Annotated in this window: 104 protein-coding genes and 2 tRNA genes (2 of these 106 cut by a window edge); 53 read left to right on the plus strand and 53 right to left on the minus strand. The window is 36.6% G+C overall.

The window, feature by feature from the left end; genetic code table 11:
- From ACN0U3_RS03375 to ACN0U3_RS03395, 5 genes are all read left to right on the plus strand, one after another.
- On the plus strand, nt 1-385 hold the final stretch of the coding sequence (locus ACN0U3_RS03375) for an ABC transporter permease (protein ID WP_417265145.1). It extends 1,316 nt beyond the left edge of the window; 385 of the gene's 1,701 nt are visible here — the last part of the coding sequence; the start codon falls outside the window, past its left edge; its stop codon occupies nt 383-385.
- Nucleotides 386-436: 51 nt separating this feature from the next.
- Complete coding sequence (ribD, locus tag ACN0U3_RS03380; RefSeq protein ID WP_417265146.1) at nt 437-1,489, plus strand: bifunctional diaminohydroxyphosphoribosylaminopyrimidine deaminase/5-amino-6-(5-phosphoribosylamino)uracil reductase RibD; 1,053 nt, start codon at nt 437-439, stop codon at nt 1,487-1,489.
- A complete protein-coding gene (locus tag ACN0U3_RS03385) occupies nt 1,486-2,352 on the plus strand; it encodes an EamA/RhaT family transporter (RefSeq protein WP_417265147.1) in 867 nt (288 codons plus the stop codon). Before ribD ends, ACN0U3_RS03385 begins: the two co-directional genes overlap by 4 nt.
- A gap of 96 nt (nt 2,353-2,448) precedes the next feature.
- The gene (locus tag ACN0U3_RS03390) at nt 2,449-2,718 is read left to right on the plus strand and encodes an ATP-dependent Clp protease adaptor ClpS (RefSeq protein ID WP_417265148.1); all 270 of its coding nucleotides are present in this window, start codon (nt 2,449-2,451) and stop codon (nt 2,716-2,718) included.
- A 157-nt stretch (nt 2,719-2,875) separates the two neighbouring features.
- Nucleotides 2,876-2,949, plus strand: a tRNA-Arg gene (locus ACN0U3_RS03395).
- 121 nt (nt 2,950-3,070) lie between these two features.
- Here ACN0U3_RS03395 and ACN0U3_RS03400 read toward each other — a convergent pair.
- The 3 genes from ACN0U3_RS03400 to ACN0U3_RS03410 form a co-directional block, all read right to left on the minus strand.
- Complete coding sequence (locus ACN0U3_RS03400; RefSeq protein ID WP_417265149.1) at nt 3,071-3,250, minus strand: hypothetical protein; 180 nt, start codon at nt 3,248-3,250, stop codon at nt 3,071-3,073.
- A 98-nt stretch (nt 3,251-3,348) separates the two neighbouring features.
- Nucleotides 3,349-3,693, minus strand: coding sequence for a hypothetical protein (locus tag ACN0U3_RS03405; protein ID WP_417265150.1), 345 nt, complete (start codon nt 3,691-3,693; stop codon nt 3,349-3,351).
- 306 nt (nt 3,694-3,999) lie between these two features.
- On the minus strand, nt 4,000-4,575 hold the full coding sequence (locus ACN0U3_RS03410; RefSeq protein ID WP_417265151.1) for an anthranilate synthase component II: 576 nt from the start codon (nt 4,573-4,575) through the stop codon (nt 4,000-4,002).
- A gap of 187 nt (nt 4,576-4,762) precedes the next feature.
- Between ACN0U3_RS03410 and dnaE the strand changes: the two genes are divergently transcribed.
- From dnaE to ACN0U3_RS03425, 3 genes are read left to right on the plus strand one after another with little or no spacing between them, the layout of a single operon-like run.
- Nucleotides 4,763-9,127: a DNA polymerase III subunit alpha gene (dnaE, locus tag ACN0U3_RS03415; RefSeq protein WP_417265152.1), complete on the plus strand. Its 4,365-nt coding sequence runs from the start codon at nt 4,763-4,765 to the stop codon at nt 9,125-9,127.
- A 30-nt stretch (nt 9,128-9,157) separates the two neighbouring features.
- A complete protein-coding gene (locus ACN0U3_RS03420; RefSeq protein ID WP_417265153.1) occupies nt 9,158-10,858 on the plus strand; it encodes a M23 family metallopeptidase in 1,701 nt (566 codons plus the stop codon).
- A gap of 16 nt (nt 10,859-10,874) precedes the next feature.
- Nucleotides 10,875-11,066 (plus strand): hypothetical protein, encoded by a 192-nt coding sequence (locus ACN0U3_RS03425; protein WP_417265154.1) that lies wholly within the window; start codon nt 10,875-10,877, stop codon nt 11,064-11,066.
- A 195-nt stretch (nt 11,067-11,261) separates the two neighbouring features.
- On the opposite strand, the gene ACN0U3_RS03430 is transcribed toward ACN0U3_RS03425, so the two are convergent.
- The 3 genes from ACN0U3_RS03430 to ACN0U3_RS03440 form a co-directional block, all read right to left on the minus strand.
- On the minus strand, nt 11,262-14,222 hold the full coding sequence (locus ACN0U3_RS03430; RefSeq protein WP_417265155.1) for a glycosyl hydrolase family 18 protein: 2,961 nt from the start codon (nt 14,220-14,222) through the stop codon (nt 11,262-11,264).
- A 160-nt stretch (nt 14,223-14,382) separates the two neighbouring features.
- Nucleotides 14,383-14,943 (minus strand): hypothetical protein, encoded by a 561-nt coding sequence (locus ACN0U3_RS03435; RefSeq protein ID WP_299203640.1) that lies wholly within the window; start codon nt 14,941-14,943, stop codon nt 14,383-14,385.
- 153 nt (nt 14,944-15,096) lie between these two features.
- Nucleotides 15,097-16,731, minus strand: coding sequence for an SGNH/GDSL hydrolase family protein (locus ACN0U3_RS03440; protein ID WP_417265156.1), 1,635 nt, complete (start codon nt 16,729-16,731; stop codon nt 15,097-15,099).
- Nucleotides 16,732-16,877: 146 nt separating this feature from the next.
- Between ACN0U3_RS03440 and ACN0U3_RS03445 the strand changes: the two genes are divergently transcribed.
- Both ACN0U3_RS03445 and purE read left to right on the plus strand, forming a co-directional pair.
- Nucleotides 16,878-17,123: a 4a-hydroxytetrahydrobiopterin dehydratase gene (locus ACN0U3_RS03445; protein WP_417265157.1), complete on the plus strand. Its 246-nt coding sequence runs from the start codon at nt 16,878-16,880 to the stop codon at nt 17,121-17,123.
- Between the two features lie 40 nt (nt 17,124-17,163).
- Nucleotides 17,164-17,643, plus strand: a complete 480-nt coding sequence (purE, locus tag ACN0U3_RS03450) for a 5-(carboxyamino)imidazole ribonucleotide mutase (protein ID WP_417265158.1) — start codon at nt 17,164-17,166, stop codon at nt 17,641-17,643.
- 151 nt (nt 17,644-17,794) lie between these two features.
- Here purE and nqrF read toward each other — a convergent pair whose 3' ends face one another.
- Genes nqrF through ACN0U3_RS03480 form a run of 6 tightly spaced genes read right to left on the minus strand, consistent with a single transcriptional unit; the run spans nt 17,795 to nt 23,905 of the window.
- A complete protein-coding gene (nqrF, locus tag ACN0U3_RS03455) occupies nt 17,795-19,093 on the minus strand; it encodes an NADH:ubiquinone reductase (Na(+)-transporting) subunit F (protein WP_417265159.1) in 1,299 nt (432 codons plus the stop codon).
- A complete protein-coding gene (nqrE, locus tag ACN0U3_RS03460; RefSeq protein ID WP_299203655.1) occupies nt 19,093-19,803 on the minus strand; it encodes an NADH:ubiquinone reductase (Na(+)-transporting) subunit E in 711 nt (236 codons plus the stop codon). The genes nqrF and nqrE overlap by 1 nt, the downstream gene beginning before the upstream one ends.
- Before the next feature lie 21 nt (nt 19,804-19,824).
- Nucleotides 19,825-20,514 carry an NADH:ubiquinone reductase (Na(+)-transporting) subunit D gene (locus ACN0U3_RS03465; protein WP_299203658.1) on the minus strand — a complete coding sequence of 230 codons (690 nt, stop codon included), beginning with the start codon at nt 20,512-20,514 and terminating at the stop codon, nt 19,825-19,827.
- 4 nt (nt 20,515-20,518) lie between these two features.
- Nucleotides 20,519-21,238, minus strand: a complete 720-nt coding sequence (gene nqrC, locus ACN0U3_RS03470) for an NADH:ubiquinone reductase (Na(+)-transporting) subunit C (RefSeq protein ID WP_299203660.1) — start codon at nt 21,236-21,238, stop codon at nt 20,519-20,521.
- Between the two features lie 2 nt (nt 21,239-21,240).
- Nucleotides 21,241-22,518, minus strand: coding sequence for an NADH:ubiquinone reductase (Na(+)-transporting) subunit B (locus ACN0U3_RS03475; RefSeq protein ID WP_299203662.1), 1,278 nt, complete (start codon nt 22,516-22,518; stop codon nt 21,241-21,243).
- Between the two features lie 25 nt (nt 22,519-22,543).
- Nucleotides 22,544-23,905, minus strand: a complete 1,362-nt coding sequence (locus ACN0U3_RS03480) for a Na(+)-translocating NADH-quinone reductase subunit A (RefSeq protein ID WP_299203664.1) — start codon at nt 23,903-23,905, stop codon at nt 22,544-22,546.
- Between the two features lie 227 nt (nt 23,906-24,132).
- On the opposite strand from ACN0U3_RS03480, the gene apaG reads away from it, so the two are divergent.
- The 3 genes from apaG to ACN0U3_RS03495 all read left to right on the plus strand — a co-directional run bounded on the left by apaG (nt 24,133) and on the right by ACN0U3_RS03495 (nt 26,627).
- Nucleotides 24,133-24,531: a Co2+/Mg2+ efflux protein ApaG gene (apaG, locus tag ACN0U3_RS03485; protein WP_299203666.1), complete on the plus strand. Its 399-nt coding sequence runs from the start codon at nt 24,133-24,135 to the stop codon at nt 24,529-24,531.
- 313 nt (nt 24,532-24,844) lie between these two features.
- A complete protein-coding gene (locus tag ACN0U3_RS03490; protein WP_417265160.1) occupies nt 24,845-26,014 on the plus strand; it encodes an MFS transporter in 1,170 nt (389 codons plus the stop codon).
- A gap of 280 nt (nt 26,015-26,294) precedes the next feature.
- Nucleotides 26,295-26,627 carry a hypothetical protein gene (locus ACN0U3_RS03495; RefSeq protein ID WP_417265161.1) on the plus strand — a complete coding sequence of 111 codons (333 nt, stop codon included), beginning with the start codon at nt 26,295-26,297 and terminating at the stop codon, nt 26,625-26,627.
- A gap of 408 nt (nt 26,628-27,035) precedes the next feature.
- Here ACN0U3_RS03495 and ACN0U3_RS03500 read toward each other — a convergent pair whose 3' ends face one another.
- Nucleotides 27,036-27,341, minus strand: a complete 306-nt coding sequence (locus ACN0U3_RS03500; protein ID WP_299203674.1) for a hypothetical protein — start codon at nt 27,339-27,341, stop codon at nt 27,036-27,038.
- Between the two features lie 211 nt (nt 27,342-27,552).
- Here ACN0U3_RS03500 and ACN0U3_RS03505 point away from each other — a divergent pair, with 211 nt between their 5' ends.
- Nucleotides 27,553-28,554 carry an NAD(P)H-dependent glycerol-3-phosphate dehydrogenase gene (locus ACN0U3_RS03505; protein WP_299203677.1) on the plus strand — a complete coding sequence of 334 codons (1,002 nt, stop codon included), beginning with the start codon at nt 27,553-27,555 and terminating at the stop codon, nt 28,552-28,554.
- Between the two features lie 57 nt (nt 28,555-28,611).
- Here ACN0U3_RS03505 and groL read toward each other — a convergent pair whose 3' ends face one another.
- From groL to miaB, 7 genes are all read right to left on the minus strand, one after another.
- The gene (gene groL / locus ACN0U3_RS03510) at nt 28,612-30,255 is read right to left on the minus strand and encodes a chaperonin GroEL (RefSeq protein ID WP_299203679.1); all 1,644 of its coding nucleotides are present in this window, start codon (nt 30,253-30,255) and stop codon (nt 28,612-28,614) included.
- Between the two features lie 27 nt (nt 30,256-30,282).
- Nucleotides 30,283-30,558 (minus strand): co-chaperone GroES, encoded by a 276-nt coding sequence (locus ACN0U3_RS03515; RefSeq protein WP_299203682.1) that lies wholly within the window; start codon nt 30,556-30,558, stop codon nt 30,283-30,285.
- A gap of 208 nt (nt 30,559-30,766) precedes the next feature.
- Complete coding sequence (gene secG / locus ACN0U3_RS03520) at nt 30,767-31,063, minus strand: preprotein translocase subunit SecG (RefSeq protein ID WP_299203685.1); 297 nt, start codon at nt 31,061-31,063, stop codon at nt 30,767-30,769.
- Between the two features lie 3 nt (nt 31,064-31,066).
- Nucleotides 31,067-32,239, minus strand: a complete 1,173-nt coding sequence (locus ACN0U3_RS03525; RefSeq protein ID WP_417265162.1) for a hypothetical protein — start codon at nt 32,237-32,239, stop codon at nt 31,067-31,069.
- Nucleotides 32,239-32,748 (minus strand): LPS assembly lipoprotein LptE, encoded by a 510-nt coding sequence (gene lptE, locus ACN0U3_RS03530; RefSeq protein ID WP_417265163.1) that lies wholly within the window; start codon nt 32,746-32,748, stop codon nt 32,239-32,241. The genes ACN0U3_RS03525 and lptE overlap by 1 nt, the downstream gene beginning before the upstream one ends.
- Before the next feature lie 14 nt (nt 32,749-32,762).
- Nucleotides 32,763-34,031 (minus strand): sigma-54 interaction domain-containing protein, encoded by a 1,269-nt coding sequence (locus ACN0U3_RS03535; RefSeq protein ID WP_299203695.1) that lies wholly within the window; start codon nt 34,029-34,031, stop codon nt 32,763-32,765.
- Between the two features lie 15 nt (nt 34,032-34,046).
- Nucleotides 34,047-35,474, minus strand: a complete 1,428-nt coding sequence (miaB, locus tag ACN0U3_RS03540; protein ID WP_299203700.1) for a tRNA (N6-isopentenyl adenosine(37)-C2)-methylthiotransferase MiaB — start codon at nt 35,472-35,474, stop codon at nt 34,047-34,049.
- A gap of 250 nt (nt 35,475-35,724) precedes the next feature.
- Between miaB and topA the strand changes: the two genes are divergently transcribed.
- From topA to ACN0U3_RS03580, 8 genes are all read left to right on the plus strand, one after another.
- The gene (gene topA, locus ACN0U3_RS03545) at nt 35,725-38,109 is read left to right on the plus strand and encodes a type I DNA topoisomerase (protein WP_299203703.1); all 2,385 of its coding nucleotides are present in this window, start codon (nt 35,725-35,727) and stop codon (nt 38,107-38,109) included.
- Nucleotides 38,110-38,195: 86 nt separating this feature from the next.
- Nucleotides 38,196-39,350 (plus strand): formimidoylglutamase, encoded by a 1,155-nt coding sequence (locus tag ACN0U3_RS03550; RefSeq protein ID WP_417265164.1) that lies wholly within the window; start codon nt 38,196-38,198, stop codon nt 39,348-39,350.
- Nucleotides 39,351-39,526: 176 nt separating this feature from the next.
- Complete coding sequence (locus tag ACN0U3_RS03555; RefSeq protein WP_417265165.1) at nt 39,527-40,453, plus strand: type IX secretion system membrane protein PorP/SprF; 927 nt, start codon at nt 39,527-39,529, stop codon at nt 40,451-40,453.
- Between the two features lie 111 nt (nt 40,454-40,564).
- Complete coding sequence (locus ACN0U3_RS03560; RefSeq protein ID WP_417265166.1) at nt 40,565-42,109, plus strand: SUMF1/EgtB/PvdO family nonheme iron enzyme; 1,545 nt, start codon at nt 40,565-40,567, stop codon at nt 42,107-42,109.
- A 63-nt stretch (nt 42,110-42,172) separates the two neighbouring features.
- Complete coding sequence (gene gldL, locus ACN0U3_RS03565; RefSeq protein WP_299203714.1) at nt 42,173-42,997, plus strand: gliding motility protein GldL; 825 nt, start codon at nt 42,173-42,175, stop codon at nt 42,995-42,997.
- A 65-nt stretch (nt 42,998-43,062) separates the two neighbouring features.
- Nucleotides 43,063-44,763 (plus strand): GldM family protein, encoded by a 1,701-nt coding sequence (locus ACN0U3_RS03570; protein WP_417265167.1) that lies wholly within the window; start codon nt 43,063-43,065, stop codon nt 44,761-44,763.
- 20 nt (nt 44,764-44,783) lie between these two features.
- Complete coding sequence (gene gldN / locus ACN0U3_RS03575; RefSeq protein ID WP_299203720.1) at nt 44,784-45,791, plus strand: gliding motility protein GldN; 1,008 nt, start codon at nt 44,784-44,786, stop codon at nt 45,789-45,791.
- 119 nt (nt 45,792-45,910) lie between these two features.
- Nucleotides 45,911-46,237: a 2Fe-2S iron-sulfur cluster-binding protein gene (locus ACN0U3_RS03580; protein WP_299203723.1), complete on the plus strand. Its 327-nt coding sequence runs from the start codon at nt 45,911-45,913 to the stop codon at nt 46,235-46,237.
- A 279-nt stretch (nt 46,238-46,516) separates the two neighbouring features.
- Here the strand turns inward: ACN0U3_RS03580 and nadE are convergent, their stop codons facing one another.
- Together nadE and ACN0U3_RS03590 are read right to left on the minus strand one after the other, a co-directional pair.
- Entirely contained in the window at nt 46,517-47,296 is a 780-nt protein-coding gene (gene nadE, locus ACN0U3_RS03585) for an NAD(+) synthase (protein ID WP_417265168.1), read from the minus strand.
- Between the two features lie 4 nt (nt 47,297-47,300).
- Complete coding sequence (locus ACN0U3_RS03590; RefSeq protein WP_299203729.1) at nt 47,301-48,107, minus strand: outer membrane beta-barrel protein; 807 nt, start codon at nt 48,105-48,107, stop codon at nt 47,301-47,303.
- Nucleotides 48,108-48,204: 97 nt separating this feature from the next.
- Between ACN0U3_RS03590 and ACN0U3_RS03595 the strand changes: the two genes are divergently transcribed.
- Together ACN0U3_RS03595 and gldC are read left to right on the plus strand one after the other, a co-directional pair.
- Entirely contained in the window at nt 48,205-49,209 is a 1,005-nt protein-coding gene (locus ACN0U3_RS03595; protein WP_417265169.1) for a hypothetical protein, read from the plus strand.
- A 3-nt stretch (nt 49,210-49,212) separates the two neighbouring features.
- On the plus strand, nt 49,213-49,566 hold the full coding sequence (gldC, locus tag ACN0U3_RS03600) for a gliding motility protein GldC (protein ID WP_299203735.1): 354 nt from the start codon (nt 49,213-49,215) through the stop codon (nt 49,564-49,566).
- A 30-nt stretch (nt 49,567-49,596) separates the two neighbouring features.
- On the opposite strand, the gene lnt is transcribed toward gldC, so the two are convergent.
- Together lnt and ACN0U3_RS03610 are read right to left on the minus strand one after the other, a co-directional pair.
- Entirely contained in the window at nt 49,597-51,207 is a 1,611-nt protein-coding gene (lnt, locus tag ACN0U3_RS03605; RefSeq protein WP_417265170.1) for an apolipoprotein N-acyltransferase, read from the minus strand.
- Nucleotides 51,208-51,374: 167 nt separating this feature from the next.
- Nucleotides 51,375-53,747: a choice-of-anchor L domain-containing protein gene (locus ACN0U3_RS03610; protein ID WP_417265171.1), complete on the minus strand. Its 2,373-nt coding sequence runs from the start codon at nt 53,745-53,747 to the stop codon at nt 51,375-51,377.
- Nucleotides 53,748-53,906: 159 nt separating this feature from the next.
- Here ACN0U3_RS03610 and ACN0U3_RS03615 point away from each other — a divergent pair, with 159 nt between their 5' ends.
- The 3 genes from ACN0U3_RS03615 to ACN0U3_RS03625 all read left to right on the plus strand — a co-directional run bounded on the left by ACN0U3_RS03615 (nt 53,907) and on the right by ACN0U3_RS03625 (nt 57,219).
- The gene (locus ACN0U3_RS03615) at nt 53,907-54,764 is read left to right on the plus strand and encodes a M23 family metallopeptidase (protein ID WP_417265172.1); all 858 of its coding nucleotides are present in this window, start codon (nt 53,907-53,909) and stop codon (nt 54,762-54,764) included.
- Nucleotides 54,765-54,885: 121 nt separating this feature from the next.
- Nucleotides 54,886-55,581, plus strand: coding sequence for an inorganic pyrophosphatase (locus ACN0U3_RS03620; protein ID WP_417265173.1), 696 nt, complete (start codon nt 54,886-54,888; stop codon nt 55,579-55,581).
- Nucleotides 55,582-55,731: 150 nt separating this feature from the next.
- The gene (locus ACN0U3_RS03625) at nt 55,732-57,219 is read left to right on the plus strand and encodes a VWA domain-containing protein (RefSeq protein ID WP_417265174.1); all 1,488 of its coding nucleotides are present in this window, start codon (nt 55,732-55,734) and stop codon (nt 57,217-57,219) included.
- 77 nt (nt 57,220-57,296) lie between these two features.
- On the opposite strand, the gene folE is transcribed toward ACN0U3_RS03625, so the two are convergent.
- The 5 genes from folE to ACN0U3_RS03650 all read right to left on the minus strand — a co-directional run bounded on the left by folE (nt 57,297) and on the right by ACN0U3_RS03650 (nt 62,513).
- A complete protein-coding gene (gene folE / locus ACN0U3_RS03630) occupies nt 57,297-57,890 on the minus strand; it encodes a GTP cyclohydrolase I FolE (protein ID WP_299203752.1) in 594 nt (197 codons plus the stop codon).
- 18 nt (nt 57,891-57,908) lie between these two features.
- Nucleotides 57,909-58,340: a 6-pyruvoyl trahydropterin synthase family protein gene (locus tag ACN0U3_RS03635; RefSeq protein ID WP_299203755.1), complete on the minus strand. Its 432-nt coding sequence runs from the start codon at nt 58,338-58,340 to the stop codon at nt 57,909-57,911.
- A 166-nt stretch (nt 58,341-58,506) separates the two neighbouring features.
- Nucleotides 58,507-58,860, minus strand: coding sequence for a T9SS type A sorting domain-containing protein (locus ACN0U3_RS03640; RefSeq protein WP_299203758.1), 354 nt, complete (start codon nt 58,858-58,860; stop codon nt 58,507-58,509).
- A gap of 175 nt (nt 58,861-59,035) precedes the next feature.
- Nucleotides 59,036-59,782, minus strand: coding sequence for a GLPGLI family protein (locus ACN0U3_RS03645; protein ID WP_299203760.1), 747 nt, complete (start codon nt 59,780-59,782; stop codon nt 59,036-59,038).
- A complete protein-coding gene (locus tag ACN0U3_RS03650) occupies nt 59,757-62,513 on the minus strand; it encodes an outer membrane beta-barrel protein (RefSeq protein WP_417265175.1) in 2,757 nt (918 codons plus the stop codon). Before ACN0U3_RS03650 ends, ACN0U3_RS03645 begins: the two co-directional genes overlap by 26 nt.
- Before the next feature lie 190 nt (nt 62,514-62,703).
- Between ACN0U3_RS03650 and rsgA the strand changes: the two genes are divergently transcribed.
- The 8 genes from rsgA to ACN0U3_RS03690 all read left to right on the plus strand — a co-directional run bounded on the left by rsgA (nt 62,704) and on the right by ACN0U3_RS03690 (nt 72,342).
- Nucleotides 62,704-63,630, plus strand: a complete 927-nt coding sequence (rsgA, locus tag ACN0U3_RS03655) for a ribosome small subunit-dependent GTPase A (protein WP_417265176.1) — start codon at nt 62,704-62,706, stop codon at nt 63,628-63,630.
- Nucleotides 63,631-64,083 carry a D-aminoacyl-tRNA deacylase gene (gene dtd / locus ACN0U3_RS03660; RefSeq protein WP_417265177.1) on the plus strand — a complete coding sequence of 151 codons (453 nt, stop codon included), beginning with the start codon at nt 63,631-63,633 and terminating at the stop codon, nt 64,081-64,083.
- A complete protein-coding gene (locus tag ACN0U3_RS03665; RefSeq protein WP_299203772.1) occupies nt 64,083-64,409 on the plus strand; it encodes a nucleotide pyrophosphohydrolase in 327 nt (108 codons plus the stop codon). The genes dtd and ACN0U3_RS03665 overlap by 1 nt, the downstream gene beginning before the upstream one ends.
- 120 nt (nt 64,410-64,529) lie before the next feature.
- Nucleotides 64,530-65,252: a 23S rRNA pseudouridine(2604) synthase RluF gene (gene rluF, locus ACN0U3_RS03670; RefSeq protein WP_417265178.1), complete on the plus strand. Its 723-nt coding sequence runs from the start codon at nt 64,530-64,532 to the stop codon at nt 65,250-65,252.
- Nucleotides 65,253-65,425: 173 nt separating this feature from the next.
- On the plus strand, nt 65,426-66,376 hold the full coding sequence (gene trxB, locus ACN0U3_RS03675) for a thioredoxin-disulfide reductase (RefSeq protein ID WP_299203778.1): 951 nt from the start codon (nt 65,426-65,428) through the stop codon (nt 66,374-66,376).
- Nucleotides 66,377-66,585: 209 nt separating this feature from the next.
- Nucleotides 66,586-68,097 carry a DEAD/DEAH box helicase gene (locus tag ACN0U3_RS03680; protein ID WP_417265179.1) on the plus strand — a complete coding sequence of 504 codons (1,512 nt, stop codon included), beginning with the start codon at nt 66,586-66,588 and terminating at the stop codon, nt 68,095-68,097.
- Nucleotides 68,098-68,186: 89 nt separating this feature from the next.
- Nucleotides 68,187-69,809, plus strand: a complete 1,623-nt coding sequence (locus ACN0U3_RS03685) for an ABC-F family ATP-binding cassette domain-containing protein (protein ID WP_299203784.1) — start codon at nt 68,187-68,189, stop codon at nt 69,807-69,809.
- 547 nt (nt 69,810-70,356) lie between these two features.
- A complete protein-coding gene (locus ACN0U3_RS03690) occupies nt 70,357-72,342 on the plus strand; it encodes a ComEC/Rec2 family competence protein (protein ID WP_417265180.1) in 1,986 nt (661 codons plus the stop codon).
- Here ACN0U3_RS03690 and ACN0U3_RS03695 read toward each other — a convergent pair.
- The 8 genes from ACN0U3_RS03695 to ACN0U3_RS03730 form a co-directional block, all read right to left on the minus strand.
- A complete protein-coding gene (locus tag ACN0U3_RS03695; RefSeq protein ID WP_417265181.1) occupies nt 72,326-72,847 on the minus strand; it encodes a hypothetical protein in 522 nt (173 codons plus the stop codon). The two genes, ACN0U3_RS03690 and ACN0U3_RS03695, sit on opposite strands and share 17 nt — an antisense overlap.
- Nucleotides 72,848-72,850: 3 nt before the next feature.
- The gene (locus tag ACN0U3_RS03700; protein WP_417265182.1) at nt 72,851-73,759 is read right to left on the minus strand and encodes a hypothetical protein; all 909 of its coding nucleotides are present in this window, start codon (nt 73,757-73,759) and stop codon (nt 72,851-72,853) included.
- Between the two features lie 84 nt (nt 73,760-73,843).
- Nucleotides 73,844-74,968: a DNA polymerase III subunit beta gene (dnaN, locus tag ACN0U3_RS03705; protein ID WP_417265183.1), complete on the minus strand. Its 1,125-nt coding sequence runs from the start codon at nt 74,966-74,968 to the stop codon at nt 73,844-73,846.
- Nucleotides 74,969-75,056: 88 nt separating this feature from the next.
- Nucleotides 75,057-76,067, minus strand: a complete 1,011-nt coding sequence (locus ACN0U3_RS03710; protein WP_417265184.1) for a hypothetical protein — start codon at nt 76,065-76,067, stop codon at nt 75,057-75,059.
- A 9-nt stretch (nt 76,068-76,076) separates the two neighbouring features.
- A complete protein-coding gene (locus ACN0U3_RS03715) occupies nt 76,077-77,852 on the minus strand; it encodes a GldG family protein (RefSeq protein ID WP_417265185.1) in 1,776 nt (591 codons plus the stop codon).
- Between the two features lie 2 nt (nt 77,853-77,854).
- On the minus strand, nt 77,855-78,586 hold the full coding sequence (locus tag ACN0U3_RS03720) for an ABC transporter permease subunit (RefSeq protein ID WP_417265186.1): 732 nt from the start codon (nt 78,584-78,586) through the stop codon (nt 77,855-77,857).
- A gap of 111 nt (nt 78,587-78,697) precedes the next feature.
- A complete protein-coding gene (locus ACN0U3_RS03725; RefSeq protein WP_417265187.1) occupies nt 78,698-79,000 on the minus strand; it encodes a putative quinol monooxygenase in 303 nt (100 codons plus the stop codon).
- Between the two features lie 9 nt (nt 79,001-79,009).
- Nucleotides 79,010-79,870 (minus strand): SAM hydrolase/SAM-dependent halogenase family protein, encoded by an 861-nt coding sequence (locus tag ACN0U3_RS03730; protein ID WP_417265188.1) that lies wholly within the window; start codon nt 79,868-79,870, stop codon nt 79,010-79,012.
- A gap of 274 nt (nt 79,871-80,144) precedes the next feature.
- Here ACN0U3_RS03730 and ACN0U3_RS03735 point away from each other — a divergent pair, with 274 nt between their 5' ends.
- The 8 genes from ACN0U3_RS03735 (at nt 80,145) to ACN0U3_RS03770 (ending at nt 86,194) form a co-directional block, all read left to right on the plus strand.
- Nucleotides 80,145-80,996 carry a hypothetical protein gene (locus ACN0U3_RS03735; RefSeq protein ID WP_299203814.1) on the plus strand — a complete coding sequence of 284 codons (852 nt, stop codon included), beginning with the start codon at nt 80,145-80,147 and terminating at the stop codon, nt 80,994-80,996.
- Nucleotides 80,997-81,010: 14 nt separating this feature from the next.
- Nucleotides 81,011-81,493, plus strand: coding sequence for a hypothetical protein (locus tag ACN0U3_RS03740; protein WP_299203817.1), 483 nt, complete (start codon nt 81,011-81,013; stop codon nt 81,491-81,493).
- Between the two features lie 86 nt (nt 81,494-81,579).
- Entirely contained in the window at nt 81,580-83,526 is a 1,947-nt protein-coding gene (gene thrS / locus ACN0U3_RS03745) for a threonine--tRNA ligase (RefSeq protein WP_417265189.1), read from the plus strand.
- Nucleotides 83,527-83,550: 24 nt separating this feature from the next.
- Nucleotides 83,551-84,093 carry a translation initiation factor IF-3 gene (gene infC, locus ACN0U3_RS03750; RefSeq protein ID WP_417265190.1) on the plus strand — a complete coding sequence of 181 codons (543 nt, stop codon included), beginning with the start codon at nt 83,551-83,553 and terminating at the stop codon, nt 84,091-84,093.
- A gap of 39 nt (nt 84,094-84,132) precedes the next feature.
- The gene (rpmI, locus tag ACN0U3_RS03755) at nt 84,133-84,330 is read left to right on the plus strand and encodes a 50S ribosomal protein L35 (protein WP_417265191.1); all 198 of its coding nucleotides are present in this window, start codon (nt 84,133-84,135) and stop codon (nt 84,328-84,330) included.
- Between the two features lie 101 nt (nt 84,331-84,431).
- The gene (gene rplT / locus ACN0U3_RS03760; RefSeq protein ID WP_299203829.1) at nt 84,432-84,779 is read left to right on the plus strand and encodes a 50S ribosomal protein L20; all 348 of its coding nucleotides are present in this window, start codon (nt 84,432-84,434) and stop codon (nt 84,777-84,779) included.
- Between the two features lie 155 nt (nt 84,780-84,934).
- Nucleotides 84,935-85,018 (plus strand) — tRNA-Leu (locus ACN0U3_RS03765).
- Nucleotides 85,019-85,294: 276 nt separating this feature from the next.
- On the plus strand, nt 85,295-86,194 hold the full coding sequence (locus ACN0U3_RS03770) for a DMT family transporter (protein WP_299203832.1): 900 nt from the start codon (nt 85,295-85,297) through the stop codon (nt 86,192-86,194).
- Between the two features lies 1 nt (nt 86,195).
- Here the strand turns inward: ACN0U3_RS03770 and ACN0U3_RS03775 are convergent, their stop codons facing one another.
- Complete coding sequence (locus ACN0U3_RS03775) at nt 86,196-91,340, minus strand: C25 family cysteine peptidase (protein WP_417265192.1); 5,145 nt, start codon at nt 91,338-91,340, stop codon at nt 86,196-86,198.
- 35 nt (nt 91,341-91,375) lie between these two features.
- A complete protein-coding gene (locus ACN0U3_RS03780) occupies nt 91,376-92,419 on the minus strand; it encodes a PorV/PorQ family protein (RefSeq protein WP_417265193.1) in 1,044 nt (347 codons plus the stop codon).
- A 352-nt stretch (nt 92,420-92,771) separates the two neighbouring features.
- On the opposite strand from ACN0U3_RS03780, the gene ACN0U3_RS03785 reads away from it, so the two are divergent.
- The 4 genes from ACN0U3_RS03785 (at nt 92,772) to purS (ending at nt 95,396) form a co-directional block, all read left to right on the plus strand.
- On the plus strand, nt 92,772-93,371 hold the full coding sequence (locus ACN0U3_RS03785) for a hypothetical protein (RefSeq protein ID WP_417265194.1): 600 nt from the start codon (nt 92,772-92,774) through the stop codon (nt 93,369-93,371).
- A gap of 168 nt (nt 93,372-93,539) precedes the next feature.
- Complete coding sequence (locus ACN0U3_RS03790; protein WP_417265195.1) at nt 93,540-94,196, plus strand: hypothetical protein; 657 nt, start codon at nt 93,540-93,542, stop codon at nt 94,194-94,196.
- 87 nt (nt 94,197-94,283) lie between these two features.
- Entirely contained in the window at nt 94,284-95,135 is an 852-nt protein-coding gene (locus ACN0U3_RS03795; RefSeq protein ID WP_299203847.1) for a CDP-alcohol phosphatidyltransferase family protein, read from the plus strand.
- A 9-nt stretch (nt 95,136-95,144) separates the two neighbouring features.
- Nucleotides 95,145-95,396 carry a phosphoribosylformylglycinamidine synthase subunit PurS gene (purS, locus tag ACN0U3_RS03800; RefSeq protein ID WP_417265196.1) on the plus strand — a complete coding sequence of 84 codons (252 nt, stop codon included), beginning with the start codon at nt 95,145-95,147 and terminating at the stop codon, nt 95,394-95,396.
- Between the two features lie 80 nt (nt 95,397-95,476).
- On the opposite strand, the gene ACN0U3_RS03805 is transcribed toward purS, so the two are convergent.
- The 4 genes from ACN0U3_RS03805 to ACN0U3_RS03820 form a co-directional block, all read right to left on the minus strand.
- Nucleotides 95,477-95,971, minus strand: a complete 495-nt coding sequence (locus ACN0U3_RS03805) for a peroxiredoxin family protein (RefSeq protein WP_299203853.1) — start codon at nt 95,969-95,971, stop codon at nt 95,477-95,479.
- Nucleotides 95,972-96,006: 35 nt separating this feature from the next.
- Nucleotides 96,007-97,311, minus strand: coding sequence for a UDP-N-acetylglucosamine 1-carboxyvinyltransferase (gene murA / locus ACN0U3_RS03810; protein ID WP_417265197.1), 1,305 nt, complete (start codon nt 97,309-97,311; stop codon nt 96,007-96,009).
- A 5-nt stretch (nt 97,312-97,316) separates the two neighbouring features.
- The gene (locus ACN0U3_RS03815; protein WP_417265198.1) at nt 97,317-97,955 is read right to left on the minus strand and encodes a DUF4290 domain-containing protein; all 639 of its coding nucleotides are present in this window, start codon (nt 97,953-97,955) and stop codon (nt 97,317-97,319) included.
- 327 nt (nt 97,956-98,282) lie between these two features.
- Nucleotides 98,283-98,663, minus strand: coding sequence for a hypothetical protein (locus ACN0U3_RS03820; protein WP_417265199.1), 381 nt, complete (start codon nt 98,661-98,663; stop codon nt 98,283-98,285).
- A gap of 201 nt (nt 98,664-98,864) precedes the next feature.
- Between ACN0U3_RS03820 and ACN0U3_RS03825 the strand changes: the two genes are divergently transcribed.
- Genes ACN0U3_RS03825 through ACN0U3_RS03840 form a run of 4 tightly spaced genes read left to right on the plus strand, consistent with a single transcriptional unit; the run spans nt 98,865 to nt 102,972 of the window.
- Nucleotides 98,865-99,659: a thymidylate synthase gene (locus ACN0U3_RS03825; protein WP_299204047.1), complete on the plus strand. Its 795-nt coding sequence runs from the start codon at nt 98,865-98,867 to the stop codon at nt 99,657-99,659.
- Between the two features lie 12 nt (nt 99,660-99,671).
- On the plus strand, nt 99,672-100,169 hold the full coding sequence (locus ACN0U3_RS03830) for a dihydrofolate reductase (protein WP_299203864.1): 498 nt from the start codon (nt 99,672-99,674) through the stop codon (nt 100,167-100,169).
- Between the two features lie 3 nt (nt 100,170-100,172).
- On the plus strand, nt 100,173-102,293 hold the full coding sequence (locus ACN0U3_RS03835; RefSeq protein WP_417265200.1) for a DNA topoisomerase 3: 2,121 nt from the start codon (nt 100,173-100,175) through the stop codon (nt 102,291-102,293).
- Nucleotides 102,294-102,303: 10 nt separating this feature from the next.
- Nucleotides 102,304-102,972 carry a hypothetical protein gene (locus tag ACN0U3_RS03840; protein ID WP_417265201.1) on the plus strand — a complete coding sequence of 223 codons (669 nt, stop codon included), beginning with the start codon at nt 102,304-102,306 and terminating at the stop codon, nt 102,970-102,972.
- A 19-nt stretch (nt 102,973-102,991) separates the two neighbouring features.
- On the opposite strand, the gene dinB is transcribed toward ACN0U3_RS03840, so the two are convergent.
- The 5 genes from dinB to ACN0U3_RS03865 form a co-directional block, all read right to left on the minus strand.
- Complete coding sequence (dinB, locus tag ACN0U3_RS03845; protein WP_417265202.1) at nt 102,992-104,068, minus strand: DNA polymerase IV; 1,077 nt, start codon at nt 104,066-104,068, stop codon at nt 102,992-102,994.
- Nucleotides 104,061-104,270, minus strand: coding sequence for an exodeoxyribonuclease VII small subunit (gene xseB, locus ACN0U3_RS03850; protein ID WP_299203876.1), 210 nt, complete (start codon nt 104,268-104,270; stop codon nt 104,061-104,063). Before xseB ends, dinB begins: the two co-directional genes overlap by 8 nt.
- Nucleotides 104,254-105,717: an exodeoxyribonuclease VII large subunit gene (gene xseA, locus ACN0U3_RS03855; protein WP_299203879.1), complete on the minus strand. Its 1,464-nt coding sequence runs from the start codon at nt 105,715-105,717 to the stop codon at nt 104,254-104,256. Before xseA ends, xseB begins: the two co-directional genes overlap by 17 nt.
- 63 nt (nt 105,718-105,780) lie before the next feature.
- Nucleotides 105,781-106,209, minus strand: a complete 429-nt coding sequence (locus tag ACN0U3_RS03860) for a DUF2147 domain-containing protein (RefSeq protein ID WP_417265203.1) — start codon at nt 106,207-106,209, stop codon at nt 105,781-105,783.
- A gap of 50 nt (nt 106,210-106,259) precedes the next feature.
- Nucleotides 106,260-106,682, minus strand: a complete 423-nt coding sequence (locus ACN0U3_RS03865; RefSeq protein ID WP_417265204.1) for a DUF2147 domain-containing protein — start codon at nt 106,680-106,682, stop codon at nt 106,260-106,262.
- Nucleotides 106,683-106,967: 285 nt separating this feature from the next.
- Between ACN0U3_RS03865 and ACN0U3_RS03870 the strand changes: the two genes are divergently transcribed.
- Nucleotides 106,968-108,251 carry a replication-associated recombination protein A gene (locus ACN0U3_RS03870; protein ID WP_299203888.1) on the plus strand — a complete coding sequence of 428 codons (1,284 nt, stop codon included), beginning with the start codon at nt 106,968-106,970 and terminating at the stop codon, nt 108,249-108,251.
- A gap of 291 nt (nt 108,252-108,542) precedes the next feature.
- Here ACN0U3_RS03870 and ACN0U3_RS03875 read toward each other — a convergent pair whose 3' ends face one another.
- A complete protein-coding gene (locus tag ACN0U3_RS03875) occupies nt 108,543-110,054 on the minus strand; it encodes an NAD(P)H-hydrate dehydratase (protein ID WP_417265205.1) in 1,512 nt (503 codons plus the stop codon).
- A 4-nt stretch (nt 110,055-110,058) separates the two neighbouring features.
- On the minus strand, nt 110,059-110,466 hold the full coding sequence (locus ACN0U3_RS03880) for a hypothetical protein (protein ID WP_417265206.1): 408 nt from the start codon (nt 110,464-110,466) through the stop codon (nt 110,059-110,061).
- A gap of 213 nt (nt 110,467-110,679) precedes the next feature.
- Between ACN0U3_RS03880 and ACN0U3_RS03885 the strand changes: the two genes are divergently transcribed.
- Nucleotides 110,680-111,309, plus strand: coding sequence for a 2OG-Fe(II) oxygenase (locus tag ACN0U3_RS03885; RefSeq protein WP_417265207.1), 630 nt, complete (start codon nt 110,680-110,682; stop codon nt 111,307-111,309).
- A 166-nt stretch (nt 111,310-111,475) separates the two neighbouring features.
- On the opposite strand, the gene ychF is transcribed toward ACN0U3_RS03885, so the two are convergent.
- From ychF to clpX, 3 genes are all read right to left on the minus strand, one after another.
- The gene (gene ychF, locus ACN0U3_RS03890) at nt 111,476-112,573 is read right to left on the minus strand and encodes a redox-regulated ATPase YchF (protein ID WP_299203901.1); all 1,098 of its coding nucleotides are present in this window, start codon (nt 112,571-112,573) and stop codon (nt 111,476-111,478) included.
- A 584-nt stretch (nt 112,574-113,157) separates the two neighbouring features.
- Nucleotides 113,158-114,753: a hypothetical protein gene (locus tag ACN0U3_RS03895; RefSeq protein WP_417265208.1), complete on the minus strand. Its 1,596-nt coding sequence runs from the start codon at nt 114,751-114,753 to the stop codon at nt 113,158-113,160.
- Between the two features lie 296 nt (nt 114,754-115,049).
- On the minus strand, nt 115,050-115,343 hold the final stretch of the coding sequence (clpX, locus tag ACN0U3_RS03900; RefSeq protein ID WP_417265209.1) for an ATP-dependent Clp protease ATP-binding subunit ClpX. 945 nt of this gene lie beyond the right edge of the window; only the last 294 of its 1,239 coding nucleotides appear in the window; its start codon lies beyond the right edge, outside the window; the stop codon is at nt 115,050-115,052.

Consider the following 115,343-nt stretch of genomic DNA (forward strand, 5'->3'; position numbering starts at 1 on the left):
GTTACTCATCAGTACAATCAACATGGGATCTGGATTGTTGGTTTTAATCATCACGAAAACCCAACTGATCGGTTTATTAAAAGCCATTGGAACGACCAATTGGGACATCCGTAAATTATTCTTGTATCAGGCAGTCTTCATCATTCTCCGAGGAGTTATTATTGGAAATGTGATTGGAATAGGATTGTGTTTGCTTCAACAGTATTTCACCATCATTCCTTTGAACCCTGAGGTTTATTATTTAGATGCTGTGCCAGTTGAATTGAACTTGTGGCACATTGTCTTTTTAAATATTGGAACCGTTGTTCTCTGTACCGCAGCATTGATTGTTCCTTCTTATGTGGTCACAAGGATTTCTCCCATAAAAGCCTTGAAGTTTGATTAACACCAAGAATTATAATAATCAAAACAGGATAATTTAGTATTTTCGTTTGCCATGCACCAACAAGAACGCGATATAAAATATATGCAACGGGCACTTCAAATTGCAAAATTAGGAGGAGTCAATGTAGCACCTAACCCATTGGTTGGTTCGGTTATCGTTCATAACAACAAGATTATAGGCGAAGGATTCCACCAAAAATATGGTGCACCACATGCAGAAGTTAATGCCGTAAACGCAGTTAAGGACAAATCAATTCTTTCTGAATCTACGCTATACGTCACCTTGGAGCCCTGTGCACACTATGGGAAAACACCACCTTGCGCAGATTTAATCGTTGAGCATCAACTTAAACGTGTCGTTGTAGCATGCGTTGATACATTCTCTGCAGTAGCAGGAAAAGGTATTCAGCGGATGAAGGACGCTGGAATAACTGTTGACACAGGGGTTCTTGAAGAGGAAGCACGGTGGCTCAACCGTAGGTTTTTCACGTATCATGAACAGAATCGACCATACGTAATTTTGAAATGGGCAGAAACACGTGATGGATTTATGGACCGATTACCTGAAGAAAGAGCTACAGGAATCAACTGGATTACTCAACCAAGGACAAAGTTATTTGTTCACCAATGGAGGGGACAAGAGCAAGCCATTATGGTAGGTTGGAAGACCATCAACAACGACAATCCACAGTTGAACGTAAGAGCACTAGCAGGAGTTTCACCACATCGATTGATCATAGATCCAGAAGGAAAATCTAATCCACAATCAAAAGTTTTTCAGGATGGAGAAGCCACAACCATCATCAGTAAAACAAGGGCGATTGAAGGTATGCCTCCACACGTTGAAATAATCACCCTTGAAGAAATAAGTTCTGCTCAAATTTTAACTGTACTTCACGCCAAAAACATAATATCAGTATTTATAGAAGGTGGTGCATATACCCACTCACAATTTATTGCTGAAGGTTTATGGGATGAAGCCTATCAGTTGATTGGAAGCTCAACATTTAAAAAAGGAATTGCCGCACCAACACTTACCCATAAAACATTGATGACCCATGAAGTTTACGGAAAAGACATCATACAACATTACCGTAAAACATGATCTATTTATTGCTAAGCATACTTTGTTCAACTTTAATTCTGGTCATTTTCAGAATTTTCGAACGCTATAGCATCAATGTTTTTCAAGGAATAGTTTACAATTATATCACGGCATGTGCGGTCGGTTTTTTAATTTTCGGAGATGAATGGAACAATGAACATTTAGCACAAGGCACATGGATTCCTTATGTATTTATTGTTGGAACATTGTTCATTAGTTTATTTTCAATGATGGGCATCAGTTCGCAGAAGAACGGAATAGGAATTACATCAGTCACCGTAAAAATGAGTTTAGCAATTCCTGTATTGGCAGCAATTTTCTTATACAACGAAGCTGTTTATTGGTCCAAAGTTCTCGGAATTATCGCAGCATTAGTGGGCGTATTTTTAATTACTTATCCTTCTAAGAAGGGAAAAGTAAAAGGAGATAAAAGCAGCGTCTTATTTCTATTGGCTTTATTTCTTGGGAGTGGATTATTGGATACGATCATCAATTATGTAGAAAAAGTTGCGGCAGGTGAATTATCCTTGGCTTTATTCTCTGCCTTGGGTTTTGGAGTTGCTGCGAGCATTGGGCTCATCATTATGTTCTACAGGAGCTTTCGCAAAGAAATACAGTTACAAAAACGCGCTATTATAGGAGGAATTCTGCTGGGTATTCCCAATTACTTTTCCATTTATTTTTTAATGATGGCCATACGTTTTTCAGGATTTTCAGATTCCGTTACCTATGCAATAAACAATACAGGTGTTGTAATGGCTTCATTTTTAGTAGGCATTCTAGCATTTAAAGAAGCAACAACAGCATTAAAAATCATTGGAGGAGGAATTGCGGTGATTGCCATTCTACTTTTAACCTTATAATCTCACTTTTTATTGAACCAAATTGCCTTCTTGGAATTGGCAGTAAAGAAATAATAGCTTAGATTTGCATTTAGTAAACAATTGATAAAAGTTAAAATGAATACAGAAACATTATATGAAGAGGAGGTTCTAGAAACGCAAGTTACAGAACATAATTTGATTGTTTTCAATGATGATGTGAACACTTTTGATCATGTGATTGAATCTTTAATCAAGGTTTGTGATCATGATCCTATTCAAGCTGAGCAATGTACAACATTAATTCACTACCGTGGAAAATGTGATGTTAAGTCAGGAGAATTTGAAAAACTCGCCAGAATGTGCACAGGATTGTTGGACCGCGGAATTTCTGCTGAAGTTCACTAAAACTCTCCACTCGTTTACCCATTGATTTACAGAGAGATTATTAAAAACATTAAAGAAAATCAATTTATTTTTCATTTTCTTCTTGTTTAAAGGAAATAAATCATTAATTTTGCACCCGCTATGCACGAATAGCGAAACACATTAAAAAATTAAAAATGGCTCCGTAGCTCAACTGAATAGAGCACTACATTACGGCTGTAGAGGTTTCAAGTTTGAATCTTGACGGGGTCACAAAGCAAAAAAGCTTCCACTTAGGTGGAGGCTTTTTTCATTTTATACTTTGTGTGAACGATTGAAAAAAATCAAGAAAAAATAAAAAAATAGCCAAGCGACCTGAAAGAGTGCTAAGCATTTATTCGGACCCATCAATAAACCCTGAATTATTGTTTCCGTCGATCAGTAGATTTAAATCTCCAGATTGAGTAATGTATAAAATAATATATGCGTAATTATTAGACCCACTGCCATTGGTGAAATCCAAACAGCTGGAAGGATTATTTGATGCCGGGGCAAAGTTAAAAGGTCCTGCCACTCCAGGAGTACAAATTGTGATATTGGTATTACATTGAGCTATGACTTCTTGCGGAAACCAAATTAATATTATGAGTACAAAAAACTAAGCTAATTTTTTCATAATCTTCGTTTTCTAATGAATATTTCCAGATAAGTGATATAGGAGTCCGCTTCCTCTTGATGTTCTTTTGCCCATTGATGAGCTTCAAGCGAGAATTCGGATTGTCTTAAGTCATTCGTAATAGGGTAATTTACTGCTATGCTATCTCTACCTTCTTTTATTTGAACAAAGACAGCGTTTTCAAGATAACTTGAGTCGTTACCCAATTGAAATATTTTCTCATGAAGGAAATTAATTCTGGTTAGTCGCTTCTCCGGTGTATCAATTTGTGCAACAGAAGTTGAAATTATGAACATAGAGATAATTACAAACAACACTTTTATAGAAGTAGAATTTTTCATTTGAGTAGTAGTTTTTATTCGCTTAATAATCAAGCACTATATATAACGCCTGATATATTAAAAGGATGGCTTTTTTATCGAGCAATAAAACAACGAAAAACAAAACTATTTGCCTAACAAACATTTACGCCGTACCGACCAACCATAAATCGAATAAATAAAAGAGTAATTTGCCCTTTTTATAATAAAAAAGACAAAATATTTCATTGTTTTTTTGACCAAGCTGAACTAGATTAAACAATACATTTATCCTAAATAGAAAAAAACAGAAGCCTTTCTATCCCCTTCTTCAAAAATAGCATTCTACTATATATCCAAAAAATTTTGGATCAAGGCTTTCCCATGTTCACTCAGGATAGATTCGGGATGAAACTGAACACCATAAAGTTGAAACTTTTTATGACGCAAAGACATAATTTGTTGGTTTTCGTCGACAGCAGTTATTTTCAATTCTTCTGGAAATCCATTTCTTGAAACAATCCAACTGTGGTAACGTCCAATTCTAAATGAAGGAGGTAAATTTCTATACAATGCATCTTTCCTATCCACAACTTCAAGTTGAGTTGACACGCCATGATAAACCAGGGGTAAATTTTCTAATGTCCCACCGAAGACTTCACCTATGCCTTGCATACCTAGACAAACACCTAAAATCTTTTTAACTGAAGCATACCTTTCGATAAGTTTTATCAAAATACCAGCATCTTTAGGTAATCCAGGACCAGGAGACAAAACAACTGTATCATATCGATCAACCTCATCCAAGGTAATTTCATCATTTCTGAAAACATCTACTACATACTCCCCACTAGATTCAATATAATGGACCAAGTTATAAGTAAAAGAGTCGTAATTGTCTAAAACCAATATCTTATTCTTCACGTTTCAAATATAGAAAAAAACTGTTGTACTGATTCACAAAAAAGTCTGTAGAAAAGGTTTTTATTTCTTCTAACTTACGCAGTCGTTGATGTACAAGTATTGTGTAAAACTATTCGTCTATTCCTCTAAATTGAGGTCGAAAAAACCCCATCTTATTTGTATCTTTGAAGCGTAAAATTCAGCTGCCATGTATATAGTTTTTGATACCGAAACCACAGGATTACCGAAAAATTGGAATCTACCTTACACCGACACAGACAACTGGCCGAGGTGTATTCAGATTGCTTGGCAATTGCACGATGACAAAGGGCAATTGATCGAAGCGAAGGACTATATCATTCGTCCTGATGGGTTTGATATTCCTTATGATTCAGAACGTATCCATGGGATTTCTACGCTATTGGCCGAAACAGACGGTGTAGCACTTGCTGATATGTTGGAGGAATTCAACAGTGCATTAAAAAGATCAGAATTCATTGTTGGTCAAAACGTTGGATTTGATATCAACGTGATGGGATCTGAATTTGTGCGTTTAAACATGGAAACGCCGATGCACGACATGCCTATTTTGGATACGTGTACCGAAACAACTGCTGAACTTTGTCGTATTCCTGGAGGACGTGGTGGAAAATTCAAGCTACCGACCTTAACTGAACTTCACGAGCATCTATTTGATGTTCCTTTTAACGAAGCACATAATGCCACTGCCGACGTTGAGGCGACGGCTCGTTCTTTCTTTGAATTGGTTCGTAGGCGAATTTTTACTGCACAAGAACTGCACAGAGACGAAGCCTATTTTGAAGATTATTTAGAAGTCAACACTGATATCATACAAGCTGTTGGACTCAAACATGAGAACTTAAAAAAGAAAAGTCAAGAGTTAAAAGAAAAGTATGAAAATACTGATGAGGTAACCAAAGAAGACATCAAGGAAGGACTTGAAATTTTGGCAGATACTCAGTTTGTTCATCTGCATAACCACTCACAGTTTTCTGTCCTTCAGTCGACAAGTAACATTAAGGACCTGATCAAGAAAACGGCAGAGTACAACATGCCTGCAGTTGCATTGACAGATACCGGGAACATGATGGCTGCCTTTCACTTTGAGAAACACATCACAGCCCACAACAAAAACATTCGTAAAGAACGTGAGGAGGCGGAGAAAGAAGGAAAGCCTTTCAACAAGAATGAAATTACACCGATTATAGGATGTGAGTTTTACATCTGTGAAGACCACACCAACAAAACCGTTAAAGACAATGGTTATCAAGTCGTTTTATTGGCTAAAAACAAAAAAGGGTATCACAATTTAGCCAAAATGTCATCAATTGCCTTTACAGAAGGAAGGTATTATGTTCCGCGTATCGATAAAAAGGTAGTTGAAAAATATAAAGAAGACATCATTGTACTTTCAGGAAATATGTATGGGGAAATTCCATCTAAAATCTTGAACATTGGTGAAAAACAAGCTGAAGAAGCACTGATATGGTGGAAAGAACAATTTGGTGATGACTTTTACTTAGAATTAATGCGTCACGACCAAGAAGACGAACGCCGTGTGAACGAAGTCTTATTGCGTTTTGCCAAAGCACATGAGGTTAAAATCGTGGCCACAAACAACACCTTTTACCTGAACAAATCAGACGCTGGTGTTCACGATATATTACTCTGTATCAAGGATGGTGAAATGGTGGAGACACCAAAAGGTAGAGGTCGTGGTTTTAGATATGGATTGCCGAATGACAATTATTATTTCAAGTCTCCAGACGAAATGAAGGAATTGTTTGCTGATCTTCCGGAAGCGATCGAAAATACTATGGAAATCGCCAATAAATGTGAGAAGTATACACTCGCCAGTGATATTTTGCTTCCTGCATTTGATATTCCTGAAGAATTCCAAGATCCTAAAGATTTAGAGGATGGAGGTAAACGAGGAGAAAATAATTATTTGCGTCACCTGACTTATGAAGGGGCGAAAAAACGCTACCCTGAAATTACTGAAGAGATTCGTGAACGATTAGACTTTGAATTAAGCGTTATTGAAAATACTGGATATCCTGGATACTTCTTAATTGTGCAAGACTTTTGTCACGCCGCTCGAGACATGGGGGTTGTCGTTGGTCCAGGAAGGGGTTCTGCAGCGGGTTCTGCCGTAGCCTACTGTAACGGAATTACCAATGTTGACCCCATTGCCTACGACTTGCTTTTTGAGCGTTTCTTGAACCCAGACCGTGTTTCGATGCCCGATATTGATATTGACTTTGATGACGAAGGTCGTGGTCGAATTATCGACTGGGTAATTGAAAAGTATGGGGCAAATCAAGTGGCGCAAATTATTACTTATGGAACAATGGCTGCGAAGTCATCTGTTAGAGATACAGCACGTGTTTTAAACCTTCCATTGTTTGAAGCTGACCGTTTAGCAAAGTTGATTCCAGACACCTCCTTAAAGAATATTTTCGGACTCGATGCTGCTGACTTATCGGCCAAATTAAAGGACAATCAAGAGAGCATCGCCATGGCGAACCAACTGATTGACATTTCAAAAGGAAACGATTTACCTGCAAAAGTCTTGGGTAGTGCTCGAAAACTGGAAGGAAACGTAAGAAATACAGGAATTCATGCCTGTGGGGTAATCATTACTCCTGGAGACATTACCGAATATGTGCCTGTAGCTTTGGCTAAAGACTCAGACATGTATTGTACACAATACGATAACTCTGTTGTTGAAGAAGCTGGATTACTGAAGATGGACTTCTTAGGGTTAAAGACCTTAACCTTAATTAAGGATGCCGTTGCTTTTGTAAAAGAAAGACACGGTATTGATTTGGTTCCCGATGAATTCCCATTAGACGATCAAAAAACATACGAGCTATTCCAAAGAGGTGAAACTGTTGGGGTTTTCCAATATGAATCTCCAGGAATGCAAAAATACATGAGGGAATTAAAGCCCTCAGTATTTGCTGACTTGATTGCAATGAACGCCCTGTATCGACCAGGACCTTTAATGTACATACCTGATTTTATTAAACGTAAAAACGGGGAACAAGAAATTGTTTACGACATTGAGGCATCAAAAGAATTCCTAGAAGAAACTTATGGAATTACCGTTTACCAAGAGCAGGTAATGTTACTTTCCCAAAAACTTGGAGGTTTTACTAAAGGTGAAGCCGATACCTTGCGTAAAGCGATGGGTAAGAAAGTACTTTCTTTATTGGCTGAATTAAAACCAAAGTTTCTGAACCAAGGAGTTGAACGCGGTCATAACAAAGCGAAATTAGAAAAGATATGGCATGACTGGGAAGCCTTTGCTTCTTATGCATTCAACAAGTCACACTCTACATGTTATGCATGGATTGCTTACCAAACCGCTTATTTAAAAGCCAATTACCCAGCAGAATATATGGCTTCCGTGTTGAGTAACAACATGAATGACATTAAACAAGTGACCTTCTTTATGGAGGAATGTAAGCGTATGGGACTAGAAGTATTGGGTCCAGATGTCAACGAATCAAACTTTAAGTTTACCGTAAACAAAAAAGGGGCAATTCGTTTTGGCTTAGGTGCAATTAAGGGTGTAGGAAGTGGACCTGTAGATGCTATTGTTGAAGAACGTAGAGAAAACGGACCCTACAGAGATATTTTTGACATCACCAAACGTGTCAATCTGAGAAAATGTAATAAAAAAGCGTTTGAAGGATTAGCACTTTCAGGAGCACTTGATTCTTTTTCTAACGCACACAGAGCACAATATTTTGTTGAAGAAAATGGCCGAACATTCTTGGCCAACGCCATAAAATTTGGAAGTAATCATCAAGAAAGTTTAAACTCTAACCAAGTGAGTTTATTCGGTGAAGATTCAGGCGTTGAAACTCCAGCACCAAAAATCCCAATGGTGCAAGAATGGTCTTCGCTGCAAAAATTAAACAAAGAAAAAGAAGTCGTAGGGATTTACATTTCTGGTCACCCATTAGACGATTATAAAATTGATATAGAATCTTTCTGTAACGGAAGTGTTGAGTTCATTAATAAAGTGGATGAATATAAAAACTTAGAATTCACACTCGCTGCAATTATTACCGAAGTTGAACATCGCCATACCCGAAAAGGTGATCCCTTTGGTACGATAGTGATTGAAGATTATAACGATTCTGCTAAGTTGTTCTTTTTCCAAGAAGACTACGGTAGGTTCAAAGACTATATGGTGGAAGGATCTTTTATCTACCTGACAGGGAAAGTGCAATCAAAACGTTGGAATCAAAATGAATTTGAATTTAAAGTTCAGAAAATCGACTTCTTATCAAGTTTGAGAGAACAAAAAGCAAGCGCTTTAGAATTAAAAGTTGCGTTAAGTGAAGTAACCCATACTTTTATTGAAGAAATTGATGCTGTCTTTAAAGAAAATGAAGGTGCGTTTCAGGTCAAGTTTAAAGTTTATGATACTGTAAATAAACTTGAAGTCGAAATGCCTTCAAGAGCATTAAAGATTGATATTAACGATAAAGTCCTCAACACTTTTAAAAGTAGAAATATCGAATACCGATTGATTTAATCAAAAATAAATTTTTAATTATTTTACAGCATGAGATTAAAATCTTTGTTCACATTATTATTTATAAACTGCATTATTCAACTGAATGCACAAATTGATTATTCAAAATATGACTTGCATCCACCTATGGACATACCGATGGTATTGGCAGGAAATTTTGGTGAATTAAGAAGTAACCATTTTCATACAGGAATTGACATCAAAACCAACCAAAGAACAGGCTATAACATCCTCAGTGTTGAAGATGGTTATGTTTCTAGAATAAAGATCTCTCCTTGGGGTTATGGACACGCGGTTTATGTTGACCACTATAACGGATTGACTTCAGTTTATGCCCACTGCGAAGCATTTGTTGGGGAATTAGCACAACTTGTTGCTGAACAACAAAAAAAACAAGAGGGATTTGCCTTTGAGTTTTTTCCTGCGAAAGACGCTTTGAAAGTAAAAAAAGGACAAGTCATTGCTAAATCTGGAAATACAGGAGGAAGTACCGCTCCTCACCTTCACTTTGAATTAAGAGAAACAATTACAGAGCACCCTTTGAACCCTTTGCTTTTCAATTTCGACATCGCCGATAGTCAAGCACCTACAATACGTGGAGTAAAGGTTTATGCACTCACAGAACAGGGATACCGTGTTCCTAACAAAGCCAAACATTATCAAGTATGGGGAAGTAACGGCCAGTACAATATTTCAGGAAACAAAGTTGATATTGACGCCTCTTTTACCTCTGAAAAAGGAGGAGTCGGATTCGCTTTTGATGTGATCGATAAACTCGATGCTGCCAATAACATTTGTGGAATTCATGAATCGTTTTTAAGGGTTGATCAGGATACTGTTTTCGGGCAAAATATGGAACGTATTTCATTTTCTACCAATAGACATATCAATACGCACAAAGATTATGAAGAATACCATAACCGAAGAAAACACTTTCATAAATCATTTAGAACGAAACACAATCGCTTGCCAATTTACAGGCATGAAAAAAATCAAGGCATACTTAAAGCTGAGCCAGGACAGTCTTATGAAATTCAATATACCACTAAAGATGCTTATGGGAATACAAGCAAACTGGATTTTACACTAAATGTAAGTCAAGGTAAAAAGATAAAGGAACACATCTTTTATCCTAAACAAAAAGTGCTTTATCCTGACAGTGCTTTTTTAAGTTATAATGCACATCATTACATTCTATTTCCTCCAGGGATTATTTATGAGCCTACCCCTTTAATCTTGAAATCTTCACAAAATGCAGTCACTTTTGGTAGTGATTTAATTCCATTACAGGAAACATTTAAACTGATGCTGCCCATTCCAGATGAATCTTTCAGCGAAAAATCATACATCCAACGTGTCTCAAGATATGGAACACAATATTCTGAAAAAGGAACAGTAAAAGATGGCTGGATCACTGCACGTATCCGATCATTTGGTGAATTTTCAGTTCAAATTGACACCATAGCCCCTTACATTAAAAACAGAAATTTCGTCAATAATGGCAGAGTCAGTGGGAAACGTTTGATCTGGAATATTTCTGAAAAAGAATCTGGACTAGAAGATTATGACATTTTCATTGATGGTGAATGGTATTTATTGCAATACGAGCCCAAACGCAGTATGTTTTTCTTTGACCCTCCAAAAGATTTAAAAGGAAAGAAAAAAGTAGTCATTCGCGCTATAGATGCTTGTGGAAATAAGAATGAAGAAAGCTACAGTTTGACCTTCTAAAACTACTTTTTAAGGTATGAGAAAACTGAGAATAGTCCTTTTTATTATTTCTATAGTCTTATTGACTTTCTATCTCTTTGACCTAGACTACTCTAATTTGAATTGGTCAAACAATAAAGGAACTTATATAGGCATTGTGTCTACGGCGTGTTTAGGCTTTGCAATGATCATTTCTAACCATCACGACCGTAAAAGAGCACAAAAGTAATTCTACTAAAAAATAGAATCACCTAAAAATATTGATGACCATATTCATCAACCCTCATCGGAAATCCTTGATTAATTTAAATTTAGGAAACCTAGGATCACCATTTGGGGCGAACTTCAGTCCACCCCAATTAAGTGAAATGCTTTCAAAACCTAGTTCAAGAAACTTTTACTTACACCAATTCTACTAGGTTAATTATTTCTTAATCCACGTATGTTCTGTCCATTGCTTTTCGGTTTTTAACCTTAACAAATAAGTCCCCGCAGCAAAATCTAGAACATCAATAGGAATACTTTTGGCATTTACCTCAATTGTGCGAATGAGTTTCCCATTCATATCGTAAAGTGACACCTCTTCGATTGTCTGATTCAATTCCACATTCAAAATATTGGTCGCTGGATTAGGGTAAATTTTAGGCATTTCAATTGTTCCTTCATTCAGTCCAACCGAAGACAAAAACCTAAAGCCATTTGAAGATTCTTCACTCCACAAACCAGCAGCATTTTGACTACGAATAGTAAAGTAATACAATTCATCCAGAACAAAATTCTGACTCAATAAAGCAACAGAAGTATTCATTCCATAAGGAATCCAATCCACAATAGAATTATCATTAGGCTGAGTTCCTACTGCATACTCATAAGCAACAACTCCAGAGTTTGGATCAGCAGCTGACCAATTTGCAGTTGCTTCTAAAACAGTTGATGGCGCATAAATAGTGTCCAGATCAACTTGTGCATCTCCATCATGGACATAATTAAAGTTTGGTGCGGTCCAATCAACATTCACCAGGATTGAATCTACTTGAGAAATCATCTCAGAAGTATTGGTAATCAATGAACGAATCATTCCAGAAGGTTGCGAAGGCGAAGGATTTTGATAACGGATATCATTCGTGTTATCATCTCCAATATTGATTGTAACCGATGGGTAGCGAGAACGATAAACCATAAAATCATCTACTTCATAAGTACAATTTCCGTTTCGGAAGGAGATATAGTCGCCAGTAGCAATTGGATCTGCATCTGTCCAGGTAGCCACAAGGTCATCATTAACGTAAATCCAAACCTCGCCACTTATTCGATCATAAATCAATTTAAAGTCATACCAAGTATCATCATTAAAAACATGAGGCACATCAATAACAGGAGCACCGAAATTATCATTTTCAACTTTATAAAACTGAATTACATCTCCGTCTAATCTGAAGTAAACAAAATAAGAGTTATTCCTGTGCAATGCCGTTGGGTCATCTACAAAAATATGTAGCCCTGCCCTTCTGTTGGTTCCTTGTCCGCCCATTTTCCCTTTCCAATGGTAGATATGGTGATTCGACAAACTTTGATTCAAAGGTGCATAAATATTAGTATTTCCATCATTTTCATCTGATTGCCTAAGGACATTTGTTTCTGTCCAAGTTCCAGATTCAACGGTCCAGTCAGGGTGAATCGTAAAATCATCAAAATTTTCATAGAAAAAGCCTCTATCTGCATTCGCTCTCCATTCACTTCCATTATGATGGGCAACAGAATAGTACATTTTTTTAATTTCTGATCCAGGCACAGTTTCCGTAAAATTTTGAGTATAATCAGTCGTTTTCCAGCCCGAAACTGTATCCACCATCGTCAGAGGAGGATCAATGACAACAGTATTACAACTATAAGTTCCTTTGAATCCCGCTTTAGTTGTTCCCACATCAGAGGTAAACCTTATGGTCAGTTCTCCGCCAGATGAAGTAAAAGCCGGAGGAATATTAGACCCCGAGAATGGACTACCAGAAATTTGAGGAGAACTGGTTGAAGGACCATCGTAGATGTACAAGTTATCGTATCCGCTCTCTAAATCAAAGGATTGAAATTCTACATCTATACTTGATGCATTTGGAGGCGCAATCGTATAAGAGTAGTCCTCTTTATCATAATAATTTCTTCCTTCTCCTCCACCAATATCTACAATCGTACCTGAACAAGGAGAGACATAGCAATCGGTCATATAGTCTTCAATAGCATTCCAAAAATCGGGATATCCATCATCATTTCCTAAAGCCCACATTCCCATTCCTCCTAGATTACGTTTGCGTATAAAATCCAAACGAGAACGCATTTCATTTTCTTCCGTAATAAAACACTGGTATTTCTTTCCTCCAGAAGTGTAGTTATAATACACTGAATTACTCAAGCTTTCAACATTTCTATTGCTTACAGAATAATTCCCACTGACGTTGTTTTTTAATCCTGCATAAGTTATAGAAGACCCCGTTCCTGAAACCGTTGATGCAGGGATGGAGAAACTATTCACCTGCCATTGTCTACCATAATACGGAAGCGCCAAGATTATTTTATCGCTCGGAATACCTTTGTCTAAGTAATAACTTGTTGATCTCGAAAGTGTATAGTTATACGAATTACCGAAGTGAAACAAAGGGTCGGTAGGTCCAGCGTTTGCACTACCACTATAGTAATAGTCATACCCCATGATACAGAACAAATCGATGTGAGGCAATAATGCTGGAATATCATAGATGCTGCTCCATTCTACAGCATGCAAAGCCATTGAGATTTGCGCTCCAGGAATTGCATTTTTCATTTGAGTAGATAAGCTAATCATGAAATCTCTGAAACCTGATTTGTGGCTAGTACTCATACTTTCAAAATCTATATTGACTCCATGGGCCCCCCTATTTTGAATAAGATTAATCAAATTTGTGATTAATGTTTGTTGGGCTGAAGCACTATTGAAAAAGGTGGTATGGTTACTGAACAGAGTAACACACAAATTCACACGCACTCCATTGGCTAATGCTTGGGTAACAGAATTAACCGTTTCAAAACCGTTCGTTGTTGTAGGTTGACCATTGTTGGGGTTTACAGCGTATCCGAAATAAGAAAAGTCGGTCAATAAGTCCCATTGATAATTAGCTTCTTTTCCATTATTCCAATACGGATGCCATCCAAATACCTTTTTCTCGATGTTACAATTAGATTTTTGATAATTTACAGGTCCAGGAGAAACATAATGATCCTCATAATATTGATAATCCTTACCTAGTGCATCATAGTATTCCATTTGTTCTTGATGAATCGATTTAGGCTGTTGAATTTGCCCAAAAGTCATAGAAGCTAGAATACATAAAAAAGAAGTGTGTAGTAGTTTCATTTTTAATGTGTTTCCACAAAAATAAATAAGATTATCTACATAAAAGGCGTTTTCATGGATTAATATCTAAAAAATGTTGATTTTTTAACTCAAAACCGTGGCGTTCGTCAAAAAAACAACAGAGGTTTTTCTTTTTGAAGTCAAGCTAATAGGTTCTGTATTACTTTTTAGACTTTAAGTATTTGTCTATTCGTTTGGTAATAATTTTGAACATCATTTCTGCATCTTTTTCATCCAATTTTCGACCAAAAGAGTGTTTCTTTTGAAAATATTCAAACTGTATACGGTTGGTTCCCCTCACCCATGGAGAATCGTCATAAACTTTTTGAAAGGAGTTTTCTTTAAGTGTAACTAAACTTAGGCGGGTAATGTTTTCTAAGAAATATTGCTTTGCACTTCCGTATTGTCCAGTCGCTCTTTTTATTCTTAAACTATTAGCATCTAACTTGATGTATTCTCTACCAAAGAACAAGAATAAAATCGTTCTCAAGACACGCAGGGCAAAATACAACCAGAAAACCATAAAGATGAATAAGGCCAATTTCTCTTGGTCTGAATAGTCTTGAAATATTTGAGAAGCAACATATCCACCGATCAGAAGCCATAGTGCAAACCAAACAAGTATCAATGTTTTTTTTCGTCCCAACTTGGGCGGATAGATAACAAAACTAATACTGTCTTTCTTATCAACAAAGCTAATGCGTTCTCCAATCCATTTCATAGTACAAAGATATAGGATATTTCTAAATTAATGAATGGTCTCTAAAGAAAGAAAAAAAATGTTTCAAAAAAGGTTAATTGATGAATAATATATAATACTACTCAAAGGAGTAACTATTTTTAATCAGCCCAAAGCAAAATCATAAAGCATCGTTTAATTTTTAATTAACTTTTGAGTGGCTATGCCTTTATTTGTATTCACATGAATAAAGTATGTTCCTTGAGGGAATTTACTTATATCAATAGCGGTGTTTTCTGTGCTTAGCATTGCTTTTCCATCAATAGCGTAAATGTTAATCGTGTGTATTTCTGCAGTATTCACTTTCACATGAATAAGGTCAGAAGAAGGATTAGGATAAATCACAACATTTTGATTGATTTTCTCTTCTGGTAAAGCCACTAAAGCTTCATTTCCATAAGTTACATTCAATACGGGTGCAAAATCAGGATCACTGGTTCCTGAAAACTCAATTATACCTTCAGATATGAAAGGAGAAGATATTTTGAATTGCGTGATATCATTAACGGTGATGTACTCTAATAATTCACTAGGTAAATCTAAACGCACCCAGTTTCCATCCGTATTGCTTCCAAAAACACATGGATTTCCTTCTTCTTTGGAAGGTGCACTAAAATCAACAGCTTCCACTGCCGCACTAATTCCAAAAGCACCATCATTAATTTCTATCAACACATTAGGGTCTATTGGCTCATTCCCTGTGTGTTGAATTCTATGTAGAAATAAACTGGCCTTCTCTGCAATTGAATCGAGATTATAAAGTGTTTCAAAAGTAAGGATTGTCTTGTGCACTGTCCCGCCTAAATCACCAAGGAATAACTTTGTACTCACTGTACCGTCAGAAGAAACAGAACCTGTAGTTAAACTATCTTCTGCAATAAAATATTTGTCGGCCATAAAAGCTTTGTGATAAAACTTTTGAGTTGTATAGCCTATAAGGTCTCTATATCCTTGTGCTGATAAATGAAAGCAATCTTTAAACACTCCATAATTTCGCATTGAGTTCTTTGGAGAAGGATAATCGGTAAAACCATAAGGTAATGGGGCACTTAAAGGTGCATAAGTTCCATAAGGAGCAATTCCTAATGGGTCGATTTGTCCATAAGAATATTGTGTAATTCCTGTAGCTTTTACGAATTCAACGCGCGGATCATTCGCATAATAGGATTCAATATCGGAGGAGAAAATATTCAACAAATCATTTATTTCTTGGTTTGAAGGGTTCTCCATTCCTTGCCAAGTCCCATAAAACGGATGAGAACTTGGGAAAAGTGTTCCTGTAATCACCTCTTCAAAATTAGGATAGGCATAACCTCCCCAAACTACTTTTACATCTGGTCTTACTCCTTTGATAAAATCAATGACTGCGATCACACTGTCTTTTACTTGAAACCTCAATGAATCGGTTTGTGCTTGCGTAAAGGATTGTGATTTCCAACTACCCAGAACATCATTTCCTCCTATGCTCAAGTGTACGTATTCAATTGTAGGTTTGCTGATAAGTTGATTGGCGATTTCACCTTGTTTTGTTGGTGTTAAAAAATCTACTGTTTCGGCTCCGTTTTCAGACAATGTAAGATTGGTATAATACTTCACGTTAGAATGCCCCCAATCTGAATAAACATTATTAATTGTTCCATCTACATTCATGAAAAAAGCCCAACTATCACCAACGAGCAGTACTTTTGTTTCTTCGTTTTCCGAACATTGACTGAATGCAAAATGAAATGATAAAAGGAATAAGACACAAGTTGAGAATAGTGTTTTCATAATGTAGTAGTTTGAGATGTTTATACAGTATAAATTAACGAATAAAAGTTCAGATTCACAATAGTATAGGCATAAAATTAAATATTCAACATTATGATGTAAATTTACTAGAAGTTGAATACCTGTTATTGATAAAATATCAAACTATGGAGTGGAAGAATAAAAACAACAAATTAACAAAGACCTATTCATTTAAAGATTTTATGGAAGCGGTGAATTTCATCAACAAAGTGGCCGTCATTGCAGAGGAAATAAAACATCATCCAACGCTCTATTTACACAGTTACAAAAAAGTGGATGTTCAATTAACAACACATGATCAAGGGGCTGTGGTTACAGAAATCGATTTTAAGATGGCAGAACGTATTGATGAAATAATAAAAGAAGATTAAATCAGGGTAAAAACTTTATCTTTGAAAAAAAAAATAGAACATGGCTAAAGTTGGAATTATAATGGGAAGCAAATCGGATTTACCGGTTATGCAAGAAGCGGCAGATATTTTAAATTATTTAGGCGTAGCCTATGAGATGGATATTGTATCTGCACATAGAACTCCTGAGAAGATGTTTGAGTATGGTAAAAATGCGCACAAAAGAGGCGTTAAGACAATTATTGCAGGTGCTGGAGGAGCGGCACATTTACCTGGTATGGTTGCTTCACTTACCCCCCTTCCAGTGATTGGTGTTCCAGTAAAATCAAGAAACTCAATCGATGGTTGGGATTCTATTCTATCCATTCTACAAATGCCAGGAGGAATCCCAGTTGCAACAGTTGCTTTAGATGGTGCAAAGAACGCAGGGATACTAGCAGCGAAGATTGTTGCTGTAGGTGAGCCTGAATTAATGGAAAGATTGGTGGAGTATATTGAGGAACTCAAACAAAAGGTATTGGAAACAGCCAAGGAATTATAATAGTTAAAAAAGATAAAATATAATGAGGGACTCAATGAGTTCCTCTTTTTTTTGGTTTCATTTAATCAACTCCAACAAAATTATGGTTTAATTCATGATGAAAAAAAAAGCGTTTCCGAAGAAACGCTTTTTAAATTTATAATCTGTTTGATTAACCACCGAAGTCATCAAATGATACGTTTTCTGGTGGAACACCCCATTGGTCACACATATTAAGAACAGCTTGGTTCATTAAAGGTGGACCACAGAAATAGAATTCTATATCTTCAGGTTCATCATGTTTAGATAAATATTGATCGATTACAGCTTGGTGAACGAATCCTAAGAATCCATCTCCTTCTTCATCGTGAATATCCTTCTTCACTTTCCAATTGTCTTCCTCTAGAGGTTCAGACAACACCATGTAGAATTTGAAATTAGGGAATTCTCTTTCTAAAGCGCGGAAGTGTTCGATATAGAACAGCTCAGCTCTTGAACGCCCTCCATACCAATAAGTCACTTTTCTGTCTGTTTTCATTGTTCTAAACAGCTCATATAAGTGTGAACGCATTGGCGCCATTCCAGCACCACCTCCAATGTATAACATCTCTGCATCAGAATCTTCATTGATAAAGAATTCACCATAAGGTCCTGAGATAATTGCAGTGTCTCCTACTTTTAAGTTGAAGATATAAGAAGACGCTATACCAGGATTTACTTTCATCCAACCACCTGCTTTACGATCAAATGGTGGAGTTGCAATACGCACGTTCAACATAATTCTTCTTCCTTCTGCAGGGTAAGAAGCCATTGAATAAGCACGAACTGTATCTTCATCATTTCTCATTTGCAATGGCCAAAGTTTGAACTTATCCCATTCCGCTTTGAACTTATCAGGTTGTCCAGGGTGATCTTCTGGATGCGCTGTAATGTCCATTGTTTTGAAATCTACAACACAAGGTGGAATTTTAATCTGAATATATCCTCCAGCCTTGTAATCCATATCTTCAGGAACTTCAACAATAAACTCCTTAATGAAAGAAGCTACGTTATAGTTCGACACAACTTTAGCTTCCCATTCTTTAACACCAAGAACTTCTTCATCGATTTCAATTTGCATATCTTCTTTTACCTTAACCTGGCAACTAAGACGCATATTCTCTTTGATTTCTTTTCTTGAAAAGTGTGGTTCTTCAGTAGGAAGAATACTTCCACCACCTTCATGTACTTTACAAGTACATTGGATACAAGTACCTCCACCACCACAAGCAGAAGCTAAAAATATTTTTTCATTACTTAAGGTATTCAAAAGGGTATCTCCTGCATTTACCTCAAGTACTTTATCTCCATTAATCGTAATTTTAAGTTTACCTGGTGGTGTTAATTTTGCCTTTACAAAAAGCAACATCGAAACCAACAGTAAAATAACTGCTAAGAAGAATATTACTGTAATTAAAATTGATAAACCCATTACTGCTCTAGTTTTTCGTTAATAATTTGTGAAGTTTCAACTGTACTCACAGTACTCGTTTTCTCTTCTTTCTTTTTTCCGTATTCTACCCCCATAAAGCTCATGAAAGCGATTCCCATTAATCCAGTAACAATAAAGGTGATACCTAATCCTCTTAAAGCTGGTGGAACTTTTGAATAGCGTATTTTCTCACGAATAGCGGCCAAAGAAACAATTGCAATGAACCAACCAATTCCAGAACCCAAAGCGAATGCTGAAGCATCAAGGATTGTTGAATACTGACGGTCTTGCATAAACAACGCTCCCCCTAAGATTGAACAGTTTACTGCGATCAGTGGAAGGAAGATTCCCAACGCTCCATATAAAGCAGGTGCAAACTTCTCTACTAACATCTCAACTAACTGCACAATAGAAGCTACTACTGCAATAAACATAATGAAAGAAAGGAATCCTAAATCAATGGTTTTTGATCCACTTACTCCGTATTCTGGGTTTAACCAAACCAAAGCACCTTCTTTCAACACATAGTTCTCTAATAAATAGTTCATCGGTACAGTAACCACCAATACGAAGACTACTGCTAATCCAAGACCTACTCCTGTTTTCACTGTTTTAGAAACAGCCAAATAAGAACACATTCCCAGGAAATAGGCGAAAATCATATTTTCGGTAAAAATCGCCTTTACGAATATATCTAATGTACTTTCCATAATTATAATCTTATCTTCTTATTAATTTTCTTCAACGAGTTCTTTATTCATAGAACGCTGAACCCAGATAATGATACCTACAACGATCAGTGCCATTGGAGGAAGAATCATCATGTTGTTGTTCATATAACCGATTGCGTACAGCCCTGATTCTTCACCCGGAAGGTTATTTCCAAAAATGGAAGCTCCCCAGATTTTTCCAGAACCTAGTACTTCACGTACCAAAGCAACAAGCACTAGAATCCAAGCGTATCCAATAGCGTTTCCTACAGCATCTAAAATAGATGGCCAAGGTTTATTTGCCATTGCGAAGGCTTCAAAACGTCCCATAATAATACAGTTCGTAATGATCAACCCAACGAAAACCGACAGTTTCTCAGAAACATCGGGAACGAAAGCTTGGAGTGACTCGTTTACAATAATTACTAATGAAGCAACAATTACCAACTGTACGATAATACGTACACGTGAAGGGATTAGGTTTCTAAGTAAAGAAACCACAAGGTTTCCAAAAACCATAACGAATATTACAGAAATAGACATCCAGAACGCTTGTTCTACCTGTACTGTAATCGCTAATGCAGAACAAATTCCTAATACCTGAATGGTAATTGGGTTATTGTCTGATAATGGATCAGTAATTAATCGCCTATTCTTTTTAGAGAATAATGGTTCACTTGGCGCTTTAACTTTATCTTCAGTCTTACTCATAGCACTATTTATTTTTACTGAAATATTTATAATACACTTCCATGGTCTCATTCACCATACGCTCAACTCCTTTTGAGGTAATGGTACCTCCAGTGATTCCGTCTACCTTTTGCGTTTCAGAACCCGTTCCGTTTTGAACAACTGTAATTGGCGTAAAGGTACCATCGATCGCGATTTTCTCACCATTGTAACGGTTTTCAAAGAAGCTTTGAGAAATCTCAGCCCCTAAACCTGGAGTTTCACCTTTGTGGTCAAATGAAGTACCAACGATTGTTTCATAGTCATCAGCCAAAGCTACGAATCCCCAAATTGGTCCCCATAACCCTTTTCCAACTACTGGTAAAACAAAAAGCTTTTCTCCATCTTTTTCAGCTTCGAAAATTGGATAAAGTCGATCTGCAACCTTAATCGTTTTGTCTCTGAATTGTTTTTGTACATCTAAATTGAAGGCTTGCTTTTCTTCTGGCAGATTTTCTTGTAAAACCCCAGTATGAGAAATCACATAGCTATCTTTAATGTACTGGTCGTATTTTTCACTTCCGTCTTTACGTGTTGATTCAACACCTAAGGCTGAAAGGATATTCATTTTTTTCTTTACCGCTACATTCGCGTCTTTTCTATCTTTTAACCCTAATGATAAGGAAGAAAGAATCACTCCAACAACTATAACCAATATAATTGAGAAGGCAAATGTATAACCGTTTCCGTCTTTATTAACTTGCATATCTAAGCTGTTTTAAATCGTTTTTTACGTCTTGAAATATTTGCTTGAACCACATAATGGTCAATCAATGGAGCCATGATATTCATGAACAGAATGGCCAACATTACTCCCTCAGGATAAGCTGGGTTCAATACACGAATCAAAACGGCAAGTCCACCTCCTAGGAAACCATACCATAATTTCCCGTATTGGGTTTGTGCTGCAGTTACAGGATCGGTAGCCATAAACACAGCACCAAAGGCGAAACCACCAATAATTAAATGGTAATAAGCAGGCATATCCATATATGCGTTAGCGCCAATTAAGTTCATCAATAATCCAAATACAAATCCTCCTGCAAAGAAAGACAAGATAATTCTCCAAGAAGCTACACCAGTATACAACAACAATGCTGCTCCTAACATAATAGCAATAACAGAGGTTTCACCAACAGACCCTGGGACCATACCAATAATAGCATGAAGAGGATCATATGCACCTTCAAATTTTTGTAATAACTCTGCACTTGTCGATGTAGCAGATAAAGCTTCTCCTGCCACTACTGGAGCGTCCCCAACAAAGGAAGCTACATCTCCTAATGCTGTAGCACCAGAGGCTCCATCAGGAAGTGTTCCACCGTTTTGGGCAATTATATCTGAAGTACCAGACTTCCATACCTTATCTCCTGACATTGCTGTTGGATAAGCAAAGAATAAGAATGCTCGAGCGGTAAGGGCAACGTTTACGATGTTCATCCCTGTACCTCCAAACACCTCTTTACCAATCACTACGGCAAATGCAGTAGCAACACCAACCATCCACAATGGAACGTCAGCTGGCATGATTAAAGGAATTAACATTCCCGATACTAAGAATCCTTCATGAAGTCCGTGTCCACGCATAAATCCAAAGATGAATTCTATGGCCAAACCAACTCCGTAAGATACGATGAGTATTGGCAATACTTGTAACACTCCATAGAGTAGTTTATCGCCAAATCCAGTCATATAGTCACTATATGCTCCGAATTGTTCTGGATTTAAATAAGATTGTAATTCGTAATGCCAATGTCCTGTATTATAAATACCAAACAACAATGCTGGGATCATCGCTAAAACGACCATAAACATAGTACGTTTTAAATCCACACCATCACGAATATGAGCCCCTTTCTTTGTTACGTGTTTTGGCGTAAACAAGAAAGTTGAGAGAGATTCATACAGCGGGTACATTTTCTCCCACTTACCACCCTTCTCAAACTTTGGGTCAAGATTTTGAATGACTTTTTTTAATGCTTTCAATTTCCTAAATTTTATTATTTAACACTTACATGCATTCTTCTTCGATAACATCTAAACCTTCACGGATCTTTTCCTGAATTTCAATTTTAGATGTACATACATATTCACACAATGCGAAATCTTCAGGTGCAACTTCGTATATTCCTAATTCTTCCATCGCATCAATATCATTTACAATGATGGCTTTGATCAATTGCATCGGTAAAATATCAAAAGGCAATACCTTTTCCATTTCTCCTGTAACAACAAATCCACGCTCTTCACCATTTAAGTTCGTATCTAAACGGTACTTTTTATTTGGCGTCAACCATGTAGGGAACAAACGGTGGCTTGAAAACTTATCAAAACCAGGCCCTAACCATCCCTTTGTTAAGAAGAATTTGTAATCATCTCCTTCTGGTAAAACAGTAACTTGGGCATCGTAAAACCCTAAGAAACCATCGCTTCCAACAGCTTCTCCCGTCAATGCGTTACCGCTAATCACACGTACATTATCTTGGACTAAATTACCTTCCACAAGTGGAGTTAATTGAGCTCCCATAATGGTCTTATAATATTTTCTATTGTTCGCCTCAGAGCCTGTCAAAGCAACATACTTTGAAGAATCAAATTTTCCTTCAGCGAAGAATTTACCGATGGTCACAACATCTTGCGGATTCACAGTAAAGACAAACTCACCTTTGTCAATTGGATCAAAGTGGTGAATCTGAGTCCCCACATTTCCTGCAGGGTGCTTTCCTGAAATCCTATTGATTTGAACATTCTTTGCATTCACAAAAGCTTCGTCTGGAGCTCCTTTTGCATTCAATGTTAAATTCACTTTACCATCTGTCAACTTCGCAAGGGCATTCAATCCGTGTTGAAAATACTGATCTTGTCCGTGGATGATAAAATCATAATCTGGCGCCAAAGGAGAACTGTCGAATGAAGAAATAAAAATTGCTTTTGGCGTTACCGCTGGATTCGCAATTTTATCTAAAGGACGTTGTTTTAAATATGGCCAAAGACCATTTGCTAACATTGTCTTCATCACTTCTTCTCTCGAAATAGATGATGGATCTACAGGGTCTACCTGAACCACCTCGTCCACTTCAGAAACTTTGATTCGAACTTCTAAAATCCTTCTTTTCTCTCCCCTAACCACTTCAGAAAGTACACCTGTAACAGGAGAAACAAATTTCACGTCCTTATTGTATTTATCATAAAACACAACTTCACCACGTTTCACTTTCTCCCCCTCTTTGATGATTACTTTCGGAACCAGTCCGTGAAAATCTGAAGGTTTTATTGCGACCATAGTTGGTGTTTCTAAATCCACCTTCACTTGGTCGGCTTCACCGATAAGCTTGATATCAAGCCCTTTTTTAAGTCTAACCGCCTTTGACATGTTTATACAGACATTTTATTTAATGCACAAAAATATAAAATTGTTCGACTTTGAGCGGGCTTCTACTCTGTTTAGGTGTGACGATTATCAATTTAGAACGGTTCTAAATAAGGAGACGCTTATTATTGAGCTAATTACACTTTTTTTCTTGGTACATAAGAAATCATTAACTATATTTATCGTTTGACTTTTAAAATCTGTCATTTTTTTATTACTCAACGAATATTATGAATGTTGCCATAACAAAAGGAATAAAAATTACTGTTACAGCACTGTTTCGTTCCGATTTAACTCAATTAGAAAAGGGATTATTCTTCTTTAATTACTCTATTATCATTGAAAATCTGAGCCACAATAGGGTTCAATTAATTTCAAGACACTGGAGAATTGTAGACTCCCTCGCTCCGACCCGAATCGTTGAAGGCGATGGTGTTATTGGTGAACAACCTATCTTAGAACCTGGCGAAACTCATCTATATACTTCGGGCTGCGACTTGTCTTCCGGTCTTGGATACATGGAAGGCTATTATAATTTCGTAACCATCAATGATAAAGGTGAAAAAACAAGCAACTTCAAAGTTAATGTGCCCAAGTTCACTTTGGAATATTCTGGTAAACTCAATTAATCATTCTTTAATTTTGAATTGAGGAAAATCTCAATGCAGACTTCGGTGAAACCTTATTGAATTTACTTTTTCCAAAAACATTCTGAATTGACCAGAAGAATAGATCGAATCCACTTCACTTATTCTCCTTTGATGAAAGTAGATTAAAGGACATATTAAAATGTTTTATTGACTTAATTGATCTGCAACAACTTGTTTAGCACTTCCTTTTTTTTACCTTACTACCTATTCAACTCAAAGCGGTAAAACATAAATCCAATTTAAAATGTTGGCAGGACTGTAGATTCATTAATTTTGCAACTTTAAATAGTATATGAGCTACAGCAAAAACTTTTGGGCACTGACATTGGGGATGTTTTTATTCATGACCTCATTTAACTTAATTATTCCTGAATTGAATGGATTCATCACCTCATTAGGTGGTGAAAGCTACAAAGGACTTATTATTGGACTCTTCACTGTTACAGCAGCACTTTCTCGTCCTTTTTCTGGAAAAATGGCCGATCTGGTAGGTAGGAAAAGTACAATGTATGTAGGGACAATCGTCAGCATTATTATGACTTTATTATATCCTTTCAGTGGAACTATTCTTTTCTTTTTAACACTTCGTTTCTTTCATGGATTCTCAACAGGCTTTCTCCCAACAGGAGCTACAGCGTTGGTGACAGATATTCTTCCTGAAAACAAAAGAGGTCAAGGCATGGGCGTTTTCGGAACTGGAATAGCATTGGGGCTTGGTGTTGGACAAGGATTAGGAACTCCAATTGCGAATGCACTTACATTGAATGGACTTTTTATCGTTTCGAGTTTAACTGCACTTTTATCTTTGCTGTTCATATTCTCAGTTAAAGAAACTTTACCTCATCCACAACCATTTACATTGCGCATATTTAAAGTGAAAATTGAAGATGTTTTCGAAAAAAATGTTCTCCCAGCCGCGATGGTCATGTTTTTAACTACGGTATGCACAGGCTTGGTTCTTGTACTTACTCCCGACATGTCTGTCTACCTTAACATTGAAAACAAAGGTTGGTATTATGTATTTTATGTCGTATCCACAATCGCCGTAAGACTATTTGCCGGAACGCTCTCAGACAGAATAGGAAGAAGGCAAACATTAATTCTGGGTATTTCTTTTTTAATTGTAGCAATGCTCATGACCGGAAATGCGAAAACTGAATTTTGGTACACAGCAGCTTCCTTCATCTTTGGGATTGCCACTGGAATAAGCTCTCCTACTTTATTTGCATGGATGGCTGATTTATCTCCCAGTCACAGAAGAGGTGTTGGCTCGGGAACATTATTCATCGCATTAGAATTGGGAATTCTATTTGGAAGCATTGGCACAATGGCTGTTTACAGCAATACTTTAGAATCTTTAAGAAATGCATTTAACGGGGGCGCAATTGTTGCTGGTTTGGCACTTATCTATATAATCATCCACCTCTTATTTAGCAAAACCAATAAATACTACAAGAAGTAATTACCGGGTTAAAAAAAACCATACAGCTGGTTCAAGTACCCTTTTTGACCATTAATTAATCTCTGACAAAAAATAAGCCCAACAAAGCTATTGAGAAATTTAGCACAGCCTTCTTGTAGTTTTGGTTGGTTAGATTTGAAAAATGGTTATATTTTTAGGTGATGTAGTAAAGATTCAGCCAACCACGAAATGGGATTCAACATTATGACAAACTCAATGCATCGGAGACTCACCCACATTTCTCGCGGTAGTCCGGTTTTTGGTCAAAAAGCTACTTCTAATGAAGAATAATAAAAGATTTATAATATTAATCTTGATTTTTATCATTATTGGTACAACGATAGGTGTGTTTTATGAAAACAAGAAGAAAAAACTCCTTTCTACCAATACAAAGGTAACCCATGGTTATCTTACAAAACGAATTAATGTTGCTCGCTCTTGTAATGAAAGCTATTACTATTATTATATAAAAAATAATAAGTTTGAAATTTGGGAATGTGGCCTAAAACCTTTTCTAGAAATTGGAGACACCGTATTAATTAAGTATTCATTAGAAGCCCCTTCCGTAGCAAAAGTGATTGATTTTAAATTTATGAAAAAGTTTAAAATATAAATTTTAAAGATGGAAGACGGCTCCACCACCTCTATGCTCTTGCTGAATACTCAATACTGTCTTGCTCTTGCTCAATACTGTCTTGCTCTTGCTCAATACTCAATACTGTTTTCTCGGGTCAGTCTCAAAAGTTGGGGAGGGATTCATTCCTCACTTATTGAACAAGCGAATGATGGTTTTAACCACTTTCATGCTTAAAACGTTGAATAATCCTAATTCAAATTGCCAAGTATTTGTGCTCAACCCCCAACTATTCGTCTTGATTAAAAAAGCCTACAAAAACTCGTATCTACATACAGAAAAAGACGACTAAGATAGTCGTCTTTAAATACCGTTTGAACCTATTGTGATGTAGACCTTTTATTTTATTGGTCTTATTTCTTAGAAAGAATCATCGACCTGAAGAATCTATTCAAATTCTTCATCAATATTCTCTTCGTACTCTTCTTTGATTTCTTCTTTCAAGAATCCTTCATCATCATAATCATCATCATCTTCGATAATTTCTTGTGCTTGACTAATGGTCATTCTAATTAAATAATAGTAATCCTCCGTTTCAAAAGGTAGGGCACTTACTGTGTTTCCATCTTTATTTTTGAACTTGACTAAGTGGTCTTCAAAGCCTTCCGGATAATTTAATTTAATTAACTGCTTTACGCGCTTATCAAGTTTCACGTAATCTTTAACAACTCTAGGCTTACTACTCATCTTCATTAATTGTATATTTATATTGTCACGGGATAAAAGTATTAAATTCCTACATTCACCAAACTTTTGTCCATAGTTTTTACAAAAAATTATTCTTTCTATTAAAATCGTAGAATGAACTTCTGTATAAATTTAAATGATAAAGAATTAAAAAACCAAGAATCCTGCATAAAATCGTGGGCAATTAAGAAGAATATGTATTTTTGTCTGACAAACTATGGATAAATCTGAACAAATATTAGGAGTTATAGGAGGCGGTAGTTGGGCTACTGCACTAGTGAAGATTCTTACGGAGAATGTATCAAAGGTGAATTGGTACATGAGAAACGAGGAAGCTGTAGAAAACATTCACAAATACCGAAGAAACTTAAAGTACCTTCAGTCTGTAGAATTGAACACAGACAAGATCAATGTCAGCACAGATTTGGTTGAAATTATTCGATCTTCTGACATTATCATTATCGCCACTCCGTCAGCTTTTTTAACTTCATTGTTTGAAGACTTTCCTATTGAACACTTCAAAGGGAAAACTGTATTTTCAGCAGTAAAAGGAATTATCCCAGAATATCACGCCATTCCCGCACGTTTTATTCATAAGACTTTTGGTACTCCTTATGACCAAATAGGAATAGTTTGTGGACCTTGTCATGCAGAAGAAGTTGCTTTAGAACGCTTGTCTTATCTTACCATTGTTTGCCAAGACGAAGACATTGCAGATGACATGGCAGATCGATTTAAGACACGTTACATCAAAACTACAACCTCAGATGACTTGTTTGGTACAGAGTTATCGGCCATCCTCAAAAACGTCTATGCAATTGCTTCAGGTATTTGTGCAGGATTAGGATATGGAGATAATTTCCAAGCTGTTTTGATCTCCAATGCCATTCAAGAAATAGAAAACTTCATTGATGAAGTCAGCCCAATCCACAGAGATGTAAAAAGTAGTGCTTATTTGGGTGATTTATTGGTGACTGCCTATTCAAAGTTCTCAAGAAACAGGACTTTTGGATTTATGATTGGGAAAGGGTATTCAGTAAAGATTGCTCAAATGGAGATGGATATGATTGCTGAGGGATATTATGCTGTAAAGTCAGTCATGGAAATCAACAAAAAGTTCAATGTTGAAATGCCCATCGTTGAGGCCGTAAACAATATTATCTACGAACGTATTTCTCCAGTTATCGAAATGAAGATCCTAACAGATCGATTATCATAAAAAAAAGTGCTTGTTAAGTGTAATTTGCAAATCACACCCAACAAGCACCTCTACAAATTACATCATACCTGGCATTCCACCTGGCATTCCGCCGCCCATTCCTCCGGCAGCAGCACTTTCATCTTCTGGTTCATCTACAATCACACATTCTGTTGTCAACAACATCGATGCGATAGAAGCTGCGTTTTCAATAGCAATACGCGTTACTTTTGTTGGATCCAAAACTCCAGCTGCAAGTAAGTTTTCGAACTCCTCAGTTCTTGCGTTGTAACCGTAATCGTCTTTTCCTTCAAGAACTTTCTGAACAATAACTGCTCCTTCGCTTCCTGCGTTTTTAACGATTTGGCGCAGAGGCTCTTCAACTGAACGTCTTACGATATCAATACCAGTTGTTTCGTCGTCGTTTTCTCCTTTGATCTCTTTCAAGCCATTTAAGGTTCTCAACAAAGCAACACCACCTCCAGGGATTACACCTTCTTCAACCGCTGCACGTGTAGCTGCCAAAGCATCCTCAACACGGTCTTTCTTTTCCTTCATTTCAACTTCAGAAGCTGCTCCAACATAAAGTACTGCAACACCACCCGCTAGTTTAGCCAAGCGCTCTTGCATTTTCTCCTTGTCATAGTCAGAAGTAGATGTTTCCATCTGAGCTCTAATTTGAGCAACTCGAGCATCAATCGCTTCTTTATTTCCTGAACCGTTTACAATGGTTGTATTGTCTTTATCGATTTCAACTTTTTCAGCTGTCCCCAACATGTCTAAAGTTGCCGTTTCAAGAGACAGTCCTTTTTCTTCAGAAATCACCTGTCCTCCTGTAAGGATTGCAAGGTCTTCCAACATTGCTTTTCTGCGGTCACCAAATCCAGGCGCTTTAACAGCTGCAACTTTCAAGGAACCTCTAATTCTGTTTACCACAAGAGTAGTTAACGCTTCTCCATCGATATCTTCAGCGATAATCAATAAAGGTCTTCCAGACTGTGCTGCAGGTTCCAAAACAGGAAGTAAATCCTTCATGTTTGTAATCTTTTTATCACAGATTAAAAGGTATGGATTCTCTAAATCAGCGATCATTTTTTCTGGATTCGTCACGAAGTAAGGCGAAAGATATCCTCTATCGAACTGCATTCCTTCTACGGTTTTCACTTCAGTTTCGATACCTTTAGCTTCTTCTACAGTAATTACACCGTCATTACCAACCACCTTCATTGCTTCTGCGATCAATGTTCCTATAGTCTCATCATTATTGGCAGAAATAGAAGCAATTTGCTTGATTTTATCATTATCAGAACCCACTTCTTTTGAAAGTTTCTTGAGCTCTTCTACAATAATTTTCACTGCTTTATCGATACCTCTTTTCAGGTCCATTGGATTTGCTCCTGCAGTAACGTTTTTCAATCCTGCAGTTATTATTGCTTGTGCTAAAACTGTAGCCGTTGTTGTACCATCACCAGCGATATCAGCAGTTCTTGAAGCTACTTCTTTAACCATTTGAGCTCCCATGTTCTCAACAGGATCTTTCAAATCGATTTCTTTCGCTACAGAAACTCCATCTTTTGTTACGTGAGGCGCACCGAATTTCTTACCAATAACTACGTTACGACCTTTAGGTCCTAATGTTACTTTTACTGCGTTTGCTAACGCATCGACACCTTTCTTAAGCTTCTCTCTTGCTTGTTCGTCGAAATATATTTCTTTTGCCATTCTAACTTAATTTTTTAACGTTAATAACTATTGAAAAACACCGTATACATCGGCTTCTTTCATAATCAAGTAAGTTTTTCCTTCAATCTTGATCTCTGTTCCTGAGTACTGACCAAATAAAACAGTATCTCCTTCTTTAACCGTCATGGGTTCATCTTTCTTACCATTACCAACGGCTACAACTGTTCCTCTTAAAGGTTTTTCTTTAGCTGCATCAGGAATAATGATTCCACTAGCTGTTTTTTCTTCGGCAGGTGTGGGCTCAATTAGCACACGATCCGCCAACGGTTTTAATGCTGACATATTATTTTATTTAAGTTTAATTGAATTTATTTTAACTGTTTGCTTTTAGACCAATTCTATGCCAATGAAGAATGCTGTAGCTTTTGTCAGAAATCCAGAAAAAAAAGCAAAAAAAATGTCAGTGTATATGACACACTGACATTCAATTTTATTTACTTAAAGTTTAGGAATGACAATCTATCTTCCCTAAACAAGTTTTATTCTTATTCTATTCTTGAACTTCATCTCCTTGAGAAGCTGGCATTTCAGTAGCCGGTGCTTCTTCAACAGGTAGGTTAGCTGGTTGATGATACATCAAAGTCATCGCAATACTCAATACTCCGATGATCCCCGCCAAACTCCATGTTGCTTTTTCAATAAAGTCATTGGTTTGCTTAACTCCACCCATTTGGTGAGCTGCACCAAAGTCTGTTGATAATCCTCCTCCTTTTGGATTCTGCATTAAAACAAGTAATACAAGTAAAACACTCGCAAGGATGATAAGTACAATAAATAAAGTTTCCATATTTTAATTTAATTTTCTTTTCAAGGTTTCAATTTGAAGTGCAAAGAAACTCTTTTTTTCTGGAATTTTCAAGATTAATTTTTCATAAGCATCAATTGCCTTCGGATAATTGCCTTGGGCTGCATAAATCTTGGCGAGGGTCTCACTCACTGGAAGCCTTGTTTCATCTAGGCTTTCACGTGCTTTTTGCACCGGTGAAAAGAACTCGTTTTTTCTTTTCTCTACGCTTAAAATTTCTTTCTTTTTTTCTTTTTCTTCTGGTTTTTCAGGTGCTTTTTCTTCTTCCTGAGGTAATTCCTTCGATTTTTGAGGAGTATCCTCTGGTTTTTCAGCTTCGGCAAAAGGCATCATCCATGAAGTGAAAGTTTTTAATCCACTCTCTGGTTTTTCAACTTCTTTTTCTTCAGCCTCACTCTCTTCGCCTACTTCATTTTCGGCACTTTCCTCTATTGTCGGTAAATCAAACTCAATTGAAACGGTGTCTTCTTCGTCTTCCTTCGGCTTATCTAATTGTTTTAAACGAGCAAAATGATACGTTTCCTCGGATTCTTGGTCGACTTCTAAATAAATTGAGGAGCTAACAGCATGCGCCAAAATATCCCGTTCTAAGTCGCCTACTTTTTTCAGGTCCTTTTTCTCTGCTTGTTCAAGCTCCTCCTCTCTTGGAACTTCTGCTTCTTGGCCGACTTCATCCTCGCTTGAAACAACATCTTGCACTTCCTCCCTTTCTGAGTCAACCCCCTCTTCAACTTGAACTTCATCAGTTAAATCAAACACTACTTTTTCTTCAGGTTCGGGTGCAGGTTCTTCTGTTGTTAGAACCTCCTCCTTTTCATCATCTTCTATCTGAATCTTCTCGGTTGAGTCTACAAAAGACTCGTGTTTTGCATCTTCTATTTCAACATCAACTGCAGTTTCACTTTCTTGACCCACCACTTCATCTACGTAATGAATCAAATGAAAAAGTTGAGAACGGTCGGGAATGCGATAGGCATGATTTTTCAGTTCTGCTTCAAACTGAATGGTGTTGTGCATCGACAAACCTTTGAGGTACAATTGTGAAAATACCGCAGCAAAAGGATAGCGCTCCGCCAATTGACGTAGCTGTTCTAAATCCTCCAGTTTTATCAATTCTGGTTGATCAATTCTTTTCGATATTTCTACAAAGTTTAACATTACCAGTTCGAAAGTAACTTATTTAAAACATCTTGCACTATTTGATCGTTAATTTCTTCTAACAATTGTGCTTGAATTGCTCCCACATCTTGTGTCGCATCAAAGTCTGCAAACCGTGAACTACTTAATTCCATCAACTCCTCCTCAGGTGCAGAAATAAATATCTCAAAACTCACGCGAATAGTTAATCTATTTTTTACATCTGCGGCATTATCTTGCAAAGATAAAGGCGTAACTGTATAAGAATCTACAGCACCTGTTACAATAATTTGAGGATCTTCATCTTCATCAGTAACTAAAGTTAAACCCACTCTATTCTGAATAGCATCTTTTACCAACTCGGTTAATTCTGAGGAATAACTAATAGGTGCGTTAGGCGCTTTATTCTCTAATGTGCTAACCATAAATCTTTTCCATTCGGGCGGAACACTTCCATCGCGAAAAGAAATACTTGTGGGCCAACAAGAAGTAAACAAAAGGGCCACTATAGATAAAAGGAGTATTCTCATTGTTTAGCCTCGGCTTATTTTAAATTATATTCTTTAATTTTTCGGTATAAAGTTCGCTCAGAAATCCCCAGCTCTTTAGCTGCGTCCTTTCTTTTACCATTATGCTTTTCTAAAGCTTTTTTCACAAACTCCTTTTCTCTTTCTTCCAAAGACAAAGATTCTTCTACCTCAATATGTTCTTGATAATCGCTATCTACAATCGTCATCTCATCTTGCTCCGAAAATGAACTCACTTCATTTACCTCGTCTCTTACTCCTGATTCCAACAATCGTTTACTGTCTTCATTCGAAATATCGGAGTAAACACGATTCAAAACATCTCGTTGAGTCCCCGTTAAATCAACGTCTTTATTTCCATTCAACAATTCAATCACCAGCTTTTTCAACTCGTTCATGTCTCTTTTCATGTCAAACAAAAACTTATAAATCAACTCTCGATCTGAAAAAGCGTCTTTCCCTTCACTTCCTTCCGTCCCAACAATTGAAGGCACCCCTGAAATAACCTCTTCAGGAAGATAGGACTTCATTTTTTGCAAAGAAATATCTCGATCACTTTCGATTACAGAAATTTGTTCCACAACGTTTTTTAACTGTCTAATATTTCCTGGCCAATTATACTTTTCTAAAGCGAATATTGCTTCATCGCTAAGCTTAATGGAGGGCATTCTATATTTTTCAGCAAAATCAGCTGCAAACTTTCGAAACAACAAATGAATATCTTCTTTTCTTTCTCTTAAAGGTGGTAGTTTTATGGGAACCGTACTTAAACGATAGAGTAAATCTTCTCTGAACTTATTTTTTCTGATCGCTTCAGTCATATTCTCATTGGTCGCTGCAACTACACGAACATTCGTTTTGATCACCTTTGAAGAACCTACCCTGATGAACTCTCCAGTTTCTAAAACACGTAACAATCGAACTTGAGTTTGTTGGGGTAATTCAGCAACTTCATCCAAGAAAATCGTTCCACCATCTGCTTCTTCGAAATATCCTTTTCGACTTCCACTAGCACCTGTAAAAGCACCTTTTTCGTGACCAAAAAGTTCAGAATCTATCGTTCCTTCAGGAATTGCACCACAGTTTACTGCGATGTAACTTCCGTGCTTCCTCGTACTTAAATGATGAATCACTTGAGGAATAATTTCCTTTCCTGTTCCACTCTCCCCCGTTACCAATACAGAAATATCTGTAGGTGCAACCTGAATTGCAACTTCAAGCGCACGATTCAACCCAGGGGCATTACCGATAATTCCAAACCTCTGTTTGATTTGCTGAATATTCATATCACTTATCGATTATTAGTCCTCTACAATTTCTCCCGATAAAGACGCATGTGTACAATCTGTAATGCGAACCATCACGTAGTCCCCTACATTTGCATTTTTACGATCAAAGATAACTTTATGATTTCTATCTGTACGTCCCATCAAACGATCTGAAGAACGTTTTGACTCAGTTTCTGCAAGCACTTCGAGTACTTTCCCGATTTGCTCTTTGTTGATGGCTAAACTGTGCGTATGCTGAAGTTCAATAATTTGTTCCAAACGTTTTTGCTTCACCTCTTCTGGAATATCATCTTCGTATTTTCTTTCCGCTAAAGTCTTTGGACGCTCAGAATATTTATACATATAAGCGGCATCGTATTTCACCTCTCTCATTATAGAAAGCGTGTCTTGATGTTGCTCTTCTGTTTCTCCACAGAAACCTGTAATAATATCAGTCGAAATACCACATTCTGGAATAATTCGATTGATGGCCTCTATTCTATTCATATACCACTCACGTGTATAGCCCCTGTTCATTTTTTTCAACACATCGCTGTTTCCTGATTGAACAGGAAGATGGATATAGTTACAAATATTATCATGCTTCGCAATGGCGTGTAGCACATCATCGGTCATGTCTTTCGGATGAGAAGTTGAAAAACGAATTCGAAGTTTAGGGTGAACTGCTGCAACCATCTCCAATAACTGAGCAAAATTAGTCGTAGGCTTTGTTTCATCTTTTATTTCTCCTTTACTCGTCATATTCCAACGGTAAGAATCTACGTTTTGTCCCAACAAGGTAACTTCTCTATATCCAGCATTGAACAATGCCCCACACTCCTGAACGATGGTGTGAGGATCTCTACTACGTTCTCTTCCTCTGGTAAATGGAACAACACAGAAAGAACACATATTATCACACCCTCGTGTAATACTTACAAATCCTGTTACACCGTTTTTATCTAAACGCACAGGACTAATATCTGCATATGTTTCATCACGTGAAAGTAAAACATTAACTGCTTTTTGCCCTCCATCAACCTCTTCGATTAATCCTGGTAAATCTCGGTAAGAATCTGGACCAGCAACCAAATCAACGAGCTTTTCTTCTTCAAGCAAGTTCGTTTTCAAACGCTCAGCCATACAACCAAGAATACCTATAACAAGTCCTGGTCTTTGCTTCTTTGCTCTATTGAATTGCTTCAGTCGATTTCTAATTCTTTGCTCTGCGTTTTCTCTAATACTACACGTATTGATCAAAATAACATCTGCCTCTGCAGACTCTTGTGTGGTCGAGAATCCTTGGTTAATTAAAATGGATGCTACAACCTCACTATCTGAGAAATTCATTGCGCATCCATAACTTTCTAGATAGAGTTTTTTACCCCCTTCTTTATTGTCCATTGAGATCGCTTCCCCTTGGCGACTCTCATCCATATCTTTATCTAAAACAATTCCCATCGATGAATATCTATTTTATGAACTGCAAAGATATTGTTTCTTCTGATAGTGTCAAAATGTCAGTCGCTAATTTTTATAAATAGTTGAATAAAATCAATAAATAAGCGAATAATTCTCAACTAATATAATGTAATTATAAAGCGTAAAGTGAAAAGGAAAAAGAAGTTAAATCGCAATAAAGTTTGTATTTCGTATTAATTTGGAGTTATTTTGCACTCAATTTCAGAAAAAGTATTTAACGAATATCACTATGGCAAAAAATTTAGTTATCGTAGAGTCTCCCGCAAAAGCAAAAACAATTGAAGGCTATTTAGGCAAAGATTTTCTTGTTATGTCTAGTTATGGTCACGTAAGAGACTTGGCAAAAAAAGGTGTAGCGATTGACATCGAAAACGATTTTAAGCCAAACTATGAAATTAGCCCCGATAAGAAAACAGTCATCTCCGACCTTAAAAAACACGTTAAAGCAGCAGATACTGTATGGTTAGCAACGGATGAGGACCGTGAGGGTGAGGCCATTTCTTGGCACCTTTACGAAACGCTAAAACTTCAAAACAAAGACACAAAGCGTATTACTTTTAATGAAATTACAAAAACAGCTGTCCAAAAAGCAATTCAAGAACCTCGTCAAATCAACCAAGAATTGGTGAACGCACAACAAGCAAGACGTGTTTTAGATAGACTAGTAGGTTTCGAACTCTCTCCAGTTTTATGGAAAAAAGTAAAACCTAGCTTATCAGCAGGTAGAGTTCAATCTGTAGCTGTTCGATTGATCGTTGAGAGGGAAAGAGAAATTATGAACTTCACTCCAGAAAGTTACTTTAGAGTAGTTGGAGATTTTGCTGAAGGAAAAGATAAGATTACCGCAACATTATCCAGAAACATTGGTACAGATAAAGAAGTAGAATCTTTCCTTGCAGATTGCGACAAAGCAACATTTAAGGTGACTGATGTGACCAAAAAGCCAGGAGTTAAAAACCCGAGCGCTCCATTCATCACCTCTACCCTTCAGCAAGAAGCCAGTTTAAAATTAGGCTTTAGTGTTTCCCGTACAATGAGGGTCGCACAAAGTTTATACGAGGCTGGACTCATTACATATATGAGAACAGACAGTGTTAACCTTTCTGAAACCGCAATGGAAGGTGCAAAAAACACCATCATCAAAGATTACGGACCAGAATACAGTAATCCTAAAAAATACAAAAGTAAAAGTGCAGGAGCCCAAGAAGCCCATGAGGCCATTCGCCCTACAAACTTTGATGTATCTTCTGTTAACAAAGGGAAAGACGAAGATCGCCTTTATGACTTAATTTGGAAACGCTCCATCGCGTCCCAAATGAGCCCAGCAAAACTTGAAAGAACAACTATAAAAATAGGAGCACCTTCTGTTAAAGATTTATTTGTTGCTAAAGGAGAGGTCATCAAATTCGATGGTTTCCTTAAAGTCTACTTAGAGTCTAAAATGGACGAAGACGATGAAGACGACAAAGCACTTGAAGGCTTACTTCCTGACTTAAAAGTAGGAACAGACCTTTCTACCCTATCAATTGTTGCACGTGAACGCTTTTCAAAACCAGCAGCACGCTATGTTGAAGCATCTTTAGTTAAGAAATTAGAAGAACTAGGAATCGGTAGACCTTCAACTTATGCACCTACAATATCCACAATTCAGAAAAGAGGATATGTCGAAAAAAAGGAAAGAGAAGGAACTGAAAGAAAGTACCTTATTTACACCTTAGACAATAACGGTACACACAAAGAGGAAGCTACTGAAATAACCGGTAGAGACCGCAACAGACTTTCTCCTTCTGATATTGGAATGGTGGTAACTGATTTTTTGGTAGAACACTTTGGAGACATTTTAAATTACAACTTCACCGCAGAAGTAGAACAACAATTTGACGAGATTGCAAATGGAATGAAAGAATGGACAGAAATGATTAAGAATTTCTATGATCCTTTCCACAAAACTGTTGAAGATACTTTAGAGCACTCTGAACGTGCTTCAGGAGAACGTTATTTAGGAGAACATCCAAAAACCGGCGAAAAAGTAATCGTTCGCATTGGTCGCTATGGACCAATGGCACAAATTGGAGATACGGAAGGAGAAAAAAAGGCACAATTTGCAAGCTTGAGACCTAACCAATCAATAGAAACCATAACTTTTGAAGAGGTTATGGATCTATTCAAACTCCCTCGAGAGTTAGGAGAATTTGAAGGCAAAGTAGTAAAAGCAAACATTGGTCGTTTCGGTCCATACGTTCAACATGACGGGAAATTTGTTTCGATTAAGGAAGATGATCCAATGGACATCGCGCTAGATAGAGCAATCGAGCTAATTAAGGAAAAAAGAATTGAAGACGCTAAAAAACTAATCAAAACATTCCCAGAAGACGAAAACATGCAACTATTGAATGGACGCTGGGGACCTTACCTTAAAATTGGCAAAAAGAACTTCAAACTTCCTAAAGACATTGAAGAGGTAGATCAACTTACCTACGAACAATGTGTTGAAATTTCTGAAAATCAGCCAAAGAAAACAACAAAGAAAAAAGCACCGGCTAAAAAGAAAACCACAGCTAAAAAAACTGCTGCGAAGAAAAAGCCCGCTGCAAAAACAACGAAGAAAAAGTAGTTATTGAGAATTGAATGTGTATTACTTCTACAACAAAGTGATATTTCACATCAATGCTTGAATTATATTTGTTGAAAAGCAACAAGATGAAAGATATTTCTATTTATTTTCAAAGCATATCAACAGAAGATAAATTCGAAAAAGAAATGCTGGGTAATTTTATCCAAGCAAATAAAAATGGCGAATTCCCTGAAATAAAGAAAAAGGGAATCGCCCTGTTTTACGTCCCAGAATATAGAAACGATAAAAACAATTCGGATCAAGAGTTCATCAATGATTTCAGAAGTCAACTCTATAAATTGCACCAAGGATTCAACTGGAATCACAATCTTTACGACCTAGGCACAATCATTCCCGGTAAAGAAATCGCTGATACATTTCATGCCATCAGCACCGTTTGTCAAGAACTCATAAAGAACGACATCATCCCAGTTGTTATTGGAGGTTCACAAGACCTTACAAAAGCAATATACAATGCCTACGAAAAACTAGAACAGTTGGTCAACCTTACCGCAATCGACAACCGATTAGACCTGGGAAGTGCTGAAGAAACAATAACACACGAAGGATGGTTAAGCCATGTTGTTTTACACAAACCTTGCTATTTATTCAATTATGCTAATATTGGCGCGCAATCACATTATATCGCCAACAATACATTAGACCTATTCAACGAACTCTATTTTGATATATGTAGACTCGGTGAAATCAGTCAATCCACACAGCTTGCGGAACCCTACATGAGAAATACTGACATACTCAGCATGGACCTAACAAGCATACGTGCCAGTGACTTGCAAAACAATTACTATTCAGCACCCAACGGATTATTTGCCAATGAAGCTTGTCAAATCTTGAGATACGCAGGGATCAGCGACAAACTATCCAGTTTAGGAATATTCAATTACTATAGTAAGAATCACCTTGCGACAGATGAAATGGTCGCACAATTAATTTGGTACTTCAACGAAGGCTACGCCAATCGAAAAGGCGACTTCCCAGTAGGCAGTAAAAAAACTTATACTAAGTTCAGGGTCTACCTAGAGGAACTCAACGAAGAGATTGTTTTCTACAAAAGCAATAAATCAGGACGTTGGTGGATTGAAGTTCCTTATCCAGGATCGAGAAATTCAAAATTCATGCGTCACCAGATGATTCCTTGCAGCTACGACACCTATGAAGAAGCTATGAAAGGAGAAGTTCCAGACCTGTGGTGGAAGACTTATCAAAAATTAGTTTAAGTTTTACCCACGTCAAATTGTTGAAAACTTCATCAAATCACAGATTTTATCAAAAAATTATTGAATAAGCATTTTATTTATTTCGTTTTTACATTTTTTTAACTACTTTAGTCGACTGATGGAGCAATGTAAAGCTCAATCACATGCATAAAACGTTGAAAAGAAGCAGTATAACTATGAAAAGACTTTTACTTATTTCCATGCTATTATCCACCGGTATGTTCTATACATACGGGCAGCAGGATAAAATTCTGACACATTTTATTTTTGATAAAATGAGTATCAACCCTGGAGCAACAGGAGTTGGGATGAATCATCAGGTCTGTGGAACGATGATCTACAGAAACCAATGGGACAAATTCAACGGTGCTCCAAACTCTGTTTTGGTCAATGCAGAAGCGAACTTATCACAGTACTTCCCTAGTGCAGCAGGTATTTCATTCTACCATGACGCAATTGGTTTTTCTAGACAAAACAACTTGACTTTAAACTATTCATACCATATGAATTTAAGCAATGGTGTCTTAGGATTAGGAGCAGCTCTTGGAATGGTAAGCTATGGTATGAGTCCTGTTTGGGTTACACCAGATGGAAATCCAAATGATGGTTCTTTACCGACTTCTACTTCACAAGCAACATTTGATGCAAATTTCGGTCTTTACTATATGTCATATAGCGGTTGGTACGCAGGACTATCCTCTACACATCTACCAGCTATGGAGTTAGATGATTTAAATTTCAACACAGCACGTCACTATTATGCTATGGGAGGTTACCGCATGGACAATGCATTCAATGTGAATCCATTATCTTTAGAAGGAAATGTTTTAGTACGATCGGACTTAAAACTTTTAAGTGCTGACATTAATGTACGTGCAATTTGGGACGACATGTTCTATGGTGGACTTACATTTAGAACATATGATGCTGTAGGAATTATGGCGGGTCTTAACTGGAATTCATTTACATTCGGTTATTCTTATGATATTACTGTAAACAGAATATCTAGCATCTCAACAGGTTCACATGAGTTACTTGTGAAATACTGTTACCCATTGCCTCCTATTCCGATCACAAAGGCAAGAAACCCAAGGTATTTATAAGAAATTTAAAAAAATCTGTAACCATTTACAACGCTTTACCGTTATAATAATCCCAAGTATGTTGATCCTGTAGAAAGTTATTGGAGATTCGGAAAGCAAAAACGAGGTATGATGAAGAAATTATTAATTATTGGTTTAATCGGGTTAATACTTGGATCTTGTAGTACAAGGTCAGGTCATTTAACTGGAGTACTAGGTAGACAAGTGTACTACCCAGAAATACCCTTAGGAATGGTCTACATTCCATCAGGTTCCTATATAATGGGGCAGAACGATCAAGACGTTCCATTTATGCATCAAACAGTTGCAAAAACGGTTTCTGTTCAGGCTTTCTATATGGACCAAACAGAAATCACAAATAACGAATACCGTCAGTTTGTATACTGGGTAAGAGACTCTATTGCTCGTCGTACGATATATGAAAATATTGAAGAAGACGAAGAAGCGGATCGTTACATTAACTATCGTGATGAATATTACGATGAAGGAATTATGGAATGGGTAGAATATGAATCAAGTGATCGTTTTCAAAACCTTGATAATTTCTCTTTAAACTGGGACAGATCATTTTCTTATGATGACCCAATGTTAGTTCCATTATTATCGGAGATGTATTATCCATCTGCTGAGCGTTTCTACAAAAGAAAAGAGATCGATACACGTAAGTTAAACTTTAAGTATTACTGGATTGACATCGTAGAAGCTGCGCGTAGAGGTAAGGTACATATTAAACAAGACGGATATGATTATCAAGGAAATAAAATTGATAATGACCACCGTGAGTTACGTACACCCGATCATCCTTTCACGAAAGAAAAGCAAGGTCAAGATTTAGATATGGGTCACCCAAACAAACTTGGTCAAAACAATGCGATTAGAGGTCACGAAAACAGACAACGTTTTATTATCGATGAAACGATTAATGTTTACCCAGATACACTTTGTTGGGTTAGAGACTTCACTTACTCTTTCAATGATCCAATGACAAACATGTACTTCTGGCATCCCGCTTATGATAACTACCCAGTAGTTGGAGTAACTTGGCCACAAGCAAAAGCATTCAACGTTTGGAGAACACAATTATTAAATAGCTGGTTGCAGTCAATGGGAGAAATTTATGTAAACGACTTCCGTTTACCGACAGAAGCTGAATGGGAAAGAGCATCTCGTGGTGACCTAGAACTGTCTCAATACCCTTGGGGTGGTCCATACATCAGAAACTCTTCAGGGTGTTTCTTAGGTAACTTTAAACCAATGAGAGGTCGTTACTTTGAAGACGGAGGTTTCCATACTGTAAAGGCATTCTCTTACAATCCGAATGGTTGGGGTCTGTACTGTATGGCTGGAAACGTATCAGAGTGGTGTGAAACAGCTTATGATGAGTCTATGTACGAAATGTCACATGACTTAAACCCAGAATACCGTTACAATGCTATGGATTGGGATCCACCGTCAATGAAGCGTAAAGTTATACGTGGAGGTTCATGGAAAGACATTGGATACTATTTACAGAACAGTACACGAACTTATGAATATAGAGATACTGCGAAATCTTACATTGGATTTAGATCAGTAGCAACTCACCTAGGAAGAGGTGGTAGAGATTTCTCTAAAGAAGGTGGTGAAGAATTAGACCAAGATCTTCAATTGAGATAATCGTAATAACAAGTAAATTATAAACAAACAAATAAATCGTTAAACCCTTAAAAATTAAAAACTATGAAACCAGGAAGTAAAGGATGGAAAAATTTTATGGCTAAACTCTATGGTATTGGAGCGGCAGTAGTAATACTTGGAGCCTTATTTAAAATTATGCACTGGCCAGGAGCTGGTCCAATGTTGGTTGTAGGACTAGGAACTGAAGCAATTATTTTCGTTTTCTCAGCCTTTGAACCAATTCATGAAGACCCAAATTGGGAGTTAGTATACCCTGAATTAGCATTAGGTAATGATGAGGATTTTGATCCATCCGAATTACAAGCTTCTAGAAGAGGTGGCGGAGGTAACAGTGGATCTGGAATTACTGGAGAACTTGACAAGATGCTTGAAGAAGCAAACATTGATAGCGAACTATTGACTCGTTTAGGAGATGGAATGCGTGCTTTAGGAGACAATGCAGCACAATTGAAAGGTGTTACATCTGCAGCTGCTGCAACAGACTCTTATGTAGACAGTTTACAATCAGCATCTGATAAAGTAGCGAAACTATCTGAATCTTATGAAAGAGCTTCTGTAGCTATTTCTGGAATGACATCTTCTACTGAAGAAGGTCAATCTTTCGGAGAACAAATGCAAAAAGTTTCTAAAAACCTTGCTGCATTAAACAATGTATACGAATTACAATTAAAAGGTTCTTCTGCACATCTTGAGGCTACTGAGAAGTTCCAAGGTCAAGTTACTGATATGATGCAAAATCTTTCAGCATCTGTTGAAGACACTAAAATATACAAAGAAAACATGTCTATGTTAGCTAAGAACTTAACGGACTTAAATAATGTTTATGGTAACATGCTAAAAGCAATGACTGTTAGAGATAACGGTTAAATCAACTAATGAACATATCGTTCTAAACATTAATTAATAAATTAATTCTTAAAAATTAACTAAACATGGCAGGAGGAAAAGAAACCCCAAGACAGAAGATGATCGGGATGATGTATCTCGTACTGACTGCTCTTTTGGCACTAAACGTTTCAAAAGAGATCATTGCCGCTTTTGTTACCATTAATGATAAGCTCGACACTAGTGGTGAGGTTATTAAAAGAGGAACAAGTTCCACTTATGGTATATTTGATAATAAAAGAGCAGCAATTAACGCGCAAAAAGGTGACACTAAAGTCATCGATTTATGGCAAGGAAAGGCCATGAACTTAAATAAAAGAACAAAACAAATTATTCACTTTATACTTTCCGAATCTAATGATATGATTCAAAAGGTAGAGGGAAAAGATTGGATTTTAGAAAAAGATGATGATGGTAATATTTTAGAACTTAAGTCATTATTAGAGATCCAAGCAATGGATAATTATGATGTTCCAACTGAGCTTTTCATTGGAGGTAATCCAATGAAACCTAAAGCGAGAGGTTTAGCAATTATAGACTCTATTCACGCATATAGAAACTATGTAGCAGAGCAAATGGCCAACTATAAAGTTGGAGAGAAGGTTTGGTCTTTTACTGCTCCGGAGGACACAACAGGGCTACCAGAAGCTTTACAAACTGTAAACCCTGAAGATAGAGACAAGATTGAACAATTTTACCGCTCAATGACAATAGATAAAGAAGTTGAAGTAAAAGATGCTGGTAAAACGAAAATGATGCCTTGGCCATCAGCAATGTTTGACCACGCTCCTATCGTTGCAGCTGCAGCAATGTTTACTGCTTTAAAAGTAGACGTTTTAAATGCTGAGAGTTCAGCGGCTGACTTTATGTTATCTAAGGTTGATGCACCAACATTTAACTTTAACAAAATTGACCCTTTAGCTTTTGCTAGAACTGGGTATGTTAATGCAGGTGATTCATTAGATTTAAATGTAATGATTGCAGCTTATGACTCTTCTGATGTTCCAAGAATTAAATATGGTATCAATGATACTATTCCTGGAAATTGGAAAGAAACTGAAGGTACAATCAAATTAGAAACCAGCACTCCAGGAAACTACAGAGTGAAAGGTCAGATTGGAGTTAAAGAAAAAGGTGAAATCAGCTGGAAAAACTGGGATTTCAACTATACTGTAGGAAAGCCTTCAGGAACCGTTTCCCTACCTGAAATGAACGTATTGTACCGTGGGTATAATAATAAAGTTGAAGGTGCTGCTTCAGGATTCCCAACGTATAGCTTATCAGGGGCGAATAACGTAAGTGTAACTAAATCTGGTACTGGATATATTGCAAAACCAGGTAGTGGTCGTGAAGCAACGATTAATATTGCTGGAGTTGCTGAAGATGGTTCATCAACTAGTTTAGGAAGCTTTAAGTTCCGTGTTGCTAACTTACCAAAACCTTCGATCTCTCTTGGTCGTATTGGTGATGGTGAAACAGCTACTTCGGCGCAGTTAAGAGCTGCAAATAGATTATTTGCAGGTTATCCACCAGAAATTCCATTGAACGCGAAGTTCTCTGTGGTTTCTTGGGAGGTTAACGTTTCTGGAGCACCTAGACCTGAAAAAGGAACTGGATCCAACTTAAGCGGTGGCGCAAAAAGAATAATCGCAAACGCAAAATCAGGAGCTTTAATTTCTATTGTAACGAGATATAAAGGCCCAGGTGGACAAATACGACGTCAAGGTGCTGTATTTACAGTAAGATAAAAAGATAAAAAAGTAATATCATGAAGAATTTAGTGCTATGTACAATATTGATTTTTAGCTTGAGTACTTTTGCTCAAGAAATCAATGGTGGTCCGATTAACAGCCGTACAAAAACGGGAGTTATTGATGGGGTCTACCTTAAATCGAACATCCCTACTAAACGCCTTATTCCTTATGAGCATGTGCGTGAAGCAGATGTTATTTGGAGTAAACGTGTTTGGAGAGCAATAGACCTTCGTGAGAAAATCAATCGTCCACTGTACTACCCTTTGGATGAGTTCACCAACCCAGACCCGGAAACTGGTGAAGTGGATTGGATTCGTAACGACAACAGATGGAGTTTATGGACAATCATGCGTCAACATATTCTTTCAGGAGATTTGACTGTTTATTCAGATTATAACCCTGTAAGAAACTCTGTTAAGGATGGTGATATGTTCAAATACCCTATCATGCCTGAACCAGGTAAGAATTATTCAACAGACTCTGTTTATAGAGAGGACTTGTTATACTATCTTGCTAAATTAGGTCCTGAACCTATTGATCCATTATTGAATCAGTATCAAGAAGATTCAATGGACGTTAATGGGAATTTCGTATACCCTCCGAGAGATACACTTTGGTTTACCTCTAAGGACATTATTCAGTACCGTTTAAAAGAAGATTGGTTCTTTGATAAGCAAAGATCAGTTTTAGATGTTAGAATTCTTGGAATTGCACCTGTGCGTTATGACAAGGATGACAACGGAACGATTCAAGGTACACATACTATGTTCTGGTTGTACTTCCCTACGGATTGTCGTTATGTATTTAACAACTACTTCGTTTATAACGAAAGTAACGGGGCGAGATGGATGAGTTTTGATGATTACTTTATGAAACGTAGATTCAGCTCTTTTATCTATAAAGAAGAAAACGTGTATGACAGAAGTGTAGAGAAATACCGTGTTGGTGTTGACGCATTGATGGAGTCACAAAGAATTACTGAAGAAATTAGAATACTCGAACACGACGTTTGGAGTTACTAGAGTTCTAAATCATATCTGAAGCCGCATAGTTTAATCGCTGTGCGGCTTTTTTAGTTTTATTCACCAACGAATTAAATGTGATTAATACAAATTCACTACCTTTGTGTAAAATTTAAATCATGGAAGGAAATAACATTGTCGTAAATATTATTGATCGTGAAGGAGAGAAACATGAATTGATTGCTCCCACAGATATGAACATGAATGTTATGGAACTTTGTAAGTCATACGAATTACCCGTAGAAGGAATTTGCGGAGGAATGGCGATGTGCGCTTCTTGCCAATGCTACTTAGAATCTGATCATGAATTAGAAGAACAAAGTGATGCAGAATTAGATATGTTGGATCAAGCATTCTTTGTAGAAGACAATAGCAGACTTGGTTGTCAGATTGAAATCACGGAAGCAATAGATCAAATCGTATTGCGATTGGCTCCTGAGGCATAAATCAAGTCAAACTTAACTCCTAAAGACTGAGAGTGAAAGTGCAATTCCATAGATTTAGATTAAAATAAAATTTTCTAAGTGTAAAACAAATAGTCATTTGAGGTTAGATATTAGACTTATTGTCTAACAACTGATAAGTTTTCTTTGTAAGCTTAAGCGATATGCACTAATCCCGGAGCCAATTGAAGGCATAGTTATAACATTTTCTAAGACCTATAAAGCCTTTGCCCTACTCCATATCAAAACAATAAGTAAATCGTGAACATGGATAAATCAAGCTTATTTTATCCCACTGAGATCACACACAGGGATTGGATTCATCTTGTGTTGATTGATTTTATGCAAATGCGTATAAATGGCCATAACCTCCTTTTGACGTTCTGTCAATTCAGATTCCTCACCGTTAAAGTTCATCACAAACTCTAACTCATCATAACTTGCACCAATTTGATCTTCATCATTGCGTTCGTCGCCCCAAAGTCCATCGGTTGGTTTGGCTTTAAGAATCTCTTCAATAACTCCTAAATGATTGGCCAATTTAAAAACTTCAGATTTTAATAAATCTCCGATAGGATTCAGATCTACTCCCCCATCTCCGTATTTAGTAAAGAAACCAATACCAAAATCTTCGATTTTATTTCCCGTTCCAGTTACCAGCAATTGATTGGCTTGCCCAACTGCATACAAGGCAGTCATCCTTAATCTTGCTCTTGAATTGGCCATAGCCAAAGCATTCTCTGCAGAGTTTTCCGGAACTGATATTGTAAATGCATCAAAGGTTGATGTTAAATTCACTTCCAAACCTCTTACATTAGGATAAGTGTCCTCTAAGACTTTAATTTGATTTTGTGCCCTTTTATACTCAGAACTGGCTTGCCGAATAGGCATATTCAAAAGAATAACTTCTTTCCCTGTACGAGCAACAAGCGAAGACACCAAAGCAGAATCAACACCTCCTGATACACCAACTACAAAACCTTTGACGGGTATATCTTCTATATAAGTATTAAGCCAGTCAATAATATGACTGGCTATTTTTTCACAATTTAATTCTGGCATCAATTTAAAATAAAACAGCCAATTTCAATAATAGTTGACCTTGTTTTACACTTGGCGTATAATATTCTTTTACACCTCCATTCACTTGGTATAAAGACAAATCTTTTTCATCATCACCGAACAGGCTTCCTTCTTGTCTGAATACTTCAGAAAAACCATAGTAATATCCCAATTCAGCAACAAGAACTGTGCTTCCAGTAATGTTATACTCAGCACCTGCAGAAAGTCCAATGGAACCTTTATATACAGACATTACACCAGGAGACAACATATCATCAAGGCTGGTAACATCTTTATCAACCACTCCTAATTGATCATAACCTTGACCTGTATTGTCTGTACGTGTCATCAACAAAAAGCTGTTTCTAACACCAAATTTTCCATAGTAACGCATATATCCCATAAAATTAGTTTGGAACTTTAACATCACCGGAAGGCTTAAGTAGATACTTTTGTGCTTTCTTTCATCCACCAAAAAACTAGAGTTGGAAGCAGACGCATCTTTTTGTCTTACAATTTCCTTATCATCATAATCAAAATAAACTGAATTGTAGCTATTGGTTTTAAAACGGTTAAAATCAAACTCTAAACCTGTGGCTAATCCGATATTATTCGAGAAGTTCCAATTCAGGGCCATTCCAGCCACAAAATCTCCACCTACTTTGGCATCCATCGTATTGGTTTGCGGATTATTAAAGTTCAATGCCCCACCGAATGTTAATCCAGCCATCACTTTTTTGTCTGCTGCATCTTGCGCGCTTGCATTAAACATCAAACCTGCTACAAGTGTTAAAGTCAGTATTTTTTTCATACTTTTGGTATTAATTTATTTCTAATATAAATGTTAGTCGTATCTACATATAGTAAGTAGTTAATCTACCTACAATTGACAAAAATAATCATATTTCATGAACAAAGAGAACTCAATATACGCAATTCTATTTTTAATCCCTTTTTTTTACTCCTGCAACTCTAATCCGCTAGATGTTAAGTTGGATGAGTCAGAAGTTTCTATTGAGTATATCAATGCAGATCAAGCGCTAAACAAAAAAAGTTTGGAAGAGGTGAAAAGCAATTTAAAATCTTTAGAAGAGCAATTGGGCGATTTGTTCATTTATGAATTAAGCCAGAACATTCAACAAAACGTGAATGATTCTTCTTATCGGATTATTCATGAGTTTTACAATTCAGAATACATTAGTGATCTTGAAGCAGAGAAAGAAAAACTTTATTCTGAACTGCCCAAACATGAACAAGAAATTAATTCAGCTTTTAAATACTTGAGGCATCATTTTGGAGATACTATCGTACCAAAACAAATATTTTATGTCAACAAAATGTTTAGTCAAATCTCTTGTTCTAATGAAGGCATTGCTGTGGGACTAGAAAGTTATATTTCACCCAACAGTGAGGTAATTGAATCAATTCCAAGTTCACAGCTCTACAAGTGGCAGAGAGACCGCATGAACATTGATTATTTAGAAAGAGACGTAGTGTTGAGTTGGATTCAAGTTCAATTGTTTAATTCATTAGACGGAAAACTAGCAGAGCACATTATTCAAGCAGGGAAAATTTTGTATGTCTTAAATGCAGCATTTCCAAATGCAGATGAAGCATATATTTTAAGGTACGCTGAAGATCAATTTCAGTGGGCCGAAAAAAACGAATTCCAAGTATGGAGGTATTTGGTAGAACAACAAATGTTATTCAAGTCGGATGTTAACTCAAGAACTAACTTTTTAAATGAAGGACCAAAAACGGTTGGACTTTCTGATGATGCTCCTGACAGAATGGGACAATTCTTAGGATATAGAATCGTAAAAGGATATATGCATAAAAACAAAGCATTATCTTTGCCGGAATTATTAGATGTTAAATACAACATCATTTTACAAACGTATGAAATTGATTAAGTCATGAACGAAGATAAAATAGTTAAAACCTCAGACATCACAATAAATGTAGGAACAAACGAAAACAATGTTCCTGTGCGAATGAAGTGGTCTGCTGAAGATGGAAACATCGATAAGGAAGAAGCAAGCGCTATGTTTTTGTCACTTTGGGATCCAAAAGAGAAAAATACAATGAAAATTGATTTATGGACCAAAGATCTTTCAATTGAGGAAATGAAACAGTTTTTTCACCAAACCTTAGTAACGATGGCTGATACATTTGAGCGAGCTACAGGAGAGAAGAACATCACCGAAGACTTGCGTGATTATTGTTATCACTTTGCAGAGAAAATGGAGATTTTACCAGAGAATGATTAATCCTCTACTCCTACTTGAGTAAAGCTTTTTTTAAAATGATGTTCCGAACCTTCGGAGGTATCTAACCAATGTGAGTAAAATCAACAGGAAGAACACGAAGGAGAAGGAACGTCCGATCACATCACCATAAGTTACATAAAAAGTAGGTTTACTGTTCAAGTGCACTGTTTCTCTAAATGCATCATGCACCCAGTAATCTGTCGCTTTTACAACATCTCCGCGTTGATTGATGACACAGGAAATCCCAGTGTTTGCTGAACGAACAACATATCTCCCCGTTTCTACAGCACGCAACCTCGCGATACTTGCATGTTGTTTATGGCCTGCGGTGTTTTCCCACCAACCATCGTTGGTGATCACAAATATCACCTCTGCTCCTTTTCTACATTGCTCTGCGATCATTCCACCATAAATGGATTCGTAACAGATGATAGGAGCAAATGTAAACCCGTTTGTGTTCAACACCCTTGGCTCTTCCTCTACTCCAAGTGTACCAGATGTACCTCCATTTTCTATGGACAGTTTTTCTAAGAAAGGAAACCATTCAGAAAAAGGGATTTTTTCCACGCCAAGAACTAATTCAGACTTATGAACAAAGGAGGGTGGTTTATTATTCGAAATCAATACAGAAGTATTATACGCTTCATAAAAAGCCTCTGTATTCGGGATAGGACGTGACGCAACACTTCTTTTATGGTCGAATACTTTATGGGTAGACGCACCTGTAAATAAACTCGTTCCGTTCCATTGGTTGACACGACTTTGGAGGTAGTTGAAAGACGCAGCTTTATCATAACGATCCTCGTCAAAAGGTCTTGAAATAGCCGTTTCAGGAGCCAGTACAACAGCAGTGTTCTCAGTGATTAAGTCTTCTGCAGAAAGAACAAACTTATCTAACTGCGTTCTTAAATCAGAGCTAAACTTTTCATTATATGGGTCTACATTCGGTTGTGTTACTACAACTTCAATAGGATTCTCTACCTCTTCATATGTTGCGTATGACCAATAAGATAGTCCAGAAGGAATTAATATTAAGGCAAGACTAAGGTAAATTAGTGGTGTTTGAATTTTTAATGTTTCTTTATTAAAAACTACATTAGAAACCAATTTGAAGATAAGCATATTGAGCAGGAGAATCCACATTGTTCCTCCTAAAATACCTGTATAAGCATACCATTGAACAATTTCAGGGATGACGGCGAAAGTATTTCCTATGTTTAACCAAGGCCAGCTGAGTTCCCAATGAAAATGAATATATTCAAACCCTATCCAAAAGAAGAGCAAACCGATATAGCCTTCCTTTTGTCCAACATACTTTTTTGTCCAATGAAAAAGCATAAAAACCAAGGCCATAATTATTCCGTTCAGAAAGTAGGCGAGCACTGCTCCTGCTTCTCCTCCTATTGAATAAAAGATCCAATAAGACGCTCCAACATTGTAGATGAAGAAAGTTAAATAAGCGTGTATAAAAACCTTTGAAGACTTGTACTTTTCTCGGTAAACATTATGTTCAACCAATAACAAGGGAACCCATGCAAAGAAAACCAAAGGGAATAAGCTACCTGTGTGGGGGAAAGAGATGACCATCAACAACCCACTTAAAATACTCAACAAGTACCTTTGTAAACGTGAAAACTTCATAATTGAAAATTCAGTGAACTACAAAGATAATATTGCCACAATCTTATCAGGATTTTTAAACAGATATTTCTTTCGTTCTGTCGTCAATTTCCAAAAGCAGAATGACCGTTAAAAATTTAAAGGAAAGAAATTGGGATTCAATCAAAGTGTTGCGAGACGTACACAGATTATCTTAGTGCGTTTACATGCCCTACTTTGAGTTGTAATTCATCATCATGGATTGATCTGTACTCAATTTTCCACACATAAGTTCCGTCTCTCACCATTTCTCCATTGAAAGTTCCGTCCCATTCAAAGTCAACATCATCAGATTGAAATAGCAACTCACCCCAACGGTTGTAAATTTTTATATAGAACTCCTCTATTCCAATTGCGCTTACTGAAAAACTTGTGTTCACTCTATTGTCCCCTGGAGTAAATGAGTTTGGAATATACAAATAGAACTCATCTAAAATTGTAATCGGCTTAGTAATGGTATCCACACAACCATATTGATCTGTAGCAATCAAGGTAATGTCATAAGTTCCAGGATAATCATAAGTATTATTTGGATGAACCATTGTAGAGCTCGCTCCATTTCCTAAATCCCATTGGTAAGTATTTCCATTATTGGTTAAATTTTGGAAAGTAATTGGCAATCCAATAAACTTAGGGTCTGTAATGGCATCGAAATCGGCATCAGGTTGTACCACTGTAACAGTAGTATGGGTTTGCACTTGAAAAGTTTGACAATCATCTTTTACAATCACATCATAACGAGTATTTACAGTAGGGTTTACCCATACGCTTTGTGTCGTTTCTCCAGAATGAGGCCAGAAATAGTAATAATTACCAAATCCACCAGAAGCCGTTACGGTAATCAAAGCTGAATCGCCAGGGCAAATTTGTTGTGTTGGAGTAATATCAAGAACAAGTGGTGGACTCAAAACGGTTACAGTAACAGTAGTTGTTGCAGATTCACCACATTCGTCTGTTACTACCACAGTATAAGTTGTAGTCTCTCTTGGAGCAACTTCAGCCTCAGCAAAAATACTGATTACACTTCCTTCTGGATTCGTCCATTCATAGGTATAATTTCCAGAACCACCTGTTGCTTCAACAATCAGACTTTGAGGCACGTAAGGACATTGTTCTACGATATCATTTGTGGCTTGAATAACCAAAGGATCATAAACGGGCACACTCACTTCGGCAGTGGTTGTTGCAGTTTCATTCAAACAATCATCCGTAACACTAACGGTATAATTTTGTGTTGTTGAAGGACTCACCATAATAGTAGGTGTAGTTTCACCTGTACTCCACGAATAAGTGTAATCGCCACCTCCACCAGTTGCTACCGGAATGAGTTCTATTTCTTCACCCGGACAAAATAAGGATTGATCATCCAAGGTAATTTCTACCGGCTCTACTGGTTTAATAAAAAGTTCTATGGTTTGATATTGGAGATTTCCACAGGCGTCTTCTATTTCGAACTGCAGAATAACATTGGCTAATCCCGTCAAGGCAGTATTGTTTAAAGCGTCGATAACGAAAGTTACCTCTGTTTGTCCGGCAGCAAAATTCACACTGTTGGGAACAGAAGAGTAATCAAGTCCTTCAACGGCTGAACCAGAAAGATTTATTGGAATAGAAAGCGGTTGATTAATATTACTACCTGAGCGTGTTATTTTGACTATTGCGCTCGTACAGTTTTGTGACATCGTTTGACCGTCACCAAAAGGATCACTTGTTAATTCATACTCTACTTCAACTGGTTGTTCACTATTTAAACTGTTTTTCTCTAAGAAAATTCCAGAATCATAAATTCCATCACCAACATCAGCAATAGCAATAATTAAGTGGTAAGTTTCGCCACATTGTACTTTTGAAACCGCTTCTAATGGCACTGTGAACCCATCATACTGAACATAGTACGGGTCATTATTATAAGGCGCATTATTTCCTTCACCATTGTATTCATAATACTGCGTATTTTGCTGGTGGTTTACATTGTTAATTGCCACCGTTTGACTAGTTCCAGGGATAATGGCCATATTCTGGAAACCTCCTGGAATTCCTGGACCAGAAATAAAGAAAGCAAATACATCATTAAATTCACTTCCCACATACTCTGGGTATTCTTCTGAAGCAAACACATATTTAAACCGAACCGTATCAGAATAGGGGATAAAATCGAATTCTAACAAAGTAGCATTGTACGTATCTCTACCAACCAAGTTACTTAACTGACCGTAACCTGGTGCTCCGTTATCTATACCTGCATCGGCTTTATTGTTTGGACCATGTGGCCCATTCGGTCCTGGGTGAATCGTACCCGTTGTCATAATGATTCCTTCATCGATACCGATACTTGCATTTGTGGCGTTAAATGTTCCAATTGCTCCTGAGGCACCTGAATAACTCACATTAGACACTTCAACTCCCGAACCTAAAAGAACATTCTGAACCAATTGCGTAGCCGTTTGACCACCACCAGTTTGCAGTTGAGCCGTTAAAGTGAAAGAAAAAACACCAATGATAAATGTGAGAATAAATTTCATATGTATATATAACGTAATTAAATCAAAATAGTTGTCTATTCCTTAGCAATTAACAAGCCAAATTTAAGAATGATTAATCGCACGTCCTTAGCTATTTTGAATTTTTAACGTAATATTGCTACGTCAAGGACACTTTTAATCTATTTTTGTAGGTCTAGAATGAAAAAACAAGAGAAGAAAAAAAACTGGTTTAAAAAATCTACACGTATTGTGGGAATGGATCCTGTAACCTTCGAGGAATGGTGGAGGGTAAAAATAAACCGTATCCAAATCATCAGTATTTTCTTATTGCTTGCTGTCATTTTGTTCTTCTTCAACTTTGCAATATTTTCCTATACACCATTAGGTTATTTACTTCCTGAGAACATCAAAAACAAAAACAAGCAGAAAGTTGAATTGGCAGCCTTAAAAGCAGACCAATTAGAAAGAAAAATTAATGCGCAAGAAAAGTATATTTCGAATCTCCAAAAAGTGATCTTGGGAGAGGTATCTGTAGATTCTATTTACAACATTGAGAACATCTCCTCACCGGAGGCCATCAATATTATTTCAGACACCACAACATCAGAAGCAGAAAAAGAACTCAACAAAAACATTCAGCAAAACGCTGAAAGACAAAAAAAGAATCAAGATAAAATATTTGATCATTTGTTTCTTTTTGATCCTGTTGTGGGAGAAATCAGTCAAAAATTCAGACTACCAAATCATCCTGGAGTTGATGTAGTAACAAAAAAGGATGCCCCAATAAAAGCTTGTTTAAATGGTGTGGTTTTGCATTCTTCGTATGACGACAAAGACGGACACACGATAATTATCAGTCATGAAAACAATATCATATCTGTTTACAAACATGCCAAAACAGTTTATGTAAAAGTAGGAGATCAAGTCAGTACAGGAAAAGCCATTGGTGTTGTTGGAAACTCTGGAGAACGTTCTACAGGACCTCATTTACATTTCGAATTGTGGAGCGATATAGGGCCATTAAATCCAATAGATTATTTTTCTTTCGGCAAATAGCTAGCCTCATTCTTAACCAAGAAAAACCTACAAAAACACCTTTCTTTTTTCATTTCATTTTTTTCAGTACTTTTGCAATCCTTAAAATTGAAAGATAATCACTAGAAATTTAGAATATAATATGAAAGAGGAAGTATCGAAATTAGCAAAAGCCTTAAAACAAAGATTTGTTGCACACCCATGGCATGGAATTACAATTGGTGAAAATCAACCTAACATGATCAATGCATTTATTGAAATTATCCCTTCTGACACCATTAAGTATGAAGTAGATAAAGACAGTGGATACATCATGGTTGACCGTCCACAGAAATTCTCTAACAATATGCCATGTCTTTACGGTTTTGTTCCACAAACATATTGTGACAAGCATGTTGCTGAATACTGTAATACAAAAACAGGGAGAACTGAAATCGTAGGAGACAATGATCCACTTGACATTTGTGTACTTTCTGAAAGAGAGGTAAACAGAGGAAACATAATCGCAGAATGTGTTCCAATCGGAGGGTTTAGAATGATTGATGGTGGTGATGCTGATGATAAAATTATCGCGGTACTTAAAGATGATCAAGTTTATGGTAACATGACTTCAATAGAAGAGGTTCCAACCAAGGTATTAGACAGAGTAAAACATTTTTTCTTAACTTATAAGGACTTAGATGGGGCTTCTAAAAATGTTGAAATCACACACGTATATGGTGCTGACGAAGCAAAAGAAGTAATCAAAAGAAGTTATGTAGATTACCAAGAAAACTTTGGAGATGCAGACCAACTTCTCACAGAAGCATTGACTGCTGTTTTGAAAGAAAAAGTATAAGTCATATTGATAAAACAAAAAAAGGGAGGCGAATGCTTCCCTTTTTTTGTTTTGTGTAAGTGCCTAGCCTAAATGAGTGAAGTGGATTTTGGAATTAGATTTGCAAAGAAAGGCACAACAGCTACCGATAATTATTTATATATTTAAACTATGAAGATTTTACTTTTCCTATTCACATTATTTTGTTCTACGCTGAGCATCTCACAAATTGTCTTTGACAAAACAAAGCATGATTTTGGAGAAATCAACTCGAATGAACCAAGGTTTGTTGATGTTTACCTCAAAAACAAAACAGGAAAAGACGCATTTATTTTAAGTGTAAAAAAACCAATGGAAGTGGTTTACATTCAAAGAAACGCCCTCATAGCACCGGATAGTTCAAGTGTTATTCGTTTTCAAATCAATAAAAAAACAAAAGGAAAATTTAATTATAAAATTCCTGTTTACACCAGTGATAAAAACGAACCAACTGAAATTGTTTTGACAGGGAAAATAGCTTCACTTCCAGATCAGAGCAACAATTTTACAGCCTGTCCTTCTTTTGGTCAATCTCCTGCACAAGGAAATCCTTTAGATTTTATGTTGACTGTTGAAACAATAGACAAAGCCACAGGTGAAAAATTAGGAAAGTCTAAAGTAGCCATCATTCAAAATGGAAGTGCGTTAGGAAAGTGGGAAACAGCTTCCAATGGTCGCCTGAAACTCAAAATCCCTTTGGGCATAACCTATTTTTATGCCACTCACTCAGGTTACCTTCCGGCAGAAGAGGGGCTTTACGTTAACTTTAAAAGAAACCATGTTACTTTGGCTTTAACCAAGAAAAAAGCGTCTCCAGTAATTCCCGATACACCCGAAGAACCAGAAGAACTAATTGCCGAAGAAATCGAATCAGAAAACGATCCCGAAGAAACGATAGCCGAAACTGAAGAAAGGGTAATTATTATTGATGAAAGCGAACCTGAAGAAGTTGATTTGAGTGATCTTATCGAAGAGTCACCAGAAGTAGAAACGGAAGAAATTGAAGAATTTATTCCCCCAGCATTTAAGGAATTGGATCCGAACAATTTTGATGAGGCCTATTTCCATCCGATTAACGTTGTATTTGTAATCGATGTGTCTTCATCCATGCGTCAAGCCGACAGAATAGAATTATTAAAATATTCATTGGATCAACTTGTGGGGATGTTACGACCACAGGACAAAATCGGATTGGTTTCCTATGCTAGCAATGCCCAAGTGCTATTAGCTCCCATCTCTGGGGACCGAAAAGAAGAAATTACCGATGAAGTAAAGAAATTAAAAGCATCAGGATTAACTGCAGGTGGTGCTGGAATTAAATTGGGGTACAAACAAGCTCGAAAAAATATGATTAAGGATGGTCAAAACCACTTGATTATTATTACAGACGGAGCTTTCAACAGAAACTCCGGTGATTACAAAAAGTACATTAAGAAAAACCTACACAAGAAAAACATTACCATGAGTGTAGTGGGAATAAAAAGCAATGAAAAATCAGAGGCCAATATGCGTGAAGCTGCTGAATTAGGAAATGGTCGATTCATCTTAATAGAAAAGTTGGCAGATGCACAAACAAAACTGAAACAGGAAATTCGCCTGACTTCATTTAAGTATGATTAAAATTAGGGATAAAAAAAATGTTAGCATTTGAAATCAAATACCAACATCGTCTGTTCAACTTATAATCAACTTTACGTTTAGTGTAAACGCGCTTGAATTAAGTTAATGAATTCTTTTCTCGTACTGTCATTGGATAAGAACAAGCCCTTAAATGCAGAAGTCGTTGTTGAAGAGTTTTGTTTTTCTACTCCACGCATTTGCATACACATATGACTACACTCTAACACAACAGCAACTCCTTTTGGCTCTAGCGTTCTTTGAATACAGTCACGAATTTCTAAAGTTAACCTTTCCTGCACTTGCAATCTACGGGCATAAGCGTCAACAATTCTAGGCAATTTACTCAAACCTACAATTTTTCCATTAGGAATATATGCTATATGTGCTTTTCCGAAAAATGGAAGCATGTGGTGTTCACATTGAGAATACACTTCGATGTCTTTAACAATCACCATTTCAGAATAATCTTCTTCAAAGAGTGCACTTCTTAGGATTTCATCCGGGTCTTGCTTGTAACCTTGAGTTAGAAACTGAACAGATTTAGCAACACGTTCAGGTGTTTTAATGAGACCTTCTCTGTTAGGATCTTCCCCTAAATCAGATAAGACCTCTTTATATACCTCTGTTAACTTTTTAGTGACCTCGTCGTTGTATTCAAATTTACTTTCCATAAAGCTATTTTTGTGTGGTTAGAACGGTTCGTTTCCGCCATAATATTCCACATAATTGTTTTCGGTTTCTTCCAATTTAATTTTAGCTAAAACTCCTCCTGCAGCACGAATTGGTTCTTCAATTTCTTCCCAAATCTTCATCACTAGATTCTCTGTTGAAGCAAGTACACCTTTCATAAATGGAACATCTAAATTCAAGTTTTTGTGATCTAGCGCTTCTACAACATATTTTTTCATGATTTGACTTAAGTCTTTTAAGTTAATCACAAAACCAGTATCAGCAGAAGGTATTCCCTTTACTGTCACAAAAATATTGAAGTTATGTCCATGCCAATTCTTGTTGCTGCATTTTCCAAACACGGCTTCATTCTTTTCACTTGTCCATTCTTCATTCCACAGCTTATGCGCTGCGTTAAAATGTTCTCTTCGGGTAATGTAAACTGTTTTCAATTCTATAATTTTGTTACAAAGATACAAACGTTCAAGAAACAAAATTGTTTATTAGAAAGGAAAAAACGCTTTGAGCAAAGCGTTGAGGATAATTTGATCATAAAAAAGAGCTCTAAAGAGGTTGAGTATATCTTAAAGCGCTTGTCTGGTTAGGGTTGAGTGAGGTTTACTTTTGTACCATCACCACTTTCATTCGGATTTCACTTCCCATGTTTAACTTTACATAATACTTTCCTTCCGAAAGATTCGCTAAGTCAATTGAAAAATGATTCTTTTGGGATTCAACAAATTGATAAAAGATGGATTTTCCTCTTTGATCGATCAAAGAGATGCTCACGAAGTTTCCTTCTGCTCCCTCTACCCATACGTTTAACAAGTTTGAATTGATTTTCTCTACCTCAAATTGAACATTGTTATTCACACTATCGTGGGTCAGTACTTTTTGAGGCTCTCCAATTTCATTGTTTGTGAAAGCAGCATTTGCGATAAACATTGTTGCGATAATCATTAATTTTTTCATTGTTTTTTTGTTTTTTAGTTGTGACAAATGTACAACACAAACCTCATCAAAAACAATGATAACTAAAGACTTAACAAAAGCTTTAACCCATTAACAAAAGGGTAACAAACAAGGGTGAAATGATAACATTAAAGTCATCTTCTCAAATAGAAAACCTTGTAAGCAAAGCGCTTGGCTACCAAACAAAAACATCATCTAGGATTCGTCCACCAGAACCTCCACCAGAAAATAACTCCATGACCATTTTCTTTAGTTCTGCATTGGAAAGATAGTCTTTAGGCTTCCCTTTGGGCATTTCTTTTTTAAAGTTCGAAATGGACAATGGCTTAACCTCTTTGGCAAAATAAACTACTCCCCCATCTTCTAGCGCCAAACCTAGGATCGTTCCAGGTAATCCGTTGAATGATTCAGGACCAACAGAAGGTCTTAACTGCTCTGCATACCATGCGTAAATTCGAGTGGAGTCGTTGGCTTCCCAATAAGCTTGTTTGGTTTCATAACCTGCAATCGTTCTTCTGTTTTCAGTAATGATCCATGCTCTTGAACGAAGGGTGTCAGACAAATATATTTCAGAACCATAATATGAAAATTGGCGCTCTAATTTTCCTTCAGATAAATCTTGGTAAGTTGAGTTTTTCATCGTTGACCATTCTCTATCTTCATCACCAACTTCTGGCAATATAGGTTTAAACAAAGCTTCAGTATCATTGAAATACAATACAAACTCATCAATTTTCGGCTCTTTCATCCACTCTTGTGAACGCCCCCCCATTCGGCTTGAACCTTCATACCTTTTTTCTAGGTTTGTTCTGCGTTCAAAAACGATTTCACCAGAAGTCAATACTTGACTATGCGCCCAAGTTGTCAAAAAGAAAAAGACAACAACTGCTGTTAATTTAGAACCAATGATTTCTACCTTCATCTACTTTAGTTTTATTGTTGTTGAACCTCAACGTTGCTCCAATCATGAAGTAACGAGCGATAATTCGACTACGTGTATCTGTAATTATATTTGTTCCTACATTTCTTGAAATTCCAATGTTCTGATTGAAGATGTCATTCACAGAAGCATCAATCACCAGATTACCCGTTTTCAGGAAGCGTCGACTAATTTTAGCATTCCAAATAAATGGCGTTGCGTTATACCCTTCGGCTCTTCTAGAGTTTATTTCATAAACTGCATCACTTTCAATAAAGAAGCGGAACGGCAATTCAAAAAAGACAGAAGCTTTATATCGCTGAACAGTATAAGGCTCGTTTAAACCCATAGACAATGAACTCCTAGGGTCGTTGTAACTTAATGAAGCAGACAAACTAACTTCAATCGTATCTGTTCTCATTTCCAAGCCGATTGATCCGTCTACATTATAGTTTTCTGTAGTGTTTTCTTGCGTATTGATATAACTGTTAAAACTTGTATATCCTCCAGAAGCCATTGGTCTAAAATGAAGTATTTTTTTATACAATGGAAGTCCACCTCCTGCATAAAAACCACCGTAAACATTTCCATCAACATTGACCGCCGTTGAAACTGATTGTCCATTTGGGTTATATACGATAGCGTTTGAAAATGCATTATCAATATAAGTCATATAAGCTCCTGCATATATATAACTGTACTTTAAGGCATTCCACTTATTGTAATGGATACTCAAATCATGGTTAAAATTAGGTGCCAATTCAGGATTACCAATAACCAAACTGTTTGGATCTGTATTGTCTCTCACAGGCTGTAACTGGTCTAAACTTGGCTGATTTGAGCTTGTGCTATAAACGAATCGAATTTGATGAGCATTAGAAAACTTATAACTGTATTCCAAATAAGGAAGAAGATCGTCAACATCCTGTTTAATTACAGAGTTATCTTCATTATTAATGTTATCAATTTTAACATTTCGAATTCTAGAACCAAGTTCTAAGGTATGTTTTCTATCAGTATACATAATTCCAATAGCACCACGATTTTCTAAACGTGTATTGCTAAAGTCATTACTGTAAAGCCCAGCGTAATTATCGTATCCAGTTGGTGTACGGTCATAAGTTGAGGTAGCTTGCGCACCAAAGAAGTAATCTAATCTGTACTGGAATTTCAACCTAAATCGGCGTGTTATCGGCTCCATGTAATCTACCATAATACGATGACCGGTGGTGTTATTGGTCATGGTTCTTTGCTGATCAAAAATAGAATCTGGTGTAACAAACTGACCGAAAAACTGATTTGAATTTAGGGTGTTTTCACGATCTGTTTCGGTGTATCCGAGTTGATAAACAACATCGAGTTCTCTGAAACGTTTAGCAAATTTCTTATTCAATGTTAATTCTATATTCCCTTCTAAACCTTCAGCTTCAGATTCGTTTCTCACATCAGAAGCACTAAATCTTTGCTTGTCTGTCGTAAAGAAATCACTTTCATTATTTTCAGACATTGATTCATTTCTAAGTGACAAGCTCGATTTTAATTTCAACTTAGTTTTATCATTTATGTCATAATCTAAATTTAAATTAATGGTGTGGGATTGTTGGAGTTGTTCCTTAAAAGAAGAATCTCTTTTATTGTAAGTTGTATCGGCGAAGTGGTATTCTGAATTCCTCACCTGTTCCGTTGTTAATCTACTATCGTTATACGTATAGTTCAGTCCCATCTTCACTTTTTCGCCTAATTTATTGGAGTAATAAAACCCGCCTTTATAATTTTCAGGCAAACCATTTAGACTACTGGTATTCATAAAAGATCCCCAACCGCCACGCATTTCATTGGTCAACCCAAACCTTGAGGCATCTTGGCGACTAAACCCTGTGTTGGGTGTATTGGAACCTAGTGCGAAAACTGAAATCTTTAGGTCTTTATCAAAATAGTTGGCCAAGACTTCCCCTTCATAAAACAGACTTCCATTGGGTAAATCTTTAAAATATTCAGAGTTGAATCCACCCCTCCCGGCCACTTTTCCAAAGTAACCTTGTTTTGCATCATCTTTTAGGCGTACGTCAAGTACTTGAATCTTTTCTTCAGAATTCCCTCCTGAAGTTTCATCTTCTGTTTCATAAACTTCAATTTTATCAACTCCTTTAGCCGATAAATTTCGTGTAGCAATAGTGGGGTCTGTTCCAAAAAACTCATCTCCATCCACCAAGACTTTAGTTACTTTTCGTCCTTGAGAGCTCACATTTCCATCATCGTCTACCTGTAGTCCTGGCAGATTCTTCAACAAATCTTCAACCATAGCGTTTTCTTTGGTGGCAAAAGAATCAGCGACATAAACTAATGTATCTCCTCTAAAATAGATGGGTTCTTTATTGGCATAAACGACAACTTCATCAAACTGTGTTGCTTGTTCTGGAAGAATGACACTAGGAATATGGATTTCTGTATTTTCATCTGACCCGATAATATAGTAACGTTTTTCGTCAAATTTATAATGCGAAATAATCAGCTCCATGGTATCAATAGGAACCCCACGCAAATCAAAATAACCATCTTCTCTTGTACGTGTATAGCCCAAAAGCAATCCATCCGACAATCTTACCGCCATCACCACAGCATTCTCTAAAGGTTGGTCATTAATGGTGTCATTCACAGTTCCTGTAAACTTCATATCCTGTCCAAAAGTAATAGAAGTCAACAAGATGAAACACAAGGTTAAAAGTTTATTCATCTTCTTTAGTTTTTATCGAGCCACAAAAATAACGGAATACATTTAACAATCTGTCTTAATTATGTTAAGAAGTGGAATTTAGTGTTGAATGATTATTCTGTAATGATAAAACAACAAGCTTATCATTATGCGGCGATGTTTGTTTAAATTTTTCAGTAATTTTGAACGAATTATCAGTAATAAGATCAGATTGAAAAAAGGAAAAGTACTCAAATCAACAGGTAAATGGTACCTCATCGAATTAGAAAATGGCGAAACCCTTCAAGCGGGAATTCGAGGGAAGATTCGGTTGAAAGGCATCAAATCTACAAATCCTGTTGCTGCAGGAGACGAAGTGATGATTTCAGAAAACGAAGATGGCACTGGAGTGATTACTGAAATATTACCCCGTCACAACTACATTGTGAGAAAGTCCATCAACCTTTCAAAGCAATCCCATATATTGGCTGCCAACGTTGACAGAGCTTATCTTTTGGTCACATTAGTAGCCCCTGAAACACATTTGGCTTTTATAGATCGTTTTTTAGTTGCCGCAGAAGCCTACCGTATCCCTGTAACTTTACTTTTCAACAAGATGGATTTATATATGGAGGAACATTTGCCGCTTGTAGATGACATTATGGAGATCTATGAAGAAATAGGGTATCCTTGTGAAAAAATTTCTGCTCTAAACAAAACCAATGTCGAATTCTTAAGAGATGACATTAAAGACAAGCAAGTAATGATTGCGGGTCATAGTGGAACTGGTAAAAGCACATTAATCAACGCATTAGACAGTACCTTAGACATAAAAACTGCAGAAATTTCTATTCATCATATGCAAGGTCAACATACCACCACATTTGCAGAAATGCACAAACTTAAAACAGGCGGTTACATCATTGACACCCCTGGAGTAAAAGCCTTTGGAGTTGTAGATTTAGACAAGAAAGTAATGAGTCATTACTTCCCTGAAATGAGGGCGCTACTAAACGAATGTAAATTTCATAATTGTCAACATTTAAACGAACCCGACTGTGCCATCAAAGAAGCGGTGGAATATGGAGAAATCCATCCTTCTCGTTACAACACTTACCTTGATTTAATCACAGAGGATCAAACCCAAAATTACAGATAAATGAGAGTAGTCATCCAAAGAACAACAGAAGCCAGCGTAACAATAGAAAACAAAGTCACTGGTCAAATTGGAAATGGATTGGTCGTTTTAGTGGGTATTGAAGAAAATGATACCGATGAAGATATTGAATGGTTGAGTAGAAAACTGAGTAATTTAAGGATCTTTTCCGATGAAAATGGATTAATGAACCTCAGCATTCAAGACATAAAAGGAGCATTTTTAGTCATTTCTCAGTTTACTTTGCACGCCAAAACCAAAAAAGGAAACCGACCAAGCTTTATTCATGCTGCAAAGCCTGACATTGCTATTCCGCTCTATGAAAAGTTCAAAAAAATGCTAGCAGCTGTGAGTGCATGTAAAGTAGAAAGCGGAGCATTTGGCGCTGACATGAAAGTTGCATTGGTAAATGATGGACCAGTAACCATAACAATTGACACAAAAAACAAGGAATAATGACAATTAATGAATTACAAGCCACGGTAGATCGCTGGATTAAGGAACATGGCGTTCGATATTTTGACGAACTCACCAACACTGCTGTTTTGATGGAAGAAGTGGGCGAAGTAGCTCGAATAATGTCGCGCAGATACGGTGAACAAAGTGAAAAGGAGTCAGATAAAAACAAAGACTTAGGTGATGAACTATCCGATGTACTTTTTGTATTGACATGTATTGCCAACCAAACGGGGGTAGACTTGACTGAAGCTATGGCAAAGAACTTAGAGAAGAAAACCAAAAGAGATAGTGAGAGGCATAAGGGAAATGAAAAGCTTTTTTAAAAGTAATGTACTAAAGCACAACTATAACAGGGTTTAGGATTGATCCATCTTTAATGTAAACATACTCTACTCTTTTTCGAGATACTACGAGATATAGAGAATTCAATTATCTTTGCCACTATGAAAGAAACTCGTATCAATAAATATTTAAGCGAAGCAGGATATTGCTCACGCCGAGCTGCGGATAAACTCATAGAACAAAATCGTGTAACGATCAATGGAAAAGTTCCTGAAATGGGAACTAAAGTTCAACCGGGTGATGTTGTTGCGGTGGATGGAAAAAATGTCAACAATAAAAACAGGGAGAATATATATATCGCATTAAATAAACCTGTGGGTATTGTCTGCACAACTGATACGCGTGTTGAACCTGACAACATCATCGATTTCATGAATTATCCTGAACGCATCTTCCCAATTGGACGTCTAGACAAACCAAGTGAAGGCCTAATCCTGTTAACAAACGATGGAGATATTGTAAATAAGATTCTAAGGGCGAGCAACAATCATGAAAAAGAATATATTGTCTCTGTTGACAAACCAATCACCCAAGATTTTATTGACAAAATGGGAAATGGCGTTCCAATCCTAGGTACAATGACCAATAAGTGCATTGTGGAGCAATTAAATAAAAGAACCTTTAAAATTATTCTTACCCAAGGACTCAATCGTCAAATTCGAAGAATGTGCGAATATTTCGATTACAATGTTACCGCGTTAAAACGTGTAAGAATCATGAATATTTTACTCGACACACCTGTTGGAGAATGGCGGTACCTTACAGAACAAGAGTTAGAAAGATTAAGTGAATTGATCGGATATTCGAGTAAGACAGAGGGATAAATAACTATGGGTGATGAACTATGAATGATGAGTTTTTGGATTTATACCTCATCATTGATAATTCAGCATTAAATACCTGACTTTTTTCAGCTTTCCAATGTAAAGGCAACTAATGTTACCTACTTTACGGAGAAAAATTCTTAAATTTGACTTTCTAAAAAATCAAGAAGAACATGAGTAAAGTAGAAAATATAGACTGTCTTATTATAGGGTCAGGACCTGCGGGATATACTGCTGCAATTTATGCAGCACGTGCCGATATGAATCCTGTAATGTATCAAGGACTTCAACCAGGTGGGCAACTAACAACGACAAATGACGTAGAGAACTTCCCTGGTTATCCTGATGGAGTTACAGGACCAGAAATGATGATTCAATTACAAAAACAAGCAGAACGTTTCAATACAGATGTTCGTTCAGGATTCATTAATAAGGTTGACTTTAGTGGACCAATTCACAAATGTTGGGCTGACAATGGAACTGAAATTCATGCTAAAACGGTAATTATTTCGACTGGAGCTTCGGCCATGTACCTTGGGTTAGAATCAGAGCAAAAGTACCTCAAAATGGGAGGTGGTGTTTCTGCCTGTGCTGTGTGCGATGGATTCTTTTACAAAAATCAAGAAACAGTAATCGTTGGAGCTGGAGATACAGCTTGTGAAGAAGCACATTACCTTTCAAAATTGTGTTCAAAAGTTACAATGTTAGTACGTCGTGATGAATTCCGTGCTTCTAAAATCATGGAAGACCGCGTGAGAAACACACCAAATATTGAGATCTTATTAAACACCGAAACTGAAGAAGTTCTAGGAAATGATATGGGCGTAACGGGTGTTCGCGTAATCAACAACAAGACAAAAGAAACAAAAGAAATTCCATGTACAGGATTTTTCGTAGCTATTGGTCACAAACCAAACACTGATATCTTTAAAGACTACATCAACATGGATGAAACAGGCTACATTAAATACGAAAAGCCAGGAACTTCCCTAACGAATGTACCAGGTGTATTTGTTGCAGGTGATGCTGCAGACAACGTTTATCGTCAGGCAGTTACAGCAGCAGGAACAGGTTGTATGGCTGCATTAGATGCAGAACGTTACTTGACAGCTTTAGAAGGATAAAATAAGGATTAGGTGAGGCGATTGGATTTCCCACTTACCCAATCTAAATAACAACTAAAAGTGAATAAAAGGCAGTTTGAAAAGTACTGTCTTTTTTTTATGTGAATATTAATCAAAAAGCGCCCTAAAACAGGAAATTATAGTGTTATATTTTTTTGTTCCCGAAAAAGGGCGTACTTTTGTACCCCAATTTTTGAGATAATCAAGGTATGATAGACGAAGCACTTTTTAAGCCCAAAACGCTGTATCCTTTCCAACAAAGAACAGTAGACCAGATCATTGCGGAACTAAAAGAAAACGGCAATGATTTTAATTTACTTTTTCAACTTCCAACAGGGGGAGGGAAAACAGTTATCTTTTCTGAAATTACGAAGAGATATATCGAAACATGGAAGAAAAAAGTACTTATCCTTACCCACCGTATCGAATTGTCTGTTCAAACTTCTAAGCAACTTTCTGCCATTGGTGTAAGCAATAAAATCATCAACAGTGAAGTAAAAACGCTAGACGACCAAGGCGAATACAATTGCTTCATCGCGATGGTAGAAACTTTAAACAATCGTCTACAAGATGATGAAAACTTTATCAAAGAAATTGGATTAGTGATTGTCGATGAGGCTCACTACAATAGTTTTAGAAAGATTTTTCAATATTACCAAGAAGCAAATATACTAGGTGTTACTGCAACTCCGCTAAGCTCTAATAAAGCGCTTCCATTAAACGACCATTACGACAAATTAAAAGTTGGAGAAAGTATTGCTTCTTTAATTGAAAACGGTTACCTGGCCAATGCAGAAACATTTACCTATGACGTTAATCTCCATGGTTTAAAAATTGGTTCGAATGGAGACTTTACAGTAAGCAGTTCAGAACAGGTTTACGGCAATTATTTCATGCAAGAAAAATTACTTTTCGCATACGAAGAAGTGGCTGTAAATACAAAAACATTGATTTTTAACTCGGGTATTGAAACCAGTATTCGTGTGCAAGAAACCTTTCATAAAAGAGGATACGCAATTCGTCATTTAGACAGTACATTTTCTGATAAAGACAGAAAAGACATCCTAAAATGGTTTAAAGATACACCCAATGCGATCCTATCTTCTGTAGGAATCTTAACGACTGGATTTGATGAACCAACAGTAGAAACCATTATTCTAAACCGTGCAACACGTTCACTGACGCTCTACCACCAAATGATTGGGCGTGGATCAAGGAAGCTGCCAAACAAAGACATTTTCAGATTAATTGATTTAGGAAATAACGTACGTCGTTTTGGTTTGTGGCAAGACTACATCAACTGGCAAGATGCTTTTCAATTCCCAGACCGTTTCTTAGAAGCGCGTTTATCTGAGCAAGAAGACATTATGTTTGAAGCTGCATACATGCTTCCAAAACATGTTCAAGAACGAGTAGACACTAAAGTTTTAGATCAATTTAAAATGAAAGAAGTCTATGAAGATTATATCGATAGAGGCATCAAAGGGAAACAAGCCGTTGATGATTCTTTAGAAAATCATTTTCAAGCAATCTTCAATAAAGCCAACGATTTTTATGATGGATTAGAAATTCAAGAAGCTTTACAAGAACACATTGAGCACCGATTAAAACAATACACTAAATGTATCGCCAAAAGTACACGAAACTATTTCAAGTATTTGATGGAAACATACAACCGTCAATTGCGTCAGAAACTTCGTGCTAACTTAGACGATGAATAATAAAACACTTACAAACAACTGTTTAACCCAAATGCAAAGTATGGGATTGAATATATTTAGCGTATCTTTGCACAAAATTTTGAAAAACTATGATTACAGTTAATAATTTGACCCTTCAGTTTGGAAAACGTGTTCTTTTTGACGACGTTAACCTTAAATTTTCTCATGGAAATTGCTACGGTGTTATCGGTGCCAATGGTGCTGGTAAATCTACATTCCTTAAAATTCTTACTGGAGATCAAGATCCTACTAAAGGGCAAGTCGCTCTAGAACCAGGAAAACGTATGGCTGTGCTAAAGCAGGACCACTTCGAATTTGATGAATACGAAGTATTGCAAACAGTAATTCGTGGTCATAAACGTCTTTTTGAAATTATGGTTGAAAAAGACGCTTTGTATGCCAAACCAGATTTCTCTGATGAAGATGGAATGCGGGCTTCAGAATTGGAAACCGAATTTGCAGATATGGAAGGATGGAATGCAGAGACAGATGCTGCAACTATGCTTTCTAACTTAGGAATTGATGAATCAATGCACCATACATTGATGAAAGATATGCCGAATGCTTTGAAAGTACGTGTGCTTTTAGCGCAGGCATTATTTGGAAATCCGGACTTATTGATTCTCGATGAGCCAACCAACGATTTAGATTTAAAAACTATCGAATGGTTAGAAGATTTCTTACTGGACTTTAAAAACACAGTGATTGTTGTTTCGCATGACCGTCACTTCTTAGATACTGTGTGTACACATATTTGCGATATTGATTATTCCAAAATCAACTTATTTACTGGAAACTATACGTTCTGGTACAAATCTTCTCAATTGGCTTCTCGTCAACGTGCAGATAAAAACAAAAAAGCGGAAGACAAGAAAAAAGAATTACAAGATTTTATTTCGCGTTTCTCTGCCAATGCTTCTAAATCGAAACAAGCAACGAGTAGAAGAAAGTTATTGGACAAATTAGATTTAGATGAAATTCAACCTTCTTCTAGAAGATACCCTGGAATTGTTTTCGAACAAGAAAGAGAAGCTGGAGACCAAGTACTTCATGTGAACAATCTTTCTTACGAACAAGATGGGCAAGTGCTTTTCAAAGACGTAAACATCAACGTTGGAAAAAACGATAAAATCGCTTTCATTTCAAAGAATTCTCAAGCTTTAACTGCGTTTTTTGAAGTTTTAAGTGGAAGAAAAGAACCGAAAACTGGAGATTTCAAATTCGGAACAACCATCACAACAGCGTATTTACCCAACGAAAACCATGAGTACTTCCAAAAAGACGAAAGTTTAGTTGATTGGCTAAGAAACTATGCTCAAACAGAAGAGGAACGTGAGGAAGTTTATCTGCGTGGATTCTTAGGAAGAATGTTGTTCTCAGGTGAAGAAGCTTTGAAAAGTGCGAAAGTACTTTCAGGAGGTGAAAAAGTGAGGTGTATGCTTTCGCGTTTAATGATGGCAAAAGCGAACTTATTGATGTTAGACGAACCGACAAACCACTTGGATCTTGAATCAATTACGGCATTGAACAACGGAATGAAAGATTTCCCTGGAATCATTTTATTCACTTCACATGACCAGGAATTGGTACAAACTGTTGCCAACCGAATTATTGAAATTACTCCAAAAGGAATGATTGATAAATTAATGCCTTATGATGAGTACTTAAAGGATGATAAAATTGCTCAACAGCAAGAAGAAATGTACGTTTAATTTGAACTACAAAATTTGATTATACCATAAATTCAATAAATTCTATATGAATTGTGTGGATGGAAGTTAGTTGAACAATATTTAAGAAGTACGACATAAAATTGGGGTTGACTTTAGTTCAATCATAATGATTAGTTTATGAACACCAAATCAAAATTAACCCTATTGAGTTGCACTTTCAGTGCGTTGGTATAACCTTTTTTTCAACTGGATGCGATGCATCCAGTTGAAATGAGCTGGGCTTTCAGCCCGCAATTGTATATAATATATGTTTAAATAAAAAACGGGTCTGAAAATTCTAGAAATACGGTATGCTCTTGGGGTGGACTTCAGTCCTCCCATAATTATGATTATCTGACTCTTCAAATTCAAAATATTATTTTAGAAATACAGGGGTAAGATTAAATTCTTAATGGCAATTAACCTTAGATTTTATAAATAAGTAAAAACCGGGGTGTTCTATTTAGCATTTTTTAATTAAATACTTTTGACTTTAGAATCTTTTCGCTAAGTTTAGGTGTTAATCACTATTTCACAACTACTTATTTTGAGGAAGAGTTCTATTTTACTATTACTTATTGCTTTCTCGCTTGGAATTATTTTGGCGAGTTTCACCGCTATTCACTGGGTAATTATTTTCACCTGCTGGATTACTTTCGCTTTTACTTATGGAGTTACAATTGCCTATGGTGAACAAGTCTTATTCTTTCGAAAATGGATTAATTGGAACATCATGGTTTTGTTTTTCCTCTCTGGAATGTTGGGTTATCACTTCAAAGTGATCAGCTCCTATGAATATGAATTTTCAGAAATATACTTAGCGAATGACCAATTACTTGGTGAAATAATTGAATTCCAAAAAGGAGAAAATGAATTTGACAAAGCCATCATTGAAGTCAAAAAAGTAATAAAACCACATACCGAAGCGCTTGCGCAGGGGAAGTTATTGTGCTACATCCGAACGTCAAACAGTGATTTAAAAGAAGGGAGTGTTATTCTCTTTCAACCTGATATTCAACCCATCAAAAACAAAAACAATCCTGGGGAATTTAACGCAGAACAATATTGGAAAATAAAAGGTATCAGCACAATCGCTTTTACAACCGATGAAAACATTGAGGTATTGGGTCAGGCCAAAACCTTCAATAGTTTTTGGACCAATTCGAGAAATTACCTTGCTAATATTGTAAAGCAATACATTGACGAAGAAAACCAAGGTCTTGTCATAGCCCTGAGTTTAGGAGACAAGTCGAACCTATCTATGGAAAAACGAAATAACTTTGCTAACGCTGGCGCCATGCATGTATTGGCGGTTTCGGGGATGCATGTTGGAATTCTGTTGGCTTTCCTTCATTTCATTTTTCAAAAAATTAGTTTTCTCAGAAAAAGAAACCTTTACTTATACACTGCTTTAATTCTTTTGTGGTGCTTTGCCTTTCTTACTGGAATGTCAGCCTCGGTGGTTCGAGCTGTAGCCATGTTTACGCTTTTGGCTATTGGACAAATCAAAGGTCATAGATTCTTTGGCTTACAGGCAATCTTTGCCTCTGCCTTATTCTTACTTATTTTCAATCCATTATTTATATTTGATATCGGCTTTCAGCTGTCATACCTTGCGGTAATAGGAATATCTTTGTTTTATCGACCCATACTTGGTTTGTTTCACTCGCGATATAAAATTATCAATTGGTTTTGGCAAGGAACAGCAGTTGGAATCGCAGCACAAATCGGAACAGTCCCCTTAAGTCTACTCTATTTTAATCAATTCCCAAACTATTTTTTCATCACCAACATTGGATTACTTATTCTAGCAGGAGTTGCACTAATTAGTGTAGTTTTATTGTTTTTGCTACATTTTATTCCTTGGATAGTAGATGTTCTGGCCTATATCGTAAACACCATTTTCGATATATTAAACAGCTTTATCGTTTGGGTCAACAGTTTACCTGGTGAAGTCAGCACTGGCTTTACTCCTCACCCTCTGCATGTCCTATTGATTTATGTTGGAATTGGATTTTCACTTTATCAATGGAGAAAAGGAAACGTCAAATTTTTCAAAATAGGTATCCTTCTTTTATTCATTTCTGCTGTAGCATTAATTTTTAACCGGGAATACAACAAGTCCAAAGAAGAATTGGTTGTACTTAACCATTACGAAAAAGTGATCTTATTAAAAGGAAACCAATCCCTACATGTGCTTTACGATGGTGAAAAAAGACCTAGTTTATCATCTTTAGATTATTTAATCAATGGATATGAAAATGCAATGGGTATAAAAGCAATAAAGACTCCGGTTCCTAAAGATATTCAAGTTCAATTTTCCGACCAAGTCATCTTTGCACACACCAAAGATGGGATTGCCATTGCTTATCATGGAAAAAAATATTTACTGGCAAACCGTATCAACAAGAAAGTCCTCAATTCAGACTATGAGCTCATCAAGGGTCAGTGGAATCTGTTTCTACCTGAAGAACACATCAATATCAGCACAACAAAAAAAGCATTAGTTCTAAGTCCTATCGGTAAAGAATAGAAGCATTTTCATTCTCACCAATGCTTCCTGTTACTTCATGATGCATAATTGTAAACTCATGATTAAGTACAATACTGTGTTTAATGTAATTATGAATTCCTGAATCGAGTTTAATATTGGCCCAAAAAGTAATTTCATAGTTATCAACCTTGCGCATAAAATTGTAACTGGATGCTACCGCTTCGTTTTTCCTTGCTTCCAACTCTTCCAACGACTTTTTATAGGTTTCATCAGACTCCTTATAGTAACCTGAGCTATACGTTTTTTTAAGATTTTTAATACTGCGTTCAATACTTTTCACACGCATTGTAGCGATCAGATATTCGTCTGAATAATTGGCGCGGTAATTTTCAAAACGAGGCTCATTATAATCATAAAAAGTTGTATCGGCCCAAGCTAAAATCGCACTTTTAACTTTACTTAAGTCATCTATTTCGTCATTCGCTTCTTGAGCGCTTAACAAAAATGGGAATAAAAATAGGCTCACAAAAAACAAAATTTTCATCTTTTACTTAATTTTTGTTTCTACATTAATTATTTCTAGATAAGGTGAAAAGGTAAAAGTTGAGGTATTCATTATTTTTTGCTCATCTGTCCATTCTATGGTTAGTTCATAAGCTTGGACAAAATCACTTTCTTCAATTACATATAAAGTGCCAAACTGCTCAATGACAATTTCTTTATTAGGGTTTTTGAAATGATTTATAGCCAAACTCCTACTCAATTGACGAAAGTCCATGGTTTGAACTTTTCTAGCCGTCTCCATCACCTTCATGGTATGGTCCATAAAAGATTGCAATTCAGCTTCACCAATCAATTGAACCTCACGTTGTTTAAAAAAGTTTAGAAATTCGAGCTCGGCTGTTGATGTTATCAGGTCTCTATTGGTGACAAAATGATAATCAAACTGATAGGCATAATATAAGTCTTTGTGTTCATTCGCAATTCGGAAATTATAGAAAGGAGTTACTGAAATCAAGCTATCTTTATAATCAAAAAGGAAGAAGCTATGATAGACCTTTATTGAATCGGCAGTTGAAGTTTGAAAAAGATGCTCAATTTCGTATTGAACTTCATGAATTTTCTCTTGGGCAGCTGCTCGATAACCAGGAATAAGGTCTTCAATTCCAGACTGCTTTAATCCTCTTAAATCATTGTTGTCTAAATATTCTTTTTTGATTCGATACATGGAATCCAATTGAACAAAAGCTTCAGGTTTATAAACTTTTAGTTCACTAAAAGATAAAGATTGATAGTTTTGATTGGCATATTGTTCTGCGCTAGTATTTTCAATTATGGCATGCAGCTTTTCAGTTTGATCCTTAAACGTTGTTATTGGTGCGTGGTTAGACACGTCACAACTAAAGAGTATCAAAACAGTTAACCCTATTAGAAAAATGCGAAAAGCCTTATACATTTGATTTATTCTTAATGAAAATAATGGAATTTTAAAGTTAATAAAAAATCAAGAACAAACCAACGGACAATTAACGCCTAAAAACTAACTATTTACCATTACAGGCATCACTAACATCAATATGTCTTCGTCTTCATTTTCTTGTGTTGCTGGAACAATTAGTCCTGCTCGATTTGGTTGACTCATCATCAGCTTAATTTCTTCAGAAGAAATGTTTCCTAGCATTTCAATGATAAAACGTGAGTTAAATCCAATTTCCATATCTGCACCGTCATAACTACAAGTTAAACGTTCTTTTGCTTCATTTGAGAAATCAATATCTTCAGCAGAAATAGCTAACTCAGAACCCGATATTTTTAATTGTACTTGGTGTGTTGTTTTATTTGCAAAGATAGACACACGCTTAATTGATCTTAAGAAAGCTTCTCTATCTACAGTAAGTACATTTGGATTTTCTTGAGGAATAACAGCTTCGTAATTAGGATATTTTCCATCAATTAAACGACATGTTAATTCGATATCTTTAAAAGTAAATACTGCATTAGAATCATTATATTCAATTTTCACTTCCATTTCATCAGCTGAACTTAAGTTGTTTTTCAACATATTTAAGGCTTTTTTTGGAAGAATAAAAGATGAATTCCCTGAAGCTTTAGAGTCTGTACGACGGTAACGCACCAATTTGTGTGCATCAGTTGCAACAAAAGTCATATCTTCAGGAGTGAACTGACAGAACACACCGCTCATTACAGGGCGCAAATCGTCAGTTCCTGTGGCGAAAATTGTTTTGTTGATGGCATCCGCCAACACCTCACCACTAATGACAGTATTTTCTGTATTTTCAATTTCTTTTACCTTAGGAAAGTCATCACCGTTATAACCAACCATCTTGGACTTACCATTGGTGTAGGAGATTTCTATTCCGTATCCATCTGGATCAATTGTAAAAGTCAAAGGCTGATCTGGTAAGTTTTTCAAGACATCTAAAAGTAATTTTGCTGGAATACAAATTTTGCCTGACTCATTAGAATCAACTTCAAAAGTCGTTTTCATTGTCGTTTCAATATCTGAAGCAGACACACGCATTGTTTTGTCATTGATTTCAAATAAAAAGTTGTCTAGTATAGGCAAAGTGTTATTTGTTGTCAATACACCACTGATTGTTTGAAGGTGTTTTAATAAGCTTGAGCTAGAAACTACAAAATTCATTTTATTGATCTTAAAATTTATAATAGCAAATATAGTTTTTTAGACTCAATTAAAAAGTTCTACCAAAAATATATTTACACTTTTCAAATTACTTTTCCATTTCCACGAAAACAGTTTTCCCTTGAATGAGAGGACTTACCGAAAAGTACTGCATTCTAACCAGTTCCCCGTCTTCTTTTACACCCCAAAGATAATTCAAATCATAAGCTATTGTATCTTTCGGATCATACTCTGGATCTAGTCTTCTGTAGAGGTCTAATTCATACCCAGATTGCTTCCCTTCAATATTCAACTCATAGTCTGGAACTTGTGCTTTCATGCTATCAATCTCTTTTTGGGACAAGGTATAGTTGGGTTGATTGAAATGCAACTTATCGAAACTATTGAGGTAGAAAACCAAATTATCTTTTATCACATTATCTACACGCTCGCCTTGAGAAGTTACTATGTAATCATCTGGACCTTGAATATCGATGGTAAAGCTGTTCTCTGGTGTCACACGGTTAATCACTTCTACCTTTTTCAATTCAGAGCGTTGGAAAGAAAAGAGGTGTGTACATTCAAACTTTCTAGGATCTGCAAAAAAACGTGGCTCTAAAATTCCATAAAAACCTTTCATTCCCATAATAACAGGATTATCACTCTTCATGCTCGGCGTTTCCAACAACATGTGTGTTCCCATATGATCTTGTGTTGAATGTCCTACATACCAAGTTTTCACCCACTTCCCATCTTGATAAATCTTTACTTCTTTGTGCTGTGCCATCAACAGTTTTTTCATATTCTCCATTGCAGCATTAGGTACATAGCCTTTTAAAGTGACCTTGTGCATTGTTTCAAGCATCATTTGAACAATCCCCTGCTGAACGCACATTCCATCTGGGCCCTCCCAAACCCCATCTTTGTTTCGTGTAACCGTAAAAAGTTGATCTTGATAAGAATCGTAAATTTCAATTTTATCAACCGCAGCGGTATCTTCAATCGCAAAAGCAATCAAACTGGTATCTGTTGCTTTAGCACCTGTTTTCAAATTCATGGCAAATATTGACAACCCGATAATCAAACCGATACCTACTATTATAACAATGAGTTTTTTCATAATAACAACTTATTTTTTAACGTACTTATATCGACGTACAATGAATACAATTGTAGCCATAACGAGAATAAACAGCACAGGGATGGCAATGTTTATAAATTTATAAAAAGAGCCCTCTCTTTCTATCTTTAATTTGTCTGTTGGGTGGAGGTCTATAGCCCTACTTCTAATAGAAAGCAAAGTGCTTTCCCCCAACATATAATCTACACAGTTTTCGAAAAATTCGAAATTCCCAATCGGTCGCCCAGCGAATAATTCATCTATCTCTCGTCCCCTAGGCAATCTTGGAATATATCGGAATTTATTTTCTTCCTGAACAAAAACAGAATCATAATAGGTGTTTTTAAAGAAAGTTCCGTTTCCAACCACCATTACTTTTCCGGGTTTTTCTGACTCTTCGATCAAAATTGCATCTGGACTATCTGCATAAGCTGAAACAATTCTGTTTTTAAAGGCTGATTGAAATTCACCTTCTACAATTCCCCCCAACATTAATCGATTGGCTTCATTGGTCGGATCATCTTGGAAAACTGGATTTTCACCAAATTGATTTTCCATAGCGATAGACAACAAGGGTACGTTTCCAAATGATCTTGAATTGGATGAACTCGTCAATATCACTGATGGACGTGTTTTATTTTTAGTTTGAACAAATTGTAAACTTGAGGCGTAAGGTAATTTCACAGGATTCACCATACTTGAAATCGGGTGCTCTGTTCCCATTGCACGCACATAGAAATACCAATTTACAAATCCTTTTGGTAAGCCAGGCATTGCAAAGGGATCATAATTCGCATCGATGACCAAGTCTTCATTAATTTTGATTCCATAATCATACATCAAATCTCCAATCCCTGTTCTTTTACGGGCACTATGTGTTTTTCCTGTTCTTCGAATAGTATCGTTATTAATACTCAAAGGATTATTAAAGACCATGATATTCCCCCCTTGCATAAGGTATTGGTCAATCACAAACTTATCTTTATCACTAAATTTCTTTTTGGGGTCAGCGATAATGATACCATCATATTGATCTAAACCACCCAGCGCACCTTCAATTTTCACATCATCAATAATGTAAGCATCTTCGATGTTCTTTCGGGCACCTTGGGTATAAGGAATTCCCAATTCACCATGTCCATGGATAAATGCAACTTTCTTTTTTGTTTGCCTAGTGGCTTTAGCAAGCACACGCATAAACTTGTATTCCAAATCATTTATTCCACGCTGAACCATTTGTTCTAAACGGGCATCCAAACGGTATTGACCACCTTCTAAGAAACGAATATGCCCCACAGTATTTCCACGGTATTCAACCACTGCACCTGGAAAAATTTCAATGATGTTAGACGCTCCTTGACTACGGTAAGTAATATCTACTGGACGAATTCCTTGTCCACGGTCAAAAAGTTGCTCCTTCAAAGCTTCTTGATCTTCTAGGGTTCCCTTATTCGGATTAATAAATTCATATTCTACTCTACTTCCAGCATAATATTTGAATTCATCGAGTTTGTCGCGTACTGCTTTTTGCAAACGTTTTACTTCTGCAGGAAACTCTCCTTCTAAATAAATTTTAAAGAGAATTTTATCGGTTAATAAGGAATCACTTTCTAAAAAACCAATAGTAGTTTCCGTTAATGAATAACGCTGATCTCTAGTAAAATCTACTCGGAAATCAAAAAATGATACAATGATGTTGATCAAGATAATTACCGCTAAAGCAATTGCAGTGATAATTCCGTAATATGCCCTATTAGAAGCTTTTTTTAATTTTATTTTAGCCATAATTATTTACGTATTGCGTTTAAAACATTATGTGATGCAAATAAAAAGAAAACGATGACACTAAAGAAATAAACAAGGTCACTCAGAATCAGGACTCCTTTTTTTATGGATTCATAATGATAGTCTAAACTTGCATAACGAATTACGCTATCGAACCCGGCTATTGTAGCATAAGACCCCAACAAAGAGAGTCCACTAAAAGCAAACCAACAAAGGAACATAGCCACGATAAACGCTACAATTTGATTGCTTGTGATTGTACTGGCAAAAATACCAATAGCGACAAAAGACGCTCCGAGAAGAATTAATCCTAAGAATGAAGTTATTGCTGCTCCATCATCCATTACTCCAACAGGATCCCCTAAAAAGTGCATCGACACATAAAAGGTCAAAGTTGGAAGCAACGCAATAACAACCAAAGTCACTCCGGCTAAATACTTCGCCAACAAGATTGAAAAATCAGAAATGGGTCGTGTATAAAGCAATTCGATTGTCCCGGTTTTTCTTTCATCTGCGAAAGAGCGCATGGTGATTGCTGGAATAAGAATCAGAAGAATCAATGGTGCTAAATTGTAATACGGCAACAAATCTGCTACCCCACCATTCAACAAGTTATAATCGTCATTGATTACCCATAAAAACAACCAGCAGGTAATCACAAATATAAGCATGAAAACATAACCAATAATTGAGCTCAAAAAACTTCGTATCTCTTTTAGATATAATGCACCCATTTTATAAAAATTTAGTTCAAAAATAACGCTTCTCTGCTAACTTCGCTCTAATCTGTCGAAAGTTTATCAAAACCCAAGCGTTAATGGACTGATTTTGATTGTAAGGTTACTTTACTTGATTAAAAAGCCATCAAAATAAACAGAGGTAGAACTGGCTTCGGCTTTTTGGTCGAACCATTGCTTAACAGTTGGCCAAATTTCACCGAACAACTCAGATTTTCTATAATTTTCAAGATCACTCTCAGCATTCCATTCACTATAGGTAAAAACTACTTTTGGATTTTGCTTATCCCTGAGCAATTTCATCCCTTTGCAACCTGGAAATGCATTAATTTTTTCTTTCACTGTATCAAAATGTTCGATAAAATCTTGAACATGTTCTTCTTTTAATGTCAATTTAACTAACCTAACCATTTGTATATTTTAGAAAAGTGATTCAATCGTTGTTCTTGAGCCTCGTGGAGTAAATTCGATGCGAATAATATCTCCAACACGCAAACCAAATAAAGAGTTGGCCCCACCTCCATTTTCTGGAGTCCCCTTATTGATGGCAATTTCCAAATAACCTCCATCATTAAAAATAGCTACTTTTTCTCCAGGAGGCACCTCGTTATACCCCAAGGAAATCACATCAATATAATATTCCTTTTGTCTAAAATAAATAACAAAAGGCACGTTCTTTCCGATGTGGTAAAAATCCTCCTTGGTAATATTGGTAATGATGTTTCCATAATGATCAATATAGGAAACAGCTCCTTTTAAGGTATTTCCATCAATTACAGGAGATAAAGGAATGGCTTTGCGAATGGAGTCAACTGAACTACAAAAACTATCCAGCTCCTCACCCGCAATGATCTTACATGCAGCAGGAACCAAGATGTTTTTGGTGGGGAAATTCATCAGTTCAGGCCGTGACAACACATCATCTAAGCGCCACATTCCTTCAGCGACTATATTGCCCATCAACAAACTAAAAAAACCATTGTCTGCGGCAACAAAATATTGACCTTGAAATTTAACTACAGTAGGGTAAACACTTTCCTCTGGCTGATTAAAATTAATCAACGGCTCTGCATCTACACCTACAACATGTACCGTTCCTTCAGGAAAGTCACGCATACAATTTTTAAGAAGATAAGCAGCTTGAGTCACCTTAAACGGACTTACAACATGAGAAACATCAACGATCTGCACATTAGGAAGGTTTTTTAAAATTTTCCCTTTCAGAGAGGCAACATAATAGTCACCCATTCCCATGTCTGTTGTCAGCGTGATTATACTCATTATTATAAAGTCTACACTTAATTTAAATTAAGATTCAAAATTAGTTTTTATTTTTAGATTAAGGAACAGTTCCACTTTAAATTGAAAGTGAAAAGTTTTGATTAATGGATTCAAACAAGTCTTTAACATTTCTCGATATATTTGTCACATCAACTCAAGTCGACCAAGGGTTTTCCCTAACATTGAGCTATAACACCCCTATAATTAGCAAGTAAAGCAAGGTTTATTGTATAATATTTATAATTTTGTTGATTCAAGAAAAAAACTATAACTAATGAACACATACCAGAAACTTATCCTTGTAGGAACGGGCCTCCTTTTAATCACAAGCTGCTCAAACAACGAAGAAAATACAAAAGCACCAGAGCTAAAAAAAACAGCCATCATCGAGGTGGACACCACTGATGTTTATACTTCCGATGATTATGACTTTGTTTTGCCTAGGCCATTTGCTTTGGTCAGTTCTTTTGAAAATGCAGGTCTTGACTTTGTAGCTTCGCGCATGAATGACCCCAAAAACATAGAAAAATACACAACAGACGGGAAGCAATTATTGAATTTTGGTGTCTACAGTTCGGACTTGGTTTACTCCATTATCAGTGACCAAACACAGGCTTCAATCACAAACTTCAATGCCATTAAAAACCTGGCTGATAAAATCGGAATGGGAAGTATCTTCAACGAAGAAGACTTAGCCAAACAAATTGAAGACAACATTTCTGATCGAGAAGAAATGGAAAGTTTAATGATTGATGTTTACGAAAGATCTCAAGAGTTTTTAGAAAATAATGACATGCGAATATTGGCAGCAGTTCAATTTTCTGGTGCTTGGTTCGAAGGAATGTACTTAGCGACATTCGATGTTGACAAGAAGGACAAGAAAAAACTAAGTCACACGATTGTTGACCACATGAATCTTTTAAAACAAGCCATCAAAGGTTTGGAATCTTACAAAGAGCGTGGTGAAGACACTGCAGAAGTACTTGCTCAAATGAAGGAGCTTCAATCGACTTACAAGGCATTTGATTCAATCAAAAACGCCAAAGGTTTCCCTGAATTAAGCCCTGAAGAAATCAAGATTGTTACCGCAAAGATTCATGAAATTCGTGAATTAATCATTTCTTAAACAACAATAGCACTATGAAAAATTTACTTACAGCACTTTTTTGCGTTTTTATCTTTAGTACATATGCTCAAGATGAATTTATTGAGAAAGTAAAAAAATCTAGGGTCGAACTGAGAAAAGACATTACGGCAAAAGGACTAAAATACGACGGAACAAAAACAACTTATTTCCAATTTACAGACGACACCCAATACAAAGGAATAGAAATCGCTGTTTTCCTTCGTGACAATTACCACTTCTTTTTTGATGGAAGTCACTCAGAAGGAAAAGTTACAATTGAAATTTACGACTTATCTCCAGATAACCCACACCGTTTAAAGCTCTATGAGATTAAAAACATCTCTGGAAAGAAAGCCGACGTATCTATGGAGGAAATCCTTAAACATTACGTAACCTATGGTGGAGACCCTGAGACTTTGAGTTCATTACATATTGATTATGTCATTAAAAAATCAAAACCAAGTCGTGGAGCAATTACCTTAAGTTTAGGATTCTAGTTAAACTATCTTATATTTTAAATTATTGAGAAGACTTATTCAAATGATTCTCGTATTTTTGTACACAAATAAGGTAGATATAAACAATGAGTATTAAAGTTACGCTTCCAGATGGATCGGTTAAAGAAGTAGAAAAAGGAACAACTTCTTTAGATATAGCAAAAGGTATAAGTGAAGGACTCGCAAGAAATGTACTTGCAGCTGAAGTCAACAATGAGGTTGTCGACGCAATGCGTCCAATTGAAACGGACAGCACCTTAAAGCTACTCACCTGGCAAGACAAAGACGGTAAATCCACAATGTGGCATTCATCTGCACATTTAATGGCTGAGGCTTTAGAAATACTTTATCCTGGAATCAAGTTGGCGATAGGACCACCAATTAAAAGTGGTTTTTACTATGACGTAGATTTCATGGACTACACTTTTGTTGAAAAAGACCTAGAGAAGGTAGAACAAAAGATGAAGGAACTTGCAAAAAAGAAAAGCGAGTTTATCCGTAAAGAATTATCTAAAGATGAAGCAATTGCTTATTTTAAGGAGAAAGAGGATCCATATAAGTTAGAGCTTTTAGAAGACTTAACAGATGGAGAAATCACTTTCTACACCCAGGGTGAGTTTACGGACCTTTGTAGAGGACCTCACATTCCTCACACAGGACATATAAAAGCGTTAAAGCTCACTTCAATTGCCGGTGCATATTGGAGAGGAGATGAAAACAACAAACAACTCACACGTATTTATGGAATTACTTTCCCTAAAAACGCTGAACTAAAAGAATATCTAGAAAAACTTGAACTGGCACGTCAACGTGACCACCGAAAGTTAGGGAAGGAAATGGAGTTGTTTACTTTTTCACAAAACGTTGGACAAGGTTTACCACTTTGGTTGCCGAAAGGAGCTGAATTGCGTCAACGATTAGAAAACTTTCTAAAGAAGGTACAACATGATGCAGGGTATGAGCAAGTAATTACACCGCATATTGGAAGTAAAAAGCTATACGAAACATCAGGACATTATGCCAAATACGGTGCAGATTCATTTCAGCCCATTCATACGCCAGATGAAAACGAAGAGTTTTTATTAAAACCTATGAACTGCCCTCACCATTGTGAGATTTACAAAACGAAGCCACATTCTTACCGTGAGTTACCAATTCGTTATGCGGAATTCGGAACAGTGTATCGTTATGAACAAAGCGGTGAGTTACATGGTTTAACAAGAGTACGTGGATTTACGCAAGATGATGCGCATATCTTCTGTACACAAGACCAAGTAAAGAAAGAATTTCAAAATGTAATTGACATTGTACTTTACATTTTCAAAACATTAGATTTCAAAAAGTTTACTGCACAGATTTCATTGCGTGACCCTGAAGATTCGAGCAAGTATATTGGAAGTGATGAAAACTGGGAAAAAGCTGAAGCAGCAATTCAAGAAGCCGTTGCTGAAAAAGGATTGAATACAGTAATCGAATATGGAGAAGCGGCTTTCTATGGTCCTAAACTTGATTTTATGGTTGAGGATGCCTTAGGAAGAGAATGGCAACTTGGAACGATCCAAGTAGACTATAATTTGCCAGAGCGTTTCGAACTAGAATACATTGGGGCAGACAATCAAAAACACCGACCTGTGATGATTCACAGAGCACCATTTGGATCAATGGAAAGGTTCGTTGCAGTATTGTTGGAACATTGCGCTGGGGAATTCCCATTATGGTTATCTTCAGAGCAATACGCTATTCTTCCAATTAGTGAAAATTTCAATGAATACGCTGAAAAAGTTTCTAAAGTTTTAAATAATTCCGATATTCGCGGATTCATAGACAATAGAAACGAAAAGGTAGGTAAGAAAATTCGTGAAGCAGAGATTGGGAAGACCCCGTTTATGCTTATTGTAGGTGAAAAAGAGATGGAAACAAACACGATTTCAGTTCGTCAAAGAGGCGAAGGTGATTTAGGAGCTATGCCCATTGATGATTTTATACAAATAATAAACAAATTAGTTGAAGAAGAGTTAAGTCCTAAAGATTAAACGCTTAACTTATAAAAAAAATAAATGAGAAAACCGAGAAGAACATTTAAACCAAGGCAAGAAGAATTAAACAGGATTAATGACCGAATCCGCGTACCACAAATACGATTGGTTGGCGATGGTCAGGAACCAAGAATCATGGATACTAAGGACGCTATTAAATTAGCAGACGAACAAGATTTAGATTTAGTTGAGATTTCGCCAAAAGCTAATCCACCTGTTTGTAAGATCATGGATTATAAAAAGTTCTTGTATAACCAAAAGAAAAAAGAAAAAGAACTAAAGGCCAAGCAGTCTAAAGTAACGATTAAAGAAATTCGTTTTGGTCCGAATACAGAAGAACACGATTTTAACTTTAAGTTAGATCATGCAAAAAAATTCTTACAAGATGGCGCTAAAGTAAAAGCATTTGTGTTTTTCCGAGGACGTACAATCGTATTTAAAGACCGAGGGGAAATTTTATTGTTGCGTTTTGCACAAGAACTTTCTGATTACGGAACCTTAGAGTTAATGCCTAAACTTGAAGGAAAAAGAATGACAATTATGATTAACCCTAAAAAGGATTAGTCTTTATAATATTAGTGAGTAAACATAAATAGTGAGAATATGCCAAAAATGAAAACAAAATCCAGTGCAAAGAAGAGATTCCAAGTAACTGGTAGTGGGAAGATTAAGAGAAAGCACGCTTTCAAAAGTCACATCCTTACAAAGAAAACAAAAAAACAAAAGCGTAACTTAACAAAGACTGCATACGTTACTAAAGCGGATCAGCCTAACGTTAAGATCATGCTTTGTATGAAGTAAAATTAATCTGTCATGGTGACAGAGGTTAGTATTTAAACCCGGTGCTGAGTAACTAAGACTTCTGAAACATTGAAGCACTTATCATCAAAAAACAATAAAATATGCCAAGATCAGTAAATCACGTAGCGTCCAGAGCAAGAAGAAAGGAAGTAATGAAACTTGCTAAAGGTTACTACGGTAGAAGAAAAAACGTTTGGACAGTAGCGAAAAATGCTGTTGAAAAAGGATTAGTTTACTCCTATAGAGATCGTAAACAAAAGAAAAGAAAATTCCGTTCACTTTGGATTATGCGTATTAACGCTGCGTCTAGACAACATGGAATGAGCTATTCTCAATTTATGGGACAATACAAAAAAAGTGGGCTTGAGCTAAACAGAAAAGTTCTAGCTGACTTAGCGATGAATCATCCAGATGCATTCAAAGCTGTTGTAGAAACCGTAAAAAAATAAATTATTCATCACTCACTAATGAAGGTGGAGATTTCGAAAGAAGTCTCCACTTTTTTTTAGACTAGTTCGAAGTCCAAGCAATAAACATTCAAAAAATAATCAGCATAGGATATCTTAAAACAATTCTATTTCCTATCTTTGCAATCCCAGTTTTTGCCCAGGTGCTGAAATTGGTAGACAGGCATGGTTGAGGGCCATGTGTCCATTAGGACGTGAGGGTTCGACTCCCTCTCTGGGCACACAAACCAGAGTTAGAAACAGTAAAAAACGTAGTTTCTACTCTGGTTTTTTCTTTTCCACAAAAATAATTAGTCTAATCTCTCTTTTAATTTTAACACAAATTTTCGTCTACAGAATGGTATTTAGGAAAACTTGATTTAACTTTGCGCAATCGTTTAGGTTCCGTTAAGGATTATTATCAAATCTGTGTTAACATACATTTCAATTCATTCTAAAAGAACTCCATTCCTCCAACACAGAACATCGTAGTATTTATTTTTTAAGTCTCTTTTCTAATGAAAAATATTTTAGGAAACCGTTGGTTTTTGCTTATCGTATTGGCATTAACATGGGGAAGTTCATTCATCATGATTAAAAAGTCATTATTGGAGTTTTCTCCATACGAAATTGGCTCCTTGAGGGTATTGATCTCAGGAATCATCTTGTCATTTATTGGAATTCCTGTGATACGCAAAATGAGTAAGAAATCTATTTTCTACGTTGCCCTAGCTGGACTCTTTGGGAACTTCTTGCCTTTGTACTTATTTCCAATGGCCCAAACACACATCAGTAGCTCTTTAGCGGGTGTTTTAGATTCATTGGTTCCCATCTTTGTTTTGGTGATTGGATTTATTTTTTACGGCGTAAAAACACAGATTTCTCAAGTTTTTGGAGCAATCATAGGCTTCTTTGGAGCAGCTACCTTAATGTACTTTTCAGAGTCAAGCACTGAAGAAACACAAATTGGCTACGCGCTATTAATCGTCTTTGCGACTGTTTGCTATGCAATAGCAGCCTTAATCATTAAAGATAAACTAGGACACTTAACCTCCATAGAATTGACTGCTAGCATGTTTAGTATGTGGGCTATTCCGGCATTCATCATCCTCATCTCAACCGGCTTTTTCACCAGTCATGAATCAACACCAGAGACCTGGACAGCATTTGGATTTGTAAGTATCTTAGCGGTTGTTGGAACCACCATTGCCATTGTGCTTTACTACAAGTTAATTCAAGATACCACAGCCATATTTGCCAGTAGTGTTTCCTACCTTTTACCCATTCTTGCCATTATTTGGGGCTTACTCGATGGAGAAAAGTTTAGTCCATGGTACATTTTCAGTGGTGCACTCATTCTAATCGGAGTTTACTTGATCCGAGAGAAGAAAGCAAAACCAAGAATGGTACCCAGATAAACTATCTCATCAAATACATTTTCCCCCAGTTCTTTTTGAAGTGCTGATCAGCACCCGAAGCACGGTGTTTAATATCCTCGCCATTTATCTTGGCTTTTACACGATATAAATAAACTCCATTAGCCAATAGATCTCCAAATTCATCGCGTCCATCCCAGGCATATTCTGTAATGTTTCGACCGATACGAATAAAGCCTAATTCATCTTCGGTTATCTCTCGTACAATGCGACCTGTAACTGTCATAATCTGAATCACTATATCGTCTGGAACTTGTGTACCTGTCAATGTAAATACAAAACGTGTTTGTGTAGAAAATGGATTCGGATAATTCATCAAATGAGTAATACTAGATTCTAATATTACGTCAAACTTAATGCGGTACTCTATTTTACCTGAAAGATTCCCCGATTTATCTGAACCTTGAACCATTAATTCATAAGTACCCCCATTTTCAAACTTCGCGTTGTACATTATTTTGAATCTCAAATTAGATCCATCTGCTGGAATCCATTGCATTACTTGATTTCCATTTCCGTCTATGAAAGGGATGCGTTTTTGAACTCCTGAAGGATCGGTAAGATACACTCCAAAATTAGTCGTATCTGCATCTTCATCCATAATTAGGAATGGATTCTCATCTTTCAAACTAATGATGATCTCAGCTTCTGGACTTACAATATCTCCATTCAAAATATGCTCACCATCAAAGGTCACGTCTAAAACGGGATTAATATCGTCTTGGTTTAAGTGAAATGGAATCTGAAGTAAGTTGTTAAAATGGGCCAATTCTGGTTGATCTTTCAATTCGTTATTCATTCCATTAACGTACGGATTTACCTCCATCCACAAAGTATTCATTCCAGCCAATCCTAAAGAAGGGAATTTTACAGTATCACGAAGCGTCTGACCAACACGCAATGAATCTTGGCGCGCATAATGGATAGGGTGTCTCACTTGATCTTTGTCGGTCACCCAATAATGTACAAGTAGAGAATCCATAGGTAAGTCACTAATATTTCGAATATCCACTGCAAAGGCCATTTCTACACCTTCCTGTAATGAGTCATTAGCATTGGGTAATAAAACAAATCCATTTGATCCATCAATTGCAGCTTCAGGCACCCTGTCATATAAGACGTGCCACCTATCAACTTGAGCTGGCGTTAGCGTAATGTCATCAAAATACTTAGCTTTTAATTGTAAATATGGATACTGCGCGGCATCAACAATGGAGTTCAAGTTAAGGATTGAATCATTAGCTGTAAATAAAGTGTCTATTTCTAATTGCACCTGTTGATTCGCATTTAGCCCTCTAATTACAAGTCGGGTAGAATCATTAGGGTTAATATCGGCACTGTCTTGTTTCCAGTAGAGTGTTTTCCAATTTACAGAAGGTCCGATGATGGTAGAGGTTTCAACCCCACTTCCAACGGAACCGGTAAAACTAGAGGTCAATGAAATATACTCTCCTGGAGTTTGGGCATGTAATATTGTTGCAGAGCCAGGGTTTCCTTTTTCAAAAATCAAGATAAACGAACGTTCTGGAGAAGAAGGGTCAATTCCCGTAGCACCAAGACTTTGGAAGGTATTAAACAAAGAAGGATGAAGCGACTGCCACTGGGTATACATTGCTCGGGCAGTGGAATACACAACAACATAATGACCATCAGGAATTTCATTCAGAACCATGTTCTCAAAAGCTTGAAGCTGAGCTGCTGAATTCTGCCTAAAAATAAAGAAGTACTCTACTCTATTTCGACAACCTGCACCATTGTTGGCATTCCCAAATTGATGGTCCACATTTTCACCATTATTAAATGTCCCCCAAGGTTCAATGGAGGATGGGCTTACCACTCCAACATGCAAAGAAGGAGTGGTCGTACACATTCCATATTCAGCATTTTGACCATTGACTTGCCAAAGGGTAGAATTGTATTCGTAAACTGAACTTGCATTGTCATGAACATGGGCAGAAAGTTCTATTTGTTGAGGAGTAAAATCTCTTTTCCTATTTGGTCGTTGATAAGCAACACCATTGAATCCACCATTTTTAAATTGAAAGAAATGGTCTTGTCCCCACCCCGATTTTCCCGGTATATACTGAAAAGAATGCTCTCTCCACACCAACACACTTGAATCCACAGCTACACGCCAGAAATAAACAACACTGTCTTCCAACACTAATGGTTCGTTGGCATTACTTGAAATTTTCTTCCAGTCATTAGGAAATACTTCTTTCACTCCTCCGAGTCCACTAACGGTAGCGTATTTTCTAAACGGACTATTGAACAAGTCGGTGGTATCAATTTCAAACCTGTAAGTATTAAATCCGGCAATTGGATTAACCGTTGAAGCCTTGAGCACTACTGAATCATTTGGAACTACTGCATAATCATGAGGAAGAACAGGAATTATTCCATCGATATTGATGAAGAAGTCTGCCTTCACTTCATTGTTATTGAATTCGTCGTATTGTTCTGGAATGAAAGAAGGTAAATCCGCCTGAATACTGAATTGATTCATCCCAGAAGCCATTGTAGCTTGGAGGGGCATTCTGTATATAATCGTATCTTTATAATCTAATCCAGCCACAGAAAGTGTGTAGACGGAATCCACAAGTGAATTTGGAAAATTACGGGTAATATTTAGCGCAAAGGTGTCTTCAATGCTTTTTCCTAGGTTGGTCAGGACGATATTAATACTGATTGAATCTGTTGTTAAATCAACCTGGGTAGGCGTAAACCAAACATCTTGAATGGTCAAATCAATCTCTGGCTTAGCATGCCAATTGAGCTTCATTGCGGGGTCACCATGCAAAATCATCTGAATCGCAGTCACTTCTGTCAAGAAACTTGGATTAATGTTCTCTAGCTTATTGATGGTCTGCACCATTTGTTCTCCAATTGAAGCACCATAATTTTCTGGGCTCATTTGACGATAAATTTCAGATGAGTACATGTTTAAATATGAAGCGTATCCTAATTTAGTTGAAGATAAAAAACCAATCGCTCCAAGGTCTTCAATCATCACAAAGTTTTCTGCTGTAGAATTACTTCCTGATTTAAAAATATCACCAGTATAGCATCCATTTCCTATAACCATTGGGTATTTTCCAGCATTCCCCCAATTGGCAGGATCATCAATATTTTGATCAAATCCATCGGCAGAAGCATGTCCAAAGAAAGTCATTAAAGAAACCCCATTTTCTAAAAAGCTAGTGACTTCTGAAGATTGTACTGGGTTGAAAGGATTTGTTGTTTCTTTAAAGTAAGAATTAACGTTTCCACCATAACTTGGACCTTCAATGGTGTTTTTCATTCCATTGAGGTATCCTTGTAACAAAGCCTGCTCGGAGGCAGAAGACCCTCCTCCAAAATGAAGAATTTGTTTTTGCCAATCCTTTGTTTCCTTGTTGTACACGGCATTTTGATTTTGAGCAGCTTCATAAATCTGGATTTTATTCAAATAAATATTGAGTTCAGCATTGTTTCTTGCCGCGATTCTTCCCGTCGGAATGGCAGGAACAAAACTTGTTGATCCGTTCCATTTTGCTGTAATGCACAAATCACTCGAAGGATTTCCATAACTTGGTACAAGATTCAAAGCGTTCGTTGCACTGTTTTTCCTTGGCGTCCATGCCGAACCTGTATTGGGGTCACTGGCTTCCGAAATTCCTTTTCCAATAATAAATAATGCAAGCGGTTTTTGCGTCGATAAGTTATAGATTTGATTGATCGCACGACGAGTTCCTAAAATGTGTTTAGGAACACCACCACCATATTGTAACCAAGCGTCGTTCACCTCAATCATAACTACGTTATGGCTTCCTCCATTAACTGAGCTTCTGTAACTGGCATATTGACTTGCAGAGGTCTGCATAACTTTATTGTATAAAATAATGTAAGCAGATTCAAGATTTAACACACTATAATCTTTGAACTCACCTGTTCCATTCACTGCTTTTAATGAAGAAATATTGCTAATTTCAGTTTCACTTGCAATCACTAAATGTTGATTGTTTCCATTAGTGGCATTTGGAATAATTCCTTGCCACACCCCACCGTTTTCTACAAAAGGAATCTTTCTTGGAACATTTCCACCAGTAACATATGCACTTGGATTGATCAAGTTTGCGCCATTGATATCAATTCTACTTTTGGCTTGAGCACCAGCATTTAGAATCTCCCAAGTGATAAATGAGGCTGTTGTATTGGTGGTTCTCGGATACTTCAAATACAAGTAACTCACTGATTGATAATCTGTAGCAGCCCCTTGATCGCCAATTATTTTAAAAAAGACATTCGTTGTTCCGTTCGAAAGGTTGCTCAAAGGAACTGTAGAGTTTACAATGGTTTGACGAAAGCCTGTAAAAACTTCATCTAAAAGCATCAAATTACTACTCCCGATTTCCCATCTTAGATGATGATTTCCTGTGCCTGTAAAAGATGCATTTGAATTGGCATTGGACTTTGCATGAAATTGTGCCGCTGGAGCTCCAGTTCCCGTATAAAGATTCGGTGTCTCCACGGGAATAGTCAATGTATAATTTGATGCTCCGTTATAATTTGGACCTCCCCAACCTTCACCAGGAGAGAAAAAAGAACTGTACGAAGAATAGGCTGAATATCCACCGTAATACTGAGTATTATAATTGATTTCGCTTTGACTTAAAACAAAGGGAGTTACAGCATAAACAGAAAAATTAACGTCACTCTCGTTAAGGTAGCGCTTAGTTGGTCCTGTTGTCCAGGTCAAGAAATAATATAATGTATCACTGTACAAAGAATAAGCTGGATTTCCAATATCATTAGGTTGGTCGTAAAGTAATGAATCTAACCAGCCATCGTTTTTTTCTGCGTAAAACTCAAGATAATCACCAGCATCAATACTGTTATCCCCATTATCTTTAACAAATAATGGAAGTTCTTTTTCCTTAGCAAAAACCTGAAATTGATTAGACGAAATTGAATTTAATGGCACACCTGCGTCGAGGAGGTTTTGATGGGTAATTCTATAAACTCCATCCTCTACAATTGGAAATTGATAATATTTTTGGCTGTAATTAATCCACTCATTCCCATAAGGCTGGGCCCAGGAGATAAGTGATGTAAATAGAATGGTTATAAATACAATCAGTCTTTTCATGAGTGATGCTAAAGCATTAAATAAATAGTTAAGTACTATTTAAACCCAAATTTAAGAGAAATTACGTGAGAAAACAACGCTTCAGACTGATTACCAATATTTGTAAAAGCATAATCTAAGGTAATTCCTTTAAATGTAACCCCTAGTCCAATGTTAGGTTGAAACATCAAAGACTGAGAATCATCAAAGTTTTTAACATATTGGAAGTTGTTCACACCTGTTCTGATGGCTACCATATCTCTCCATCCTACCTCAAGTCCAATAACTGGGTCAATACTTACAACTCCTGATTTAATCAAGGTATTTCTTCTCCCATCAGTTGTGATTGCGGCATTGATTTCTGGTGTAACCGTAATGTCCTGCCAACCAATATCAAACTTTCTTTGTGCTGCCAAAATCAATCTTGGCATCGTCAATTCTAAGCCGTTTTCAGGAATTTCGTTACCTGTTTCAAGAAATACTTCTTGCATATCAGCATCAAGGTTAAAAATCCATGCGTTAAAAGTAGAAGTGATATCTCTTGCCATAGCTCCGAAATACCACTTGTCATTCAATGAATATTGTAATCCGGCATCAAGTCCAAACCCCCAACTTCTGGCAAAATCGCCCGCTCTACGGTGAATCACCTTCACTGTACCTCCAACGCTCAGACCTTCTATTCCTAGTTTTCTTCCATAAGAAAATAAAAAACCATAATCTGCCGCGGTAAATAGAGTGATACGGTCATAATCAATATTTCCTTCATTGTCGATTAACTGGGTTGTATTCGGAATATCATCCACACCAAATCGGATAGCAGCAAATCCAACAGCACTTTTTTCGTCTATACTGTGGGCCAGTCCGATGTAATCATACTTCGCTATTCCAGCAAAATATTCAGAGTGCATCAAACTAACATCTAGTTTGTTTTCAACACCAGTTAAACCCGCTGGATTCCAATAAACAGATGTAACATCATTTACACCAGCAACCATTGCATTCCCCATTCCTAGGGAACGTGCCCCAACTCCAATCTGCAAGAATTCGTTTGAGTACTTTGGTGCAACGCTTCCATCTTGTGAAAAAAGTGCCCCACTCAAAAGAGTTAGTGTAAAAGAGAGGATCAATAAGTGATTTTTCATAACATCCATAAAGCGTAAAATTGCACAAAATATTGTATAAAATAATAACTAATTTTAACAATAAGCGCTAAAAGTACTTAATTGAAGGGGATTGAAAAAGTTTTGTTTGAATTTAATCCGCCTATAAAAACATTTACAAAACATCAAACAACCCCCATTAAAGACCTGCTTCCAAAGCCTTTAATCGCTCTTATTCTAATAGCAATAATCCTCTTTTTAGTTTCATGTTTGGATTTATTTCTATAGTTTCGTAGTACTTAATACTATTTATATGAAATTGACTATTCGATTATTTTCAACACTATTCTTTATGGCGTTTTTTCTGCCCACTTTTGGACAAGGGATTGCGCCTAACAACTTTATTATTCAACCTTATGTTGGAGGTCCTAATATAAAAACTTGGTCTTACAATGCAATTCAACTGGGGCAAACTACAGAGTATGATGGTTATAGCGTTAATGCTAAAGGGTTTGGTCATTTTGGAGTCACTACAGAATTGGCACTCTCCGAGCGAATCGGTTTAGGAATTGATGGAATATATTCTCCTTTTGAAAGAACAATTATCGACAGCTCTTCAAATGAAACGAAAGTTTTTACTGAAAATAAATTGAGAATTATCGCTCGAATTTACATCCATTTCAATGTTGAAAATCCAAGTTGGGACTTGTATTTATCAGGAGGTATTGGAGCAAATATTCTTTTTACAAGTTTAAAACGTAATGGTGTAAACGAAAACTATAATGCTTATTATAAAGGCAATACAAAATTCCCATTACTCAATACGCCGTTTCCTGTTTCAGGCCGGTTCTGTTTTGGGGGTAGATATTACTTTTCTCACTATGTTGGGATAAATTTTGAAGCCGGTATTGGTGGACCACCATTCTCTTTTGGTTTGTCTTTTCGACTATAGAAATAAAAAAAAACGATTTACCAACGCAAAGTGTTTTATTTTCGTTTAATGGATTTAAATGATGAGGGTAAAAACTTTAATCCCTTGTAATTGACATTTATAATTCACCAAAAGACTAAATTAGTTCAACTATTTTACATAAATTCGTATTAACTAAAAATCAATGCTATGAAATTAAAAGTTCTACTTTCTATACTAACAATAGGCGCAGTATTATTTTCCAGCAATACATTAACCGCCCAATCCATTACCCCAAACACATTTATCTTACAACCATACATTGGTGCTCCCAATATGAAGAAATGGATTTATGACACCGAATATCAAGAAGGGAACAAGTCTTCTGGATTTGGTCATGTTGGACTGAGCGGAGAATTAACCGTTTCTGAAAGGTTTGGAATAGGTTTTGACGCCATCTATTCACCATTCTCAAGAGAATCTGTTGAAACTATTTCTGAGTATGATCCTGACACAGACACCTACACAACACATAATGAGGTGAGGGCTTTCGATGAAGACAAACTGCGATTGATTGCCAAAGTTTACATTCATTTTAACGTTGAAAATCCAAAATGGGATATTTACATTTCTGGAGGAGTTGGTGCGAACATTATTTTCGCCAAAGCATATATTGATGGTGTAGAAACAGATTATCAATCTGCTTTCGTTAACAACACAAGTGTACCGTTTTACAATCCTCCATTCCCTTTTTCAGGCCGTTTTTGTTTTGGAACGAGATACTTCTTCTCTGATCATTTCGGTGTTAACTTTGAAGCAGGTGTTGGTGGACCTCCATTTTCATTTGGTTTAAATGTTAGGTTCTAGAATTGTTTTTCTTTAGATCTTATTCTAAAGAAGATAATTTTCTTGATTGTAAACCTGCATTAGAACATTATTTGTTTCTTTGCATAGATGTTTACAATAGCAAATATTTTAACTGGCTTCAATTTACTGTTTGGAGTCTCCAGTATCATCCTCACTTTTTCAGGACGATTAGAATGGGCCGTTTTAGCAATAATGGCTGGAGCCTTGTGCGATTTTCTAGATGGCTTTGTTGCCCGACTAATGAAACAGCAAGGCGAACTCGGAAAACAATTGGACTCATTAGCCGACATGGTAACTTTTGGCGTTGCCCCAGGGTTAATCGTATTCGTACTCCTAATTTTATCTGGCGCTTGGGACATCATTATTGCCAGTGATGGTCAACTCAATGAATTGTGGGTTGAAGGCACTATGGGATTCAGTGTTCAGCTATGGATACAAGTATTCCTCAACGATCTTGTAGGAAATAACTCTCCCTTTCTACCTAGTCATTTTTATGGTTGGTACAAAGTGATGCCGTTCTTTGCTTTGTTAATTCCATTCATGAGCATGTTTAGATTGGCCAAATTCAATTTAGACGAACGTCAAGCTACTGGATTTATTGGTTTACCTACTCCAGCAAACAGTCTGTTTTTTGCTTCATTTGCATTGATGCTTTGGGATGGATTTGGTGAAGAAAGTTGGAAAACAGTTGTTTCAATGACCTTAATTAAAGACCAAATCTTATTGACTTTTGTTGTTGTTTTCTCTATTCTATTGGTTGCAGAAATCCCTTTATTTGCACTGAAATTTGTCAACTTTAAATGGCAAGGAAATCAAATCAGATATATATTTTTACTCTTGTCTCTCATTGCAATATGGGCACTTTGGGTATGGGCTATTCCTGTCATCGTACTTATGTACCTCTTGCTTTCTGTAATCAACAACAAAGTACTTTCTTAAAACATCATCATGAAATTTAAAGTTGAAATAGACATAATGTTAAAGTCTGATCAAAGCGACTCACAAGCAGATGCGCTAACAAACAGTATGAAATCCATAGGTTTTCCTGAAATTATAAACGCTCGTGTTGGAAGACATGTCCAATTCTATATTGAAGCTGAAGATCAAACACAAGCCAGTCAAAAAGTAGAAGAAGCATGTAAAAAAACCTTGGTTCATCCAGATGCAGAAGAGTTTACTTTTTCTATAACAGAAGTTTAAAAAAATATTGAACAAGTAAAAAAAAAGGACCTTCATAATTGAAAGTCCTTTTTTTTTTATATCTTATTGTCGAAGTATTACTATTTCAGAAACTTCTCAATTTGAATGTGCAATCCGATTCCCCTCAAAGCATCTCCCTGAGCAACGATCTTTCCTTCACCATCGATCAAGAAAGAATGAGGTATTGAACGTACACCGTACTTTCTCGTGACCTCTCCTTTTTTATCCCAAACATGTCCATCCCAAGTCAGGTTATCTTTATCTATGGCCTCGATCCAAGCACTTTCCGCTCTGTCTAAAGAAACACTTAAGACCACAAAACCTTTTCCATTGGTGAATTTTTGATTCTTGTATTTATTGTATGCTTCAACAATGTTCGGGTTTTCTTTTCGACATGGTCCACACCAAGACGCCCAAAAATCGAGTAAAACAAGTTGGCCTTTATAATCAGATAAGGCGACCATATTTCCATCAGGATCTAGAAGTGTAAAATTAATTGCACGCATTCCGTTATTGGGCTGTGCAAAAGAGAGAAAAGGTAAAAAGCCTACGAGGAGTATAATTAAATTCTTCATATCAAAAATTGTATTTAGCTTGGGATAAGCAATAACTATACCCTACGGATATCTGCTCCTAAATTATTCAAACGAATATCAATATCTTGATACCCTCTATCAATTTGTTCGATGTTATGAATTACACTTTTGCCTTCCGCTGACAATGCAGCAATCAACAACGAAACACCCGCTCTAATATCAGGAGAAGTCATTTGAATTCCACGCAAACTATTTTTCCTATCCATTCCAATCACAGTAGCCCTATGCGGATCACACAGAATAATTTGTGCTCCCATGTCAATCAATTTGTCGACGAAGAACAAGCGCGATTCAAACATTTTTTGATGAACGAGTACACTTCCTTTTGCTTGTGTAGCAACCACCAATACAATACTCAGTAGGTCAGGCGTAAACCCTGGCCAAGGAGCATCAGAAACGGTTAAAATAGAACCATCTATAAAAGTATCTATTTCATAAGACTCTTGTGCAGGAACAAAGATATCATCTCCACGTCTCTCCAATTTAATTCCTAACCTTTGGAAAACCTGTGGAATAATACCGAGGTGTTCGTATCCAACATCTTTAATGGTAATTTCAGATTGTGTCATTGCTGCCAATCCGATAAAACTTCCAATCTCAATCATATCAGGAAGAATTCGGTGATAACACCCTTTCAATTCTTTTACTCCTTCAATGTGTAACAAGTTACTTCCCACACCTGTGATTTTCGCCCCCATATTGTTGAGCATTTTACACAATTGTTGTAAATAAGGTTCACAAGCCGCATTATAAATAGTTGTTTTACCTTTTGCTAAAGCAGCTGCCATTACGATATTTGCCGTTCCAGTAACAGAAGCCTCATCCATGTGAATGTATACTCCTTCAAGCTTTTTCGCTTCAACGGTATAGAAATGTTCTTTAGAATCGAAGTTAAAGTTTGCTCCTAATTTGATCAAGCCTTCAAAGTGCGTATCTAATCTTCTTCTTCCAATTTTATCACCACCAGGTTTCGGCATAAAAGCCTTTCCAAAACGAGACAATAAAGGACCGATAATCATTACAGACCCTCTTAATCCACTAGCACGTTCTTTAAAATCTTCAGATTTTAAGTAATCAAGATCTAAATCTTTCGCTTGGAAAATATATGTTCCTTTTTCAACTTTTTCAATTTTAACTCCCATTGCTTGGAGCAGATTGATCAGCTTATTAACATCAATGATATCTGGGAGATTAGAAATCGTTACTTTTTCGGGAGTAAGCAAAACTGCACAAAGAATTTGCAATGCTTCGTTCTTTGCTCCTTGTGGAATAACTTCTCCTTTTAACTTCTTACCTCCATATATCTCAAATGATGCCATAATATTTATTTTCTACGTTTTTTAGACTTGTGTTTTTTAGACGGTTTTTTCGGCGTAACCCCCACTTGTTTCAATATTGAATTGGTAGGTTTTAATAAACTAATGTCAGCCAATTTCAACTTGCCGTTTGAGAGTTCTTTTAAGTGAGAAATAATCGCACTGTTCTCAACGTTTTGCGTGTGAAAGACCAGGTAATTCTTCTTAAGAAGGTTTGCCAACACCTCCGTTAAATACTCTTTCTCTTCTTCATCAGTAATTTTACTTGCTTCCCTAATCATTTTTTCAGCATAATGACCAAAATGACCATACTTGCTTTTATTGCGAGGATAGTTCATAATTTTCGGACGTTCTGACAAAGATTCGGGTTCTGGAATTTCGTAAGGAGAATCTACATCAATTTCAAAATTACTCATAATGAACAAGTGCGTCCATAATTTGTGGGTATAATCCTCAACATCCCTAAGGTGTGGGTTTAATTGCCCCATCACATCAATGATCGCTCTTGCTGCAAGGTTGCGTTCTTCTCTTGATTCAATTTGTTTCGCATAATTGATCATGTTTTGAACATTCCTTCCGTATTCAGGAATATATAATTGTGCCCTTTCCGTGTTATAGGACAGGGCATTCATTGTGTATTCTTCCAAAGTAAATTTATTTTAATTAGGGTTAAGTCCTTTCTTGTTTACTGGATTATCCAAAGAAAACAATTGCTAGAATAACTCCTAACAAAAAGACGGTGTAAATTGTTCCTAATGCAACGGTTGAATCATCAAAATACTTTCTCTTAGACATAATAATATTGTTTTGGGGTAAAAATAGTAAATCTTCTTTAATTTCTGCCGACAAACCTAGACATGTTAGCGTTTTTTAGGAACACTTTTATGAAAATAATGAAAATTAAGGAGTTTCACATCATAAACATCAACTATTTATCTTTCATAATTTAAATAATTCTTAAACCTTCTTGCATTTTAATCTGCAACAAAAATTATTTCTGGCTGCGGAGAAGTGGGTTTTCGGATCAGTCGTTTTCCTTTTTTCCAAAGTTGCCACTCTTCCACGACTCCATTTTCCAATTCAACAGCAAAAGTATAATACATTTTCGTTTCGGCCTTCACTTCATAAGTTCCCTCCAAGGTCTGCTTAGAAGAACTCAACCAAAGTTTTCCATAGGTCAAAACCAAATCGTATTTCGATGCAGGAATCTCTATCGGCTCCTTCCCCATACTAACTTCATAAGCTTCTTGAATTCCATGGTAGCTTCCTAAATACTTTTTAGGAAAAAGTTTGTCACTGTTTCCACATGCAGTGAAAAATATAAATGTTAACCCAATAAGAAAGTAGTTGCGCATTTGATTCGTAATTAGAAGCGAAAGTTAAAAATTTCTAGTCAATAATTAAGAATTGAACTCATTCTATTCATCTTTTTGAACTTAAAGCTTCTAAAATCAGTTAGGCCAGACGACTCTACTTAATGTTCTTAAAAATCCCTAAACATTATCTTCACTACTATGAAAATTAGCCTTATTTTTAGCCTTTCAATTTCACAAATCATGGAACAATATCATCATCTTTTAAAGCACATCCTTGAAAACGGTACAGATCGAGGAGACAGAACAGGAACAGGAACAAGGTCAGTATTTGGACACCAAATGCGATTTGACCTGAGCAAAGGATTCCCTGTGATTACCACTAAAAAATTACACCTTCGTTCGATCATTCACGAATTGTTGTGGTTCATCAGTGGAGACACCAACATCAAGTATTTAAAAGACAATAAAGTTTCGATTTGGGACGAATGGGCTGACGAAAACGGTGATTTAGGACCTGTTTACGGTCACCAATGGCGTTCTTGGCCAGACGGAAATGGTGGAACGATTGACCAAATTTCGAAATTGGTTGACCAATTGAAAAACAACCCTGACTCAAGAAGACACATCGTAAGCGCATGGAACGTTGCTGATGTTGAGAAAATGGCTTTACCACCTTGCCATTGTTTATTTCAATTTTATGTTGCCGACGGAAAATTAAGTTGTCAATTGTACCAACGTTCTGCAGACACGTTCTTAGGTGTTCCATTCAACATAGCAAGCTACGCATTATTCACAATGATGTTGGCCCAAGTGTGCGGTTTAGAAGCTGGTGAATTTATTCATACTTTTGGAGATGTACACTTATACTCCAACCATTTTGAACAAGCAGAACTGCAGCTTTCTAGAGAAATACGTCCCTTGCCTACAATGAAAATCAATCCAGATGTGAAAAGTATTTTCGACTTCAAATATGAAGATTTCGAATTGATAGGTTATGATCCTCATCCACACATTAAGGCGAAAGTTGCTGTTTAAAACTTGTATATTATGAAATGTGCATTGATTGTAGCCATGGGAAAGCACCGAGAAATCGGGAAGGACAATGACTTATTGTGGAAATTACCGCGTGACATGAAATTCTTTAAAGAAACAACTCAAGGTCACACAGTGGTGATGGGAAGAAAGAATTGGGAATCTATTCCTGAGAAATTCCGTCCACTTCCAAATAGAAAAAACATTGTGATTTCAAGAAATGCAGATTACAAAGCAGAAGGCGCAACATTAATTACAGATTTAAAGGAATTAAGCCAACATATAGAAGAAGGTCAGAAGTGTTTCATTATTGGAGGAGCACAAATTTATCAATTGGCCTTAGAACAAGATATGATTGATGAAATGTATGTAACTTTAGTCAAGGAAACTTTTGAAGCCGATACCTTTTTCCCTTTTGTGAATTGGGAGAACTGGGAAGAAGAAGATATTCTTGAGTTTGAAAAAGACGAGAAGAACCCCTATTCATTTATTATTAAAAAATACACTCGCTAGTTCATGAAAGTTTGTATTGCTGAGAAACCAAGTGTCGCAAAAGACATCGCTAATACGATTGGAGCCACCCAACGTAAAGACGGTTATTATGAGGGCAATGGTTACCAAGTAACATGGACATTTGGACACCTTTGTACACTAAAAGAGCCAAGAGATTACGTTGAAGACTGGAAGTACTGGAACCTAAGACATCTGCCTATGGTTCCTTCTCGATTCGGCGTAAAAGTAATCGAAGACGAGGGGATTCAACGTCAATTCCAGATCGTAAAGCGATTATTAGTCGAAGCAACTGAAATCATTAACTGTGGTGATGCTGGTCAAGAAGGAGAAGTCATTCAACGATGGGTTTTCTTGAAATCAGGTACAAAGGCCCCCATCAAAAGACTATGGATTAGCTCGCTCACTGAGGAAGCAATTAAAGAAGGGTTTGCCAATTTAAAAGACGGCAATAAATTCAACAACTTATACGCTGCGGGTAGTGCGCGAGCAATCGGCGATTGGCTATTGGGAATTAACGCTACTCGATTATTCACCAAGAAATTTGCTCTACAACGTCAAGTGCTTTCAATTGGTCGAGTTCAAACCCCTACTTTGGCCATGATTGTCAACCGACAATTAGAAATAGACAATTTTAAACCTCAAGATTATTGGGAGTTGCGAACCGTTTATCGCGACACGGAATTCAACAGTGTACTGGGGAAAATTAAAAAATTAGAGAAAGCAGAATATGCTTTAAACAAAATAAAAGATGAACCTTTCGAGATCACCTCTTTTGAACAAAAGGAAGGAAAAGAAAAGCCTCCTAGGCTGTTTGACTTAACAGCATTACAGGTTGAGGCCAATAAAAAACAAGGGTATTCTGCCGACCAAACGCTTAAACTGATACAAAGTTTATACGAAAAGAAATTGGTGACCTACCCGCGTGTAGACACTACCTACTTGCCAGATGATGTTTACCCGAAAGTTCCAGGTATTTTGCAAAACTTGGAGTATTATAAAGAACTAACGGCTCCTTTACTCAATAAAAAACTCCCCAAAAGCAAGCAGGTCTTTAACAATGCTAAAGTTACCGATCACCATGCAATAATTCCTACGGGAGTAAAAGTGAGCGGAGTAAGCCCTGAAGAGCAAAAAATATACGATACCATTACAAGGCGATTTATTGCTATTTTTTATCCTGACTGTAAGGTGAGCAATACAACTGTTCTTGGGGAAGTTCTGAAATTAGAATTTAAAGCCACCGGAAAACAAATCTTATCTCCGGGTTGGAGGGTGGTTTATCAAAAAGACGACGCCAAATCCAAAAACAAGGACGAGAATTTAATGCCTGTCTTTGAAAAGGGTGAAAAAGGGCCTCATGAAGCACGTCTAGATCAAAAGCAAACCTCACCTCCAAAGCCCTATACAGAAGCGACCTTATTACGCGCAATGGAAACAGCAGGAAAGCATGTTGAAGACGAAGAAGCTCGTGAACTTATGAAAGACAATGGGATTGGTCGACCGTCCACACGTGCGAATATCATTGAAACCCTGTTCAGGAGAAGATACATTGCCCGTTCTGGAAAATCAATTGTGGCTACACATACAGGCATTGACTTAATCCAAGTAATAGACAACGAAACCTTAAAATCTCCTGAATTAACTGGGGATTGGGAACGCAAGTTAAGACTCATAGAGAAAGGTGAATACCAGCCAGAACAATTCAAACAAGAATTGATTGAAATGGTCGTTAATCTAACCAACGAGGTACTTTTCAATACAGAAAAAAAGGTGATCCGTATTTTAGACGACACGAAAGAGGAAGAGAAAAAGAAAAAACCAAAAAAGAAAAGAGCAAAAACGGTAAAGGTTGACATTACTTCATTGGACTGCCCTAGTTGTAAAAAGGAAGGTTTTTTAGAAGGAAAAAAGGCTTACGGCTGCGCCCACTACAAAGAAGGTTGCAAATTTGTTATTCCTTTTGAATTCATGGGAAAAAAATTAAGTAACAAACAACTTAACGACCTTATTACCAAAGGTAAAACAACTAAAATAAAAGGATTTAAAAAACCGGGTAGCGAAGAATCGATTGATGGAAAATTAGAACTTACTTCAGATTTCAACGTAACTTTAAACTCAAATTAAAAGCAATATTATGATTAGAATAGGAATTTCCGTATTGACTCTAGCTGTATTGGTTTTCTTTCACAATGCAATAATTTCTTTAGGATTAAAAGTTGGATTATCGTTTACCTTTTCGAAAATCTTGCCTTACATGTTTCAGTTTTTTGCCGTTTGTCTGATCATTTATCAAGTGTATAGTCAATACTTGATGAACACCTCCCTAACCATGAGAAGATTGGTGAGTACCTTAATTCTTTTTGGAGCATCTGGAATTGCGTTTGCTGTCAACCCCATTTACGAAGGTGATTTCAACCATGAATACCGTGAGATTTTACTTGCAGGAGAGAACGCTGATACATTTCAACATGGCGTAACTATGATTGCGTTGCCTGGTTGCCCTCATTGCTATGACATGCTCGAAGAGATGAAACAAGTTAAGGCCATCTACCCCGCTTTGCCCATGTACGTTTTGGTGGTCAACAATGATGAACTTGCCAGAGAAGAATATGAAGAAAGAAGTAAGGGTAAAATTGAAGTTGGACTATTTCCTAAGTCAACATTATTAAGAACCATTATTGCAGACGGTTATCCGAACTTAATTTATAAGTCAAACCACAAGTCTTCAAAAATAATTAACTGGACCAATCGAGGGTTTGGTAGCGCAAGTTGGGATTATATTATGGAGCAAGAAGGGCTATAAAGAATGGAATTCAAAACGGTTACCAAATCGTTAGTTGTGAAACTTCCTTGTCCCCTTCCAACTCGAATCCACTAATAGAAACACCAATCAAACGCAAAGGAACATCAGGAAGAATGGCTTCCTTCATTAAATCCATAAGTTTTTCACGAATTTCAGTTTTATTTACAACAAAATCAGGCTCTGTAATAGAGCGTGTAATGGTTTCGAACTCATAGTTTCTAATTTTCAAGGTTACAGAGCGCCCTTTTTTGCCGTGTGCTTCATAGCGTGTCCACCACTTTTCGAAAACTTGCGAAAATTTTTCATTGATGTTTATGTCTCCTTTAACATCTTCAGAAAATGTCATTTCTGCACCAACACTTTTTCTAACCCGTTCAGACTGGACAGGTCGGTCATCGATACCTCGGGCAATATCATAAAGAAAGCCTCCAGTTTTGCCAAACAACTGCTGCAATTCCCATTTAGAATAAGGCAACAGATCAATTCCTTTAAAAATAGTATTGGCCTTCATTTTCTCAGCCGTAACTTTTCCAACACCGAAGAAGTCTTCAATGGGCAATTGCTTCATAAATTCTGGACCTTCTTCTGGTGTGATTACAAAAAGTCCATCCGGTTTGTCTTGATCCGAAGCTATTTTCGCCAAAAACTTATTGTAAGAAACACCTGCTGAGGCGACCAGGTCCAATTCGTTCCGAATATCGTTTTTAATTTGTTGGGCAATTAAAGTGGCCGATTGTAATTCATATTTTGAATAGGTCACATCCAAGAATGCTTCATCCAAAGACAAGGGTTCTATGACCGAAGTATAGCGTTCAAAAATGGCATTGATTTCACAAGAAACAGCTTTGTATTTTTCGAATTCGGGTTTTACAAAAAGTAAGGTTGGACATTTCCGTAAGGCAACACGAGAAGGCATTGCTGAGCGTACACCAAATTTTCGTGCTTCGTAACTCGCAGCGGCAATTACTCCTCGTCCACCAGTTCCACCCACCGCCAATGGTTTCCCACGCAACTCTGGATGGTCACGTTGTTCAACAGAAGCGTAAAAAGCATCCATATCAATATGAATTATTTTACGCGTTTCTTCCTTACTCATTCTCCTCGTCTGGCGAAATAATACGTTTAATATCTTCTTCTGTTTTATCCAGTTTCTTACGACAGAAATCAACCAATTCTTTGGCTTCAATTACCGTTTCAGAAAGATTATCAATTTTAATCTCTTTGGCTTCCAAAGCCCCAACAATTTCTTTCAATCGCTGCAAGGCTTCTTCATAAGTTGTTTTATCCGTTATTTTCATGTTTTATTTCTTTTGTTGAAACGACTTTACTCGTAATCAAATAATTATTGGCAAGGGTTTTCATTTCATCTCCAGGCTTTACCGTCCTATTCTTTACGTCTTCGTCATCAATGGTCGAAATGGTATATCCTGATTCTAAGATTTTCAAAGGATTGAGCAAAGCCAACAGTTCCTCTTGGTTACCAAAAACAATACGCTCTCTATCGATAAGCTGCTGACTCAAAAGTTGAATGTTCGATAAAACCTGCTGGAGACTCATGTCTTTTTCTCGTTCAACTTGTTGCTGACTCAAATCAGAAATACGGTCCAGCATACGTTCTAAACTACTTCCCTCCTGCTGAACTAAGCCTTGCAACTCTGCAGATGTGCGATGACTTAATGCCGCTAAGCTGTCTTTACCTTCATATAAAAGCGTTCTACTTTTCTGCACAATTTCGTACTCTTGTTCTTGAAAAGTACTCCTCCAAAAGTGAATCAATTCTCGACTATAATGAGAAAGATAATTATTATAATGGGTAAATTCTTCTTTGCTTTCCCCTAATAATTGCATAGACATCTGAATAGACTTGTCATGCAACTCACGCATAATTTCTTTAAAAGAACTTATAGCGTAGTGAATATGTCTAGCCACTGCTGTAGGGGTAATAAAGGTAACACGGGCCACAAGATCGGCAACGACCTCATCATTTTCATGACCAATTCCTGTCAGAACAGGCAGTCTAGAATGACAGATGGCTTTTGAGATTTCATAGTCATCAAACAAGGCCAAATCCATTTTACTCCCGCCACCACGAAGAATTACAATAACGTCTGCATCGTGGTTACTTGCATCTTTAATGGCAGCAACAATTTCTTTTACCGCTGCATCACCTTGAACACGAACAGGGAATTCCTTGATGACAAAATTATTAAAATCATGATTCACCAATAATTCATTCTGAAAATCTCTATATCCTGAAGTGTTTGGAGAACCAATTAATGCAATACGTTTAATAATAGTGGGTAAACGCAGTTCTTTTTGAAGGTCGTAAATACCTTCTTTTTTAAGTCGCTTAATGACCTCTTGCCGTTTGCGTTCTATTTCCCCATAAGAATAAGCAGGATCAATGGCGCGAATCTTTAGTTTGAGTCCGTAAATCGTATGGAATTCAATTTTCACATTAATCAACACCTTATTTCCAGGTTGAAGAATACTTTGGGTTTCCTTTAGTCCGATTTCATTAACAATGGTACTATAAGTAGAAGCCCAAATGGTGGCAAAACTACGTGCTGTCGTTTTATCATTTGCACTATCCGCCAGTTCAATATAGAAGTGTCCACTCTTCTGATTGATTTTAATCAATTCTGCGGTAATCCAGAAGTCACGTTGAGAAAACTGTTCCCAAATGTGCTTTTCAAAGGACTGATTTAACTGTGTTAGAGAGTATATTTTTCTTTCTTCGGACATGTTAAATTAAAGATAATGAAAAATATGTTCTGGAATGAAAAAGGCCTAGAAAAACTCAATTTGCTACTTTTTTCTGATCCAATACTGTGTTCTAAAAAACCATCCAATATATCCACGAACAGCAAGTAGGTCTTCATTCACCAACCACAATTTAGCATCATAAAGCTTTCCATTGTTGGGATCGAGCAAAGCTTTTTTGCCCGACCATTCATCTCCTGACTTCACCAGAGCTGTCATGATCTCCATACCCAATACATCTTGATTTTTTCTATAATCAGTGCAGTAATAGCATTTTGCATCTTTTAAGGCTATTTTGAGGTTATGTAAGGCCACAATCTTTCCATATAACTTTCCATTTTTTAAATAAATCTTAACCTCTGCTTTTAATTCTCCTGAACTATCGTCATAACTTTCCCATGTTCCCTCAATGGCTTGGGCTGTAGATGATAAAGCAATCATACCGAATAAGAAAATGAGAAAATATTTAAGCATAATGTAATTTTATAAATTCAATAAAACAGAGCATACCCTTCTTCAGCCCTTTACTTTTTCTTCCAATATTGAGTTCTAAAGAACCAGCCAATATATCCTCGAACAGCCAATTTGTTATTGCTTTCTAGCCATACTTTTGCATCATAAGACTTACCGTTATTGGGATCTAAAAGTGCAGCATCGCCAATCCATTCGGAACCTGATTTATTTAATCCAGACATCACCAACATGCCAATCACTGGTTGGTCCTTTCTGTAATCAGTACAAAGTTCACATTTTGCATCCTTAGGGTCTATGTTCAAGTTATATAACTTAAGAATTTTACCATAGAGTTTTCCATCTTTGATATAAATTTTAACTTCTGATTTTAATTCACCAGATTCATCATCATAAGTTTCCCATACACCTTCAATAGATTGTGAAACCCCCACAAAAGGAATTAAGCATAAACTTAGAATTAAAAAGTACCTCATTCTATTTCTTTTATTTGTAAAAATATCATTAAAACGGCAATTTCACTAGTAAAAGAAGACTTCTACCTTTTTCTTTTCCAATATTGTGTTTGATAAAACCATCCTCAATAGCTTCTTACAGTAAGATGGACCCGATGAATAACCACACTTTTCTGTCACAAATCTGTTCATTTTTAAAAGTAATATTCAGGACGAAAGATGGATTTATGTGCCCTTCTTTTAGCTAAAAGTAAGAAGCTGATTAAGTCTCATACAAAATGGCTATTTTTGTATAAAAATTCGATTATGTTACATGCTCCGACTACCCCTTTAGCTGAACGTATGCGTCCAAAAACAATGGATGAATATGTTGGTCAGGAACATCTCTTAAAAAAAGGGGCAAGTCTTAGAAAATCCTTAGATGCGAATGTCTTACCCTCTTTAATTCTTTGGGGACCTCCAGGAGTTGGCAAAACGACCTTGGCTAATTTATTGGCCAATCAATTGAAACGTCCTTTCTATACATTGTCTGCAATTTCCTCTGGCGTAAAAGAAGTTCGGGAGGTGATCAAAAAGGCAGAGAATCAAGGAATGTTTGAACGTGCAGGTGCGATTCTATTCATTGATGAAATACATCGTTTTTCTAAAGCACAACAAGACTCACTTCTTGGGGCCGTTGAAAAAGGTGTGGTAACATTAATTGGTGCAACCACAGAAAACCCATCATTTGAAGTCATTTCAGCATTGCTGTCAAGGTGTCAAGTTTACACACTCCAGTCATTGGAAAAGGAGCAATTGGAATTATTACTCAAAAACGCACTCGAAAGAGATGAATACCTTTCAAAATTGGATGTTCAATTAAAGGAAACCAATGCATTGATTAGAATTTCTGGAGGTGATGCGCGAAAACTTCTGACATTATTAGAAATAGTGATCAGCACTTTCCCGCAAGATGCGAAGATAGAGATTACAGATGAAGTCGTTTTTTCTATTGCTCAGCAAAACATCGCACGATACGATAAAGACGGAGAACAACATTACGATATCATTTCGGCATTTATAAAATCTATACGCGGTAGTGACCCCAATGCTGCTGTATATTGGTTGGCCAGAATGATTGAAGGTGGAGAAGACGCCAAATTCATTGCACGTAGATTAATTATTTCTGCCAGTGAGGACATTGGACTTGCTAATCCTACAGCATTGATTATGGCCAACAACACTTTCCAAGCCATTAACACCATTGGTTTTCCAGAAGCACGCATTATTCTTGCACAATGCACAATTTATTTAGCAACTTCCCCCAAAGGAAATGGTGCGTACATGGCGATAAATCAAGCTCAAGAGTTGGTGAAGTCTACAGGAAATCTTTCGGTTCCCTTAGCGTTGAGAAATGCCCCAACGAAGTTGATGAAGCAATTGGATTATGGAAAAGGATATAAATATTCTCACGACCATCCGGGGAACTTTGTAGTTCAAGAATTTATGCCTGAAGAAATAAAAGGGGCTTCATTTTTTCAAGCAGGAAGCTCAAAGCGTGAACGAGAAATAGAGGAAGACATTAAGCAGCGTTGGCAAGGGAAGTATTGAAATAATTACGAATTGTTTAGTTTTCAATAGTTACCAGATTAACTTAGTTTTACTTTTTAAATAATACCTTAAATGTGATTACTAAATTGATGAAGGGATTGATTATTCTAATATCATTCAGAATTAATCAAAGGATTAGAAATCTTGTATTCAAAAAAATGTTTCACCTTTTTCTGTTGTATCGGTCTTTAGCTTTTGCATTCCGCATTTTTCTGATCATCTTACAGAAGCAATATGCTCAGCATACATTTTCGCAATAACAGTTTCAGTTTTTAGATGCCTAATGGAAGCCTACTTCAATAATTCTTTAAATGCATTTCCCAGTTCCTCAATAATCGACTCTGCTGTCATGGCGTATTCACTGTGCTTTTCTGCAGCTAATTCTCCTGCTACACCGTGTAAAACGAGTCCAAGTTTTGCTGTTTGATCTGGTGTATAACCTTGGGCCAAAAGTCCGGTCAATAATCCTGTCAACACATCTCCGGTTCCACCTGTTGCCATTCCTGGAGTACCATTTAGACTAAAGAAACAATTTCCTTCAGGAGTACACACAGTAGTTCTGGCGTCTTTCAAAACGATGTAAACTTTGTGTTTTATTGAAAACTCTGTCAGTAAATCCAATTGTTCGTGACTGTTTTTAGTTTCACCAGCCAAACCTCTAAACTCCTTTACATGGGGAGTTAGGATACTGTTTTCAGGAAGGTCCACCAGCATCTCTGGATTTTGAGCAATACAATTAATTGCATCAGCATCAATAACCACTGGACGATTTACTTGCTTTAAAAATTCACCTAAAAACTGAGCGGTTTCCCTTGACGTTCCAATTCCAGGTCCTACACCGTAGGTAAATCGGTCTTCAACCTGAATCTTGCCTTCTAGAACATCCTTTCCGTAGGCATCGTCGCACATAGCGACAGGAACCATTGTTTGTAAAATCTCAAATCCTACTGAAGGAACAGTTGCGGTAATTAATCCTGCTCCAGAAAAACTAGCTGCTCTAGTCATTAAAACTGCTGCTCCAATTTTACCTCGACTCCCTCCAATTAAATTGGCATGTCCATAAGTTCCTTTGTGAGTGAAAATCGTTCTTTTGTTAAGATAGCTCCCTACCATAGAAGGAGTCAAGTAAAAGTGATTACTGTCTATATTTGAAGCATATTCATGTTCTAGTCGAATATCTAAAACGATTATTTTCCCAATAGCGTTTCCACCTTCTAAAAAGAAGAAAGAAGGTTTAGGAACGTGAAAAGTTAGGGTGTAATCTGCATGAACGATGGGGTCTAAAGGTTCATTTAATCGATCACAATACAAGCCAGAAGGCAAATCTATAGCGACTACTTTAACTGTATTATGACTATTGATTCTGCGAATGAGCTTACCTGCAACACCTTCTGCAGCGCGTGATAAACCGATTCCAAAAATAGCATCGATTACAATTCTTCCATTAAAGTTAAGTTGTTCTAAATCACCTTCAGAGCGAACAATTTTAATCTTAATGTCGGAACGTTTCAACCTTGCTAATTCCGCTTCATATTCTGGCGTTTGTCGATCACTAATGTCCAGCAACACACACTCTATATCATAATCGTTACGGATGAGGAACTGGGCCAGAACAAGTCCATCTCCACCATTATTTCCTTTTCCACAAATTATAGAGTAGGAATAATTGAGTCCTAAGTTTCTTTTGATCCAATTGTATGTTTTACTTGCTGCTCTTTGCATCAAATCAGCATTAGTAATCTTTTGTTGCACTAATGTATGTGCTTCAAGTTCTTTGATTTGTTGCGCAGTAAGTAATTTCATAGGTTTATTTTAAATTTTCAAAATACAATTTATTTGGTCCTTCTGGATAAATTACTTGCAAGACCATTTCGTCATCTGTTAATTCTTCAATGATAAGAATATCTGTTCCTTCACGGAAAAGAAAAGCTTCTTCATATTTATAATCTACAATTTTAAGTGTATCTGCACTAATAGTGTAAATTCTTTCATGGCTAGGAGAAACAATCCTTCCTTGTGAGTCAATATTGAAGACTTGTTTATCTGCTGAGAATTTTAATCCATTCTGAAAGCGTCTAAACTCTGTATCACTAGAAACCAATCGCCACTCTCCATTGGTCAAATGATCCTCAACACTTTGTTCACGTGATGAATTCATCTGTTCTTTGCAAGACATCAGCAATACACTTCCTAATATAAACATAAAAATTCTCATTTCTAAAACTTTAGATAAATAAATAATTTGTACAAATATCAAAGATAGGCAAAAAGAAGGTAATGAAATAGTGCTCCGCAGAAAGCTTGAGTAAGAAGTCATGAAGAGTTATTGAAAAGCCGACACTATAATATTATAAGCATCTTCAAAAAATAAAAACCTCATTTTTTTTAGTAAAAAAAATAATTACACTATCTTTCCAGTGAAAATTCAATGCAAAGAGACCTTGGTTATTGGGATGAACAAATGGATTTGTTGGCCCAGCAGGATTACATTACCATAGACAACTTCTTCAATTCTGAAGACCTCATCAACGCACATCATTTTTTTGAGACAAAACAGCAGGAAGGCGTTTTCCAAAAAGCGGCTATTGGAGCAAGTGGAAATGAAAAAATCATCAATGAAGTACGTGGTGATTATACATACTGGTTGGAGAAAGGTAAGCACACGCAAATCAATTCCATATTTGAAACTTTAGACGAAGTAAAATCAGTATTTAATCGATTGATGTACTTAAGTATAGCCGATTACGAATTTCATTTGGCCCATTATCCGAAAGGTTCATTCTACAAAAAACATTTAGACCAATTTGAAGGTCGTAACAACAGAATGGTCTCTGTGATTATTTATTTGAATAAAGACTGGAAAAATGGTGACGGTGGTGAATTGAGGATTTACCCTGAAGGTCAAGACCCAATTGATATTGCCCCAATAGAAAACCGTTGTATAATGTTTAGGAGTGACACACTTTATCACGAAGTTTTAACTTCTCATACTTCCCGAAAAAGTATTACCGGTTGGATGTTGTATCAACCTGCTGTTTTACCCTATTTGGTGTTGTAAAATCTCTTAACACGAAGACACACAGAGACTTTCACATAAAAACGAAAGAAGTGAAATTAAACTTCTCCCCTAAAAGAAAATGGTGCGAGAAGTATACTTCTACGCACCATTTTTTCAATCTCTTTTTCTTCCTTCCGATTGAAGGATAAAAAATACTTAAGCTTTTTTACACATTAAATCTAAAGTGCATTATATCTCCATCCTGAACGATGTATTCTTTTCCTTCCACACCAAACTTTCCTGCTTCTTTACATGCAGCCTCAGAGCCGTACTTCACGAAGTCTTCATACTTCATTACTTCAGCACGAATAAATCCTTTTTCGAAATCAGAGTGAATAACTCCTGCTGCTTGTGGTGCTGTAGAACCTTTCAAAACAGTCCAAGCGCGAACTTCTTTCACACCTGCAGTAAAATAAGTATCTAAGTTTAGTAATTTGTAAGCAGAGCGAATCAAACGATTTACCCCTGATTCTGTTAGTCCTAGTTCTTCCATAAACATTTGACGTTCTTCAAAGGTATCAAACTCTGTAATGTCAGCTTCTATTTGAGCTCCAATTACTAACACTTCTGCTCCTTCATCTTTGACCGCTTCCTTCACCATGTCAACGAATTTGTTACCGTCTTTTACGGAACTTTCATCCACATTACATAGATAAAGTACAGGTTTTACTGTAATTAAATGCAACTCTTGGACATGAGGCCATTCATTTTCATCAAATTCCATTGAGCGAACAGACTCTCCAGCTTCGAGGTGATTCTTTATGCGTTCAGCAAGTTCAAATGCTCTCTTTGCTTCTTTATCTCCTGACTTTGCAGCTCTTGCCAAACCATTCAAACGTTTTTCAACTGTTTCAAGGTCTTTCAATTGCAATTCATAGTCGATCACTTCTTTGTCTCTAATCGGATCTACTGAACCATCAACGTGAACGATATTATCATCCTCAAAACAACGTAAAACATGGATAATTGCATCTGTTTCACGAATATTTGCTAAGAATTGATTGCCTAATCCCTCACCTTTAGAGGCACCTTTTACCAATCCAGCGATGTCCACAATCTCCATTGTTGTTGGGACAACACGTTCTGGTTTTACAATTTCTTCTAACTTCTCTAAACGAGGATCTGGAACAGAGATAGTTCCTACGTTAGGTTCGATTGTACAAAATGGATAGTTTGCCGATTGTGCTTTCGCATTCGATAAACAGTTAAACAATGTTGACTTACCTACATTCGGCAACCCAACAATTCCACATTTTAATGCCATATGAAAAAATTTTGATGCAAAGATAATGCTTGCAATTGATTAAAGCCAATTTGACTTTTATATTATTGATTTTAGTTGTCTTTTAGATTTTAGGTTGGCAGTAGTTTGGTGGAGATAAAATATCGTTTAATAGCTATTTCAGCATTTCCCTTATTCTATAAGCACTTGTTCTACTTCTAAATTTCCAGGGATAGTGATAAAAACCTAAAATACTTAGCCGATATTTTACCAGTAAATTCAGAGTTTAACTTCAATCCTCGATTAAAACATAGTTTTATGAAATAGGGTATATTATTAATTTCAAGATATGACAATATTTAGTATTCATGACGCAAGAAATCCGTGTTTTATCCGCGTTGTTAAAACGGTGACTGCGGTGACTGAGCCAGTCGAAGGTCCGTGTCATCTGAGTTCCAATACAGCGCAAACCGTTTGCAAGGAATAGAGTTTAAGTGCTTTCACTTCTGACAAGATCTCGATACGCAGTAAGTTTGTGTCCGATTGACTCTCGTTCTTCTTACCTTAACAATTTTGATAGTTTATAGCTTAGATTGGGTTGAATTCTTAAATCAAACCCAAATTCATTAATCGGGAAGTCCCAATCTTTTCTTATCTCTTTTTCTCAAGGGGCTTCCGTATTTTTCTAACCAACTCGTCACCTTTGGAGGATATGACGAAAACGTATTGCTTTCTTCTTGTTCAATAATATTAACTTTGAAATCATGCTTAAATTTAAATGTGTGATAAGCTTCTGCCGTATCTCCATTTACATCTTTAATTTTATAACTGTGACCAATAATATAAGTTTGAGATTTTTTTACAGTTTTTAAATTATCACCTTCGACTGTCTTAGAAACACGAAACTCATGAAAGGAAATAGGAATGTAGGAATCTTTATGCATTGCATATTTTCGGATGAAGGACTTGACAGCTTTTTCTGTTTTAATTTTAAGTTTTTTCTCCTTTTCTATACTTTCTACCACATCATACATCATTGATGCTATTTCTTTGGTTGGTTTCAGGTAAGGATCTTTTTGATCTCTGTTCAACACCATAGTTTCACCCTTTATTTTGAGCATCTCTTTGTGTTTACGATTTATTTTATCTGGATATTTAGTACATATCGCACCAAAAGAATACAATTGAAGAATCCCTTTTTCATGACTATAAATACTGTCTAATTGCGAAAAACCTAGTTCGAATAAGTAATTCAATTGATTTACGTAAGCCACCACTTCCTTACTCGGTGGCCCCTGACTAGACATAAGAATATACTTGTGATTTTTAATCGAATCAACGTAAAGTAATGGATTTGCATTTGGATTCACTTCTTGAAAAGGGTTAGCCTTTGGAGCGTGTTTCTTTCGGAGTGCTTCAGAGATTTCACGGGTATTGCAATGCTCAGAAAAGTCAAATCCACCAAGATGACTTAATGTGTATGAAACATCAAAATCCATGCAAGCTTCAAGTTTTTTGCCTAAGATCAAATAGCTATACCCTCTGTAATAATAGGCCTTTCCATAATTTGGATTTTTACTAATCAAGAAACTGAACTCATCTAATGCCTCCTTAAAATTATGAAAGTCGAATTTTCGTTTTGCCTTAATGAAAAGCAATGTTGAATCTTCAGGGTTTGCTCTGATCTTATGATGTAAATCTTCATAACTCACCTTGGGTTCAGTAAAGTCGATATTACTCATAAATGCTTCAAGAGATATTTGTTCTGCATGGGGCTTTTCTAAAGGATAACTATACGAAACGATATATCCAATTCCGTTTCGGTACTCTACTAATGTCAAAATATTGTACTTCTCCCCTTCAATTGATGCCTCAACTAATAGTTCTTTTTCTGATTCACGCACAACACTTAAATCCCTATACCTTCTGTGCAAGCTCTGTCTTTCGAGCAAATGTACCTCCGCAATTGAATTTGCAAAACCATCTGCCTGAGCCCTAATAACTATACGATTATCTAAGGCTGAAATAACTCTATCATTATTTGACAAACGGAATGTATAACTGCATTTATTTTCTAATGTATCGAGTTCGATAAGCTCTACTTTTCTCCAATCTTGAGAAGTTTTAAATTTAAACCCGAAAAAAGGATTTTCATAAACTGTTTGGGCTGATAGCGAAAAGGCCGATAAGGTAACCAGAAGTAGATGTACTAATTTAACCATGGTTTCAAGTGTTAATAATATTATTTTCAATGCTAATTTAGAAATTAAAACTGAACTTGGAATATTTGATTTAGAAAGTAAAAATATGTGGGGTGATCTAAAAAAGTAATGAAATGGCGGCAAATTTTGTGTTTAGATAGAAAGTCTAAGACCGTTTTGATAAGAGTTTGTAAGCATATAATCAAAGCTTTGATCCTGTTCTTATACTCCTACTTTATTATCCATAAATTATTCCCAAAAAAAAACGGCTTTGAACAATCAAAACCGCTTTTTAAAAAATATTTATTCAAAAAATATTATGCTGCATGCATCTTCGCCATTTTAGATTGTGAAAATTGCTTTTGAGCATATTCTAAAGTTACCCTGTATTCTTTAACTGGATTTTTGCTTCCAGGAATTTCATACATCGCTTCTGTAAGAATAGCTTCGCAGATTGAACGTAAACCTCGTGCTCCTAATTGGAACTCGACAGCTTTATCTACGATAAAATCAAGTACCTCACTATCAAATTTTAAATCAATTCCATCAATTTCAAACAATTTTACGTACTGCTTAAACAATGAGTTCTTAGGCTCTGTCAATATTCTACG

Source organism: Brumimicrobium sp., assembly GCF_048268645.1.
Taxonomy (GTDB): domain Bacteria; phylum Bacteroidota; class Bacteroidia; order Flavobacteriales_D; family Crocinitomicaceae; genus Brumimicrobium; species Brumimicrobium ulvae.

Bases quoted from the DNA above. Each gene is read 5' to 3' on its own strand.
- ribD (WP_417265146.1), top strand. From the start codon at position 437: ATGCACCAACAAGAACGCGATATAAAATATATGCAACGGGCACTTCAA.
- ACN0U3_RS03385 (WP_417265147.1), top strand. From the start codon at position 1,486: ATGATCTATTTATTGCTAAGCATACTTTGTTCAACTTTAATTCTGGTC.
- ACN0U3_RS03390 (WP_417265148.1), top strand. From the start codon at position 2,449: ATGAATACAGAAACATTATATGAAGAGGAGGTTCTAGAAACGCAAGTT.
- ACN0U3_RS03405 (WP_417265150.1), bottom strand. From the start codon at position 3,693: ATGAAAAATTCTACTTCTATAAAAGTGTTGTTTGTAATTATCTCTATG.
- dnaE (WP_417265152.1), top strand. From the start codon at position 4,763: ATGTATATAGTTTTTGATACCGAAACCACAGGATTACCGAAAAATTGG.
- ACN0U3_RS03420 (WP_417265153.1), top strand. From the start codon at position 9,158: ATGAGATTAAAATCTTTGTTCACATTATTATTTATAAACTGCATTATT.
- ACN0U3_RS03425 (WP_417265154.1), top strand. From the start codon at position 10,875: ATGAGAAAACTGAGAATAGTCCTTTTTATTATTTCTATAGTCTTATTG.
- ACN0U3_RS03430 (WP_417265155.1), bottom strand. From the start codon at position 14,222: ATGAAACTACTACACACTTCTTTTTTATGTATTCTAGCTTCTATGACT.
- ACN0U3_RS03435 (WP_299203640.1), bottom strand. From the start codon at position 14,943: ATGAAATGGATTGGAGAACGCATTAGCTTTGTTGATAAGAAAGACAGT.
- ACN0U3_RS03440 (WP_417265156.1), bottom strand. From the start codon at position 16,731: ATGAAAACACTATTCTCAACTTGTGTCTTATTCCTTTTATCATTTCAT.
- ACN0U3_RS03445 (WP_417265157.1), top strand. From the start codon at position 16,878: ATGGAGTGGAAGAATAAAAACAACAAATTAACAAAGACCTATTCATTT.
- purE (WP_417265158.1), top strand. From the start codon at position 17,164: ATGGCTAAAGTTGGAATTATAATGGGAAGCAAATCGGATTTACCGGTT.
- nqrF (WP_417265159.1), bottom strand. From the start codon at position 19,093: ATGGGTTTATCAATTTTAATTACAGTAATATTCTTCTTAGCAGTTATT.
- nqrE (WP_299203655.1), bottom strand. From the start codon at position 19,803: ATGGAAAGTACATTAGATATATTCGTAAAGGCGATTTTTACCGAAAAT.
- ACN0U3_RS03465 (WP_299203658.1), bottom strand. From the start codon at position 20,514: ATGAGTAAGACTGAAGATAAAGTTAAAGCGCCAAGTGAACCATTATTC.
- nqrC (WP_299203660.1), bottom strand. From the start codon at position 21,238: ATGCAAGTTAATAAAGACGGAAACGGTTATACATTTGCCTTCTCAATT.
- ACN0U3_RS03480 (WP_299203664.1), bottom strand. From the start codon at position 23,905: ATGTCAAAGGCGGTTAGACTTAAAAAAGGGCTTGATATCAAGCTTATC.
- apaG (WP_299203666.1), top strand. From the start codon at position 24,133: ATGAATGTTGCCATAACAAAAGGAATAAAAATTACTGTTACAGCACTG.
- ACN0U3_RS03490 (WP_417265160.1), top strand. From the start codon at position 24,845: ATGAGCTACAGCAAAAACTTTTGGGCACTGACATTGGGGATGTTTTTA.
- ACN0U3_RS03495 (WP_417265161.1), top strand. From the start codon at position 26,295: ATGAAGAATAATAAAAGATTTATAATATTAATCTTGATTTTTATCATT.
- ACN0U3_RS03500 (WP_299203674.1), bottom strand. From the start codon at position 27,341: ATGAAGATGAGTAGTAAGCCTAGAGTTGTTAAAGATTACGTGAAACTT.
- ACN0U3_RS03505 (WP_299203677.1), top strand. From the start codon at position 27,553: ATGGATAAATCTGAACAAATATTAGGAGTTATAGGAGGCGGTAGTTGG.
- groL (WP_299203679.1), bottom strand. From the start codon at position 30,255: ATGGCAAAAGAAATATATTTCGACGAACAAGCAAGAGAGAAGCTTAAG.
- ACN0U3_RS03515 (WP_299203682.1), bottom strand. From the start codon at position 30,558: ATGTCAGCATTAAAACCGTTGGCGGATCGTGTGCTAATTGAGCCCACA.
- secG (WP_299203685.1), bottom strand. From the start codon at position 31,063: ATGGAAACTTTATTTATTGTACTTATCATCCTTGCGAGTGTTTTACTT.
- ACN0U3_RS03525 (WP_417265162.1), bottom strand. From the start codon at position 32,239: ATGTTAAACTTTGTAGAAATATCGAAAAGAATTGATCAACCAGAATTG.
- lptE (WP_417265163.1), bottom strand. From the start codon at position 32,748: ATGAGAATACTCCTTTTATCTATAGTGGCCCTTTTGTTTACTTCTTGT.
- ACN0U3_RS03535 (WP_299203695.1), bottom strand. From the start codon at position 34,031: ATGAATATTCAGCAAATCAAACAGAGGTTTGGAATTATCGGTAATGCC.
- miaB (WP_299203700.1), bottom strand. From the start codon at position 35,474: ATGGGAATTGTTTTAGATAAAGATATGGATGAGAGTCGCCAAGGGGAA.
- topA (WP_299203703.1), top strand. From the start codon at position 35,725: ATGGCAAAAAATTTAGTTATCGTAGAGTCTCCCGCAAAAGCAAAAACA.
- ACN0U3_RS03550 (WP_417265164.1), top strand. From the start codon at position 38,196: ATGAAAGATATTTCTATTTATTTTCAAAGCATATCAACAGAAGATAAA.
- ACN0U3_RS03555 (WP_417265165.1), top strand. From the start codon at position 39,527: ATGAAAAGACTTTTACTTATTTCCATGCTATTATCCACCGGTATGTTC.
- ACN0U3_RS03560 (WP_417265166.1), top strand. From the start codon at position 40,565: ATGAAGAAATTATTAATTATTGGTTTAATCGGGTTAATACTTGGATCT.
- gldL (WP_299203714.1), top strand. From the start codon at position 42,173: ATGAAACCAGGAAGTAAAGGATGGAAAAATTTTATGGCTAAACTCTAT.
- ACN0U3_RS03570 (WP_417265167.1), top strand. From the start codon at position 43,063: ATGGCAGGAGGAAAAGAAACCCCAAGACAGAAGATGATCGGGATGATG.
- gldN (WP_299203720.1), top strand. From the start codon at position 44,784: ATGAAGAATTTAGTGCTATGTACAATATTGATTTTTAGCTTGAGTACT.
- ACN0U3_RS03580 (WP_299203723.1), top strand. From the start codon at position 45,911: ATGGAAGGAAATAACATTGTCGTAAATATTATTGATCGTGAAGGAGAG.
- nadE (WP_417265168.1), bottom strand. From the start codon at position 47,296: ATGCCAGAATTAAATTGTGAAAAAATAGCCAGTCATATTATTGACTGG.
- ACN0U3_RS03590 (WP_299203729.1), bottom strand. From the start codon at position 48,107: ATGAAAAAAATACTGACTTTAACACTTGTAGCAGGTTTGATGTTTAAT.
- ACN0U3_RS03595 (WP_417265169.1), top strand. From the start codon at position 48,205: ATGAACAAAGAGAACTCAATATACGCAATTCTATTTTTAATCCCTTTT.
- gldC (WP_299203735.1), top strand. From the start codon at position 49,213: ATGAACGAAGATAAAATAGTTAAAACCTCAGACATCACAATAAATGTA.
- lnt (WP_417265170.1), bottom strand. From the start codon at position 51,207: ATGAAGTTTTCACGTTTACAAAGGTACTTGTTGAGTATTTTAAGTGGG.
- ACN0U3_RS03610 (WP_417265171.1), bottom strand. From the start codon at position 53,747: ATGAAATTTATTCTCACATTTATCATTGGTGTTTTTTCTTTCACTTTA.
- ACN0U3_RS03615 (WP_417265172.1), top strand. From the start codon at position 53,907: ATGAAAAAACAAGAGAAGAAAAAAAACTGGTTTAAAAAATCTACACGT.
- ACN0U3_RS03620 (WP_417265173.1), top strand. From the start codon at position 54,886: ATGAAAGAGGAAGTATCGAAATTAGCAAAAGCCTTAAAACAAAGATTT.
- ACN0U3_RS03625 (WP_417265174.1), top strand. From the start codon at position 55,732: ATGAAGATTTTACTTTTCCTATTCACATTATTTTGTTCTACGCTGAGC.
- folE (WP_299203752.1), bottom strand. From the start codon at position 57,890: ATGGAAAGTAAATTTGAATACAACGACGAGGTCACTAAAAAGTTAACA.
- ACN0U3_RS03640 (WP_299203758.1), bottom strand. From the start codon at position 58,860: ATGAAAAAATTAATGATTATCGCAACAATGTTTATCGCAAATGCTGCT.
- ACN0U3_RS03645 (WP_299203760.1), bottom strand. From the start codon at position 59,782: ATGAAGGTAGAAATCATTGGTTCTAAATTAACAGCAGTTGTTGTCTTT.
- ACN0U3_RS03650 (WP_417265175.1), bottom strand. From the start codon at position 62,513: ATGAATAAACTTTTAACCTTGTGTTTCATCTTGTTGACTTCTATTACT.
- dtd (WP_417265177.1), top strand. From the start codon at position 63,631: ATGAGAGTAGTCATCCAAAGAACAACAGAAGCCAGCGTAACAATAGAA.
- ACN0U3_RS03665 (WP_299203772.1), top strand. From the start codon at position 64,083: ATGACAATTAATGAATTACAAGCCACGGTAGATCGCTGGATTAAGGAA.
- rluF (WP_417265178.1), top strand. From the start codon at position 64,530: ATGAAAGAAACTCGTATCAATAAATATTTAAGCGAAGCAGGATATTGC.
- trxB (WP_299203778.1), top strand. From the start codon at position 65,426: ATGAGTAAAGTAGAAAATATAGACTGTCTTATTATAGGGTCAGGACCT.
- ACN0U3_RS03680 (WP_417265179.1), top strand. From the start codon at position 66,586: ATGATAGACGAAGCACTTTTTAAGCCCAAAACGCTGTATCCTTTCCAA.
- ACN0U3_RS03685 (WP_299203784.1), top strand. From the start codon at position 68,187: ATGATTACAGTTAATAATTTGACCCTTCAGTTTGGAAAACGTGTTCTT.
- ACN0U3_RS03695 (WP_417265181.1), bottom strand. From the start codon at position 72,847: ATGAAAATTTTGTTTTTTGTGAGCCTATTTTTATTCCCATTTTTGTTA.
- ACN0U3_RS03700 (WP_417265182.1), bottom strand. From the start codon at position 73,759: ATGTATAAGGCTTTTCGCATTTTTCTAATAGGGTTAACTGTTTTGATA.
- dnaN (WP_417265183.1), bottom strand. From the start codon at position 74,968: ATGAATTTTGTAGTTTCTAGCTCAAGCTTATTAAAACACCTTCAAACA.
- ACN0U3_RS03710 (WP_417265184.1), bottom strand. From the start codon at position 76,067: ATGAAAAAACTCATTGTTATAATAGTAGGTATCGGTTTGATTATCGGG.
- ACN0U3_RS03715 (WP_417265185.1), bottom strand. From the start codon at position 77,852: ATGGCTAAAATAAAATTAAAAAAAGCTTCTAATAGGGCATATTACGGA.
- ACN0U3_RS03720 (WP_417265186.1), bottom strand. From the start codon at position 78,586: ATGGGTGCATTATATCTAAAAGAGATACGAAGTTTTTTGAGCTCAATT.
- ACN0U3_RS03725 (WP_417265187.1), bottom strand. From the start codon at position 79,000: ATGGTTAGGTTAGTTAAATTGACATTAAAAGAAGAACATGTTCAAGAT.
- ACN0U3_RS03730 (WP_417265188.1), bottom strand. From the start codon at position 79,870: ATGAGTATAATCACGCTGACAACAGACATGGGAATGGGTGACTATTAT.
- ACN0U3_RS03735 (WP_299203814.1), top strand. From the start codon at position 80,145: ATGAACACATACCAGAAACTTATCCTTGTAGGAACGGGCCTCCTTTTA.
- ACN0U3_RS03740 (WP_299203817.1), top strand. From the start codon at position 81,011: ATGAAAAATTTACTTACAGCACTTTTTTGCGTTTTTATCTTTAGTACA.
- thrS (WP_417265189.1), top strand. From the start codon at position 81,580: ATGAGTATTAAAGTTACGCTTCCAGATGGATCGGTTAAAGAAGTAGAA.
- infC (WP_417265190.1), top strand. From the start codon at position 83,551: ATGAGAAAACCGAGAAGAACATTTAAACCAAGGCAAGAAGAATTAAAC.
- rpmI (WP_417265191.1), top strand. From the start codon at position 84,133: ATGCCAAAAATGAAAACAAAATCCAGTGCAAAGAAGAGATTCCAAGTA.
- rplT (WP_299203829.1), top strand. From the start codon at position 84,432: ATGCCAAGATCAGTAAATCACGTAGCGTCCAGAGCAAGAAGAAAGGAA.
- ACN0U3_RS03770 (WP_299203832.1), top strand. From the start codon at position 85,295: ATGAAAAATATTTTAGGAAACCGTTGGTTTTTGCTTATCGTATTGGCA.
- ACN0U3_RS03775 (WP_417265192.1), bottom strand. From the start codon at position 91,340: ATGAAAAGACTGATTGTATTTATAACCATTCTATTTACATCACTTATC.
- ACN0U3_RS03785 (WP_417265194.1), top strand. From the start codon at position 92,772: ATGGCGTTTTTTCTGCCCACTTTTGGACAAGGGATTGCGCCTAACAAC.
- ACN0U3_RS03790 (WP_417265195.1), top strand. From the start codon at position 93,540: ATGAAATTAAAAGTTCTACTTTCTATACTAACAATAGGCGCAGTATTA.
- ACN0U3_RS03795 (WP_299203847.1), top strand. From the start codon at position 94,284: ATGTTTACAATAGCAAATATTTTAACTGGCTTCAATTTACTGTTTGGA.
- purS (WP_417265196.1), top strand. From the start codon at position 95,145: ATGAAATTTAAAGTTGAAATAGACATAATGTTAAAGTCTGATCAAAGC.
- ACN0U3_RS03805 (WP_299203853.1), bottom strand. From the start codon at position 95,971: ATGAAGAATTTAATTATACTCCTCGTAGGCTTTTTACCTTTTCTCTCT.
- murA (WP_417265197.1), bottom strand. From the start codon at position 97,311: ATGGCATCATTTGAGATATATGGAGGTAAGAAGTTAAAAGGAGAAGTT.
- ACN0U3_RS03820 (WP_417265199.1), bottom strand. From the start codon at position 98,663: ATGCGCAACTACTTTCTTATTGGGTTAACATTTATATTTTTCACTGCA.
- ACN0U3_RS03825 (WP_299204047.1), top strand. From the start codon at position 98,865: ATGGAACAATATCATCATCTTTTAAAGCACATCCTTGAAAACGGTACA.
- ACN0U3_RS03830 (WP_299203864.1), top strand. From the start codon at position 99,672: ATGAAATGTGCATTGATTGTAGCCATGGGAAAGCACCGAGAAATCGGG.
- ACN0U3_RS03835 (WP_417265200.1), top strand. From the start codon at position 100,173: ATGAAAGTTTGTATTGCTGAGAAACCAAGTGTCGCAAAAGACATCGCT.
- ACN0U3_RS03840 (WP_417265201.1), top strand. From the start codon at position 102,304: ATGATTAGAATAGGAATTTCCGTATTGACTCTAGCTGTATTGGTTTTC.
- dinB (WP_417265202.1), bottom strand. From the start codon at position 104,068: ATGAGTAAGGAAGAAACGCGTAAAATAATTCATATTGATATGGATGCT.
- xseB (WP_299203876.1), bottom strand. From the start codon at position 104,270: ATGAAAATAACGGATAAAACAACTTATGAAGAAGCCTTGCAGCGATTG.
- xseA (WP_299203879.1), bottom strand. From the start codon at position 105,717: ATGTCCGAAGAAAGAAAAATATACTCTCTAACACAGTTAAATCAGTCC.
- ACN0U3_RS03860 (WP_417265203.1), bottom strand. From the start codon at position 106,209: ATGCTTAAATATTTTCTCATTTTCTTATTCGGTATGATTGCTTTATCA.
- ACN0U3_RS03865 (WP_417265204.1), bottom strand. From the start codon at position 106,682: ATGAGGTACTTTTTAATTCTAAGTTTATGCTTAATTCCTTTTGTGGGG.
- ACN0U3_RS03870 (WP_299203888.1), top strand. From the start codon at position 106,968: ATGTTACATGCTCCGACTACCCCTTTAGCTGAACGTATGCGTCCAAAA.
- ACN0U3_RS03875 (WP_417265205.1), bottom strand. From the start codon at position 110,054: ATGAAATTACTTACTGCGCAACAAATCAAAGAACTTGAAGCACATACA.
- ACN0U3_RS03880 (WP_417265206.1), bottom strand. From the start codon at position 110,466: ATGAGAATTTTTATGTTTATATTAGGAAGTGTATTGCTGATGTCTTGC.
- ACN0U3_RS03885 (WP_417265207.1), top strand. From the start codon at position 110,680: ATGCAAAGAGACCTTGGTTATTGGGATGAACAAATGGATTTGTTGGCC.
- ychF (WP_299203901.1), bottom strand. From the start codon at position 112,573: ATGGCATTAAAATGTGGAATTGTTGGGTTGCCGAATGTAGGTAAGTCA.
- ACN0U3_RS03895 (WP_417265208.1), bottom strand. From the start codon at position 114,753: ATGGTTAAATTAGTACATCTACTTCTGGTTACCTTATCGGCCTTTTCG.